Annotated in this window: 111 protein-coding genes and 2 tRNA genes (2 of these 113 cut by a window edge); 62 read left to right on the forward strand and 51 right to left on the reverse strand. The window is 71.7% G+C overall.

Going from position 1 to position 112,310, the window contains the following annotated elements:
• The 7 genes from ACFQGL_RS01925 to ACFQGL_RS01955 all read right to left on the reverse strand — a co-directional run.
• Positions 1–65: the 5' end (the start) of an ABC transporter ATP-binding protein gene (locus ACFQGL_RS01925; RefSeq protein WP_377504683.1), read on the reverse strand. It extends 1,768 nt beyond the left edge of the window; the window shows 65 of its 1,833 coding nt (coding positions 1–65); its start codon is at positions 63–65; its stop codon lies off the left edge, out of view.
• A 170-nt stretch (positions 66–235) separates the two neighbouring features.
• Entirely contained in the window at positions 236–2,104 is a 1,869-nt protein-coding gene (locus ACFQGL_RS01930; RefSeq protein ID WP_377504313.1) for an ABC transporter ATP-binding protein, read from the reverse strand.
• 25 nt (positions 2,105–2,129) lie between these two features.
• Positions 2,130–2,639: a methylated-DNA--[protein]-cysteine S-methyltransferase gene (locus tag ACFQGL_RS01935; protein WP_377504315.1), complete on the reverse strand. Its 510-nt coding sequence runs from the start codon at positions 2,637–2,639 to the stop codon at positions 2,130–2,132.
• Complete coding sequence (locus ACFQGL_RS01940) at positions 2,636–4,132, reverse strand: DNA-3-methyladenine glycosylase 2 family protein (protein WP_377504317.1); 1,497 nt, start codon at positions 4,130–4,132, stop codon at positions 2,636–2,638. The genes ACFQGL_RS01935 and ACFQGL_RS01940 overlap by 4 nt, the downstream gene beginning before the upstream one ends.
• Positions 4,133–4,221: 89 nt before the next feature.
• A complete protein-coding gene (locus ACFQGL_RS01945; protein ID WP_377504319.1) occupies positions 4,222–5,640 on the reverse strand; it encodes an FAD-binding oxidoreductase in 1,419 nt (472 codons plus the stop codon).
• Between the two features lie 282 nt (positions 5,641–5,922).
• Complete coding sequence (locus ACFQGL_RS01950) at positions 5,923–6,417, reverse strand: hypothetical protein (protein WP_377504321.1); 495 nt, start codon at positions 6,415–6,417, stop codon at positions 5,923–5,925.
• Positions 6,414–6,923 (reverse strand): SigE family RNA polymerase sigma factor, encoded by a 510-nt coding sequence (locus tag ACFQGL_RS01955; RefSeq protein ID WP_377504323.1) that lies wholly within the window; start codon positions 6,921–6,923, stop codon positions 6,414–6,416. Before ACFQGL_RS01955 ends, ACFQGL_RS01950 begins: the two co-directional genes overlap by 4 nt.
• 138 nt (positions 6,924–7,061) lie before the next feature.
• Between ACFQGL_RS01955 and ACFQGL_RS01960 the strand changes: the two genes are divergently transcribed.
• Positions 7,062–7,559: a hypothetical protein gene (locus ACFQGL_RS01960; RefSeq protein WP_377504325.1), complete on the forward strand. Its 498-nt coding sequence runs from the start codon at positions 7,062–7,064 to the stop codon at positions 7,557–7,559.
• Between the two features lie 97 nt (positions 7,560–7,656).
• Positions 7,657–8,391 (forward strand): Type 1 glutamine amidotransferase-like domain-containing protein, encoded by a 735-nt coding sequence (locus ACFQGL_RS01965; RefSeq protein ID WP_377504327.1) that lies wholly within the window; start codon positions 7,657–7,659, stop codon positions 8,389–8,391.
• A gap of 12 nt (positions 8,392–8,403) precedes the next feature.
• On the opposite strand, the gene ACFQGL_RS01970 is transcribed toward ACFQGL_RS01965, so the two are convergent.
• Positions 8,404–8,751, reverse strand: a complete 348-nt coding sequence (locus ACFQGL_RS01970; protein ID WP_377504329.1) for a hypothetical protein — start codon at positions 8,749–8,751, stop codon at positions 8,404–8,406.
• A gap of 104 nt (positions 8,752–8,855) precedes the next feature.
• Here ACFQGL_RS01970 and ychF point away from each other — a divergent pair, with 104 nt between their 5' ends.
• The 3 genes from ychF to ACFQGL_RS01985 all read left to right on the forward strand — a co-directional run bounded on the left by ychF (position 8,856) and on the right by ACFQGL_RS01985 (position 11,517).
• Entirely contained in the window at positions 8,856–9,941 is a 1,086-nt protein-coding gene (gene ychF, locus ACFQGL_RS01975) for a redox-regulated ATPase YchF (RefSeq protein ID WP_377504331.1), read from the forward strand.
• Positions 9,942–10,423: 482 nt separating this feature from the next.
• Positions 10,424–10,582: a hypothetical protein gene (locus ACFQGL_RS01980; protein ID WP_377504333.1), complete on the forward strand. Its 159-nt coding sequence runs from the start codon at positions 10,424–10,426 to the stop codon at positions 10,580–10,582.
• A gap of 536 nt (positions 10,583–11,118) precedes the next feature.
• Complete coding sequence (locus tag ACFQGL_RS01985; RefSeq protein ID WP_377504335.1) at positions 11,119–11,517, forward strand: NUDIX domain-containing protein; 399 nt, start codon at positions 11,119–11,121, stop codon at positions 11,515–11,517.
• 191 nt (positions 11,518–11,708) lie between these two features.
• On the opposite strand, the gene ACFQGL_RS01990 is transcribed toward ACFQGL_RS01985, so the two are convergent.
• A complete protein-coding gene (locus tag ACFQGL_RS01990) occupies positions 11,709–11,990 on the reverse strand; it encodes a hypothetical protein (RefSeq protein ID WP_377504337.1) in 282 nt (93 codons plus the stop codon).
• Positions 11,991–12,181: 191 nt separating this feature from the next.
• Here ACFQGL_RS01990 and ACFQGL_RS01995 point away from each other — a divergent pair, with 191 nt between their 5' ends.
• Both ACFQGL_RS01995 and ACFQGL_RS02000 read left to right on the forward strand, forming a co-directional pair.
• Entirely contained in the window at positions 12,182–12,415 is a 234-nt protein-coding gene (locus ACFQGL_RS01995; protein ID WP_377504339.1) for a DUF6980 family protein, read from the forward strand.
• Between the two features lie 99 nt (positions 12,416–12,514).
• The gene (locus tag ACFQGL_RS02000) at positions 12,515–13,057 is read left to right on the forward strand and encodes a carbonic anhydrase (RefSeq protein ID WP_377504341.1); all 543 of its coding nucleotides are present in this window, start codon (positions 12,515–12,517) and stop codon (positions 13,055–13,057) included.
• On the opposite strand, the gene ACFQGL_RS02005 is transcribed toward ACFQGL_RS02000, so the two are convergent.
• From ACFQGL_RS02005 to ACFQGL_RS02035, 7 genes are all read right to left on the reverse strand, one after another.
• On the reverse strand, positions 13,054–13,458 hold the full coding sequence (locus ACFQGL_RS02005) for a hypothetical protein (protein WP_377504343.1): 405 nt from the start codon (positions 13,456–13,458) through the stop codon (positions 13,054–13,056). The genes ACFQGL_RS02000 and ACFQGL_RS02005 overlap by 4 nt on opposite strands.
• Before the next feature lie 105 nt (positions 13,459–13,563).
• Positions 13,564–13,938 (reverse strand): VOC family protein, encoded by a 375-nt coding sequence (locus ACFQGL_RS02010; RefSeq protein ID WP_377504345.1) that lies wholly within the window; start codon positions 13,936–13,938, stop codon positions 13,564–13,566.
• A 57-nt stretch (positions 13,939–13,995) separates the two neighbouring features.
• Positions 13,996–14,763, reverse strand: coding sequence for a hypothetical protein (locus ACFQGL_RS02015; RefSeq protein WP_377504347.1), 768 nt, complete (start codon positions 14,761–14,763; stop codon positions 13,996–13,998).
• Positions 14,764–14,807: 44 nt separating this feature from the next.
• Positions 14,808–16,088: an MFS transporter gene (locus ACFQGL_RS02020; RefSeq protein WP_377504349.1), complete on the reverse strand. Its 1,281-nt coding sequence runs from the start codon at positions 16,086–16,088 to the stop codon at positions 14,808–14,810.
• 90 nt (positions 16,089–16,178) lie between these two features.
• A complete protein-coding gene (locus tag ACFQGL_RS02025) occupies positions 16,179–17,537 on the reverse strand; it encodes a hypothetical protein (RefSeq protein ID WP_377504351.1) in 1,359 nt (452 codons plus the stop codon).
• Between the two features lie 101 nt (positions 17,538–17,638).
• Positions 17,639–18,001: a PH domain-containing protein gene (locus tag ACFQGL_RS02030; protein WP_334630195.1), complete on the reverse strand. Its 363-nt coding sequence runs from the start codon at positions 17,999–18,001 to the stop codon at positions 17,639–17,641.
• Between the two features lie 40 nt (positions 18,002–18,041).
• Complete coding sequence (locus ACFQGL_RS02035; protein WP_377504353.1) at positions 18,042–18,350, reverse strand: 4a-hydroxytetrahydrobiopterin dehydratase; 309 nt, start codon at positions 18,348–18,350, stop codon at positions 18,042–18,044.
• Between the two features lie 183 nt (positions 18,351–18,533).
• Here ACFQGL_RS02035 and ACFQGL_RS02040 point away from each other — a divergent pair, with 183 nt between their 5' ends.
• A complete protein-coding gene (locus tag ACFQGL_RS02040; protein WP_377504355.1) occupies positions 18,534–18,971 on the forward strand; it encodes a (deoxy)nucleoside triphosphate pyrophosphohydrolase in 438 nt (145 codons plus the stop codon).
• Between the two features lie 164 nt (positions 18,972–19,135).
• Here the strand turns inward: ACFQGL_RS02040 and ACFQGL_RS02045 are convergent, their stop codons facing one another.
• From ACFQGL_RS02045 to ACFQGL_RS02070, 6 genes are all read right to left on the reverse strand, one after another.
• Positions 19,136–20,203 (reverse strand): succinate dehydrogenase/fumarate reductase iron-sulfur subunit, encoded by a 1,068-nt coding sequence (locus ACFQGL_RS02045; RefSeq protein WP_377504357.1) that lies wholly within the window; start codon positions 20,201–20,203, stop codon positions 19,136–19,138.
• Positions 20,200–22,128, reverse strand: coding sequence for a fumarate reductase/succinate dehydrogenase flavoprotein subunit (locus tag ACFQGL_RS02050; protein WP_377504359.1), 1,929 nt, complete (start codon positions 22,126–22,128; stop codon positions 20,200–20,202). The genes ACFQGL_RS02045 and ACFQGL_RS02050 overlap by 4 nt, the downstream gene beginning before the upstream one ends.
• A 12-nt stretch (positions 22,129–22,140) precedes the next feature.
• Complete coding sequence (locus tag ACFQGL_RS02055) at positions 22,141–22,947, reverse strand: hypothetical protein (protein ID WP_377504361.1); 807 nt, start codon at positions 22,945–22,947, stop codon at positions 22,141–22,143.
• Positions 22,948–23,200: 253 nt separating this feature from the next.
• Positions 23,201–24,607: a TldD/PmbA family protein gene (locus tag ACFQGL_RS02060; RefSeq protein ID WP_377504363.1), complete on the reverse strand. Its 1,407-nt coding sequence runs from the start codon at positions 24,605–24,607 to the stop codon at positions 23,201–23,203.
• Positions 24,604–26,040 carry a TldD/PmbA family protein gene (locus tag ACFQGL_RS02065; protein ID WP_377504365.1) on the reverse strand — a complete coding sequence of 479 codons (1,437 nt, stop codon included), beginning with the start codon at positions 26,038–26,040 and terminating at the stop codon, positions 24,604–24,606. The genes ACFQGL_RS02060 and ACFQGL_RS02065 overlap by 4 nt, the downstream gene beginning before the upstream one ends.
• A 32-nt stretch (positions 26,041–26,072) precedes the next feature.
• Positions 26,073–26,621, reverse strand: a complete 549-nt coding sequence (locus tag ACFQGL_RS02070) for a Uma2 family endonuclease (RefSeq protein ID WP_377504367.1) — start codon at positions 26,619–26,621, stop codon at positions 26,073–26,075.
• A 275-nt stretch (positions 26,622–26,896) separates the two neighbouring features.
• Here ACFQGL_RS02070 and ACFQGL_RS02075 point away from each other — a divergent pair, with 275 nt between their 5' ends.
• From ACFQGL_RS02075 to ACFQGL_RS02095, 5 genes are all read left to right on the forward strand, one after another.
• Complete coding sequence (locus ACFQGL_RS02075) at positions 26,897–27,997, forward strand: ABC transporter ATP-binding protein (RefSeq protein ID WP_377504686.1); 1,101 nt, start codon at positions 26,897–26,899, stop codon at positions 27,995–27,997.
• Positions 27,994–29,055, forward strand: coding sequence for an ABC transporter ATP-binding protein (locus ACFQGL_RS02080; protein ID WP_377504369.1), 1,062 nt, complete (start codon positions 27,994–27,996; stop codon positions 29,053–29,055). Before ACFQGL_RS02075 ends, ACFQGL_RS02080 begins: the two co-directional genes overlap by 4 nt.
• Positions 29,052–30,059, forward strand: coding sequence for an ABC transporter permease (locus ACFQGL_RS02085; RefSeq protein WP_377504371.1), 1,008 nt, complete (start codon positions 29,052–29,054; stop codon positions 30,057–30,059). The genes ACFQGL_RS02080 and ACFQGL_RS02085 overlap by 4 nt, the downstream gene beginning before the upstream one ends.
• Before the next feature lie 10 nt (positions 30,060–30,069).
• The gene (locus tag ACFQGL_RS02090; RefSeq protein ID WP_377504373.1) at positions 30,070–31,056 is read left to right on the forward strand and encodes an ABC transporter permease; all 987 of its coding nucleotides are present in this window, start codon (positions 30,070–30,072) and stop codon (positions 31,054–31,056) included.
• A 155-nt stretch (positions 31,057–31,211) separates the two neighbouring features.
• A complete protein-coding gene (locus ACFQGL_RS02095) occupies positions 31,212–32,954 on the forward strand; it encodes an ABC transporter substrate-binding protein (RefSeq protein WP_377504375.1) in 1,743 nt (580 codons plus the stop codon).
• A gap of 451 nt (positions 32,955–33,405) precedes the next feature.
• On the opposite strand, the gene ACFQGL_RS02100 is transcribed toward ACFQGL_RS02095, so the two are convergent.
• The gene (locus ACFQGL_RS02100) at positions 33,406–34,149 is read right to left on the reverse strand and encodes a helix-turn-helix domain-containing protein (protein WP_377504377.1); all 744 of its coding nucleotides are present in this window, start codon (positions 34,147–34,149) and stop codon (positions 33,406–33,408) included.
• Positions 34,150–34,302: 153 nt separating this feature from the next.
• Here ACFQGL_RS02100 and ACFQGL_RS02105 point away from each other — a divergent pair, with 153 nt between their 5' ends.
• Complete coding sequence (locus ACFQGL_RS02105) at positions 34,303–34,467, forward strand: hypothetical protein (RefSeq protein WP_377504379.1); 165 nt, start codon at positions 34,303–34,305, stop codon at positions 34,465–34,467.
• Positions 34,457–35,629, forward strand: a complete 1,173-nt coding sequence (locus tag ACFQGL_RS02110) for a helix-turn-helix domain-containing protein (protein ID WP_377504381.1) — start codon at positions 34,457–34,459, stop codon at positions 35,627–35,629. Before ACFQGL_RS02105 ends, ACFQGL_RS02110 begins: the two co-directional genes overlap by 11 nt.
• 354 nt (positions 35,630–35,983) lie before the next feature.
• Here the strand turns inward: ACFQGL_RS02110 and ACFQGL_RS02115 are convergent, their stop codons facing one another.
• Complete coding sequence (locus ACFQGL_RS02115; RefSeq protein ID WP_377504383.1) at positions 35,984–38,146, reverse strand: S9 family peptidase; 2,163 nt, start codon at positions 38,144–38,146, stop codon at positions 35,984–35,986.
• Between the two features lie 86 nt (positions 38,147–38,232).
• On the opposite strand from ACFQGL_RS02115, the gene mshB reads away from it, so the two are divergent.
• From mshB to ACFQGL_RS02130, 3 genes are all read left to right on the forward strand, one after another.
• Positions 38,233–39,159, forward strand: coding sequence for an N-acetyl-1-D-myo-inositol-2-amino-2-deoxy-alpha-D-glucopyranoside deacetylase (gene mshB / locus ACFQGL_RS02120; protein WP_377504385.1), 927 nt, complete (start codon positions 38,233–38,235; stop codon positions 39,157–39,159).
• A gap of 17 nt (positions 39,160–39,176) precedes the next feature.
• A complete protein-coding gene (locus tag ACFQGL_RS02125; RefSeq protein WP_377504690.1) occupies positions 39,177–39,611 on the forward strand; it encodes a hypothetical protein in 435 nt (144 codons plus the stop codon).
• A gap of 81 nt (positions 39,612–39,692) precedes the next feature.
• Positions 39,693–40,157, forward strand: a complete 465-nt coding sequence (locus ACFQGL_RS02130) for a hypothetical protein (RefSeq protein ID WP_377504387.1) — start codon at positions 39,693–39,695, stop codon at positions 40,155–40,157.
• 67 nt (positions 40,158–40,224) lie between these two features.
• On the opposite strand, the gene ACFQGL_RS02135 is transcribed toward ACFQGL_RS02130, so the two are convergent.
• Complete coding sequence (locus ACFQGL_RS02135; RefSeq protein WP_377504390.1) at positions 40,225–41,265, reverse strand: GNAT family N-acetyltransferase; 1,041 nt, start codon at positions 41,263–41,265, stop codon at positions 40,225–40,227.
• 79 nt (positions 41,266–41,344) lie between these two features.
• On the opposite strand from ACFQGL_RS02135, the gene fdxA reads away from it, so the two are divergent.
• From fdxA to ACFQGL_RS02160, 5 genes are read left to right on the forward strand one after another with little or no spacing between them, the layout of a single operon-like run.
• Positions 41,345–41,671 carry a ferredoxin gene (fdxA, locus tag ACFQGL_RS02140; RefSeq protein ID WP_007464872.1) on the forward strand — a complete coding sequence of 109 codons (327 nt, stop codon included), beginning with the start codon at positions 41,345–41,347 and terminating at the stop codon, positions 41,669–41,671.
• Positions 41,668–42,774, forward strand: a complete 1,107-nt coding sequence (gene dapC, locus ACFQGL_RS02145) for a succinyldiaminopimelate transaminase (protein ID WP_377504693.1) — start codon at positions 41,668–41,670, stop codon at positions 42,772–42,774. Before fdxA ends, dapC begins: the two co-directional genes overlap by 4 nt.
• Positions 42,775–42,791: 17 nt before the next feature.
• On the forward strand, positions 42,792–43,820 hold the full coding sequence (locus ACFQGL_RS02150) for a prephenate dehydrogenase (RefSeq protein WP_377504393.1): 1,029 nt from the start codon (positions 42,792–42,794) through the stop codon (positions 43,818–43,820).
• A 10-nt stretch (positions 43,821–43,830) separates the two neighbouring features.
• Positions 43,831–44,481 carry an SIMPL domain-containing protein gene (locus ACFQGL_RS02155; RefSeq protein WP_377504396.1) on the forward strand — a complete coding sequence of 217 codons (651 nt, stop codon included), beginning with the start codon at positions 43,831–43,833 and terminating at the stop codon, positions 44,479–44,481.
• Complete coding sequence (locus tag ACFQGL_RS02160) at positions 44,481–45,128, forward strand: nucleoside/nucleotide kinase family protein (RefSeq protein ID WP_377504399.1); 648 nt, start codon at positions 44,481–44,483, stop codon at positions 45,126–45,128. Before ACFQGL_RS02155 ends, ACFQGL_RS02160 begins: the two co-directional genes overlap by 1 nt.
• Before the next feature lie 24 nt (positions 45,129–45,152).
• Here ACFQGL_RS02160 and ACFQGL_RS02165 read toward each other — a convergent pair whose 3' ends face one another.
• The gene (locus ACFQGL_RS02165; RefSeq protein ID WP_377504401.1) at positions 45,153–45,710 is read right to left on the reverse strand and encodes a sugar O-acetyltransferase; all 558 of its coding nucleotides are present in this window, start codon (positions 45,708–45,710) and stop codon (positions 45,153–45,155) included.
• Positions 45,711–45,850: 140 nt separating this feature from the next.
• On the opposite strand from ACFQGL_RS02165, the gene ACFQGL_RS02170 reads away from it, so the two are divergent.
• A complete protein-coding gene (locus ACFQGL_RS02170; RefSeq protein ID WP_377504404.1) occupies positions 45,851–49,165 on the forward strand; it encodes a S8 family serine peptidase in 3,315 nt (1,104 codons plus the stop codon).
• Between the two features lie 51 nt (positions 49,166–49,216).
• Here ACFQGL_RS02170 and dapD read toward each other — a convergent pair whose 3' ends face one another.
• Positions 49,217–50,176, reverse strand: a complete 960-nt coding sequence (gene dapD, locus ACFQGL_RS02175; RefSeq protein WP_377504407.1) for a 2,3,4,5-tetrahydropyridine-2,6-dicarboxylate N-succinyltransferase — start codon at positions 50,174–50,176, stop codon at positions 49,217–49,219.
• A 135-nt stretch (positions 50,177–50,311) separates the two neighbouring features.
• On the opposite strand from dapD, the gene dapE reads away from it, so the two are divergent.
• From dapE to ACFQGL_RS02215, 8 genes are all read left to right on the forward strand, one after another.
• On the forward strand, positions 50,312–51,388 hold the full coding sequence (gene dapE / locus ACFQGL_RS02180) for a succinyl-diaminopimelate desuccinylase (protein ID WP_377504410.1): 1,077 nt from the start codon (positions 50,312–50,314) through the stop codon (positions 51,386–51,388).
• Positions 51,389–51,786: 398 nt separating this feature from the next.
• Positions 51,787–52,650, forward strand: a complete 864-nt coding sequence (locus tag ACFQGL_RS02185; protein WP_377504413.1) for an LOG family protein — start codon at positions 51,787–51,789, stop codon at positions 52,648–52,650.
• Positions 52,650–53,195 carry an LOG family protein gene (locus tag ACFQGL_RS02190; RefSeq protein ID WP_377504416.1) on the forward strand — a complete coding sequence of 182 codons (546 nt, stop codon included), beginning with the start codon at positions 52,650–52,652 and terminating at the stop codon, positions 53,193–53,195. The genes ACFQGL_RS02185 and ACFQGL_RS02190 overlap by 1 nt, the downstream gene beginning before the upstream one ends.
• 146 nt (positions 53,196–53,341) lie before the next feature.
• Positions 53,342–56,902: an ATP-dependent helicase gene (locus ACFQGL_RS02195; protein ID WP_377504419.1), complete on the forward strand. Its 3,561-nt coding sequence runs from the start codon at positions 53,342–53,344 to the stop codon at positions 56,900–56,902.
• 96 nt (positions 56,903–56,998) lie between these two features.
• Entirely contained in the window at positions 56,999–60,385 is a 3,387-nt protein-coding gene (locus ACFQGL_RS02200) for an ATP-dependent helicase (protein WP_377504422.1), read from the forward strand.
• 226 nt (positions 60,386–60,611) lie between these two features.
• Positions 60,612–60,815: a transcription antiterminator/RNA stability regulator CspE gene (gene cspE / locus ACFQGL_RS02205; protein ID WP_007464836.1), complete on the forward strand. Its 204-nt coding sequence runs from the start codon at positions 60,612–60,614 to the stop codon at positions 60,813–60,815.
• A gap of 239 nt (positions 60,816–61,054) precedes the next feature.
• Entirely contained in the window at positions 61,055–62,377 is a 1,323-nt protein-coding gene (locus ACFQGL_RS02210; RefSeq protein ID WP_377504425.1) for a DEAD/DEAH box helicase, read from the forward strand.
• A 203-nt stretch (positions 62,378–62,580) separates the two neighbouring features.
• On the forward strand, positions 62,581–62,781 hold the full coding sequence (locus ACFQGL_RS02215) for a hypothetical protein (RefSeq protein WP_377504428.1): 201 nt from the start codon (positions 62,581–62,583) through the stop codon (positions 62,779–62,781).
• 43 nt (positions 62,782–62,824) lie between these two features.
• Here the strand turns inward: ACFQGL_RS02215 and ACFQGL_RS02220 are convergent, their stop codons facing one another.
• The 4 genes from ACFQGL_RS02220 to ACFQGL_RS02235 are packed head-to-tail and all read right to left on the reverse strand — an operon-like array spanning position 62,825 to position 66,047.
• On the reverse strand, positions 62,825–63,331 hold the full coding sequence (locus ACFQGL_RS02220; protein ID WP_377504431.1) for an RrF2 family transcriptional regulator: 507 nt from the start codon (positions 63,329–63,331) through the stop codon (positions 62,825–62,827).
• Position 63,332: 1 nt separating this feature from the next.
• On the reverse strand, positions 63,333–64,217 hold the full coding sequence (locus ACFQGL_RS02225) for an ABC transporter permease (protein WP_377504434.1): 885 nt from the start codon (positions 64,215–64,217) through the stop codon (positions 63,333–63,335).
• A complete protein-coding gene (locus ACFQGL_RS02230; RefSeq protein WP_377504436.1) occupies positions 64,207–64,986 on the reverse strand; it encodes an ABC transporter ATP-binding protein in 780 nt (259 codons plus the stop codon). The genes ACFQGL_RS02225 and ACFQGL_RS02230 overlap by 11 nt, the downstream gene beginning before the upstream one ends.
• The gene (locus ACFQGL_RS02235) at positions 64,983–66,047 is read right to left on the reverse strand and encodes an ABC transporter substrate-binding protein (protein ID WP_377504438.1); all 1,065 of its coding nucleotides are present in this window, start codon (positions 66,045–66,047) and stop codon (positions 64,983–64,985) included. Before ACFQGL_RS02235 ends, ACFQGL_RS02230 begins: the two co-directional genes overlap by 4 nt.
• A gap of 175 nt (positions 66,048–66,222) precedes the next feature.
• On the opposite strand from ACFQGL_RS02235, the gene ACFQGL_RS02240 reads away from it, so the two are divergent.
• From ACFQGL_RS02240 to nudC, 4 genes are read left to right on the forward strand one after another with little or no spacing between them, the layout of a single operon-like run.
• Positions 66,223–67,338 carry an LLM class flavin-dependent oxidoreductase gene (locus ACFQGL_RS02240; RefSeq protein ID WP_377504440.1) on the forward strand — a complete coding sequence of 372 codons (1,116 nt, stop codon included), beginning with the start codon at positions 66,223–66,225 and terminating at the stop codon, positions 67,336–67,338.
• A 10-nt stretch (positions 67,339–67,348) separates the two neighbouring features.
• Entirely contained in the window at positions 67,349–68,659 is a 1,311-nt protein-coding gene (locus ACFQGL_RS02245) for a M16 family metallopeptidase (protein WP_377504442.1), read from the forward strand.
• Entirely contained in the window at positions 68,656–69,999 is a 1,344-nt protein-coding gene (locus ACFQGL_RS02250) for a M16 family metallopeptidase (RefSeq protein WP_377504445.1), read from the forward strand. The genes ACFQGL_RS02245 and ACFQGL_RS02250 overlap by 4 nt, the downstream gene beginning before the upstream one ends.
• On the forward strand, positions 69,996–70,955 hold the full coding sequence (gene nudC, locus ACFQGL_RS02255; protein WP_377504448.1) for an NAD(+) diphosphatase: 960 nt from the start codon (positions 69,996–69,998) through the stop codon (positions 70,953–70,955). The genes ACFQGL_RS02250 and nudC overlap by 4 nt, the downstream gene beginning before the upstream one ends.
• A gap of 126 nt (positions 70,956–71,081) precedes the next feature.
• Here nudC and ACFQGL_RS02260 read toward each other — a convergent pair whose 3' ends face one another.
• The 3 genes from ACFQGL_RS02260 to ACFQGL_RS02270 all read right to left on the reverse strand — a co-directional run bounded on the left by ACFQGL_RS02260 (position 71,082) and on the right by ACFQGL_RS02270 (position 72,862).
• A complete protein-coding gene (locus ACFQGL_RS02260) occupies positions 71,082–71,357 on the reverse strand; it encodes a hypothetical protein (protein WP_377504450.1) in 276 nt (91 codons plus the stop codon).
• A gap of 211 nt (positions 71,358–71,568) precedes the next feature.
• On the reverse strand, positions 71,569–71,808 hold the full coding sequence (locus ACFQGL_RS02265; RefSeq protein ID WP_377504453.1) for a DUF397 domain-containing protein: 240 nt from the start codon (positions 71,806–71,808) through the stop codon (positions 71,569–71,571).
• Between the two features lie 73 nt (positions 71,809–71,881).
• Positions 71,882–72,862 carry a helix-turn-helix domain-containing protein gene (locus ACFQGL_RS02270; protein ID WP_377504456.1) on the reverse strand — a complete coding sequence of 327 codons (981 nt, stop codon included), beginning with the start codon at positions 72,860–72,862 and terminating at the stop codon, positions 71,882–71,884.
• A 218-nt stretch (positions 72,863–73,080) separates the two neighbouring features.
• Between ACFQGL_RS02270 and ACFQGL_RS02275 the strand changes: the two genes are divergently transcribed.
• Positions 73,081–74,376 carry an MFS transporter gene (locus ACFQGL_RS02275; protein WP_377504460.1) on the forward strand — a complete coding sequence of 432 codons (1,296 nt, stop codon included), beginning with the start codon at positions 73,081–73,083 and terminating at the stop codon, positions 74,374–74,376.
• 66 nt (positions 74,377–74,442) lie between these two features.
• On the opposite strand, the gene ACFQGL_RS02280 is transcribed toward ACFQGL_RS02275, so the two are convergent.
• Entirely contained in the window at positions 74,443–74,685 is a 243-nt protein-coding gene (locus tag ACFQGL_RS02280; RefSeq protein ID WP_377504463.1) for a mycoredoxin, read from the reverse strand.
• A 94-nt stretch (positions 74,686–74,779) separates the two neighbouring features.
• Here ACFQGL_RS02280 and ACFQGL_RS02285 point away from each other — a divergent pair, with 94 nt between their 5' ends.
• From ACFQGL_RS02285 to ACFQGL_RS02295, 3 genes are all read left to right on the forward strand, one after another.
• Positions 74,780–76,945, forward strand: coding sequence for an ATP-dependent DNA helicase UvrD2 (locus ACFQGL_RS02285; RefSeq protein WP_377504466.1), 2,166 nt, complete (start codon positions 74,780–74,782; stop codon positions 76,943–76,945).
• 122 nt (positions 76,946–77,067) lie between these two features.
• Positions 77,068–77,322: a hypothetical protein gene (locus ACFQGL_RS02290; protein WP_377504469.1), complete on the forward strand. Its 255-nt coding sequence runs from the start codon at positions 77,068–77,070 to the stop codon at positions 77,320–77,322.
• A 134-nt stretch (positions 77,323–77,456) separates the two neighbouring features.
• A complete protein-coding gene (locus tag ACFQGL_RS02295; protein ID WP_074314263.1) occupies positions 77,457–77,822 on the forward strand; it encodes a WhiB family transcriptional regulator in 366 nt (121 codons plus the stop codon).
• 302 nt (positions 77,823–78,124) lie between these two features.
• Here ACFQGL_RS02295 and ACFQGL_RS02300 read toward each other — a convergent pair whose 3' ends face one another.
• The 3 genes from ACFQGL_RS02300 to ACFQGL_RS02310 all read right to left on the reverse strand — a co-directional run bounded on the left by ACFQGL_RS02300 (position 78,125) and on the right by ACFQGL_RS02310 (position 80,977).
• Positions 78,125–79,471: an ABC1 kinase family protein gene (locus ACFQGL_RS02300; protein ID WP_377504472.1), complete on the reverse strand. Its 1,347-nt coding sequence runs from the start codon at positions 79,469–79,471 to the stop codon at positions 78,125–78,127.
• Complete coding sequence (locus tag ACFQGL_RS02305) at positions 79,468–80,580, reverse strand: TOMM precursor leader peptide-binding protein (RefSeq protein ID WP_377504475.1); 1,113 nt, start codon at positions 80,578–80,580, stop codon at positions 79,468–79,470. Before ACFQGL_RS02305 ends, ACFQGL_RS02300 begins: the two co-directional genes overlap by 4 nt.
• 226 nt (positions 80,581–80,806) lie before the next feature.
• Entirely contained in the window at positions 80,807–80,977 is a 171-nt protein-coding gene (locus ACFQGL_RS02310; RefSeq protein WP_377504478.1) for a DUF5679 domain-containing protein, read from the reverse strand.
• 513 nt (positions 80,978–81,490) lie between these two features.
• On the opposite strand from ACFQGL_RS02310, the gene ACFQGL_RS02315 reads away from it, so the two are divergent.
• Both ACFQGL_RS02315 and ACFQGL_RS02320 read left to right on the forward strand, forming a co-directional pair.
• Positions 81,491–82,021 carry a M48 metallopeptidase family protein gene (locus ACFQGL_RS02315; protein ID WP_377504481.1) on the forward strand — a complete coding sequence of 177 codons (531 nt, stop codon included), beginning with the start codon at positions 81,491–81,493 and terminating at the stop codon, positions 82,019–82,021.
• Positions 82,022–82,066: 45 nt separating this feature from the next.
• On the forward strand, positions 82,067–82,675 hold the full coding sequence (locus ACFQGL_RS02320) for a hypothetical protein (RefSeq protein ID WP_377504484.1): 609 nt from the start codon (positions 82,067–82,069) through the stop codon (positions 82,673–82,675).
• Between the two features lie 141 nt (positions 82,676–82,816).
• Here ACFQGL_RS02320 and ACFQGL_RS02325 read toward each other — a convergent pair whose 3' ends face one another.
• Entirely contained in the window at positions 82,817–84,031 is a 1,215-nt protein-coding gene (locus ACFQGL_RS02325) for a zinc-dependent metalloprotease (protein WP_377504696.1), read from the reverse strand.
• Positions 84,032–84,215: 184 nt separating this feature from the next.
• Here ACFQGL_RS02325 and ACFQGL_RS02330 point away from each other — a divergent pair, with 184 nt between their 5' ends.
• From ACFQGL_RS02330 to ACFQGL_RS02360, 7 genes are all read left to right on the forward strand, one after another.
• Entirely contained in the window at positions 84,216–85,229 is a 1,014-nt protein-coding gene (locus ACFQGL_RS02330; RefSeq protein ID WP_377504487.1) for a YlbL family protein, read from the forward strand.
• 91 nt (positions 85,230–85,320) lie between these two features.
• On the forward strand, positions 85,321–88,326 hold the full coding sequence (locus ACFQGL_RS02335; protein ID WP_377504490.1) for a UPF0182 family membrane protein: 3,006 nt from the start codon (positions 85,321–85,323) through the stop codon (positions 88,324–88,326).
• Positions 88,327–88,501: 175 nt separating this feature from the next.
• Positions 88,502–89,011 (forward strand): SigE family RNA polymerase sigma factor, encoded by a 510-nt coding sequence (locus tag ACFQGL_RS02340; protein ID WP_377504493.1) that lies wholly within the window; start codon positions 88,502–88,504, stop codon positions 89,009–89,011.
• Complete coding sequence (locus ACFQGL_RS02345) at positions 89,001–89,918, forward strand: hypothetical protein (protein ID WP_377504496.1); 918 nt, start codon at positions 89,001–89,003, stop codon at positions 89,916–89,918. Before ACFQGL_RS02340 ends, ACFQGL_RS02345 begins: the two co-directional genes overlap by 11 nt.
• 84 nt (positions 89,919–90,002) lie before the next feature.
• Positions 90,003–90,076: transfer RNA gene (locus tag ACFQGL_RS02350), tRNA-Met, on the forward strand.
• A 151-nt stretch (positions 90,077–90,227) separates the two neighbouring features.
• Positions 90,228–90,304: transfer RNA gene (locus ACFQGL_RS02355), tRNA-Met, on the forward strand.
• Between the two features lie 146 nt (positions 90,305–90,450).
• A complete protein-coding gene (locus ACFQGL_RS02360; protein WP_377504499.1) occupies positions 90,451–90,705 on the forward strand; it encodes a hypothetical protein in 255 nt (84 codons plus the stop codon).
• Between the two features lie 66 nt (positions 90,706–90,771).
• On the opposite strand, the gene ACFQGL_RS02365 is transcribed toward ACFQGL_RS02360, so the two are convergent.
• Positions 90,772–92,103, reverse strand: coding sequence for an ABC transporter substrate-binding protein (locus ACFQGL_RS02365; RefSeq protein WP_377504502.1), 1,332 nt, complete (start codon positions 92,101–92,103; stop codon positions 90,772–90,774).
• A 138-nt stretch (positions 92,104–92,241) separates the two neighbouring features.
• Between ACFQGL_RS02365 and ACFQGL_RS02370 the strand changes: the two genes are divergently transcribed.
• Positions 92,242–93,075 (forward strand): phosphoribosylaminoimidazolesuccinocarboxamide synthase, encoded by an 834-nt coding sequence (locus tag ACFQGL_RS02370; protein WP_377504505.1) that lies wholly within the window; start codon positions 92,242–92,244, stop codon positions 93,073–93,075.
• A gap of 16 nt (positions 93,076–93,091) precedes the next feature.
• Here the strand turns inward: ACFQGL_RS02370 and glpK are convergent, their stop codons facing one another.
• Entirely contained in the window at positions 93,092–94,576 is a 1,485-nt protein-coding gene (gene glpK / locus ACFQGL_RS02375) for a glycerol kinase GlpK (protein ID WP_377504508.1), read from the reverse strand.
• Between the two features lie 102 nt (positions 94,577–94,678).
• On the opposite strand from glpK, the gene ACFQGL_RS02380 reads away from it, so the two are divergent.
• Positions 94,679–95,617 (forward strand): ribose-phosphate diphosphokinase, encoded by a 939-nt coding sequence (locus ACFQGL_RS02380; protein ID WP_377504511.1) that lies wholly within the window; start codon positions 94,679–94,681, stop codon positions 95,615–95,617.
• A 36-nt stretch (positions 95,618–95,653) separates the two neighbouring features.
• Here the strand turns inward: ACFQGL_RS02380 and ACFQGL_RS02385 are convergent, their stop codons facing one another.
• Complete coding sequence (locus ACFQGL_RS02385; RefSeq protein WP_377504514.1) at positions 95,654–96,109, reverse strand: ATP-binding protein; 456 nt, start codon at positions 96,107–96,109, stop codon at positions 95,654–95,656.
• 119 nt (positions 96,110–96,228) lie between these two features.
• On the opposite strand from ACFQGL_RS02385, the gene macS reads away from it, so the two are divergent.
• Together macS and ACFQGL_RS02395 are read left to right on the forward strand one after the other, a co-directional pair.
• A complete protein-coding gene (macS, locus tag ACFQGL_RS02390) occupies positions 96,229–97,377 on the forward strand; it encodes a MacS family sensor histidine kinase (RefSeq protein ID WP_377504517.1) in 1,149 nt (382 codons plus the stop codon).
• Positions 97,378–97,391: 14 nt separating this feature from the next.
• Complete coding sequence (locus tag ACFQGL_RS02395) at positions 97,392–98,051, forward strand: response regulator (protein WP_377504699.1); 660 nt, start codon at positions 97,392–97,394, stop codon at positions 98,049–98,051.
• A gap of 5 nt (positions 98,052–98,056) precedes the next feature.
• Here ACFQGL_RS02395 and ACFQGL_RS02400 read toward each other — a convergent pair whose 3' ends face one another.
• From ACFQGL_RS02400 to ACFQGL_RS02410, 3 genes are all read right to left on the reverse strand, one after another.
• Complete coding sequence (locus ACFQGL_RS02400; protein WP_377504520.1) at positions 98,057–98,629, reverse strand: DUF5709 domain-containing protein; 573 nt, start codon at positions 98,627–98,629, stop codon at positions 98,057–98,059.
• A gap of 89 nt (positions 98,630–98,718) precedes the next feature.
• Positions 98,719–99,468, reverse strand: coding sequence for an ATP-binding protein (locus ACFQGL_RS02405; RefSeq protein WP_377504523.1), 750 nt, complete (start codon positions 99,466–99,468; stop codon positions 98,719–98,721).
• A gap of 59 nt (positions 99,469–99,527) precedes the next feature.
• Complete coding sequence (locus ACFQGL_RS02410) at positions 99,528–100,526, reverse strand: SDR family oxidoreductase (protein WP_377504526.1); 999 nt, start codon at positions 100,524–100,526, stop codon at positions 99,528–99,530.
• Positions 100,527–100,757: 231 nt separating this feature from the next.
• Here ACFQGL_RS02410 and ACFQGL_RS02415 point away from each other — a divergent pair, with 231 nt between their 5' ends.
• Positions 100,758–101,957 carry a glycosyltransferase gene (locus ACFQGL_RS02415; protein ID WP_377504530.1) on the forward strand — a complete coding sequence of 400 codons (1,200 nt, stop codon included), beginning with the start codon at positions 100,758–100,760 and terminating at the stop codon, positions 101,955–101,957.
• 14 nt (positions 101,958–101,971) lie between these two features.
• Here ACFQGL_RS02415 and ACFQGL_RS02420 read toward each other — a convergent pair whose 3' ends face one another.
• The 4 genes from ACFQGL_RS02420 to aroA all read right to left on the reverse strand — a co-directional run bounded on the left by ACFQGL_RS02420 (position 101,972) and on the right by aroA (position 106,165).
• Entirely contained in the window at positions 101,972–102,826 is an 855-nt protein-coding gene (locus tag ACFQGL_RS02420) for a hypothetical protein (protein ID WP_377504702.1), read from the reverse strand.
• 59 nt (positions 102,827–102,885) lie between these two features.
• A complete protein-coding gene (gene hisN, locus ACFQGL_RS02425) occupies positions 102,886–103,704 on the reverse strand; it encodes a histidinol-phosphatase (RefSeq protein WP_377504533.1) in 819 nt (272 codons plus the stop codon).
• 28 nt (positions 103,705–103,732) lie between these two features.
• Positions 103,733–104,743 carry a ribosome small subunit-dependent GTPase A gene (gene rsgA, locus ACFQGL_RS02430; RefSeq protein WP_377504536.1) on the reverse strand — a complete coding sequence of 337 codons (1,011 nt, stop codon included), beginning with the start codon at positions 104,741–104,743 and terminating at the stop codon, positions 103,733–103,735.
• 120 nt (positions 104,744–104,863) lie between these two features.
• Positions 104,864–106,165 carry a 3-phosphoshikimate 1-carboxyvinyltransferase gene (aroA, locus tag ACFQGL_RS02435; RefSeq protein ID WP_377504539.1) on the reverse strand — a complete coding sequence of 434 codons (1,302 nt, stop codon included), beginning with the start codon at positions 106,163–106,165 and terminating at the stop codon, positions 104,864–104,866.
• 103 nt (positions 106,166–106,268) lie between these two features.
• On the opposite strand from aroA, the gene ACFQGL_RS02440 reads away from it, so the two are divergent.
• From ACFQGL_RS02440 to rsrA, 5 genes are all read left to right on the forward strand, one after another.
• Positions 106,269–106,976, forward strand: a complete 708-nt coding sequence (locus tag ACFQGL_RS02440; protein ID WP_377504542.1) for an SOS response-associated peptidase — start codon at positions 106,269–106,271, stop codon at positions 106,974–106,976.
• A gap of 196 nt (positions 106,977–107,172) precedes the next feature.
• Positions 107,173–107,565: a WhiB family transcriptional regulator gene (locus tag ACFQGL_RS02445; RefSeq protein ID WP_377504545.1), complete on the forward strand. Its 393-nt coding sequence runs from the start codon at positions 107,173–107,175 to the stop codon at positions 107,563–107,565.
• 53 nt (positions 107,566–107,618) lie between these two features.
• Positions 107,619–108,236 carry an alpha/beta hydrolase family protein gene (locus tag ACFQGL_RS02450; RefSeq protein ID WP_377504548.1) on the forward strand — a complete coding sequence of 206 codons (618 nt, stop codon included), beginning with the start codon at positions 107,619–107,621 and terminating at the stop codon, positions 108,234–108,236.
• 233 nt (positions 108,237–108,469) lie between these two features.
• Entirely contained in the window at positions 108,470–109,294 is an 825-nt protein-coding gene (locus ACFQGL_RS02455) for a sigma-70 family RNA polymerase sigma factor (protein ID WP_377504551.1), read from the forward strand.
• A 1-nt stretch (position 109,295) separates the two neighbouring features.
• Complete coding sequence (rsrA, locus tag ACFQGL_RS02460) at positions 109,296–109,583, forward strand: mycothiol system anti-sigma-R factor (protein WP_377504554.1); 288 nt, start codon at positions 109,296–109,298, stop codon at positions 109,581–109,583.
• An 81-nt stretch (positions 109,584–109,664) separates the two neighbouring features.
• Here rsrA and ACFQGL_RS02465 read toward each other — a convergent pair whose 3' ends face one another.
• Entirely contained in the window at positions 109,665–109,739 is a 75-nt protein-coding gene (locus ACFQGL_RS02465; protein WP_369814844.1) for a 50S ribosomal protein bL37, read from the reverse strand.
• 222 nt (positions 109,740–109,961) lie between these two features.
• Here ACFQGL_RS02465 and ACFQGL_RS02470 point away from each other — a divergent pair, with 222 nt between their 5' ends.
• On the forward strand, positions 109,962–110,183 hold the full coding sequence (locus tag ACFQGL_RS02470; RefSeq protein ID WP_377504557.1) for a biotin/lipoyl-binding carrier protein: 222 nt from the start codon (positions 109,962–109,964) through the stop codon (positions 110,181–110,183).
• Entirely contained in the window at positions 110,180–110,689 is a 510-nt protein-coding gene (locus ACFQGL_RS02475; protein WP_377504560.1) for a GNAT family N-acetyltransferase, read from the forward strand. Before ACFQGL_RS02470 ends, ACFQGL_RS02475 begins: the two co-directional genes overlap by 4 nt.
• A 4-nt stretch (positions 110,690–110,693) precedes the next feature.
• Here ACFQGL_RS02475 and ACFQGL_RS02480 read toward each other — a convergent pair whose 3' ends face one another.
• A complete protein-coding gene (locus ACFQGL_RS02480) occupies positions 110,694–111,311 on the reverse strand; it encodes a TetR/AcrR family transcriptional regulator (protein ID WP_377504705.1) in 618 nt (205 codons plus the stop codon).
• Between the two features lie 106 nt (positions 111,312–111,417).
• Between ACFQGL_RS02480 and ACFQGL_RS02485 the strand changes: the two genes are divergently transcribed.
• On the forward strand, positions 111,418–112,310 hold the 5' portion of the coding sequence (locus tag ACFQGL_RS02485) for an MDR family MFS transporter (protein ID WP_377504563.1). It continues 685 nt past the right edge of the window; only the first 893 of its 1,578 coding nucleotides appear in the window; the start codon lies at positions 111,418–111,420; the stop codon falls past the right edge of the window.

A 112,310-nucleotide genomic window follows, 5' to 3' on the forward strand; every position in this document is an offset into this window, starting at 1 on the left:
GTGGCGTCCTCGGCCCGGCTCCGGTCGGCCTCCGGATCGGTGGCCGTTCCACGCCACCGGGTCAGCTCCGGCGCCTCCCCGGGCGCGGGATCCGTTTCCCCGGTCGGTGGCTCAGCCTCCTCGGTCGGTGGCTCAGCCTCCTCGGTCGGTGGCTCAGCCTCCTCGGTCGGTGGCTCAGCCTCCTCGGCCGGTGGATCCGGTTCCTCGGGCGGTGGATCCGCCTTCTCCTGGGCGGTCACGAGCGCACCAGGCCTCGTCCGTCCGAGGTGGGCGCCACGGACGGAGGCGGGCCGATGTCCCCGGCCGATGCTGGCGGCCCGGCCGATGCTGGCTCGGCCGCGAGCAGCGCCCGGTAGGCCGGCACGGTGGCCAACAGCTCGGAGTGCCGACCGATCGCGGTGATCCGGCCGCCGTCGAGGAGAGCGACCCTGTCGGCCAGCGCGATCGTCGACGGCCGGTGCACCACCAGCAGGGCGGTGCTGTCCCGCAGCACCTGCCGCAACGCGCCCTCGACCAGCGCCTCGGTGTGCACGTCGAGGGCGGACAGCGGGTCGTCCAACACCAGCAGTGCCGGACGGCCGAGCACCGTCCGGGCCAGCGCCAGCCGCTGGCGCTGCCCACCGGAGAGGGACAGCCCCTGCTCGCCCACCCGGGTGTTCAACCCCCACGGCAGGTCGTACGCGAAATCGGCCTGGGCCAGCGCGAGCGCGGCGCGTACCTCTTCGTCGCTGGCGTCCGGGCAACCCAGGGTGAGGTTTTCCCGAACCGACATGGAGAACAGCGTGGGCTCCTCGAACGCCACCCCGACCAGCCGACGCAGTGAATTCAACCGCAGGTCGCGCAGGTCGTGCCCGTCCAGGGTGATCCGGCCGCCGGACACCTCGTGCAGCCGGGGCACCAGGGAGAGCAGCGTGCTCTTGCCGCAGCCGGTGGCACCGACCAGGGCCAGCGTCTCACCCGGCTCGATGGTCAGGTCGATCTCGCGTAGCACCGGGGCGGTGGCACCCGGGTAGCGGAACGCGACCCGTTCGAAGCGGAGCCGCCCGTGCACCGCATCGCGGGGCAGAGCGAGCGCGCCGGGCGTGTCCACGATCTGCGGTGGAGTGTCCAGCACCTCCTGCACCCGGTCGGCGGCGGTGGCGGCCTCCTGGGCGTTGGCGATGATCCAACCGAGGGTCTGCACCGGCCAGATGAGCATCAGCTGGAGGCTGACGAACGCGACCAACTCGCCGAGGCTGAGCACGCCCCGCGCGGCGGCGGCCGCCCCGGCCACCAGTACGACGCCGAGGGTCAGGTTGGGCACCAGGTCGAGCAGCGCCGCGGTGTTGGCCAGCAGCCGGCCCTTGCCGACGCCGGTGTCGTGCAGAGTCCGCGCCCCGACGGCGAACCGGGCGGCCAACTCGGGCCCCCGGCCGTACGCCTTCATGGTGCGCAGGCCCTGCGCGGTCTCCTCGACCAGGGTGGCCACGTCGCCCTGCTGGTCCTGCATCCGGCGGGACGCGGTGTGGTAGTGCCGCGCGAAGCGCCGGGTGATCAGCAACAGGGGTACCGTGCTGGCCGCCACCAGCAGCCCGAGCGCCAGGTGCAGCCGGATCAGCAGCACGACGACCACCAGGTAGGTGGTCAGGTTGAGCACCAGGAAGAACACGCCGAACGAGAGGAAACGGCGGATCACCGACAGGTCACTGGTGATCCGGGAGAGCAGTTGGCCGGACTGCCAGCGGTCGTGGAAGCTGGCGGGCAGTCGTTGCAGGTGGGCGTAGACGTCGGCGCGCAGCGCCGCCTCCATGCCCACCGCCGAGGAGGACTGCACCCAGCGACGGATGAAGATCAGCACCGCCTCGACCACGCCGAGCAGCAGCGCGAGACCGCCGAGCTGGAGCAGCCAGCCGGGATCGTGCCGGGCCACCGGGCCGTCCACCACCCGCTGAACCACCAGCGGTACGGCGATCCCGGCCGCCGTGCCGGCGAGCCCCGCGATCAGCAGCCAGACGAACTCGGCGACGTACGGGCGCAGGTAGCGGCGTAGCCGCCAGAGGTTGTGCACGGGGCGACGGCGCGCGGCGACCCGGGCGGCCGGGTCGCCGTCGCTCTCCACAAGCACTACCGCACGGTAGCGTCATTAGGTGTCAGCTTGTCGTCATGCGCCTCTCATGACCGAGAAGCCATTTTTTCACGTCCAGCCCCCAGCGGTAACCGCCGAGCGTGCCATCGGTACGCAGCACCCGGTGGCAGGGCACGAACAGTGCCGCCGCGTTGCGCGCGCAGGCCGCCGCAGCGGCTCGTACCGCCGGTGGTCGGCCGGCCAGCGCCGCGTATCCGGTGTAGGTCACCGGAGCTCCCGGGGGCACGTCGCGCAGCACCTGCCAGGCGTGTGCCATGAACTCGCCGCCGGTGCGCTGCCGTACCGGCACGTCGTCGATGGCGGTGAGGTCACCGTCCAGGTAGGACCAAACGGCCGCGCTGACCGGGCCGAGGTCGGCGCGTTGCCGCAACGGTGCCCGCAGGGCCGGGTGGACCAGGGGCAGCAGCGCCTCCGGGTCCGGGGTGAAGCCGGCCGCCCGTACGTCGCCGTCCGGGCCGGCGAGGATGCTCAGGGGGCCGGTCGGTGTGTTCAGGACGGTGCTGTCGATGCTCATGCCGCTCTCCAGAGTCTGATCGTGGCGTAGGACCGCCAGGGGCGCCAGCGGTCGGCGTACGAGTCGAGGGTCTTCGGGTCGTCGGGCAGGCCGAGCGCGGCGGCGCCGCGGCGGACCGCCAGGTCGGTGGGTAGCAGGACGTCCGGGTCGCCGAAGGCGCGCATGGCCAGGTAGCCGGCCGTCCACGGGCCGATGCCGGGCAGCGCCAGCAGTCGCCGGCCCGTCTCCTCCCGGTCGCCCCCCGGCTCCAGATCCAGCGACCCGTCCGCCACGGCCCGCGCCAGAGTCCGCAAACTCTCCCGCCGCCCAACCGGCATCCCAAAACCGGCATCCGGAACCCCCAACAGTTCCTCCGCACTCAAGAACCCCCGCAACCCGCTGCCGTGATCATGAGGTTGGTCGGGGGTCTGAGCTCCGTCCGGCCCGGCAACCTCATGATCAGCGGGGTTCCGGGGGTGGTCGTGGGCGGCTAGGAGGCGGGTCAGGGTTGTGCGGGCGCTGGTGACCGAGATTTGTTGGCCGATGATGGCGCGGACCGCCATCTCGAAGCCGTCCACCGCGCGGGGGACCCGGATACCGGGTTCGGCGGCGACCGCCGGGGCGAGCGCCGGATCCTCGGCGAGTGTGGCGTCCACGGCGGCCGGGTCCGCGTCCAGGTCGAGGAGCCGACGGCAGCGGGCCACCGCCGGCGCCAGGTCGCGCAGATCGGCCAGCCGCAGCGTCGCCACCACGTGCCCGTCCGCCGGGGTCAGCGCCACCTCGCCGGCGCCGTGCGGCAACCGCAACCCCCGGTGGTACGTGGTGTCCCGCACCTCGTCCAGGCCGGGCAGCGCCCGCACCGCGAGGAAGTCCAGCAGCGCCCGGGCGTGCAGCGGTGGGCGGTACGCCAGCCGGAGCGTGATCGTCCCCGCACCGATCGGCCCCCGGTGCCGGCCACGGGCCGTGCGCAGCTCGGACGGCGAGATCCCGTACACCTCGCGGACCGTGTCGTTGAACTGCCGCACGCTGCCGAAGCCGGCGGCGAACGCGATCTCGGCCATGCCGAGTCCGGTCGTCTCGATCAGGATCCGGGCGGTCTGCGCCCGCTGGGCCCGGGCCAGCGCGAGCGGCCCGGCACCCATCTCGGCGCGCAGCATCCGGTGCAGGTGCCGCTCGGTGTAGCCGAGCCGGGCGGCCAGCCCCGGGATGCCGTCCCGGTCGACCACCCCGTCGGCGATCAGCCGCATCGCCCGGCCGACCACGTCGGCGCGGACGTCCCACTGCGGCGAGCCGGGTGCGGCGTCCGGTCGGCAACGCCGGCAGGCCCGCAACCCGGCACCCTGCGCGGCGGCGGCGGACGGGAAGAACCGGACGTTCTGTCGCTTGGGCGTGGTGGCCGGGCAGGACGGCCGGCAGTAGATGCCGGTGGACGTCACGCCGGTGTAGAACCAGCCGTCGAACCGCTGGTCACGGCTGTCCACGGCCCGATAACACCGCTCGAAGTCCATCTCCACGTCATCGATGATGCCCCGCCCACCGGGCTCCGGCTGGCGGGAATCGGACCTGGGCGTTTCGCCCTCCCCAGCGCCCGCCGGGTGGACGGTCAGCGGCGACGTCGGTGCGGCTGACCGGATCGGGGCTGGCCCGACCGGGCCGGCTGACCGGACCGGGGCTGGCCGGACCGGGCCGGCTGACCGGATCGCGCGGGCCGGGCGGTGAGCAGGGGTGACCGGAACACGCCGTCCGGGTCGTACCGTTTCCAGAGCCGGCGCACCCGGGCGCCGGTCTCACCCGGGTAGATCCGGGCGAACGCGGCCGGGTCCGGACGGCTCTCGAAGTTGACGTACGCGCCGTCGGCGCGCGCGGCGACGCCCCGCCAGGCGGCGTCCAGGGCCGCGCCGCCCTGCGGCGGGAACACCGAGCCGACGACCAGCGTGTTCTGGTGCCGGTGCGGATAGGCGGTCGCGCCGGCGTCGACGTCGTTGACCGCCCCGCCCACCGAGCGGAGCTGGAAGACCGCCCGCCCCGGCCCGGTCGTGGCCCGGGTCAGCGCTCGCGCGCTCGCGTCGTCCAGCCTGGTGAACAGCCCGTTCGTGGTCGTGCCCCGCTGCTGCCCGACGTTCGGGTGCAGGTGCGCGTTCGGCACCAGCGTCGGGTAGGCCAGCAGGTCGGTCCGGTGTTCGAGCAGCTTGCCGATGGCCAGCAGCGGCTCCACCACGGGCCGGACCCGGCGCAGGCTCTCGGCTGCCACCACGGCGGTGATCGACATGAGCGTCGACCGTCCCTCGGCGTAGACCACGGCACCCGCGGACAGCTCCCGTGGGGCCTGCGCCAGGTACGCCGCCCACTCCCGGACGGTACGGCCGTCCGGGTGCGCCTCCACGACGAGCTGTGCCACGCCGACATTGCGCTGCTCGGTGGCCTCGATCTCGAAGGCCACCACGATCCCCGCCCCCGCGCCAGCACCCCGGACCAGCCAGAACAGCTCCGGCTCGTGCTCCGCGTCCGCGCGTACCAGCGTCCCGTCCGCGAGCACCACCTCCACCGCGCGGACACGGTCGATGGTCAGACCGAAGGAACGGACCAGCCAGCCCACGCCGCCGCCGGTGGCCAGGCCGCCGACGCCGACGTTGCCGTAGTCGCCGGAGCTGACCACCAGGCCGTACGGGGCCAGCGACTTCGCGACGTTCGCCCAGCGCGCGCCGGCCTCGACCCGGACCAGCCCGGACCGCTCGTCGAGCACCTGCACCCGGCTGAGCATGGACAGGTCGATGACCAGGCCGCCGTTGTTGGAGGAGGCGCCGGAGAGGCCGTGCCCGCCACTGCGTACGGCGATCGGCAGCCGCTGCTCCCGCGCGTACCGGATCGCGGCGACCACCTGCGCGGTGTTCTTCGGCAGCAGGATCCCGGCCGGCGACGCCGTCGTGGTGTACGTCGAGCGCAGCTGTGCGTACCGGCGGTCGCCGGGTGTGACGAGCTGCCCGGTGAGCGCCCCGGGCACCCGGGCCAGGGCAGCGCTCATCGGTGGCCCCGCAGCTCGCGCACCGGGTGTCCGTGATCGGTCATGGGCCAAGAGTGGGCGGCCGTACCGGCCTCGGCAAAGCGCAGGTGAGCTACGCCATGGTCACGGGTGGGCGCGGCGCGTTTCGGTGCGGGGGATACCCGCAGGAAGGTGACCGGGATCTCCAGCCAGCGCTTCGCCCAGTGGCTCAGGCCACCGATGCGGCCGAGGATGGGGGCCGGCCAGGCCGGGGGTGTGTGGACCCGCCCGCCTGACCGGCCCGTGCGCACCTGGGCGGTCTGGTCAGGCGGGCGGCCTCGACGGGCTCGGCGTCGCCGTCGGCAGGCCCGGCACCCCGGGCGGCCGCCGGAACGGATCCTGCCGACTCGGCGAGGCCGTTGGGCGCCCGGGCACGCCGGGCGGCCCTGGCGGAGTCGGCGAGGCCGTTGGGCGCCCGGGCACGCCGGGCGGCCCCGGCGGAGTCGGCGTGATCGTCGGCTTCGGGGACGGCACCGCGATCGGGCCGGACGGGCTGGGTACCGGCGGACTGGGTACGGCCACCGGCCCCGACGGGCTGGGCGCGGCCGGTCGGGGCTGGTCCGAGCCGGTCGCCGCGAGGGCGAGCGGGGTGGCGATCAGGACGGCCGCGAGGGTGCCCACCGCTCCCATCGTCACCGTGACGCGGCGCCGGTTGCGTACCCGCCGTTCCGCTCGGCTCAACTGGTCATGCACGATCGGTGCCTCCTCGGCCAGGTCGGTGAGGGTGGAGCGGATGAGGTGCTCGAAGGACTCGGTCATGGCCGTACCTCCAGCATTTCGACCTCCGGCAGGAGCTCACGCAGTCGACTGACCGCCCGATGGGTACGGCTGCGCACGGTGCCCACCGAGCAGCCCAGCAACTCGGCCACCCGGGCCTCGGGCAGGTCCTCGTAGTAGCGCAGGACCACCACCGTCCGCTGCGCCGGTGGCAGGTGGCGCAGCGCGGCGCGCATCGCCAGCCGCACGTCCGACCCCCCGCTCGGATCGCCGCCGACCGGCTCGTCCGCCGGGTTGAGCGGTGTCTCCCGCCGCCGGCGCAGTCGCCGCCACCAGCTGACCTGCTCGCGGTACATGACGACCCGCAGGTAGCCCTCGGGGTCGGCGTGCCGGATGGTTCCCCATTTCGGGATGGTCCGCGCCAACGCCGACTGGAACAGATCCTCGGCGGCGGTACGGTCCCCGGTCAGCAGGTACGCGACCCGCATCAGCGCCGGCGTACGGCTGGCGACGAACTCGGTCAACCGGGCCCGTTCGTCCTCGTCCACCCAGCACCCCCATTTCGTTGTCACCCGTACAGACGCCCCAGGTCGTCGTCGCTATCCACGATCGGAGTGGATTTTCCGCCCGGAAGTGTCAGTCGTGGCGGGTAGCGTCCGGCCACCAACTCAAGAAGGGGTGCGGCGATGGCGAGCTTGGCGGGGCGGGCGACGACATCGACACGGGACGTGTTCCCGCCGCTGCCCCGGGCGGTGGTGCAATCCTTCTACCGCCGGATGCGAGCCGTCGCCCCGGCCGCCGTGGGCGCCATCGAGCGCGACGGGTCGGGCGACGACGAGCGGGCCTTCGCCGACACCGCCTGCGGCCGGCTCGCCCGCTCACTCGACGACGCGGGCCTGCGGGCACTCGGCATGTGGACGCACCACTGGTGCATGCGCTTCTACGACGACGACACCCGGGTCGGCCGACGGCTGGTCCGGGAGATCGCCGGCCGACCGGGGCTGGGCTGGACGGCCGACGAGGTGCACTGGATGCTGCGCGAGTCGGCGGCGGCCGGCCCGGCCGCCGCCGAACGGTTCACCCTGCCCCGCGCCGCAGCCGAGCAACTGCCTCCGGCCGAGCGGCCGCTCATCGATCTGCCCCCGGAGCAACGGCCCGACGGTGAGCCCGCCGTTCGGGGGTGACCGGCGTACCGACGTCCCGGGCTTCGCGTGGGCGGGTGACCGTCCGGCGTAGGGCTGCGGCAGGATGGACGCTGGCCGCACCGACGGAAGGACCACCATGCCCGCCAGCGAACCGACCATCCTCGCCACCAGCATGGGCTTCTTCCGAGGCGATCGGGGCCCCGCCGACCTGCGCCCCGGGCCGGTCTTCGAGCTGGCGGCCGAGTTGGCCGAGGCCGGCGAGCAGCCGCGGATCTGCTACCTCGGGCAGGCCGTCGGGGACCAGCCCACCTCGCTGACCGCCGTCTACGGGGCATTTGCCGACACCCGTTTCCGGCTGTCGCACCTCGCCCTGTTTCCGATGCCGAACGTCGAGGACGTCCGCGCCCACCTGCTCGCCCAGGACGTGATCTGGGTCGGCGGCGGCAGCGTGGCCAACCTCGTCGCGGTCTGGCGGGTGCACGGGCTCGACGAGATCCTGCACGAGTGCTGGCAGGCCGGCGTGGTGCTGGCCGGGGTCTCCGCCGGGTCGATCTGCTGGCACCAGGGCGGTGCCACCGACAGCTTCGGCCCTCGGCTGCGCGGCTTCACCGCGGGACTGGGCTGGCTGCCGTACGGCAACGGCGTGCACTACGACAGCGAGGACCAGCGGCGACCGCTGATGCACGAGCTGGTCGGCGACGGGACGCTGCCGACCAGCCACTGCACCGACGACGGCGTCGGGCTGGTCTACCGGGGCACCCGCCTGGTCGAGGCGATCGCCGACCGCGAGGGCGTTTCGGCGTACGAGGTCAGCCGCGGCACGGACGGCAGCGTCCGGGAGGCGGTCATCGCCCCCCGCCTGCTCGGCTGACCGCGGGGCCGGTCAGACCCGGTCCTCGAACGCGGCGCAGACGATGGCCCGCACCTGCGGTCCCTCGATCACCCGCAGCAGCTCCCGGGCCAGCGTGATCTGGTGCTCCTCGCCGACCGAGCGTTCCATCGGGGTCAGCTCCACCCGCCACCGGAAGTAGAGGTAGTCGTCCTCGTCGGTGACGGCCAGTTCCGGGTCCGCGCCCTCGTTGGGGTTGATCTCCAACAGGTTGCCGCGGACGTGCACCGAGTCCCGTCGATGGGGCACCGCGTCGGGCAGCCCGGTGCGGATCCGGTCCAGCAGCTCCGCCGCCGTCAGCGGGCCGTCCACCATGATGAGGAACTGCAGCGTCGTCTGCACGTCTGCCACCCTGCCCGATGCGGACCGCTTAATCGAGCGGGCGGACCGGCAGAACCCGAGGCGCGTGGACCGGCCCGGTCAGTAACGGCGTAAGCTGGCCCGTCGTGAGTCTCAGCATCGGCATCGTCGGCCTGCCCAACGTCGGCAAGAGCACGCTGTTCAACGCGTTGACCAAGAACGACGTGCTGGCGGCGAACTACCCGTTCGCCACCATCGAGCCCAACGTCGGCGTGGTCGGGCTGCCCGACGAGCGGCTGGGCAAGCTGGCCGAGATCTTCTCGTCGCAGAAGGTGCTGCCGGCCCCGGTGTCGTTCGTCGACATCGCCGGCCTGGTCCGCGGCGCGTCGAAGGGGCAGGGCCGGGGCAACGCCTTCCTGGCCAACATCCGTGACGCCTCGGCGATCTGCCAGGTGGTGCGGGCCTTCTCCGACCCGAACGTGGTGCACGTCGACGGCAAGATCTCGCCGGCCGACGACATCGAGACGATCAACACCGAGCTGATCCTCGCCGACCTGCAGACCCTGGACAAGGCGCTGCCCCGGTTGGAGAAGGAGGCCAAGCTCCGCAAGGACCGGGCCGCCGCCGTCGCCGCCGCGAAGCAGGCCATCGAGGTGCTCGACGGCGGCACCACCCTGTACGCCGGGGCCGCCGCCGCCAAGATCGAGCTGGAGCACCTGCGCGAGCTGCACCTGCTCACCACCAAGCCGTTCCTGTACGTCTTCAACGTCGACGAGGCCGAGCTGGCCAACGCCGCGTTCCTCGACGAGCTGCGCGCTCTGGTCGCCCCCGCCGAGGCCGTCTTCATGGACGCCAAGATCGAGTCCGAGCTGGTGGACCTGCCCGAGGAGGAGGCCCGCGAGCTGCTGGAGTCGATCGGGCAGAACGAGCCCGGCCTGAACCAGCTCGTCCGGGTCGGCTTCCGTACCCTCGGGCTCCAGACGTACCTGACGGCCGGTCCGAAGGAAGCGCGCGCCTGGACGGTCCCGGTCGGCGCCACCGCGCCGGAGGCCGCGGGCGTCATCCACTCCGACTTCCAGCGTGGCTTCATCAAGGCCGAGGTGGTCTCGTACCACGACCTGGTCGAGACCGGCTCGATGTCCGCGGCCAAGGCGGCGGGCAAGGTCCGCATCGAAGGCAAGGAGTACGTCATGCAGGACGGCGACGTGGTGGAGTTCCGCTTCAACGTCTGAGTCCAGCCTGTTCTCGCAGGTCAGCCGGTTGAGTCGTTGCCCTGGGGCACATCGGGGGCACAACGCCACGCGTCATCGACGGCGCGGCGGGTGCGTTCTTCCGAGTGCTCCCCAGGCGTTCAGCGACCACGATGACCGACTCACCCTGCATCAGCGGTACCGAGGCGTGATGGTGCCGCAGGTCGTGACTCGTGGTGCCCTGTTGCCCCGGCACTGATCGGCGAGCAGGATCCGTTACAGGTAGTACGAGTCACTGAATGCCTTCTTACCGAAGTTGGCGCAGACGCGGACAGTGCGGGGAAGAACCGGCAGGACTGCCGGCGATGTCGCGCTTCAATTGACGTGTTACGGATCAGTTTCACTTGATCCGTAACACGTCCGGCTAGACGCACATTACGGTTGTGGGTTAGCTGCCGTGCTCGAACCACGGCGCGGCGCAAGCGTCACTTGGGTTGGTCGATTCGGCGCGATAGCGTACCGGCATGAACGAGGCGCCCGGGGACGACGAGTACGAGGCCGAGCCCAAGCCGTTGCGGGCCTTGCCGGAGGCGACCGTCGCGGGGGACTGGTCCATCCTCGTCGCCATTGCGGCCGCGGTCGCGGGTCTGCTCATTTGGCGTCGACGGAGCCGACGCGGCTAGAGGCGACGCGTCGTGGCGGTTTGGGCTTGCGGGCTTTGATCTGGCGACGCTTGTCGTGGTGGTGCGGGGCACCTCGGCCAGGAGTTGGTCGCCGTTGTTGGCGTGGAAGGTGGTGTCGGCGTCTTCAACGGTGACGGTTCGACCGGCGTGGCCGATGCCGACGTGGATCTTCTGACCGGCGATGACGAGGACGCCGCAGCTGCTGAGGCATCGTTCGACGCGCAGTGGCTGGGTTGCCGCCGGGGTGGATGGGGTCCAGCGGGCCGGGCGTCGCGGATGCGGGCCTGCTCGGTCACGCCAACTCCACCAGCACTCGGTGGAGTGTCACGCATCAAGTGAAGCCACCATGTAACGCATCATTCGGAGTCGGACACCGGACTGCCGCCCTCGCCCCTTGACCTCCATAGGAGCATCGGGATGGCGCAAGCGGTCTAGGGGCTGCCCGCCCGCATCCAGCTCATCGGCTCCCAGCGAGGTGGTCGCTTCCCGAACTCCTGCGGGCCGCGCTACGAACCGGATCTGGGATTGTGTGTGTTGTGAATGAGCTCGTGGAGCGGGTCGATGAGCAGGGCCGGGTTCTGGTGTTTCGGCGCGGTGAGGGCCTGTCCAGATTCCCGGGCTACTACGAGGTGAGCTTCGGCGGGGCCGTGGATGTCGGTGAGTCGTATCAGGCGGCCGCTGCTCGGGAGCTGGCCGAGGAGCTGGGCGTCGACGTGGCGGTGCGCTTCATGTTCAAATTCCTGTGTCAAGGCGAGATCGGCCCGTACTGGCTCGGTGTTCATGAGGCCGTCATCACCGGCGAGATAGATCCTGACCCCCAGGAGGTGGCCTGGCTCGGCTGGATGACAAAGGGCGAGCTGCGGCAAGCCGTCCAGCACCGGCGCTTCATCCCTGACGGGCAGGAAGCGTTCCGGCGCTATCTTGACTCGCAGTAACAACTTGAGCCAGGACGGCAGCGAGGCAGCGCCCGGGCACCGGAGCCGGGAACTGCCGCTGTCGGATGCCATTGTGCAGCCCGAGCTTGCGGTCAGGGCCTTCGATCCGGTTGCGGCGTCGTTCGCGCAGCGAGGAGTCTCCGGTCCCAGCAACGGCTGAGCGACTGTCCGCGCTCGTGGCCGCTGGGTGTTCAGTCGGGAACCGGCAACTGCGGTGGCAACTCCGGGTACTCACCGAGCCCGTATCGGAGCCGGTGGTTGAGGTCGTTGACCGCCTGCCGCAAGTCGCGTTCGCTGGCCTCAGGACCGAGCAGACCCAGCCGGACGAATCGTTCCCGCAGTCTGTCGGCCAGGTGCCGGGGCACTTCGCTGGCCATCAATTCGCCCTCCAGCTCCGCCAGGATCCCGACGAGCACAGCGAGGTCTCTGCTGTGCACCAGGTTTGGAGCCGTCCCGTCGAATGCCTCAGTCACCACCCGAGGTTGCGCCACCGCGAGGGCCAGGGCAAGTAGGCGACCGCGGGGCGTGTCCAGGCGCGCAGGAGGACGGATTGATCGGCGTTCCAGAGTTCGGCGACGACCGAGGGGTCTGACGCTGGACGGGTTCCGACGCGTCGCTGCGACGGCCGCGAAGGGGCCGGACCGGAGAGGCGGGAGAATCCGGTGTGACCTTCTGCTGCGAGATGATGCGCGACAAAGTCGAGGCCAAGTGCGACCAGCACGCCGACTCGTTCGACTGCCCGGATTGCCTGATCTACCACGACCCGGACCCGCGTGACGAACGCTACGTCCTGATCATCCATGACGGCGGCAGTTCGTACATCGCCATCCGCTACTGCCCCTGGTGCGGCACGTCGCTGCCCGGCGATGTCGATGACGAGGATGACACCACTGCGTGACGACGGGCGCAGCCAACCAGGTGCAGCAGCCGATATCCGCACCACCCGGATTACCCGTTCGGGATCGCCTGACGATGCGCCTGGCTTAGGCTCGCAAAAGTGAGTGGTACGGACGACCTGCTGCAGCGCAATGCCCGTTTCGCTGCTTCGGATGCCAAGGGTCGAGCGCCGAAGATCCCCTTCATCCCCAACCAGCAGCTCTACGTCATCACGTGTCTCGACCCGCGAGTCGACCCGGCCTTCATCTTCGGGCTGTCCTTCGGTGACGCCATCGTCGCCCGAACCCTGGGCGGCCGGGTGACTCCGGCCGTGATCCAGGACCTGGCGTGGATCAGTTACCTGCACGAGGTCAAGGCACTTGACGCCGACTGGTTCGATCTCGCTGTCGTGCAGCACACGGGCTGTGGCATCGGATTCGCCGATGCCGCGCTACGTAGGGGATTCGCCGAGCGAGGTGGTGATGACGCCGCCCTGGCTGACCTGGCAGTCTTCGATCCGACGGAGACCGTGCCCGGCGATGTCGACATGCTGCTCAACAGTCCGCTGGTATCACCCACAATCAAAATTTCGGGGTACGCGTACGACGTGGAGACTGGGCTGTTGACAACAGTTGTGCCCCCACGCAGCCGAGCTGGTGACTAGCTCAGGAAGTAGTCGGCTCTCCAACGCGCCTGCTCGGCGACGGAGAAGTTGGTGAAGTCGCCGGCTGCCTCGCATTCGAGCAGGTAGCGCAGCGCGTCCACCGCCTCCGCAGAGCCGTCGGCCTCCAGGTGTGCCTTGGTTGCGGCGAGCCCTGCTCCGCAGAGCAGTTGGATGTCGATCGAGCAGTGGGCGTCCATGCTCGACTCCTTGGCCTGCCAGATGGCGAGTACATCGCTCAGCCGCCCTGCGTTGAACAGCTGCAAGCAGCAAAGATTCATGAGCTCGGTGTCCTGGTCGTACTGATCGAGATCTGCCTGGGCCGCGAGAATCTCGCGGACCCGCGGTAAGTCGGCGGCCGATGGGCGAAAGCCGTAGCGACCGAGACTCTCATCAACGTTCACTGCGTAATTGTGCCAAGCCTCCACCGGCAGCAAGCCTGCTAACGCTGGTGCCCTGGTCCTGCTCGGCTTCGTGGCGGCGCTCGTCCCCTGAGGGACCAGCTTGCGCTACTGCTCGGCCCAGACGCCCAACTCGTTGCCGCTTGGGTCGGTGAAGTGGAACCGGCGGCCGCCGGGGAATTCGTACGGCCCCTTCAGCACCTGACCGCCCGCGTCCTTTACCGCCTGCACCGACTTGTCCAGATCGGCCGAGTAGAGCAGCACGAGCGGGCCACCGGCCCGGACTTCCTGGTCGAGGCGGAGGCCGCCCACCTCCGGTGCGGAGTCGCCGTGTGGGCTGCGGATACCGGCGTACCCCGGCCCGTAGTCGTTGAACTGCCAGCCGAACGCCTCGGCGTAGAAGCGCTTGGCCTGGTCGAGGTCGCTGACCGTGAGCTCGATGTAGTCGATGGCGTGGTGTCGGTGCGCGGATGACTCAGACATGCCCCGCATTCTGTACGCCGGGTCCGACACGGCGCGGTGGTTACGCGCCAAGCGGCTCTATGGCTGTGCGTCGCTGCCGGTACGCGGCACCGGCGGCGGCCAGGTCGGTGCCGGCGGCTCCGAAGGCTGCGCCTGAGCTTTGCGCCCCCTGGTATTCGCCTCTATCGACAGAGTTGCGTAGGCCGCGGCAAGCAGGGCGATCACGGTGGCAAGCCCGATCCACACCGCTGGGTGGTCGAGGCCTTCACGCCGGAACAGTTGGACGTACATGTAGATGATGATCACGGGCGGCGCGAAGCCCATGATGGCGATCTCCCCGCCCACAAGGACGGAGTAAATTGCCCGCGTCCGCTGCCCCATTCGGGTTAGTTGCGTCGGGACTTCACCGACGGCGAAGCCAGCAGGAGGGATCAACAAATAGTTGATGTTGGAGGAGTGGAACCCGGGAAAACGCTGGCGCGCAAGCTCGTGGAAGCATGTCTCGAGCAGCTTGGCCTCGCGGGCGAGCACCGTGACTCGAAGGAAGAGATAGGCCAGGAGCACCGGTAGGAGGAGCCGAAGCGGGTCCAGCTTGGCCAGCCTGATCCCACCGGCGGAGGCCTCGGAGATCAATTGCCTGTTCAGCAATTCGAAGGCCGCACCCGTCGCGAGGGTCCCGATCATGGCGCGGTTCATCAGGGAACTTACGCGGTTACGTGCGTCCAGGAGATGCCACAGCAGCTCCCGTGCCATCTCGGCATCGATCTCTTTGTCGGAGACAATTTTCCCGACGTAGTCTTCGACGTACGTCGGCTTCGGTTGTTGGTGCAACCCTCGACCGGTCACGGGATGAATTTATCCCAGCCGATCAAGTGGCTGTGGTGAGCTGATCACTCGCTCGACACCGTGGCCGGGTCGCTCACGGCCGGCACGCTACCCGGCCTGCGGCGCAGCAGCGCGAGACCGCCGGCGAGCAGGCCGAGGGCGACGGTCGCGCCACCGGAGAGCAGCAGCGTCGGGCGGGCGCCGAGGAGGCCGACCAGGGGGCCACCGAGCATGGTTCCCAAGGGCACCGCCAGCACGGTGATGGCGCCGTACGCGGCCAACACGGCGGGGAGTTGCGTGGTGGACGTGCCGCGCTGGATCAGTGCCATGGACGTCGCCCGGTAGGGCGCCCAGATCAGCCCCGCGAGGGCGAACGCCGGCAGTGACACGCCAATGGGTACGCCCAGGCCGAGGGGCAGCATGGCGACGCCGAACCCGATGACGATGCCGATGGTGGTGGTCCACAGCGGCCAGTGGCGGAGATGCCCGGTGACCAGGCCGCCGAGGACGCCGCCGATGCCGAAGGCGGTGTAGTAGGCGCCCAGCAGTGTCGCGGAGGCGTTCAGGTCGTCGACGATGTGGATTGGCATGGCCACGTACACCGGGCCGAAGATGAAGAAGAACCCGAGGCTCAGTCCCAGGAGGCCTAACAGGGCGGGGTCGCGACCAATGGCGGCGAACCCGGCGGTACGGGAGGCGGCGCGTTCGGTGCGGGCGGTTCCGATGGTGGTGGGCACCGCGAGGCGGTAGGTGACGGCCAGGACGGCGAAGGTCGCGGCGTCGATGGCGATGACCCAGACCGGGCCGGCCCCGCTGATCAGGATTCCCGCCAGTGGCGGACCGATGATGGTGGCGGACCCGCCGATGGTCATCAGCAGGGCGTTGGCCGGCAGATGGTGTCGCTGTGGCAGCAGTTCGACGATCAGGGTGAACCGCCCGGCGACACCCCACGAGTGCAGCAGGGCGGACGCGGCCAGCAGGGTCACGTACAACCCGATGGTGAGCACGTCGGCGAGGTAGGCGACCGGGATCGCCGCGAGCGCGGTGGCCCGCAGGATCGCGTCCCAGCCGGCGATCTGGGCGCCGCTGCGACCGGCCAGCAGCCGGCCGAAGACGATGGTCCCGGCCGCGCTGGGCAGGGTGTACGCGGCCACCGCGACCGCGATCCAGGTGCCGCGCTGACTGTGCGGTGCGAGTTGGATCGCGAGCCAGGTCACCGCGACCACGGCCATGCCGTCGCCCAGGGCGGACACCGCCAGCCCGGGCAGGACGCGTCGCAGCAGCGGATGGCTGACGACCGGCCAGTAGGGCGAGGAACGCGGGAAGCGGGCTGTGTCCGTTGACATGGTGCTAGCTGACCCGGCGGAGGTCCTCCGGATCAACAAAGGTCGCTACCAGCAGAATCAGCCCACGGCAGAAGACCAGGATTGCCGTGGCTACTTCAGCAGCGAGTTGAAGGTCGACCAGAACTTGTCGGGGTCGTAGCCCCGTTTGCGCAGCGGGCCGTCGAGGAAGGACCGCGAGTCGGCGACGAAGACCGGCTGGCTGACCAGGTCCTCGTAGAGTTGCACCGTCTTGTCCCGGCCACCGAGCCGCTCGGCCGCGACGAAGAACATGCCGCTGACCTGGTAGTTGAACGACCTCTGGTCGCTGTTGGCCGCGTAGAAGTTGTCGTTGCCCGGCAGCAGCCCGGCGGGCTTGAACTGCGCCCAGTTGCGGCCGACGAAGGCGCTGCGTTCCTTGAGGTTCTTGTGGGAGATGATCTCGACCCACTCTGCGAAGCCCTCGGCCACCCAGGTGGATGAGTTGAGAATGCCCTGCGGCGATGTCTCCAGGTAGGCGACCCTGGGCATCAGGTGGGGCGCGACGGCATGGGCCATCTCGTGCGCCAGGACCCGTTCGGCCGCCTCGACCGTCTTCAACCGGTCCATGTCCAGGACGATCCGCGAGCCCGCCATCGACCGCTCCGGTGGGCCGTCAAGTTTCGGCGGGATGACGACGGGGCTGCCCTTCTCGTCGACAATCTCCGGGTTGTAGACGTACCCGCTGGCGGTCTGTAGATCGCTGGTTGCCCCGAACCACTGGAGCTTCTGCTCGCTGGTGGCCAGTAGGACCAGGAAGCCCTTGGGTGCCTTGTGTCGACCCCAGATCCCGCGGACCAGCGCGTTCGCCCGGGCGGCCATGGCGGTGAAATTCGCCGGGTCCCACTTGCTGTCCTCGGGAGCCAGGATGGTGACCGACCCGGCGTACGCCACGCGTAGCGGAACGTTGTCCCACGGTGCGTTCTTGACCGGATTGCCGTAGGTCACCGCGGCTGCGTCGATCGGCTTCACCGACGCGATCGAGACCTTCCCGCCGGACAGCAGGAAGACGTAGTCGTAGTCCTGCAGGGTGAACTCAAGGTCTGCCTCGTAGCGCACCGCCGCGTGGATTCGGGCCTTGTGCAGGGTGGCGCCCTTGGCGAAGCCGGTCCCGGCAGGGTCGCCCACTTCGCTGACGGAGTTGACGGTCAGTGCGAACTGCTGCGGTCGCATCGCCCGCAGGTTGCGGAACCTCATCCGCTCAGCCGTGATCGACTCGGTCTGCGACGGATCGATCAACGACAACCACGCCTGTTCGTCGCCGGCCAGCAGGGCCTTGGACCGGTCCGCCGCGATCTGCTGCGACTGCTCCTGCCACTGGGTGAGGGACAGCTCGTGGCTGGACGGCTGGCCCCCACCCGGTGTGTCCTTCGGTACGCACGCAGCGAGGGCAAGCGTCGCCAGCACCACGATGACTGACCTGCGGATCCTCATCTGCGTCTCCCCTGACGTGTGAATCCTCGGCATCCTATGGATCCGCGGGGCCCACAAGGGACAGCCGAACGGCGGGGATCGATCTGCGGAAGGCCGGGGCGTCAGGAGATGTGGTGCAGGATGACGTTGTGCACGTGGTGGCTCTTCTGCGCGCCGCGGAACTCCACCTCGTAGGTGTGCGTGCCGACGTGGATGGCAATCGCGCCGGTGGAGAAGAACGCACCGCCCCAGGACTTGTTGCTGACCACGCTCACGCTGGTGATCTTCGAGTACGGGATGCTGGTGATCGCGTACCGCTTCCCGACGAACGAGCGGTCCTGGATGATCACGCGCCGATCGGTCAGCCCGATGAACCCGGTGCCGGTGCCGACGGCGTCGTAGACCGCGATGATCTGCTCACCGTCGAGGAGTCCACTCTCGATCTGCTGGACCTGCTCCTTGCGGTCGTACGCGATGTTCGCCATGCACCCCAGGCTAGGCAACCGGTGCCAGCCGCCGTGCCCCTCAGGACTCGGTGACCGTCCGGTAGACGTCCTCGATCCGGGCGGCCAGCAGGACCTCGCCCTCGGTCAGCGGCTCGTCGTTGCCGTGCCCGACCCGGATGAGGGTGCTGTCGGCCCGGCGGCTGATCTCGGGGCGCAGGTGCAGCGCGTCGGCGACCACCTTCACCCGTTCGGTCAGCGCCGCGTGTTGGGTATCGTCAATCACGAGAGTCCGTCGGATCTGCTCGCCTTCCCGCGTCCAACCCGAGAGCAAGGTCAACGCGTCGGAAAGGTAGTCGTGCTTGGCCCGGCTGTTGAACAGCACGCGCATCACCGCACCCCCCAAGCGCCGTTGCCGGCTTGTGGCCAAATCGTCGCCATCCCGTGTCTTGTCGGTGCCCTCTAGTCTCTCGCCGCATGGATTGGGTGTCCACGCCCACACTTCTGTGTTCTATTGACCTAGCGGTCGGCTACGGTACCCAAACCGCCGATTGATCTGGCACCCTGGACGCCCGTGCGGACCGAACGGGCGAATGGTGGCGGGCAGGCCGAACGACGGGACCTGAGGGTGATCGTCGGGGCGGCGATCATCCGGGACGGGCGGGTTCTCGCCTGTGCGCGTTCCGCTCCGCCGGAGGTGGCGGGCATGTGGGAGTTTCCCGGTGGCAAGGTCGAGCCGGGGGAGGCCGAGACCGACGCGCTGGTCCGGGAGTGCGCCGAGGAACTGGCTGTACGCGTGGAGATCGGCGACCGGGTCGGCCGCAACGTACGGATGGCCCACGGCCGTTCGGTGCTCAAGGTCTACGCCGCCCGCCTGCTGCACGACGACGAGCCGCAGGCGCTGGAGCACTCGGAGCTGCGCTGGCTCACGGCAGCCGAGCTGAACTCGGTCACCTGGCTCCCCGCCGACGCCCCGATCGTCGCAGCCCTCCGCCCCCTACTAGCTCCCTGACCTCGGCTCCTCAGCCCTGGCTCCCGTTGATCACAAAGTTATTGCGGTGTCACCCGGCGTGTCGCAGCAAGAACTTCATGATCGACGGGGCGGGCAGGGGTGGGGCGGGGGAAAAGAGGGACGGGGGCTCCGGCTTTGCCGGGCCCCCGTCTCGGTGGTCGTGCTCAGTGCTTGTTGTCCTGATCCGGATGGGCGAAGTTCAGGTGCTCCGGAGGCAGCGGGAAGGTCACGTCGTCACCGAACGGCGACGGCGCGGCGGCCCGGTCGAAGGTGAGCTCGGTCAGCGGCAGCTTGCCCCGGTCGTCGACCGCGGGCGCGGTCGGGTGGGGCACCTCCCGGTGCCAGTTGACGCCGCTCTGCGCCTGCGCCTCGGCGCGCGGGTCGTGCGAGCCGCCCGCGTGCGAGTGCACCCCACCCCTGGCCGCGCCCGGCGACGTCGCCGAGCCCTGACGGGCGGTGGTCACGCTGGTCTGGGGCGTCTCGCCCCGACGGAAGATCTTGCTACCAAGCCACACAAGGGGATCGTACCTGCGGTCGACGACCCGTTCCTTCATGGGGATGATCCCGTTATCAGTGATCTTGATGTGCTCGGGGCAGACCTCGGTGCAGCACTTGGTGATGTTGCAGAATCCGAGGCCCTGTTCGGCCTGTGCGTACTCCTTGCGGTCGGTCCGGGCGTCCAACGGGTGCATGTCCAGCTCGGCGGCCCGGATGAAGTACCGCGGCCCGGAGAACGCCTGCTTGTTCTCCTCGTGGTCGCGGACCACGTGGCAGACGTTCTGGCACAGGAAGCACTCGATGCACTTGCGGAACTCCTGCGAGCGCTCGACGTCGACCTGCTGCATCCGGTAGTCGCCCGGCGCCACGTCCGCCGGTGGGGCGAACGCGGGGGTCTCCCGGGCCTTCTCGTAGTTGAACGAGACGTCGGTGACCAGGTCCCGGATCACCGGGAAGGTACGCAGCGGGGTGACCGTCACGGTCTCCTCGTCGTCGAACGTCGACATCCGGGTCATGCAGCCCAGCCGCGGCTTGCCGTTGATCTCCATCGAGCAGGAGCCGCACTTGCCGGCCTTGCAGTTCCACCGGCAGGCCAGATCGGGCGCGTCGGTGGCCTGCAGCCGGTGGATGATGTCGAGGACGACCTCGCCCTCGTTCACCTCGACCATGTAGTCCTGCAGGTCGCCGCCGGTCTCGTCGCCCCGCCAGATCCGGAACTGACGCTTCACGCTCATCGGTTGTCCGCCTCTCCAGCGTCGGCGACGAGGCCGTCGAAGTCGGTGAGCTCCTCGTCGGTGAGGTACTTGGCCAGCTCCGCACGGTCGAAGAGGCTGATCAGCTCGGGCCGCATCTTCGGCAGCGGCTTGCGGTCCAGCCGTACGGTGTCGCCGTCCAGCGAGCAGACCAGGTTGACCTGCCGCCACGCCGGCTCCATGGCCGGATAGTCCTCCCGGGTGTGCCCGCCGCGCGACTCCTGCCGCTCCAGCGCCGCCTTCGCGGTGCACTCCGACACGACCAGCATGTTGCGCAGGTCCAGTGCCAGATGCCAGCCCGGGTTGTAGCGCCGGCCGCCGGCCGCGCTCACCTTGGCCACCCGCTCACGCAGCTCGGCCAGCCTGATCAGCGCGTCCGCAAGCTCACCCTCCCGCCGGATGATGCCGACCAGATCCCCCATCACCGCCTGCAGGTCCTGCTGCAGGGTGTACGGGCTCTCGCCGGTGTCCCGCTGCAGCGGGGCCAGCGCGGTCTCCACCGCGGCCTCGACCGCGTCCACGGCCACCTTCGGCCGGGCGGCCAGAGCGTCGGCGTAGCTGGCCGCGTGGCCGCCCGCCCGCTTGCCGAAGACCAGCAGGTCGGACAGCGAGTTGCCGCCCAGCCGGTTCGAGCCGTGCATGCCGCCGGAGACCTCACCGGCGGCGAACAGCCCACGGACATGGCCGAAGGCGGCACCGGAGTCCGGGTCCACCTCGACGCCGCCCATCACGTAGTGGCAGGTCGGCCCGACCTCCATCGGCTCGCTCGTGATGTCGACGTCGGCCAGCTCCTTGAACTGGTGGTACATCGAGGGCAGCCGCCGGCGGATCTCGTCTGACGAGCGCCGGCTGGCGATGTCCAGGAAGACACCGCCGGCGGGGGAGCCCCGACCGGCCTTGACCTCACTGTTGATCGCGCGGGCCACCTCGTCGCGGGGCAGCAGCTCCGGCGGGCGCCGGTTGTTGTCCGGGTCGGTGTACCAGCGGTCCGCCTCATCCTCGGTCTCCGCGTACTGCTTGCGGAAGACGTCGGGGACGTAGTCGAACATGAACCGCTTGCCCTCGGAGTTCTTCAGTACGCCGCCGTCGCCGCGGACCGACTCGGTGACCAGGATGCCCTTCACCGAGGGCGGCCAGACCATGCCGGTCGGGTGGAACTGGAGGAACTCCATGTTGATCAGCGTCGCCCCGGCGCGCAGCGCCAACGCGTGCCCGTCCCCGGTGTACTCCCAGGAGTTCGAGGTGACCTTGTAGGAGCGTCCGACGCCGCCGGTGGCCAGCACCACGGCCGGCGCCTCGAAGAGGACGAAGTCCCCGGACTCCCGGTAGTAGCCGAACGCGCCGGCGACCCGGTCGCCGTCGAGCAGCAGCTCGGTGATGGTCGTCTCGGCGAACACCTTGATCCGGGCGTCGTACGAGCCGAACTCCCGCTGATCCTCCTGCTGGAGCGAGACGATCTTCTGCTGGAGGGTGCGGATCAGCTCCAGGCCGGTTCGGTCACCCACGTGCGCCAGGCGGGGGTACTCGTGACCGCCGAAGTTGCGCTGGGAGATCTTGCCGTCCTCGGTGCGGTCGAAGAGCGCGCCGTACGTCTCCAGCTCCCAGATCCGCTGCGGCGACTCCTTCGCGTGCAGCTCGGCCATCCGTAAGTTGTTGAGGAACTTGCCGCCGCGCATGGTGTCGCGGAAGTGCACCTGCCAGTTGTCCCGGCTGTTCACGTTGCCCATCGCGGCGGCGGCGCCGCCCTCGGCCATCACCGTGTGCGCCTTGCCGAAGAGCGACTTGGAGATGATCGCGGTCTTCTTGCCGGCGAGCCGGGCCTCGATCGCCGCGCGCAGGCCGGCGCCGCCGGCCCCGATCACGACGACGTCGTAGTGGTGTCGTTCGATTCGCGTGGTAGTGGTCATGTCGGGGGCCCTTTAGTTGATGAACCGCAGGTCGGGGAACCAGTCCGCGGCGATCGCCATGACGTAGAAGTCGGTCAGCGCGAGGGTGCCGAGGGTGATCCAGGCGAGCTGCATGTGCCGGACGTTCAACGCCGAGACGAAGGTCCAGGCCCGGTAGCGCACCGGGTGCTTGGAGAAGTGCTTGAGCCGGCCGCCGATGATGTGCCGGCAGGAGTGGCAGGAGATCGTGTACGCCCAGAGCGCCACCACGTTGACCAGCAGGATGATGTTGCCCAGGCCGAAGCCGAAGCCCTCCGGCGAGTGGAAGGCGATGATCGCGTCCCAGGTGTTGATCAGCGAGATGATCGCGGCGGCGTAGAAGAAGTAGCGGTGCAGGTTCTGGCCGAGCAGCGGAAACCGGGTCTCGCCGCTGTACTCGGCGTGACCGTCCGGCACGGCGCAGGCCGGCGGGGACAGCCAGAACGACCGGTAGTACGCCTTGCGGTAGTAGTAGCAGGTGAGCCGGAACAGCAGCAGGAACGGCAGGGTCAGCGCGGCGTCCGGGATGATCCACCAGCCGGGCAGGAACGAGCCGAAGTGCGAGGAACCCTCGACGCACCGCTCGGTGACGCAGGGCGAGTAGAACGGGGTCAGGTAGTGGAACTCGTCCACCCAGTACCACTTGTGCATGAAGACCCGGACCGTCGCGTACGCGACCCAGGCGCTGAGCCCGATGACGGTGATCAGGGGGGCGAACCACCAGCGGTCGGTACGCAACGTCTTCGCCGCGATGGCGGCGCGCGCCCGCGCTCCCCGCGGCCTCGTTGCCGTTGATGTCATTCGAGTCGTCTCCTCGACGGGCCCGTACGGGCGGGCTTGTCTATCTCCGGTCGGCACGCGGACCGGCGAACCCGCACCCGCTGCCACGTCATGCGCACACCAACAACCACGCCGGATCGACCGACGCAGCTAAGTGACACACGTTACGCCGATCTTTGCGAGCCGTCCGCGCAAGGGAGTGTCCCGTGTGTCCGGCCTGCGGAGAAGCCCTGGCACGCCGATCGATGACGGGTCGTTAAGAACGTCACTGCCCTCAGCCGGACGCGCCCCCGGTGAAGTGCCAGGACGCCAGCCGTACGGGTGGCGCCGCCCACCAGGCACCGTCCACCCGGTCCGGTTGGCGTACCGGCTGCGCGCCCAGCCCGAGCACCGCACCCGGCCCGAGCGCCCGCGGGTACGACTCGGTGAACCGCAGGTCGCGAACCGCCCTCACGACCGTGCCGTCCTCGATCAACCAGACGCCGTTGCGGGTCAGCCCGGTGACGACCAGGCTCTTCGGATCGAGCACCCGGGTGTACCAGAGGTCGGTGACCAGTAGCCCTCGGCGTACTCCGGCGACCAGCGCCGCGGTGTCCGGGTCGACCACCGCACCGGCCGCCGTGCCGGTGGTGCTGCGGCCCACCGCGCTGGCCGGGCCGGCTGCCGCACCCGAGAGGCGGACGTTGCGGGCCATCGGGCCCCAGGTGGCACCGCCGGCGATCGCGTGCCCGGTGGACTCCACACCCGCCTCGACGGCGGTCCGGCGGTCGTGTGCCACCGCCCGGGTGGTGCCCGCCTCGACGAGGGTCAGCGCCCGCCGGCCGGTGCCCTCGGCGTCGAACGGCAGCCCGGAGGCACCCAGCGGATCGTCCACCAGGGTCACCGTCTCGTCGAACTGGGCCGCACCCGGCTCGGCGAACGACTGCCGCTCGGCGTACCGCTTGCCGTTGAAGCCGTACCAGGCGAGGTTCTGCAACAGGTCCGCCACCGCGGCCGGCTCGAACACCACCTCGTAGCGGCCCGGCGGCAGCTCGACCGGGTCGGCCGCCGCCTGGGCCTTGGCCGCCGCGTGCGCGCCCAACTCGGCGCCGTCGACGTCGGCCAGCCGGTCGGCGCAGCGACGAGCCACCCCGTCGGCGCCGTCGCGCCGGGCGATGCCGTCCATCGCCGCCTCCGCGGAGCGGCCGTACGAGGTGTGCCCTGCCGAGTTGGCGTACGCCGACGAGCGGTGCGCGGTGCGGCAGTAGCCGGCGGTGCTGAGGCCCCCTGCGGCGGCCACGAACGCGCGGACCCGGTCGGCCCGCTGATCCGGATCGGCGTACGCGGTGGTCTCGTCCACGGGCGGGGCGACCGGTGTGGGCGCGGGTGCGGCCAGCCCCGGCCAGCCCGGGTCGGGCGGGCAGAGCCGCGCCGCGGCCAGGGTGCGTTCGACCAGCGCGTGCAGCCCTTCGGTGGTGATCACGCTGCCGCTGCCGGCGGCGGTACGCCCGTCGACGTGCAGCCGCAGCCGTACCCCGACGGTCGACTCGGCGACGTTCTGGTGGATGGACGAGTTGGCGAACCGGGTCAGCGCCAGGTCCGCCCGGGTCACCACCGCCTCGGCCTGCGTGGCCGGCCCGCCGAGCCGCCGTACCAGTTCGATGACCTGCCCGGCCAGCTCCACCTCGCTCGGCCCGGTCATGCCGACACACCCACTCGGACGTTGCGGAAGCGGGCCGGCGCGGCCGGATGGCCGGTGTGCCCGGTCTGGCCCGGCTGGCCCTTGCCGCAGTTCGGCGTGCCCCAGGACACCGTCTCGTCGGAGAGCATGTCCATCGAGCGCCAGAAGAGCGGGCCGATCCCCGTGTAGGTGGGGTTGCGCAGCATCCGCCCCCGCCGGCCCTTCTTGATCTCCCAGCCGACCTCGCAGCCGAACTGGAAGTTCAGGCGCTTGTCGTCGATCGACCAGGATCGGTTGAGGTCCATCAGCACCCCGTCGTCGGTGGCCGCGATGATCTCCTCCAGGGTGTGCGGGCCGGGTTCCAGGCCGACGTTGGTCATCCGCACCATCGGCAACCGGGCCCACCCGTCAGCCCGTACGCTGCCGCCGTAGTCGAGGCTGGCCATGGCCGCCGAGTCCCGGCCGGCGAGCACGCCCACCCACCGCCCGTCGCGGACCGCGTCCCGCTTGACCGCCGGGGAGCCCTCGTCGTCGAAGCCGAAGCTGCCCAGCGCGCCGGGGATGGTCGGGTCGATGGTGATGTTCATCAGCTCCGAGCCGTAGCGCAGCGAGCCGAGCTGGGCCAGGTCCAGCCAGGACGTGCCGGCGAACGCGGCCTCCCAGCCGAGGATCCGGTCCAGCTCGATGGCGTGCCCGACCGACTCGTGGATCTGGAGCGCCATCTGCTCGCCGCCGAGGATCAGATCGGTCTCGCCGGCCGGGCAGGGCGGCGCGGTGAGCAGCGCCCGGGACTCCTCGGCGATCTGCGCGGCGTGCGCGGCCAGGTCCAGCGACTCGACCAGTTCCCAACCGGTGGTGCCGTACTGGCCCCGATAGCTGGGCCAGGACCGGCGCTGCGTCTCGCCGTCGCCGATCGAGGTCGCCGAGATGCCGCCGCCGCACTCGCGGATCCGCTGGTCGATCCGGTGGCCGTCACTGGAGACGAACCACTTCGCGGTGTCCCAGATCTGGTACAGGCCCTCGGCCAGGTCGGCGCCGTGCTCGGCCATCGTGCGGGTCGCGCCGACCAGCAGGTCGCCCTTGGTCGACAGTGGCACCCCGAGCGGGTCGATCTGGCAGCCGGAGGCCCAGCTCGCGGTCACCGCCTCGACCGGCACCAGGTCGACCGATGGGCCGGGCACCCGTGCGCTCGCCATGGCGGTCCGCGCGGCACGCTGGCCGGCGTCGCGGGCGGCGGCGTCCGAGAGATCGGGTACGGCGTGAAAGCCCCAACTGGATCCGACCAGTGCCCGGACGCCGAGCCCGATGCTCTCGTCCTGGGTCAGCTCCTCCACGTCGCCGTTGCGCGCGGTCATCGACTCGTAGCGGCGGTGCATCACCCGGGCGTCTGCGTACCGGGCGCCCGCGTCGAGGGCGGCCTGCACAGCGGCGGTGGCGGCATCGAACTCGGTCATGGACCGACCCTAGGCCAGCCCACCGTCACGCGTCAGGTGACGAGATCCTCCGGCCGGATCGTGGCCCGCACCGGCTCGGTCAGCTCCAACACCTCGCCGCGCTTGGTCGTCGCCGTCTCCACGTAGTGACCGCCTTGGCGCCGGTAGAGGCGCATCTCGCCGGTCCCCTGCTCCACCAGCAGGTACCAACCGATCCCGGCGGCGGCGTAGTAGTGCATCTTGAGCACCTTGTCGGTGGACGCGTTGCTTGGCGAGATGATCTCGCACACCAGTCGCACGTCGGCGGCCTCGATGGTGAGCTCGTCGAGATCGATCGGGTTGGTGACGACGAGATCGGGGATCGGTATCCGACCCGGCCGGAGCCGGACGTTCACCGCCTCCAGTAGTTCGAGGCCGGCAGGCTCAGCTGCTGCTTCAAGGATGTTGCCGAGCTTTCGGGAGACCCGTTGGTGGCGGGGAGTGGGTCCTGGGGTCACGTGGAGGCTCCAGTCGAAGAGTTCGACGCGATCCTGCGTCTCGCCGAGGGCGAGGAACTCCTCTTCCGTCCACGGGCCTTCGTGGTCGAACACTGCCGCGGTCATCGTCACCTCCACCTCGTGCCGCTGGGATCCTCTGCTGGTTGCCCTTTCCATGGTCGCACCTGACGTGCGATCGCGAGATGAATGGCCGTGGATGGCGAGGTGAGGGTATCCAGGGCCGATGCCGACTCGTTACGCTCGGGCCCGCTGACACGTACCGACTTTGTAGCTTATTTTCACCCTCAGGACTTTCCTGTAAGTTCTCTTCGTCACTGAGGGAGGTGGCCGTGGACAGCTCGGATTCGACGCCGTCCGGGGAACCGGAGGACCGTCCCACCGTGCCGGCGCAGCGCTCCGACTCGGACGCTTACCTGCGGGTGAGTGATCTGCGGGTCCGTTTCGACACCGAGGACGGCGTGGTACGCGCGGTCGACGGGGTGTCGTTCGCCGTCGAGCGGGGTCGCACGCTCGGCATCGTCGGTGAGTCCGGCTCGGGCAAGAGCGTCACCTCGCTCGCGATCCTCGGCCTGCACGACGCCAAGCGGACCACCGTCACCGGTGAGATCTCCGTCGGTGGCCGGCAGTTGGTCGGCCTCCCCGACGAGGAGGTACGCCGGCTGCGCGGCCGGGACATGGCGATGATCTTCCAGGATCCACTGTCGGCGCTGCACCCCTACTACACGGTGGGGCGGCAGATCGCCGAGGCGTACCGGGTGCACCACCCCAAGGTGGGCCGGCGGGAGGCCCGCCACCGTGCGGTGGACATGTTGGACCGGGTCGGCATCCCGCAGCCGGCGCGCCGCTTCGACCAGTACCCGCACGAGTTCTCCGGCGGCATGCGCCAGCGGGTGATGATCGCCATGGCGCTGGTCAACGACCCGGCCCTGCTGATCGCCGACGAGCCGACCACCGCGCTGGACGTCACCGTGCAGGCGCAGATCCTGGATCTGCTGGCCGACCTCCAGGCCGAGTTCCACTCCGCGATCATCCTGATCACCCACGACCTCGGCGTGGTCGGCCAGGTCGCCGACGAGGTGCTGGTGATGTACGGCGGACGGGCCGTCGAGCACGGCAGCGTCGAGCAGGTGCTCCGCCAGCCGCAGCACCCGTACACCTGGGGGTTGCTCTCCAGCGTGCCGTCGCTGCACGGCGACGCGGAGGCGGACCTGTTGCCGATCCGGGGCAACCCGCCGAGCCTGATCAACCTGCCGTCCGGCTGCGCCTTCCATCCGCGCTGCCGGTACGCGGACCGCAACGGCGACCGGTCCCGCACCGAGGTGCCCGAGCTGCGCCCGGCCGGCTCAGCCGGCGAGACCGGCTCAGCCGGCGAGACCGGCTCAGCCGGCGCGGACGGCCACCTGGTCGCCTGTCATCTCGCCGCCGACGAGCGCGCCGCGCTCTACGCCGAGGACATCGCATCCGTGGGGGTGGCCCGATGACCGCTGAGCCGCTGCTGCGGGTCCGTGGATTGACCAAGCATTTTTCGGTACGCCAGGGCCTGCGTTCCACGGGTCTGGTGCGGGCCGTGGACGGGCTGGACTTCGACGTGCGCCCGGGCGAGACGCTCGGCCTGGTGGGGGAGTCGGGCTGCGGCAAGACCACCACCGGCCGGATGCTGGTGCGGCTGTTGGAGCCGACCGCCGGCAGCATCGAGTTCGACGGGCGGGACATCACCCACGCCGGCCGGCGCGAGCTGCGCCCGCTGCGCCAGGACCTCCAGATCATCTTCCAGGACCCGTACGCCTCGCTGAACCCCCGGCACACGGTCGGTCGGATCGTGGCGATGCCGTTGCAGGTCAACGGGATCAAGCCGCCGGGCGGGATCAAGGCCCGGGTGCAGGAGCTGCTGGAGCTGGTCGGGTTGAATCCGGAGCACTACAACCGGTACCCGCACGAGTTCTCCGGCGGCCAGCGCCAGCGCATCGGCATCGCCCGCGCGCTGGCCCTGCGACCCAAGCTGATCGTCGCCGACGAGCCGGTCTCGGCGCTGGACGTCTCGATCCAGGCGCAGGTGGTCAACCTTCTACGTGACCTGCAACGGGACCTCGGCCTGGCGTTCGTGTTCATCGCCCACGACCTGGCCGTGGTGCGGCACTTCTGCCAACGGGTCGCGGTGATGTACCTGGGCCGGATCGTGGAGATCGGTGACCGGGCGGACATCTACGAGCGCCCGCAGCATCCGTACACCCGGGCGTTGCTCTCGGCGATCCCGGACGTCACCCAGCTCGGCCCGGGCGGTCGGATCCGGCTCGCCGGCGACGTGCCCACCCCGCTCGACCCGCCGTCGGGTTGCCGGTTCCGCACCCGGTGCTGGAAGGCGCAGGACATCTGCGCCACCGAGGAGCCGGCACTGGTGCCGCGGGACGGTGGCAACCAGGCCACCGCGTGTCACTTCCCCGAAGGGGAAGCGGCCAGCGTGAGCCCGGAACGAGGCTCCGACCCGGAGGCGGCCAGCGCGAGCCCCGCCGGGGCGATCATCGAGGAGGTGTCGTCGTGAGCCTGTCCCCGGTGGAGGGTGTGGCGCTGGCCGAGATCGAGTCCGGCTCGGACGTGGCCGGCCCCGAGACGAAGGGCGTCGTCGGCCGCTCGCCCGGCCAGCTCGCCTGGCTGCGGCTGCGCCGCGACCGGACGGCCATGGTCAGCGGCGTACTGCTGGTCTCCTTCCTGCTGTTGGGTTTGTCCGCGCCGCTGATCGAGATGGTCTACGGCATCGGTCCGCGGGAGCAGTTCCAGAACCTGCTGGACGGCTTCGGCATGCCGCTGGGCTACGCCGGTGGCGTCACCGGGGACCACTGGTTCGGCCTGGAGCCGGGGCTGGGCCGGGACATCTTCATCCGGCTGATCTACGGGTTGCGGACCTCGCTGTTCATCGCGTTCGCGGCTGCCCTGATCACCGCGACGATCGGCATCGTGCTCGGTGCGCTCGCCGGCTACCTCGGCGGCTGGCTCGACGCGGTGATCAACTGGATCACCGACCTGACCCTGGCCATGCCGTTCCTGATCATCGCATTGGCGCTCACCCCCACCGCGACGCTGCGCTTCTATGGCGAGCGGGGGCAGGTGTCGGCGGCCTTCGGGGTGGGCGTGCTGATCGCGGTCTTCGCGATCTTCGGCTGGACCAGCACGGCCCGGCTGGTACGCGGGCAGGTGATCGCACTGCGCGAGCGGGAGTTCGTGGAGGCGGCCAAGGCCAGCGGCGCGGGGCTGGGCCACATGCTCTTCCGGCAACTGCTGCCGAACATCTGGGCACCGATCCTGGTGTCGTTCTCGCTGGCGGTGCCGCAGTTCATCACCAGCGAGGCCGCGCTCTCGTTCATCGGCGTCGGTCTCAGCGACGAGACCCCGAGCTTCGGCCGGATGATCTACGACAGTCTGGACTACCTCCAGACCGACCCGGCGTACGTCTTCTTCCCGGGCATCATGATCTTCGCGCTGGTGTTCGCCTTCAACCTCTTCGGCGACGCGTTGCGTGACGCGCTCGACCCGAAGTCGTCCCGGTAGGGGGTTCGCCATGGCGCGATTTCTGATCAAGCGGCTCTTCTCCGCCACGCTGACGCTCTTCGCGGTGAGCGTGCTGACCTTCCTGATGTTCTTCGCCCTGCCCCGTGACCCGGTCACCGGCATGTGCCCAAAGAACTGCAACCCGGAGCGGTTGGAGCGGGTCCGCACCGAGTTGGGCCTGAACGACCCGCTGATCAGCCAGTACGCCGGCTACATGAAGGGCATCGTCGCCGGCCGGGACCTGGGCAGCGCCCAGGGTGGCCGGTGTGACGCGCCCTGCCTGGGCTGGTCGTACGTCACCAACGAGGCGGTCTCGGACACCATCGGCCGGGTGCTGCCGGTGACGCTGAGCATCGTGATCCCGGCGGCCGTTCTCTGGCTGCTGCTCGGGGTGGGGCTGGGCATGGTCTCCGCGCTGCGCCGGGGCACCTGGCTGGACCGGGCGGCCATCGGCTTCTCGCTGACCGGCGCCTCGCTGCAGCTCTACTTCGTGGGCGCGGTGCTGCTGCTGGTGTTCGTCTACAACCTGCGGTTGCTGCCGGTGCCGAGCTACACCTCGATCTTCGACAATCCGGCGAAGTGGGCCAGCGGGCTGGTGCTCGCCTGGGTGGCGCTGGCCTTCCTCTTCTCGGCCATCTACGCCCGACTGTCCCGGGCCCAAATGCTGGAGACGCTGTCCGAGGACTTCGTCCGTACCGCGCGGGCCAAGGGCCTGACCAAACCAAAGGTGTACGGGCGGCACGCGCTGCGCGCGGCGATCACCCCGGTGGTGACCATCGCCGGCCTGGACGTCGGCGGGGCGCTCGGCGGCACGGTGATCACCGAGACCACCTTCGGCATCCAGGGGCTCGGGCGGACCGCGGTGGACGCGGTGCGCTCCGGCGACCTGCCCACCATCATGGCCACCGTGCTCATCGCGGCCGTCTTCGTGGTGTTGGCGAACGTGCTGGTCGACCTGCTCTACGCGGCCATCGACCCGCGGGTCCGGCTGCGTTGAACCGCCCCGCACGGTCCGGGTGTCCAGCACCCGGACCGCGGTGAAATTTATCGACAACTGTTACACAACTCGTAGGTTTTCTTCCTTACGATCCTCGGGACGTCGGCGGTTCTCGCCCGACGGACCGCACGGCACATTGGTGAAGGAGGTACTTCATGCGACCACGCGTGGCGGCCGCCGCAGGCGGCGCGATCGCACTGGTTGTTGCACTGGGTGCGTGCTCGAAGAACACGGGCGAGGGCACCACGGTGGACAGCGGGCGGCAGCAGACCGGGGTCATCGCGACCGACCCCAAGGAATCGCAGGGTCCGGCCGCCGAGGTGAGTGGCGCCCAGAAGGGCGGCACCTTCACCGTCATCCGGGAGACGCCGATCTCCCACCTGGACCCGCAGCGGACGTACTCGTTCGCCGGCCTGATGGCCAACCCGCTCTGGTCCCGCTACCTGACCACCTGGAAGGACGACGGCAAGGGCGGCCTGGTCCTCGTCGGCGACCTGGCCGAGACCCCGGGCACCAACGTCAACAAGGACTGCAAGGTCTGGGAATTCAAGATCAAGGACGGGGTGAAGTTCGAGGACGGCCGTCCGATCACCTCCAAGGAGATCGCGTACGGCATCGCCCGGTCCTTCGACCCGGACCTGTCCGGCGGCCCCACCTACATCCAGGAGTGGCTGGCCGACACCGCGCAGTTCGACACCAAGTGGGACTTCAAGAAGAACAAGACGTCGCTGCCGCCCGGCCTGACCACGCCGGACCCCAAGACGCTGCGCTTCGAGTTCGCCAAGCCCCGTTGTGACCTGCCGTTCGCGGTCTCGCTGCCGACCACCGCGCCGCTGCCTCCGGACAAGGACACCGGCGTCAACCTGGACCAGCAGCCGTTCTCGTCGGGCCCCTACAAGATCGCCAAGAACCAGACCGGCGTGCAGCTCACCCTGGACCGCAACCCCAACTGGGACCCGGCCACCGACGCGGTGCGCCACCAGTACCCGGACCAGTTCGTCTGGAGCTTCGGCCCGACCGCCGACGCCGCCGCCAACCGGGTGATCGCCGACAACGGCGCCGACCAGAGCGCGCTGGCCTGGAACTACGTGCCGGCCTCGCTGGTCGCCAAGGTGGCGGGGGACGCGGCGCTGAAGTCCCGCACCATCCTCTCCCCGACGCCGAGCACCAACGAGCTCGTGATCAACAACCAGCGGGTCACCGACCTGAAGGTCCGCCAGGCGCTCAACTACGCCATCGACCGCGAGGGTCTGATCAAGGCGATGGGTGGCCAGACCATCGCCGCCCCGCTGACCACGCTCATGCCGCCGGCCACGATCGGCTTCAAGGCGTACGACGCGTACCCGGCGGGTGCCAACGGCAACGTCGACAAGGCCAAGGAACTGCTTGGCGGCAAGACGCCGGAGCTGGTCCTCGGCGTCGCCGACAACTCGACCGAGCAGCAGCAGGGCGCCCAGCTCAAGGCCAACCTGGAGCGGGCCGGCTTCAAGATCACGGTCCGCAACATCCCGGACGACGCCAAGCTCGACGAGGTCAAGAAGAAGGACAACCCCTGGGACCTCTACATCGGTAACTGGGCGGCGGACTGGCCGAGCGGGGCGTCGATCCTGCCGGTGCTCTACGACGGCCGCACCATCAAGGCCGAGGGCAACAGCAACAGCGCGTACTTCAACGACCCGGCGATCAACGCCGAGATCGACCGAATCCTCGCGCTGGAGCCGGCCGCTCAGGGGCCGGAGTGGGCCAAGCTCGACGAGCGGATCATGAAGGAGCAGGCCCCGGTGGTGCCGCTCTTCGTCGATGTCGCGTACGCCGTGCACGGGTCCAAGGCCGGTGGAGTCTTCATCTCCAGCGTCTTCGGCTACCCGTCGTTCGTGAACGCGCACGTCAAGCCGTAAGTCACACCGCAGGCAGGCAAGGGTCCTCTCCCGACAGCGCCGTCGGGAGGGGACCCTTGTCGTTTCCGCTCGGCTCACCCTGGGTCGGTTGGTTGGTCGAACACGTCGGCGAGGTCGTCCCATTCGCGCCAGGTCCGAGGACTGACCGGGCCGAGCACGGCTGCCGGGCGACCGGCGATAGTCATCGTCACGCGTTCGCCCGCTCGCGCCCGCAGGAGATGAGCTCGGCCGGCATGATCCACGTCGCCCCGGCGGGTACGCCTGTTCCTTAGTCGAACCCTACGAGCAGCAAATTGTCCGTCGCTGGCGGCGCTTGCTTCCGAGCTAACTCACATCGGCATGAGTGGATGCCCCGGAATATAAGCAGGCGTATTAGCTGATCGGTCGGTGAACGGCCTCTGTCGGCGCGAAGCGTCCGCGCAGCCGCCCGTTAACGAGTTGGCGAACCGTCCTACTCGGGCACCATGTTGTAGCGGTCGAGCGTCGCCTTGGACGTGGAAGCATCCCGGAAGGTCAGCTCCCACGGACCAGTGTTGACGTCCATGTCCTTGCCGAACCCGACCCACTTCCCGGCCATCCGTCGGCCGGTGGGCTCCGCCAGTAGCTGGATCGCGCCGTGGTAGCGGGCTCCCCGGTAGTAGCCGGCGGTATCGGTCTGCTCCACCCAGGTGCCGGTGACCACGGCACCGTCCACGGTGAAATCCATTGACAGCGACGATGACGCCGAGCCGGGCAGGCTGCGCACGGTCAGTCGGTCGCCGTGCTGGAGCACGACCACGAAGTGCTGCCCGGCGAATGACTTTCCTCGGCCGCTGGAGTGGTATTGGTAACGGCTGAGCCAGACGCCCTCGTACGACCCTTGGACCGCGAGTGGCTTGGGCGTTGGCGTGGCCAGGCTGGACATGGGTGAGGTCAGGTCGTGGCCGCCGTGTTGGTCATCAGCGACCTGCCCATCGGGTATCGCGGCGAAGCCGAGCAGCGAGACCGGCAGGCCGGTGACGACCTCCAAGGCGCGGGCGTACACGGGCCGCGGCGCGGCGATCGCGCCAGACTCCCAGCGCTGGACGAGTCTCTTGTTGGCGTCGTTGGGCTCTCCGACGCGGCGGCCGGCGGCTTGAAGCGCGCGGGCGAAGTCGTCCTGACTCATGCGCATCCCGGTGCGGACCGCTCGCAGGGCGGCGTTCGGGGCATTCATGTTCGCCACAATAGCGGTGTGTCGCCTTAATGTCGCCATGAATGTGCCCTGAATGTCGCGCTCTGTGCCGTCGCGCCTGACGACAGCTCGGCGTCAATGTGGACAGCACGCGACGGCTGAGCCTGCCGATGCGCCCCAGCAGCGGAGGTGCCGATGCCCAATTCTGATGACGAGTTGCTCACCCGGGGCGAGCGGCTCGACGCTGCCGAACGGGAGGAAGCCAGACGCCGGTTGCTGGCGCAGGCCGAGGCCGAGCGGATACCGGTGGACGAGACGACTCGGGCGGTGCCGGATCGGCGGTGGCGTGGTGGGCGGTGATCCGGTCCCGATCGGTCGGCGGGTGGCGTACCTGCGGGTGCGGCGGCGGTTGTCGCAGCAGTCGTTCGCGGATCGGTTGGGCAAGTCGAAGAGCTGGGTGGACAAGGTCGAGCGCGGGGTCCGTTCCCTGGAGCGGGTGTCGACCATCCGGGAAGTCGCCGCGGTGCTGAGGGTCGATGCCGCGGCCCTGCTCGGTCGTGATGCCCAGCCCGCCGAGGTGGCCGAGCGCCGCGAAGGCGTCGCGCGGATTCGGGCGGCGCTGTCGGCGTACTCGATGGCTTTTGGTCGCCCGACGAGCCGTGAGGTGAGGTCGGCCGATTGGCTGGTTCGGGAGGTGCGGCATGTGTGGATGACCTACCAGCATGCCCGGTATCCGCGTCTGGTCGAGCTGTTGCCCGCGTTGGTGACCGAGGTGCACCGCGCCCACGCTCAGGACTCGGAGGCCGGGCGGGCGGCGGTGGTGGAGACGTATCGGGTGACGGCGGCGCTGCTGGTCAAGCTAGACGAGGGGAGCCTCGCATGGTTGGCCGCCGACCGGGCGATGTCCGCCGCCGCCGGTGACCGGGTGTTGCTGGCGTGCGCGGCGGTGCAGCTCGGTCAGGTGCTTCGGGCGTCGGCGCGGGCGAGGCCGGTGCTGCTGGCCGCCGCCGACCAGATCGGACCAGCCGACAAGCAGATGTCATCGCTGCGTGGATCGCTGCTCGTGCAGGCCGCCCTGATCGCGGCCAGGGCGGGTGACGAGCGGGTGGTCGGGACCCTGCTCGGCGAGGCCGCCGACCTGGGCGCCCGAGTGGGCGACGGGCACGACCATTATCGGACGGCGTTCGGGCCGGCGGCCGTCGAGCTGGCGCGGGTCGCCGCCGCCGTCGAGTTGGGCGACGGGCCGCAGGCGGTCGCCCGGCACGAGGAGGCGATCGGGCGGGACGGGTGGCGGTGGCTGCCGGTCGAGCACCGCGCCGCGCACCTGATCGACGCGGCGCGCGCCTACCTGCGGACGAACGACCCGACCAACGCGGCGCGGGTTTTGTTGCAGGCTGACAGCTTTGCGCCCGCCGAGATCCGGCACCGGCCAGCCGGCCGGGACGTGGTCGCCCAGGTCGCCCGCGAGCCGGATGCCCCACCGAGGATCACCCAACTCGCCGTCGCCCTGGGAGTCGTGTAGCTCACCCCAGGTCGGGAGAAGCCCCTCGCCCGCCCGCCCCGATCTTGCAGTTTTGGTCGCCGAGATGCGCGAAATGCCCTCTACATCGAGAAAGTAACTGCAAGATCAAGGAAAGGTCAGCCCCTCGCATGGAGATCTTGGACAGTTTCCGTCCTGCGCGAACGGGAAGTGTCCAAGATTCACGAGTAGGTAGACGCGAGCGTCGTCAACCCTGCGTGGCGCACCTGCGGCGACGCCGAAGGCACGATGACATCTGCGGCGCGCGCGGCCAACTTCGTCCGGCGCCTGCGGCACGGAGGTCTGCGGGTGCGATCCTGTCTCGGGCTCCACTCGATGTCGGCGATATTGAGCGGATTAACCGAGCTGGGCGGGTTCACCCAGATGGGTACGGAGGAAATCCAGCTCCAGCGGGAGTAGCCGTTCGGCGGTGCCGTTCGCGGCCATGTGGGTGGCACCGGTCAACGGCAGCACGGCGTGCGGGCGGCCGGTGGACAGCAGGGCCGCGGAGAGCCGCAGTGTGTGCGCGGCCACCACGTTGTCGTCCGCCATGCCGTGCACCAGCAGCAACGGTCGGGCCTGGTCCGAGCCGACGACCGGCTCGGCGGCCAGCTCGACCAGCGAGTGGTGGGCGTAGACGTCCATCCCGTCCTCGGGCAGCCCCAGATAACGCTCCGTGTACGCGGTGTCGTACAGCAACCAGTCGGTCACCGGGGCGCCGGCGATCCCACACCGGAACAGCTCGGGGTGGCGCAGCACCGCCAGCCCGGCCAGCCACCCCCCGAACGACCAGCCACGTACCCCCACCCGGCCCAGATCCAGGTCGGGGTGCTTGCCGGCGAGTGCGGTCAGCGCGTCGATCTGGTCGGTCAGGATCACGTCGGCCACCCGTCGGTGGATGGCCTTCTCGAACGACGGGGCCACTCCCGGCGTACCCCGGTTGTCGATGGTGACCACCGCGAACCCGGCGTCGGCCCACCACTGCCGCTCCAGCCACGCCGCCCGGGCGGCCACCACCTCCTGGTGCCCCGGGCCGCCGTAGACGTCCAGCAGCACCGGCAGCCGCCGGCCCGTGACGTGGTTGTCCGGGTAGAGCACCGCCGCCGGCAGCCGCCGGTCGGTCACCCGTTCCAGCAGCGGCAGCGGCGAGTACGGCGGGGTGGCGGCCAGCGAACGCAGCTCGGCCACCTCCCGGTCGCCGCGGTGCACCGTCCACCGCACACCGGCGTGGTCGAGCGAGGCGACCCCGACCACCAGCACGTCCCCGCCGACGGCGGCGGTGTGCCAGCCGGAGTCGGTGGTGAGCCGGCGGGCTTCCACCCCGCCGCCGATCGTGGTGCGGACCCGGAACAGGTGCCGCTCGCTCGGCTCGCCGTCGCTCGCCTCCACCAGCAGGTCGGCCGGCCCGGTGGCGGCCGGCAGCCGGCCCACCACCCGCCGCACGTACAGCGAGGGCGGGGTGAGCAGGGTGCCGTCGGCGAACAGGCAGCGCGCGTCGTACCCGTCGTGGGCCAGCTCGCCGCCGACCAGCACGCGGCCGTCCGGCAGGTGCGCCGGGGTGCCGGCGATCGGCTCCACCCAGCGCGGATCGGCCAGCTCGGCGTGCACCTGCGTCTCGCCGGTCCGCGGGTCCACGGCCAGCACCAGCCCATGCTGCTGCGAACGGCGCAGCACGGTGATCAGCGGGCTGCCCTCGACCCAGCTGACCGCCGTCAGATACGGGTAGGTCTCGCGGTCCCAGTGCACGTCGACCCAGCCGTCGTTGAGGTCGAGCAGGTGCAGGCTGACCTCCGCGTTCGGTCCACCCGCCCGGGGGTACGCGATGGCGGTCGGCGCACTCGCCGGGTCGGCCGGGTCGTGCAGGTGCCAGCGGTCCAGCCGGGACTCGTCGACCCGGGCGGCGAGCACCCCCCGCCCGTCCGGCGCCCACCAGTAGCCCCGGAACCGACCGAACTCCTCGGCCGCGATGTGCTCGGCCAAACCCCAGCTCACTCCGGCGTCCTCGCCGGCCAGCAGGGTGTCGGTGCCGTCGGCTTCGATCACCCGCAACTCGCCCCGGCGAACGCCCTCGGCCGCGTCGGTCACGTACGCCAACCGCTCCCCGGTCGGGTCGGGACGCGGATCCAGCACCGGGCCGACGGCGGCCACCTCCACCACGTCCCCGTGCACCAGATCGGCCCGGAACAGCCGGCCGGCCAGCGCGAACACCGCCACCCGGCCGACGGCGTCCAGCGCGTACGAGCCGATGCCGGCGGCGCTGAGCCGCAGTCGCTCGCGCAGTGCGCGCTCGCCGGGGGAGAGCGCCTTGACGTCACCGCCGGAACCCAGCAGGGTGGCCGGGTCGGCGACCAGCCGCTCCTCGGCGGTGGCCACGTCCAGCAGCCAGAGCGCGTCCGCCGGATCCTCCGGACCCGCGGAACGCAGGAAGATCACCCGGGAGCCGTCCTCGGCCACCGAGACAGCGCGTGGCGCGCCGTGGCTGAACCGGCGTGTGCGGGCGGCCAGCTCCGGAAAGTCCACAGGCCAGATCGTAGAGCGGTCCCGAGGGTGATGTGGCCGACCTGGGCGGACGCGTTGGCGTCGGCCGGGCGGAACCGCCGGTTAGAGTGACCGTCGTGACGACGCTGCCCGACCGCCGCCTGTTGCTGGTCCACGCGCACCCCGACGACGAGTCGATCGGCACCGGCTCGACGATGGCCCACTACGCCGCCGACGGTGCCCACGTCACGCTCGTGACCTGCACGCTCGGCGAGGAGGGCGAGATCCACGTACCGGCGCTGGCCCAGCTCGCCGCCGCCGAGGCCGACCAGCTCGGCGGGTACCGGGTCGCCGAGTTGGCCGCCGCCTGCGTCGCGCTCGGCGTCACCGACCACCGTTTCCTCGGCGGCGCCGGCCGCTACCGCGACTCGGGGATGATGGGCCTCGCCACCAACCAGCACCCCCGCGCGTTCTGGCAGGCCGACCTCGACGAGGCCGCCGGGCACCTGGTGGAGATCATGCGAGAGGTACGCCCGCAGGTGCTGATCACGTACGACCCGAACGGCTTCTACGGCCACCCCGACCACATCCAGGCGCACCGGGTGGCGATGCGCGCCGTCGAGCTGGCCGCGATCGAGGGCTGCGCTCCGGCCAAGGTCTACTGGACGGCCATGCCGAGCAGCGTGCTGGAGGCCGGTCTCACGCACTTCGCCGAGTCCTCGGACAACCCGTTCGCCGGCATCGAGGACTCTGCCGACCTGCCCTTCGGCACCCCGGACGACCAGATCGCCGCGATGATCGACGGCACCGACCAGCACGCGGCCAAGGAGGCCGCGATGCGGGCGCACGCCACCCAGATCCCGGCCAACTCCTGGCTCTACTCGATCGCCGGCAACTTCGGCGGTGAGTTCATGGGCATCGAGTACTTCACCCTCGCGGTCGGCGAGAGAGGCCCGGGCGCGGGCCCGTACGGCTGGGAGAACGACCTCTTCGCCGGGCTGCCCGACCAGCTCGACCCGGACCGGTCTCCGGTCGCGGCGGCTGGTCTCCGGTGACCCTGCCCGCCGCGTCGATGTCGATCGAGCAGCACGAGGACTCCCCGCCGCCGGCGGGGCCACCGTCGCGCGTGCTGGACCTGGGCCTGCGGGTGGCCGGAGCGGTCATCGTGGTGGTGGCCGGGGTGCTGACCGGGGTGCTGGAGCTGTTGCTGGCCACGGTCCGCGTCGGCGGGCAGTTGATCGGTGTGTCGGCCCTGCTCGCCGTCGGGGCCAACATCGCGCTGAGCTGGTTCGCGCACGAGGTCGTCGGCCGCCGGTGGGCGGTGGCGCTGCCAGCGGTGCCGTGGTTCGCGCTGATGGCCGTGGCGGCTATCCGGACCACCGAGGGTGACCTGCTGCTGGCCGGCGACAACTGGGTCGGCCTGGCCATGATCGTGGCCGGTGCGATGACCTTCGCGGTGATGGGCTTCCGGCAGATCCTCGCCCCACCGCCCGCGCTGGGTGGCTGATGACGCCACCCAGGTAAGGGTGGTAGATATTCCTGCCAGAGATGCTGCCCCGCAACGGGGCGTACGGCGGGAGGTCGTGCGATGGACGGACGGTGGCGTGACGTCGGGGTGCTCGCGGGAGCGCTGTTCGCGGTCAACGTGGTGGCCCGGCTGATCACCCGATTCGGCTTCGACGGTGACGATGCCGCCGCCGACCGGGTGTCGCTGGTGATGTTCGTGGTGATCGGGCTGATCCTGGCCGCGGTCGCCTTCCGCTGGGGTCGCCGCCGGCCGCTGGCCGTCTGGTTGGCCGACGTGGCCCTCGCGGTGCTGGTGGCGATGGTGCTGACCGTGCTGGTCGGGCCCCTGTTCGTCGGCCACAGCCCGTTCGCTGGCGGGGCCGGGACCTTCTTCGCCCAGATCTGGCTCTATCTGCTCGCCACCGGCGCGGGGGTGCTGATCGGCTACCTGGTGCTCACCGCGCTCGGGCGCGACTACCGCTCCGAGCAGCTCAAGCGGTTCACCGAGGTCAAGGCCGCGAAGCCACGCCGGGTCGTCCGCCGCTGAGTCGTGCGGGGTGTCCCGGTCACGCGGGTACCCCGCAGAATCGGGAAGTCGAGTGGATGTCCCGGGTTCAGTGCGGGGCGGTCCGGGTCAGGTAGGTGTGGTGGGTGACGAAACCCAGCCGCTGGTAGAGCGCCACCGCACCGGCGTTGCGCTGCTCGACCTGAAGGAACGCGTGGGTCGCGCCGACCGAGCCGCCCCAACCGGCCAGCGCGCCGATCACCGCCCGGGCCAGCCCCTGCCGGCGTGCTGGCGGCAGCACCTCGATCAGGCTGAGCCCGAGCCAGCGCCCCTGCCCGGTCACCGTGCCCCGGCCGATCGCCACCAGCGTGCCGTCGACGTGCCCGTGGGCGAAGCGGATCTGCTCCACGGCGGTGAGCACGTGTCGGGCGGCGTCCGGGAGCCCGCCCTTGCGGCCGGCGGCGATGGCGAGCCACGCCTCACTCGGCGTGCCGGTCAGCTCAACGGTCACGGCGGCGCGCTCGGCCGCCGTGCCGGCCGGATCGGTCAGGGCGCGTTCGACCGGCACGCCAGAGGCGGTCGGTGAGTCGGGCGTCGGCGTGCGGCTGGCGTCCGTCGCTGCCGTCAGCGGGAGTCGCGCGGTCTGTACCAGGACGGGCGGGTTGCTGGCCCAGCCCCGGGCGTCCAGTTCGGCGCCGACCGGTGCGGCCAGCGGCAGGGGAGTGTTGATCTTCGCGGGCTGGCCCTGGTCGGCGTACCAGCGCTCGACCGCGTCCACCGCCGCCGGCAACGGCCGGTCCGGGTCGCCGATCGGCAGCGCCGAATTGGCCCGCCCGGTCCAGCCCTCGGCCGAGCGCAGCAGCCAGTCGCCGAGCCGGTCGCGCGTCGGTGCCGGCCACGCCTCGTCGGCCGCCCGCTCCAACGCCACCACGGCCGCGGCGGTCGGCCGGCGGGTCGGCGGTACCCGCTTGGCCCGGTGCACCTGCGCCACCGGAACCTGCAGCCGGCCCTGGGCGGTGGCCAGCGTGAGATGAGTCTCGCTCAACTCGACCAGCTCGCCGAGAGCGTCGGAGAAGAGCGGCCGGCCTTCGCGAATCCCCACAATCCGGCGGACCACGATCCGGTGTCCCACATCCTGCTGTCGGAGCACGATCGACCCCCTCCCCGGCGAGATACTAGGCTCTAACCGTCGCGGGAGATCGCGGCGTGTCTTGCGGAGGAGAAGACCGGTGACCTACATCATCGCCGAGCCGTGCGTGGATGTGCTCGACAAGGCATGTATCGAGGAGTGCCCGGTCGACTGCATTTACGAGGGCAACCGGATGCTCTACATCCACCCCGACGAGTGCGTCGACTGTGGTGCCTGTGAGCCCGTCTGCCCGGTGGAGGCGATCTTCTACGAGGACGACGTCCCGGAGCAGTGGAAGGACTACACCGGCGCCAACTACGAGTTCTTCGAGGACCTGGGCTCGCCCGGTGGCGCCTCGAAGATCGGCAAGGTGGAGAAGGACGCCACCTTCGTCGCCGCCCAGCCGCCGCGCGGCGAGGGCCACTGAACCGGCCCGCGCCGGTCTCGTCGCGACTGCCCGAGTTCGTCTGGGACACCCTGGATGCCGCGGCCACCGTGGCCGCGGCGCATCCGGAGGGCCTGATCAACCTCTCGGTGGGCACGCCGGTCGACCCGGTGCCTGAGGTGATCCGGCGGGCGCTGAGCGACGCCTCCGACGCTCCCGGCTATCCGCTGACCGCCGGCACCCCGGCGCTGCGGGACGCGATCTCGGCGTGGGTCGTCCGGGCCTGTGGCGCCGGAGCCGACGGTCTCGGTGTGCTGCCGACCATCGGCTCCAAGGAGCTGGTGGCCTGGCTGCCCACCCTGCTCGGCATCGGCCCTGACGACGTGGTGGTGGTGCCGTCGATCGCGTACCCCACCTACGAGGAGGGGGCGCGACTGGCCGGTGCCACCGTGGTCCGTGCCGACTCGCTCACCGCGGTCGGGCCGACCTCGCGGGTACGACTGGTCTGGGTCAACTCGCCGAGCAACCCGACCGGTCGGGTGCTGCCCGCGGCGCACCTGCGCAAGGTGGTCGACTGGGCCCGGGAACGCGGCGCGGTGGTGGCCAGCGACGAGTGCTACCTGTCGCTCGGCTGGTCGGCGGAGCCGGTCTCGGTGCTGTCCCCGGAGGTCTGCGGCGGCAGCTACGACGGGGTACTCGCCGTGCACTCGCTCTCCAAGCGGTCCAACCTCGCCGGCTACCGGGCCGGGTTCGTGGCCGGCGACCCGGCGCTCGTCGCCGAGCTGCTGAAGATCCGCAAGCACGCTGGCATGATCATGCCCGCGCCGGTGCAGGCGGCCATGGTGGCCGCGCTGCGCGACGAGCAGCACGCCGACGAGCAGCGGGAGCGCTACCGCGCGCGGCGCGCGGTGTTGACCGCCGCCTTCACCGAGGCCGGCTTCACGGTCGAGCACTCGGAGGCCGGCCTCTACCTCTGGCTGACCCGGGGCGAGGACTGCTGGCAGACGGTCGACTGGCTGGCCCGGCGCGGCATCCTGGCCGCCGCCGGCATTTTCTACGGTCCCGCCGGCGGGCAGCACGTCCGAGTGGCGCTGACCGAGTCCGACGAGCACGTCGCCGCCGTCGCCGGCCGGCTGCGGGCCTGACCCACTCGGAATCGGCGATGACCGACGGCCTGACCGGGCGGTACGCGGGAGTCCGGGCGGCGGTGGTCGGCACCGGCCTGATCGGCGGCTCGGTGCTGTTGCGCCTGGCCGACGCCGGTCTGGACGTGGCGGGTTGGGATCCCGACCCGGCAACCCGCGAGCTGGCCCGCGCCCGCGGGCTGGCCGCCCCGGCCACGATCGAGCAGGCCGTGGCGGGTCGGGACGTGGTCTTCCTCTGCGGCCCGCTGCCCACCCTGGCGGGGACGCTGGCCCAGTTGGCCACCATGACCGCGCCGGGCTGTGTGCTCACCGACGTCGGTGGCACCAAGTCCGAGGTTGCCCAGGTGGCCGACCAGCTTGGGCTCACCGACCGCTTCGTACCCGGGCACCCGATGGCCGGCGCGGAGTCCCCGGGTCTGTCCGCCGCCTCGGCGGCGCTCCTGGCCGGTGCCGCCTGGGTGCTCTGCCCGGCGCCCGGGCCCGCGACGGACGCCTTCCGCTGGCTGACCGGGTTGCTGGTGGAGCTGTTCGAGGCCCGGGTGGTGCCGCTGTCGGCGTCGGCGCACGACTCGGCGGCGGCGCTCGCCTCGCACGTGCCACACCTGCTGGCCGGCGCGCTGGCCGGAGCAGCGCAGCGCGCGTCCCTCCGGGAGACGGTGCTGGCGCTCGCCGCGGGCAGCTTCCGGGACGGCACCCGGGTGGCCAGCACCCCGGCGAAGCAGGTCGCGAACATGCTGCTCGGCAACCAGGCCCGGGTGCTGGCCGAGCTGACCGAGGTCCAGGAGTTCCTGGACGGGCTGGCCGCCGCTCTGCGGGCCGGCGACCCGGCGGCGCTCACCGCTCGGTACGAGGAGGCCCGCGCGGCCCGGTCGACACTGTTGGACCGACGGTTCACCGGGCGGGACCAGCAGTTCCCGGCCGACGGCGAGCACACCGCCGAGGTGACCTGGCTGCGTGGGCTGGGCGAGGCCGGTGGGCACCTGACCGGGTGCCAGGTCGGTGCGGACACCGTCTCCTACAGCGCGTCGCTTCCGCTGGCTGACTAGGGTGAGGGGCATGGCGGTGGACGGCCCGGTGGTGCAGGTACGCGGCGAGGCGTACCGGGAGGTGCCTCCCGAGTTGGCCCGGTTCGCGGTCACCGCGACGGCTCGGGACCGGGACCGGGAGGCCACCCTGACCCGGCTCGCCGAGCGGGCCGCGGCCGTCCGGGTGCTGCTGGACGGCTCCGGGCCGGCGGTGGCCCGGCGGGAGACCGGCGACCTGCGGGTCTGGCCGGAGACCCGACGCTCGGGCGAACGGGTCGTCGCCTGGCACGGCAGCGTCAGCACCACGGTCACCGTCACCGACTTCACCGCCCTCGGCGAGCTGATGCTCCGGCTGGCCGATCAGGACCAGGTCGAGGTGGCGGGTCCCTGGTGGGAACTACGCCCGGACAGCCCCGCTCATCGCGAGGCCCGGCACGCCGCGATCACCGATGCGCTGGTTCGCGCCCGGGAGTACGCCGAAGCGCTCGGCGCCCGGGTCACCGCGCTGATCGAGTTGGCCGACGCCGGTCCGGCGGAGCGCCCGATGTTCGCTCGCGCGGCGTTCGCCCCTGGCGGCGGGGCGGGTGGCGGGCCGCCGGAGCTGGAGTTGGACCCGCAGCCGCAGACCGTGCAGGCCGCCGTGCAGGCGCGGTTCACCATCAGCGACCCGGTCCTGGGCTGATGCCACCGGCCCAGACGATGTCCGTCGACGCGCTGGTGTCACGGGCGCTGGTGCTGGCCGAGGGTGGCCCCCGACAGCTGCTCGGCATCGCCGGAGCGCCCGGCGCCGGCAAGTCCACACTGGCCGAGCGGATCGTCGCCGAGATCGGTCCGACGGCCCGGCTGGTGCCGATGGACGGCTTCCACCTGGCGCAGTCGCAGCTGCTCCGGCTGGGGCGCGCCGACCGTAAGGGCGCGATGGACACCTTCGACGCCAACGGGTACGTCTCGCTGCTGCGCCGGTTGCGCCGGTTGGAGCCGACCTCGGTCTACGCGCCGGAGTTCCGCCGCGATATCGAGGAGGCGGTGGCCGGGGCGATCGAGGTGCCGCCGTCGGTTCGGCTGGTGGTGACCGAGGGCAACTATCTGCTGCTTCCGGACTTCCCGTGGCAGGAGATCCGGCAGTTGCTGCACGAGGTCTGGTTCCTCGATCTGGACGTCGAGGTGCGTCAGCGTCGGTTGACCGCCCGGCACGAGGCGTACGGGCGGTCGCCGGAGCAGGCGCGGGCCTGGGCGTTGGGCAGTGACGAGGTCAACGCCGCGCTGGTCACCGGCACCGCAGGCGGTGCCGACCTGGTGGTACGCCTGACCGAGTCACCGCCCGTCTGAGCGGACTGCCGGGCCAGGTTCCGGTCACTCCAGCTGACGTACCGGCCGGGCCGGGTTGCCGACCGCGACCAGGTTGGCGGGCAGGTCCCTGGTGACCACCGCGCCCGCACCGACGACGGTGTTCGCGCCGATCGTCACGCCGGCCAGCACGATCGCGCCGCCGCCGAGCCAGACGTTGTCGCCGATCGTGATCGGCTTGGCGGCCTCCCACTTGTCGCGGCGCGGCCCCGGCTCGACGGGGTGGGTCGGGGTCAGCAACTGCACGTTCGGCCCGACCTGGACGTCCGCGCCGATGGTGATCGGGGCGACGTCGAGGAAGACCGCGTGATAGTTGACGAAGCTGCGTGGCCCGATCCGGATCCGCCAGCCGTAGTCGCAGTAGAAGGGTGGGCGGACCCAGGTGCCCTCGCCCAGCTCGCCGAGCAGGTCACGCAGGGCCGTGAGACGCGCCGCCGGGTCTGCCGCTGGGCTGGTGTTGAACCGTTCCATCTGTCGGGCGGCCCGGTCCAGGTCGGCGGTGATCTCGGGATCGTCGGCCAGGTAGGGCTCGCCCGCGAGCATCCGGTCCTTCATGGAGGTCACCCGGCTGATGATGCCGGTACGGCCCGGTGCGGGTTGGCGGGTTCGTCTTTTTTAGGACTCCATTGTACATACTCGGTATGCAACACTGGCCTCGGTCAATGCATCTCCCGTGGTAATGACGCTCCATCGAGGAGGATCCGTTGCATCGAAGTAAGAGAATCGCCGCCGTCGCCGTAGTCGCCCTCGTGCTGGGTAGCCCGACGGCCGCCATCGCCGGTCCACCCACCGCCACCAACACCCCGGACACGGCCGCCCGAACCGCGGCCGGCACCCCGTCGCCGAGCACCGTCACCCTGCTCACCGGGGACCGGGTCACCGTCACCGCGTCCGGCTCCGCCGCCGTCCAACCCGGCCCCGGGCGTACGCACATTCGCTTCCTCACCAGCCGCGAGCACGGCAACCTCACCGTGCTGCCGCAGGATGCCCTGCCGTTGGTCCGCGCCGGACGGGTCGACCGGCGGCTGTTCGACGTGACCGGGTTGATCGCGGCCGGGTACGACGACGTCCACCGGGACCACCTGCCGCTGCTGGTCACCGGTCAGGCGGGTGCCCGGCAGCGCGTCGCCGTGCCCGCCGGGCTGGCCGTCACCGCGCAGTTGCCCGCCATCGGCGGGGTCGCCGCGACGGCCGACAAGCAGCGGGCCGCGACGGTCTGGGCGGCGCTCACCGGCACCGGCGCCCGGGTCGGCACGGCAGGGGGTGCCGACCGGATCTGGCTCGACGGCCGTCGTCACGTCACGCTGGACCACAGCGTGCCGCAGATCGGCGCGCCGGCGGCGTACCAGGCGGGCTTCACCGGCCAGGGCGTACGCGTGGCGGTGCTGGACACCGGCGTCGACGCCGGCCACCCCGACCTGGCCGGCCGGATCGCCGAGTCGCACAACTTCACCGAGGCCACCGAGACCGGCGACACCGTCGGCCACGGCACCCACGTCGCCTCGATCATCGCCGGCAGCGGCGCCGCCGCCGGCGGCAAGTACCGGGGTGTCGCCCCGGACGCCACGCTGCTGGCCGGCAAGGTCTGCGAGGACCAGGGCTGTTCCGAGTCGGCGATCCTGGCGGGCATGCAGTGGGCCGCCGTCGATGTGCACGCAGATGTGATCAACATGAGTCTGGGCGGATCCGACACGCCCGAGGTCGACCCGTTGGAGGCAGCGGTCGAATCGCTGACCGCGCAGACCGGGGCGCTCTTCGTGATCTCGGCGGGCAACGCCGGGACGGACGGCTCGGTCGGCTCTCCGAGCACCGCGAATGCCGCGCTCTCGGTGGGTGCGGTGGACCGCGACGACGCGTTGGCCGACTTCTCCAGCCGTGGCCCCCGGGTGGGCGATGGTGGGCTGAAGCCGGACCTGACCGCGCCCGGGGTGGAGATCGTGGCAGCCCGCGGCGAGGGCACGCTGCTCGGTGAGCCGGTGGGCGAGGGGTACGTGTCGCTCTCCGGCACCTCGATGGCCGCGCCGCACGTCACCGGCGCGGTGGCGCTGCTCGCCCAACAGCACACCGGCTGGGCAGCGGCCCAACTCAAGGCCACGTTGATGGCCTCGGCGAAGCCGCACCCGGAGCAGACCGCCTACCAGCAGGGCGCCGGCCGGGTCGACGTGGCACGGGCGATCACCCAGCGGGTGTCCAGCGACCCGGTCAGCGTCTCCTTCGGCCAGCCGGCCTGGCCGCACGACGACGACGCCCCGGTCACCCGGCAGGTCGACTGGCGCAACGACGGCCCGGACCCGGTCACCCTGGCCCTGACCACCGAGGTGACCGGCCCGGACGGCCAGCCGGCGCCGGCCGGCATGTTCACCCTCGGCACGAGCCAGCTCACCGTGCCCGCGGGCGGCACCGCCGGGACCGCCGTCACCGTGGACACCCGCCTCGGTTCGGACGGCTACTGGACCGGACGGATCGTGGCCCGCTCCGGTACCGCCGTCGCGGTCACCCCGGTGGCGGTCAACCGGGAGGTGGAGAGCTACCAGGTCACGGTGCGCCACCTGGACGCGTCGGGCTCGGCAGCTACCGACCACACCACCGTGCTGGTCAACCTGGAGACGTTCGTCACCCATGACCTGTACGACCCGGACGGCACCGTCGACGTCCGGGTGCCCAAGGGCCGCTACGGGCTCGTCAGCCTTCTCTTCGCCGAGGACGGGCTCGCCCAGCTGGCCCAACCGGAGCTGGTCGTCGATGACGACACGGCGGTCACCGTCGACGCCCGCAAGGCCCGGCCGGTGCGTACCGCCGTTCCGGAGCCCTCGGCCGCACCGGAACTGGTCGACATCGGGGCGGTCTTCCTCGGTGCCGAAGGCAACTTCTACGGTTTCGGCATCCTCTCGTCCGACTTCACCGGGTTGGCGACCGGGCACCTCGGTCGAGCGGTGTCCGCTGAACGGTTCGTCGCCACGGTGAGCAGCCAGTGGGCGAAACCGGAGGTGACCAACAGCCCCTACCTGTACGCGCTCGCCGAGAGCTTCCGCGGCCGGATGCCGACCGGCTTCGACAAGACCTACCGGCGTGGGGACCTGGCCAGCGTCACGCACCAGTTCCGGGGCGGCTACCCGGGCCTGGTCGGGGAGCGGGTGGTCTTCCCGCACCTCGATCCGGACCTGGGCGGCTGGGCTGTCGGCCTGCCCACCGAGGTACCCGGGCAGCGGGTCGAGCACTACAACACCCGAGGCGTGCGGTGGTCCACGGAGCTGATGCTCGGGGTTCCCACCGAGGACGGGTGGACCGACATCAAGGCGGGGCTGCGTTCCGAACCGCAGGCGTACCGGCCCGGCCGGCACACCCGGGAGAGCTGGAACACCGCGCCGTACGGGCCGTCCTTCCCGGTGCCGCGCTGGCCCGGACAGGGCGTGACCCGGCTCGGGGACGAGATCCAGGTGGACGTGCCGCTGCACAGTGACGCCGAGGGGCACGCCGGAGGTTCGGTCGCCGACAGCGCACGGACCGCCCTCTACCGCAACGGTGTGCTGGTCGGCGAGGTGCCGGAGCCCGGTTACGGGCAGTTCGCGGTGCCGCCCGGCGCCGCCGGTTACCGGCTGGAGGTGTCGGCGAAGCGCAGCTTCATCGATCTGAGCACCGATGTCAGCACGGTATGGACGTTCCGCTCCCGGCACGCCCCCGGCGACGACTACCGGCCACTGCCGGTGTCGGCCATCCGGTTCACGCCACCGCTGGATCGGGACAACGCTGCCCCGGCCGGCCGGAGCCTGGTCATCCCCGTGCAGGTGCAGCGGCAACCCGGCGTCTCCGCGTCGCGGGTGACCGGGCTGACCGTGGACGTCTCCTACGACGGCGGCCAGAGCTGGCAACCCGCCCAGGTCCGGCACGGCGGGCACGGCTGGACGGCCACCGTCCGGCATCCGTCCGGGTCCGGTTACGCGTCCCTGCGGGCCACCGCCCGGGACGCCGACGGCAACACGGTGACCCAGCGGATCATCCAGGCGTACCGGTTGCGCTGAGGCGTACCCCGTCCGGGTCCGCGGCCGAGCGCCGCGGACCCGGCGGGTCCGTCAGTCGTTGGCGTGCAGGGCGGCGTTGAGCTCGATGCCCTGGCCGCTGCGCGGTCGGGCCTCCAGCGCGCCGGTCACCGAGTTGCGCCAGAACAGCAGGCCGTCGACGCCGGACAGCTCGCGGGCCTTGACCACCCGGCCGTCCGGCAGGGTGACCTTCGACGCGGCGGTGATGTAGCAGCCGGCCTCGACCACGCAGTCGTCGCCGAGCGAGATCCCGACTCCGGCGTTCGCGCCGACCAGGCTCCGCTCGCCGATGCTGATCCGGTCGGTGCCACCGCCGGAGAGGGTGCCCATGATCGACGCGCCGCCGCCGATGTCGGAGCCGTCGCCGACCAGCACGCCCTGCACGATCCGCCCCTCGACCATCGAGGTGCCGACGGTGCCGGCGTTGAAGTTCACGAAGCCCTCCTGCATGACGGTGGTGCCGGAGGCCAGGTGGGCGCCGAGCCGGACCCGGTCCGCGTCGGCGATCCGCACGCCGGAGGGGACCACGTAGTCGGTCATCCGGGGGAACTTGTCCACCCCGTACACGGCCAGGTGGCGGCCCGCGGCGCGTTCGATCACCCGAAGCTCGTCCACCCGCTCCGGCGGGCACGGCCCGGCGGAGGTCCAGGCCACGTTCGCCAGCTTGCCGAAGATGCCGTCCAGGTTGAGCTGGTTGGGCCGGACCAGGCGGTGCGAGAGCAGGTGCAACCGGAGGTACGCGTCGGGGGCGTCCTTGATCGGGTCGTCCAGCGCGCCGATCACGGTCACCACCTGCACGGTACGCAGACCGGGCAGCGACCGGTCGCCGAGCGCGCCCGGAGGCAGGTCGAGCACGTCCGCCTTGTTCTCACCGGCGACCAGGGGCAGCTCGCCCAGGCCCAGCTTGCCGGTCGGGTACCAGGTGTCGAGCACCTGTTCGTCGGCCGTGACGGTGGCCAGGCCGATACCCCACGCGGAATCTGCGGACGTCACTGTTTCACCTCTCGGTCGCGGCCGGGCTGGCCTCTGCTGACTGCCGCGGCGCTCGCAAGCTCGCAGCTCGCGCTCGCCCTGGGGGACCGCACGCTCACTCCTCGCGCCGACAGACCTGAAGGTACCGTGCGAAGCATGGAGAACCCGCTGACCCCCGAGGTCCTCGCCGATCCGGTGGCGCTGACGCGCGCCCTGGTCGACATAGAGTCCGTGTCCCTCAACGAGAAGGCGCTCGCCGACTGCGTCGAAGAGGTGCTGCGGGGCGTACCGCACCTGACCACCCACCGGCACGGCAACACCGTGATGGCGCGCACCGACCTGGGTCGGTCGCAGCGCATCGTGCTGGCCGGGCACCTCGACACGGTTCCGCTGAACAACAACTTCCCGTCGACCATGCGCGGCGACCTCATGTACGGCTGCGGCACCTCGGACATGAAGTCCGGCGTCGCGTACGCGCTGCACCTGGCGGTGACGCTGCCCGACCCGCGCTACGACGTGACGTACTTCTTCTACGAGGCCGAGGAGATCGAGTCGGAGTTCAACGGGCTGAACCTGGTCGCCCAGGCGTACCCGCAGTGGCTGGAGGCGGACTTCGCGGTCCTGCTGGAGCCGACGTACGGCATCGTCGAGGCGGGCTGTCAGGGCACCATGCGGGCCATCGTGGGGACCACGGGTGAGCGGGCTCACGCGGCGCGCTCCTGGCGCGGGGTCAACGCCATCCACGCCGCGGGTGAGGTGCTCCGCCGGCTGGAGACGTACGAGGCGCGCCGGGTCACCATCGAGGGGTGCGAGTTCCGTGAGGGTATGAACGCGGTGCGGATCAACGGTGGTGTGGCCGGCAACGTGATCCCCGACCGCTGCGAGATCGAGGTCAACTACCGGTACGCGCCGGACCGCGACCCGGCGGCGGCCGAGGTGCACCTGCGGGAGGTCTTCGCCGGCTTCGAGGTGGCGGTGACCGATGCTGCGGCCGGTGCCGCACCGGGCCTGGAGGCGGCTCCGGCGAAGGAGTTCCTGGCGGCGGTCGGCGCGGCGCCGATCGGCAAGCTGGGCTGGACCGATGTGGCCCGCTTCGCGGCCATGGGCATCCCCGCGTTGAACTTCGGCCCGGGGGACCCGAACCTGGCCCACCACAAGGACGAGCACGTCGAGATCAGCAAGATCCGCGACGGCGCGGCAACCCTGCACCGCTGGCTAGCCCCTACCGCCTAACCCCGCCGCCTAACCCCGTCCCCGAGGGCCGGCCCGTGCGGGCCCTCGGTGATCAAGAGGTTTGCGTCAGCCGGGCCCGTTGTCGGCGACGCAAACCTCTTGATCAGCTCCGGAAGGGGTGGTCATGGGGATGGGGGAGTGGGGTGGATCGAGTTGACGGGTACGGCGGCGTTCGGCCACCACGTCTCGGATCCGTCGCTGCATCTGGCGACGGATCCGGATCATCTCGCTGTTACTGATCACGCTGTCTCCTCCCCCGAAGGCGCGCGCCGGGGCATACCCGGTATGTGAATAGTAAGACGTACGGGAGGGCCAAATAGTTGCCCATGATCCCGAACTATTTCTGCGCGTTCCCGCCCCGCGCACCCGACAGGTGCTGCTCCACTACGGTTGCTCCCATGAGCCAGAGCAAGAGGCGGGAGGCCGGCCGCGGTCCGGGGCAGGAGCGACACCGGGGTGCGGTCACGCTGCGTGGGGGCTCGATTCCGAGCAGCACGGCCGATCAGCGGCTGCTGGACTCGCGTGGGCGGGGTGACTGGAAGACCAAGGACGCCTGGCGGGCGCTACGCATCCTCTCCGAGTTCGTCGAGGGCTTCGACACCCTCGCCGACCTGCCGCCGGCGGTCAGCGTCTTCGGCTCGGCGCGCAGTGGCCCGGACACCGCGGAGTGCCGGCTCGCCGAGCAGTTGGGCGGCGCGCTCGCCCGGGCCGGCTACGCGGTGATCACCGGCGGTGGTCCGGGTGTGATGGAGGCCGCCAACCGGGGTGCCAGCGAGGCCGGTGGGCTCTCGGTCGGGCTCGGCATCGAGCTCCCCTTCGAGCAGGGCATCAACGAGTGGGTCGACCTGGCCATCGACTTCCGCTACTTCTTCGCCCGCAAGACCATGTTCGTCAAGTACGCGCAGGCGTTCGTGGTGCTGCCCGGCGGGTTCGGCACCATGGACGAGCTGTTCGAGGCGCTCACCCTGGTGCAGACCGGCAAGGTGACCCGGTTCCCGGTGGTGCTGATGGGGTCCGCGTACTGGCAGGGGCTGCTCGACTGGCTGCGCGACACGATGGCCGCCGACGGCAAGATCGGCCCGGTCGACCTGGAGCTGATCTGCGTCACCGACGACGTCAACGCGGCGGTCCGGCACATCGTCGAGGCCGAGGCGGCGCTCTCCGCCGAGCAGGAAGCGGTCCGTGACGAGGCGGTCGCCCGCACCGGCGCCGATCAGCAGGCCGCCGCCGAGCAGGCGGCCGACCAGACCCGGGAGGGCTGATGGCGGCGATCTGCGTCTTCTGCGCCTCCTCCCGTACCCTCGACCAGCGCTGGCTGGACCTGGCCGCCGAGACCGGCGCGGAGCTGGCCCGGCGCGGGCACACGCTGGTCAGTGGCGGTGGCTGCGTCGGCATGATGGGCGCGTTGGCCGACGGCGCCCGCGCCGCTGGCGGGCGCACCCTCGGCGTGATCCCGCAGGCGCTGGTCGACCTGGAGGTCGCCGACCTGCGCTCGGACGAGTTACTGGTGACCGACTCGATGGCCAGCCGCAAGACGTTGATGATCGACAAGTCGGACGCGTTCCTCACCCTGCCCGGCGGGCTGGGCACCCTCGACGAGCTGTTCGAGGTCTGGACGACCGCCACCCTCGCGCTGCACGCCAAGCCGATGGTGCTGATCGACACCGACGGCTTCTACCGGCCGTTGCTGGACTGGCTCACCACGCTGGCCGACCAACAGTTCCTGAAGCCCGCCGGCCAAGACCTGGTAACAGTGGCAACCACCGTCCCCGAAGCCCTGGACGCCCTAGAGTCCCACCTAACCTGACCCCCAGCGGCCCTCCCGTCCCCGTTGATCATGAAGTTGTAGGCGCCGCTGTCGGCGTGTCGCGTCGCCAACTTCATGATCGATGGAGCTGGATGGGGTGGGGTGGGGTGGGGTGGGGTGTCGTACGGGTCTGATGGGATGAGCTGATGCAGGCGTACCGGTTGGTGCGGCGGCCCGGGGGGCCGGCGCGGGGGGACGGGGGCGTGCCGGAGGGCAGCACCTCGGCTGCCGGTGCCACTGCGAGCAACGACGGTGGGGCTGGGCGGCTGGCCGATCCGGTGCAGGCGGAGGTCGTCGCGCACACCGACGGGCCGATGTTGGTGCTCGGCGGCCCGGGCACCGGCAAGACCAGCACCCTGGTCGAAGCGGTCGCCAACCGGGTGGCCGAGGGGGTCGACCCCGAACGGGTCCTCGTGCTCACCTTCGGCCGGCGGGGAGCCACGGCGCTCCGCCAGCGGATCGAGGCCCGGGTGGCGCAGGACGGCCACCGGGTGCTGCGCGAGCCGCTGGTGCGTACCTTCCCGGCGTACGCCTTCGGGCTGCTCCGCCGGGCCGCCGCCGAGCGCGGCGAGCCGTCGCCCCGCCTGCTCACCGGCCCTGAGCAGGATCTGATCATCCGCGAGTTGTTGGACGTGGTGGGTGAGGAGCCCGAGGACGACCCGGTCGGCTGGCCGACGGACCTGCGGCCGGCGCTGCGTACCCGGGCCTTCGCCAGCCAGTTGCGTGACCTGCTCATGCGCGCCGCCGAGCGGGGCGTGGGCCCGGTCGAGCTGGCCCGGCTGGGCGAGAAGCTGGGTCGCGCCGACTGGCCGGCCGCCGCCCGCTTCCTCCGGGAGTACGTCGCGGTGCTCGCGCTGCGCGACGTCAGCAACCGGGGCTCGATCGCGTACGACCCCGCCGAACTGGTCCGGGCTGCCACCGGGCTGCTGCGCGACGACGAGGAGCTGCTGGCCGCCGAGCGCCGTCGGCTCGCCCACGTGTACGTCGACGAGTTGGCCGACACCGACCCCGCCCAGCTCGACCTGCTCTCGGTGATCGCCGACGGGGGCAAGCCCCTGGTCGCCTTCGCCGATCCGGATTCGTCCACGTACGCCTTCCGGGGTGCCGACCCGGCCGGGGTGACCACCTTCGGGCACCGGTTCCGGACGGCCTCGGGCGCACCCGCCGCGCAGGTCCTGCTGAGCACGTCCTACCGGGCCGGGCCGGGTCTGCTCGCCGCGACGGCCCGGTTGGGCCGCCGGCTGCGGGGTCCGGCGGCGCATCGCCGGTTGCATCCGCTGCCCGACGCTCCGGCCGGCGTGGTCGAGGTGCACACCTTCCGGTCGGCGACCAGCGAGGCGGCCTGGCTGGCCCACGCGCTGCGCGCCGCCCACCTGCTCGACGGCGTGCCGTGGTCGCGGATGGCGGTGCTGGTGCGGTCCACCGCGTTGCAACTCCCCACCTTGCAGCGGGCGCTGCACGCGGCCGGTGTGCCCACCATCGTGCACGGCGAGGATCTGCCCCTGCACCTGCAACCGGCGGTGGCGCCGCTGCTGCTCCTGCTGCGCTGCGCGCTCGAGCCGGAACGGTTGGACGAGGAATCCGCGGTCGCGCTGCTGCACTCGTCGCTGGGCGGGGCGGACCCGCTGGCCGAGCGGCGGCTACGGCAGGGCCTGCGCGCGCTGGCGCTCTCCGGTGGGGACCGGCGACCGTCCGGCGAGCTGATCGTCGAGGCGTTGCGCGACCCGGCCGAGCTGGCCGGCATCGAGCGTCGTTGGGCCGAGCCGGCGCAGGCGGTGGCCGAGCTGCTGGCAACCGCCCGGGCCACCGCCGCCCAGCCCGGCGCGACCGCCGAGGACGTGCTCTGGGCCGTCTGGCACGCCAGCGGGCTGGCCGAACGCTGGGCCGGCGCGATCAGCGAGGGGCGTCCGGCGGCCGGCGAGGGGGACCTGGCCCGGCGGCGGCGGGCCGAGGCGGCCGACCGTGACCTGGACGCGGTGCTGGTGCTCTTCGACGCGGCGGCCCGGTTCACCGACCGGCTCCCCGGTGCCCGCACCGAGGTCTTCCTCGACCACGTGCTCGGCCAGGACCTGCCGGCGGACACGATCGCCCCGACCGCCGACCGGGGCGCGGCGGTCCGGCTGCTCACCGCGCACGCCGCGAAGGGCCTGGAGTGGGACCTGGTCGCCGTCGCCGGTGTGCAGGAGGGCATCTGGCCGGACCTGCGGCTGCGCGGCAGCCTGCTCGGCTCGGAGCGGCTGGTCGACGTGCTGGCCGGTCGGTCCTTCGGCGGTGCCAAGGTGGCGAACGTGGTGGGCCAGACCTCGGCGCTGTTGGACGAGGAGCGCCGGCTCTTCCACGTCGCCGTCAGTCGGGCCCGACACCGACTGCTGGTCAGCGCCGTGGCGTCGGCCGCGGTCGGCGGCGACGACCACGAGGAGCAGCCGAGCCGCTTCCTCTACGAGTTGGCTCCCGCCGCGCCACCCACCCCGCCGAACGACGCCGGCCCGGCTGACCCGCCCGCACCACCGGGCCCGCGCTCCGGCCCACCGTCCGGCGGCACGCCGACCGGCGACGGTCCCGACGGTGACGGCCGCAACGGCGACGGCCGCAACGGCGACGGCCGCAACGGTGACGGCCGCAACGGCGACGGCCCCGACGGCGGTGCACCGGCCAACGACGGTGAACCCGACCGGCCCGGCGCGCTGCCGGTCACCCGGCCGCCTCGGGCGCTCACCTTGCCGGCGTTGGTCGCCGAGCTGCGTACCGCGATCACCGACCCGGCCGCGCCGGCGGCCCGACGGCGCGTCGCGGCGGCCGAGCTGGCCCGCCTGGCCGCCGCCGGAGTGCCCGGCGCGCACCCCGACGACTGGTGGGGGCTGCGCGCGCTCTCCGACGACCGGCCGCTGGTCGATGAGGGTGCGCCGGTGCGGGTGACCCCGTCGGCGATGGAGAGCGCATTGCGGTGCAGCCTGCGCTGGCTGCTGGAACGGCACGGCGGCAGCGGCCCGACCAGCACCGCGCAGGGGGTGGGCAATCTGGTGCACGCCGCCGCGATGCTCGCCGAGGACGCCAGCGCCGATCGGGGCGCCCTGCTCGACTACGTGGCCGCCCGGTTCGATGCGATCGAGCTGGCCGCCCGCTGGATGGCCGGCCCGGAGCGGGAGCGCGCCGAGGCGATGGTCGACAAGCTGCTGCGCTGGCTGGCCACCAATCCGCGCCGACTGCTCGCCATCGAGCACGAGTTCGCGGTCCGCCTGGACGACCCGACCCGGCCGGTGGACCTGACCGGCCGCGTCGACCGGTTGGAGGTCGACGAGGCCGGGCGGCTGGTGGTGATCGACCTGAAGACCGGCAAGTCCACCGCGGTCACCGGCACCGAGTTGGCCGAGCACCCGCAGCTCGGCGCCTACCAGGCGGCGGTGGAGGCGGGGGCGTTCGCCGAGTTCGGCGACGAGTCCGGTGGTGCCGCGCTGGTGCAGCTCGGCACCTCGGCCAAGGACGCCAGGGAGCAGAACCAGCCGGCGGCCAGCGAGGGCCCGGCGGCCGGCTGGGCGACCGCGCTGGTGCGGCGTACCGCCGATACGATGGCTGCCGCCACGTTCGCCGCGGTGGCCAACTCAAAGTGCCGGGTCTGCCCGGTGCGGACCAGCTGCCCGGTCTCCGGGCAGGGGCGCCAGGTCGTCGAGCCGCCGACCGTCCGGAGCGCCCGGGAGGGCGAGGAGTGAGCTTGCGAGCCCCGCAGTCCCGAACGACGTTTCCGTGAGCGCGAGGAGTGAGCCGGGTTTGCGAGCACCGCATTCGCGAACGGAGGCGGCACCGGCATGACCCAGCCCACCCTGTTCGGGGTCGGCCCGACGCCGGCGCCCCGACTTGCCGACGCCGGCCCCCGGTACACCCCGATGGAGCTGGCCAAGCTGCTGCGACTGCCGGCGCCCACCCGGGAGCAGGCCGCGATCATCGCCGCGCCGGTGGAGCCGCTGCTGGTGGTCGCCGGTGCCGGGTCCGGCAAGACCGAGACGATGGCGGCGCGGGTGGTCTGGCTGGTGGCCAACTCGTACGTGCGTCCGGAGCAGATCCTCGGGCTGACCTTCACCCGCAAGGCGGCCGGTGAGCTGGCCCACCGGGTACGGACCCGACTCGACCAACTGATCCGCCGCCTCGGCCGGCAGGGCCGGGACCCGCTGGACGACCCGCTCGCCGGCGAGCCCACCGTCTCCACCTACCACTCGTACGCTGGGCGGATCGTCACCGAGCACGGGCTGCGGGCCGGCTACGAGCCGTCCACCCGGCTGCTCACCGAGGCGTCCCGCTGGCAACTTGTCGACCTGTTGGTGCGCAACTACGACGGCGACATGTCCGAGGTGGACCGGATGCCGAGCACCATCACCGATGCGGTGCTGGCGCTCGCCGGGGAACTGGACGAGCACCTGGTCGCCCCGGACCAGCTCGCCGGCTGGACCGGGCGGTTCTTCGCCGAGGTGCAGTCCCGGCCGGGCCGGGTCTACGCCGACGTACGCAAGGCGCTCGCCCTGCAGCAGACCCGGCTGCGCCTGCTGCCGCTGGTGCGCGCGTACGCCCGGCGCAAGGAGGACTTCGAGGCGATGGACTTCGCCGACCAGCTCGCCCGGGCGGCCCGGGTGGCCCGGGACCACCCGGCGGTCGGTGAGATCGAGCGGGAGCGCTTCCGGGTGGTGCTGCTGGACGAATACCAGGACACCAGCCACGCCCAGGTGGTGCTGCTCAACGCGCTGTTCGGCGGTGGGCACCCGGTGACGGCGGTGGGTGACCCGTGCCAGTCGATCTACGGTTGGCGGGGGGCCAGCGCGGGCACGCTGGACCGGTTCCCCACCGAGTTCGCCCGGGTCGACGGCCAGCCGGCCACGGCACTCGGGCTCACCACCAGTTGGCGCAACCGCCCGGAGATCCTCCGGGTGGCGAACGCGCTGGCCACCCCGCTGCGCGCGGCCGGCGCCCGGGTGCCCGAGCTGCGTTCCGCGCTGACCGTGCTGGACCCGATCCCACACCGCAGCCCCGGCGGTGCCGCGGGCGGCACCGTGCACTGCGCGCTGCTGCCCACGTACGCCGAGGAGGCGGGCTGGATCGCCGACAGCGTGCTCGCCGCCTGGCGTGGCGCGGCCCGGATGCCCGGCGCGGCGCCCGAACACATCCCGGTGGCGCAACGCCCGACCACCGCCGTGCTGGTCCGGGTCCGCAGCCAGATCCCGGCGATCGAGTCGGCGCTGCGCGAGCGTGGCCTCCCGGTCGAGGTGGTCGGGCTTGGCGGCCTGCTGGACACCCCCGAGGTCCGCGACGTGGTCTGCACGCTGCGGGTACTGGCCGACCCGACCGACGGGGCGGCGTTGCTGCGGCTGCTCACCGGCGCCCGCTGGCGGATCGGGCCGCGTGATCTGGTGGCCCTGCATCGGCGGGCTCGGAGCATCGCCAACGCCCGTCGGCAGGTGGCCGCCGACGAGACCGCGGAGATCAGCCCCGACGTGCTGGACGAGGCGACCCTGGTGGAGGCGCTGGCCGACCTCGGCCCGGCGCAGGCGTACTCGGCGGAGGGCTTCGCGCGGCTGCGCGCGTACGGCCAGGAGTTGGCGCTGCTGCGTTACCGCCTGGACCAGGCCCTGCCGGACCTGATCGCGGACATCGAGCGGACCATCGGCCTGGACGTGGAGGTCGCGGTGCGAGCCGGCCGGGACGGTGCCGGCGACGCCGGCCTGGCCCGGGGGCACCTGGACGCGCTCGGTGACGTGGCGGCCCGGTTCAGCGGGGAGACCCCGGGCGCGACCCTCTCCGGCTTCCTGTCCTTCCTGTCCGCCGCCGAGGACGAGGAGCGTGGCCTCGCTCCGGGTGAGGTCGAGGTGGTGGAGGGCGCGGTGCAGGTGGTGACCGCGCACGCCGCCAAGGGGCTGGAGTGGGACGTGGTGGCGGTGGCCGGGCTGAGCCGGGGCCTGTGGCCCGGGCCGGTACGCAACTCCGACCACTGGCTGGGCGGGCTGGGTGTGCTGCCGTTCCCGCTGCGCGGGGACGCCGACGGTCTGCCCGAGCTGGAGCTCGACGAGGTGGCGGACCAGCGGGGCGTGGCCCGTGCGGTGACCGACTTCACCGATGCCTGGCGAGCCCACGACGAGCGGGAGGAGCGCCGGCTGACGTACGTGGCGGTCACCCGACCGCGCCGGCTGCTGCTCTGCTCCGGCTACTGGTGGGGAGAGGGGACCAAGCGGCCGCGCGGCCCGTCGGTCTTCCTGCGCGAGGTGTACGACGCCTGCCTGGACGGGGGCCCGGGGCACCTGGTCGACGCGTGGGCGCCGGAGCCGACTCCGGACGCGACGAACCCGACCGCCGAGGTGGTGCTCCGCGCGGAGTGGCCGGCCGATCCGCTGGGCGGTCGTCGTCCGGCGCTGGCCGAGGCCGCCACGCTGGTGCGTCGCCTGATGACGGACGGTCCGGCCGCGTCGGTGGTCGTTTCCGGGCCGGTGGGATCGGTCGAGCCGGCGATGGATCCGGAGGTGGAGCGCTGGCGGCGCGAGGCCGATCTGCTGCTGGCGGAGCGGGCCGAGCTGACCCGGCTCTCCGGCGCGGTCGAGGTGGCCCTGCCCGGCCAGTTGAGCGTCACCCAGTTGGTGGCGCTGCGCCGTGACCCGGCGGCGCTGGCCCGGGTGCTTCGTCGCCCGGTGCCGAACGAGCCCAACCCGTACGCCCGCCGCGGCACCGCGTTCCACGCCTGGCTGGAACAGCGCTTCGGCGCCGACCGGCTGCTCGACCTGGATGAGCTGCCCGGTGCGGCGGACGCCGACGCCGCGCCGGACGAGGCGCTCGTCGAGCTTCAGGAGCGCTTCCTGACCAGTGAGTGGGCCGAGCGGGCGCCGGTGGAGGTGGAGGTGCCGTTCGCCACCGTGATCGCCGGGGTGGTGGTGCGCGGGCGGATGGACGCGGTCTTCGCACGGCCCGGTGGCCGGTTCGACGTGGTCGACTGGAAGACCGGCGCGCAGCCCGCCGGGCCGGCGGCGGAGGTCGCCGCCGTGCAGTTGGCCGTCTACCGGCTGGCCTGGGCGGAGCTGGCCGGCGTACCGGTCGACCGGGTGGGCGCGGCGTTCCACTACGTCCGGCACGGGGTGACGGTCCGCCCCGCCGATCTGCTGGACGTGACCGGCCTCACGGCCTTGATCGCCCAGCTCCCGGAAGATTCCGCCCAACATTGACCGCGGCAGGAAAATCCGTGGTAGGTTGACCGGGTTGCAGTTTTGGTTACCAGAGACTCTGTGTGCGCCTGGCGGGATTGTGGCCCCAGGCGCTCTTTGTTGTGTCCGGAGTTCTCCGGGCGGGGCGACCAGAAGCGACAGGCGATTCGCGCATTCCCGCGCGGAGCGCTCCTCTTCGGGCCCGCAACAAGTGCGGGTCCGACGTTCCGTCAAGGAGACGAAACACATGGCTATTGGCACCGTGAAGTGGTTCAACGCTGACAAGGGCTTCGGCTTCATCACCCCGGACGGCGGCGGCGCTGACGTCTTCGCCCACTTCTCGGCGATCCAGTCCTCCGGCTACCGGAGCCTGGACGAGAACCAGCGGGTCGAGTTCGAGGTGACCCAGGGCCAGAAGGGCCCGCAGGCCGAGAACATCCGCCCGCTCTGATCTTCAGATCGGTTCTGATCTTCGGATCGGTCAGCTTCATCCGTCGCGCCCTCCGGGTGTGACGGCGACGGGACCGGCCCGCCCCGCTGTCGACCTGCTCACGCAGGCGGCGGCTCGGCGGCGGGCCGGCCCGTACTCCCTTCGGTTCGTGCTTGTGAGTCCCGGCGGACGTCTTCGCTGGCGACAGCGCCTCTTTGGCGCCCTCCCTCGACACGTGCCGCGTCGAGGAAGGCTCCTGCGTGACCACAGTTGTTCCTTCGTTCGCCCATTCCGGTCTGGCACCGGCGTTGCTCACCGCGCTGACCGCGCAGGGCATCACCGAGCCGTTCCCGATCCAGTCGGCCACGCTGCCCGACTCGCTCGCCGGCCGGGATGTGCTCGGGCGGGGTCGTACCGGTTCCGGTAAGACCCTCGCCTTCGGGCTCCCACTGCTCTCCCGCACCGCTGGCCGTCGCGCCCGGCCCGGTCGTCCACTGGCCCTGGTGCTGGTACCGACCCGTGAGTTGGCCCAGCAGGTCACCACCGCGCTGGCCCCGTACGCCCGCGCCGTCGGGCTGCGCTGCGCCACCGTCGTCGGCGGGCTGTCGTTGCAGCGTCAGGCGGACGCCCTGCGCGCCGGCGCCGAGGTGGTCGTGGCGACCCCCGGCCGGCTGCACGACCTGATCAACCGTGGCGACGCCCGGCTCGACCAGGTCGAGATCACCGTCCTGGACGAGGCCGACCAGATGGCCGACATGGGCTTCCTGCCGCAGGTCACCAAGCTGCTGGAGCAGGTCGCCCCGCAGGGCCAGCGGATGCTCTTCTCGGCCACCCTGGACGGCGGCGTGGACCGCCTGGTCCGCCGCTTCCTGAGCAGCCCGGTGACCCACTCGGTCGACCCGGGCACGGCCACGGTCACCGCGATGACCCACCACGTACTGCACGTCGACGCGCTGGACAAGCCCGCCGCGCTGACCCGGATCGCCGCCCGCGAGGGCCGCACCATCCTGTTCATGGGCACCAAGCACCGCGCCGACCGGCTCGCCCGCCAGTTGCTCTCCAAGGGGGTACGCGCGGCCGCGCTGCACGGCGGCAAGTCCCAGCCGCAGCGCACCCGGATCCTGGAGCAGTTCCGCAACGGTCAGGTGACGGCCCTGGTCGCCACGGACGTGGCGGCCCGCGGCATCCACGTCGACGGCCTGGACATGGTGGTCAACGTGGACCCGCCGACCGAGGCGAAGGACTACCTGCACCGGGGTGGCCGGACCGCCCGGGCCGGTGAGTCCGGCACCGTGGTCACCCTGGTCCTGCCCGAGCAGCGCCGGGACGTGTCCCGGCTGATGGCCACCGCCGGCATCCGACCCCAGTCGGTCCAGGTTCGCTCGGACGACGAGGCGCTGGTCCGGGTGACCGGTGCCCGTGAGCCGTCCGGCGTACCGGTGACGATCGTCGCCCCGCCGGCACCCGTGGCCCGGGGCCGCGTCGCCGGTGGCTCGGGTGCTCCGGCCGCCGATGGTGCCGCCCGTCCGGCGCACCGCGCGTCGGGCCGCTCCCGCCGCCCGCGCCGCCCCCGCACCGCCTGATCGGTACGCCCCGACCGACCCGCCCCGCTGAAGCGAGGCGGGTCGGTCCGTCTGTGGGTGCCGCGCGTCCTGCACTCGGCTGATCGGCTGAGTCGGTAATCAGCCTCGGCTGGGTCGGCTGGCCGACTGTGCGCCGGCCGTCCGTGGTCGAAGCTGTCCAGCGGGGGCAAGTCGGGCGGGGGTCCGGCGCGGGAGGGGTGGCCATGGCGGACGAGGCCGATTCGGGGGCGCTGCGCGAACTGATCCTGGTGGTCGCGGTCGCGTTCGCCGGATTACTGCTCGCCGTGGTGGCCGCCTTCGCACCCTGGCACGTCACCCCGGCGGGGGACGCTCCCGCCGGGCTGGTGGAGCTGCACGGTCCGGATGATCCGGGCTCCGGCTCGGCCGTCGCACACGGGGGCTGAGCAGCGACCGGCCCGACCGGTGCCGGCGAAGGGGCAGGCTCGGTCAGGAACGGTACGAGGTGTGGTTGGGTCGGCGGGGCACCGGCCCGACTACACCGCCACCGAGGACCTGCTCGTCGTCGGCGGGTTGGTAGCGGGCGAGCAGGTTGGCCAGGGTGGTGCTGTCGACCACCGTCGCGATCGCACCGTGCACCGCGAGCCAGACATCGGTCAGTCCGGCGGCCACTCCGTGGTAGCCGGCCCGCTCGGCCGGCAGTCCTCGCACCGTGGTCAGCGAGCCGCCCACCGCGCGCAGCACGTCCCCGACGGTGATCTCCTCGGGCGGGCGGCTCAACGCGTACCCGCCCTCGGCACCGCGATGGCTGACCAGCAGGCCGGCCCGGCGCAGGTCGAGCAGGATGCCCTGAAGGAAGCTGAGCGGGATCTCCTGCACCTCGGCCAGACTGGCCGCCTTCACCAGATCGCCACCGCCGCCGCCGCGATCGGCGGCAGCGGCGGCGACGGCGAGCATGGCCCGGAGCGCATAGTCGCTGCGCGCGGAGACGTACACGTCACTGACCAGCCTGGTCCAGCACGCCCCAACGGCGACGGATCGCCTTGTCCGCGGCACCGAACGCGGCGTCCACGACCAGGCCGAGCACCAGGATGACGATCATGGTGGAGAGCAGCCAGGGCGCGTCGGACAGTTCGCGGGAGTAGGTGAGCTGGGCACCGAGTGAGGTCTGCGAGATGCCGACCACGATCAGTTCGCCGGCCATCAGGCTGCGCCAGGAGAACGCCCAACCCTGCTTGAGCCCGGCGACGATCGCCGGCAGCGCGGCCGGTGCGATCACGTACCGGTAGAGGTTGATGCCCCGGGCCCCCAGGTTGCGACCGGCACGCAGCAACAGCGGCGGCACGTAGTCCACACCGGAGATCACGCCGTTGGCGATGGACGGCGCCGCACCGAGCACCACCACGAAGAAGATCGCCTTCTCGCTCAACTCGAACAGCAGGATGGCCAGCGGGAACCAGGCGATCGACGGCATGGTCTGCAACGCGGTGATCATCGAGCCGATGGCCGCCCGGAGCACCGTGGACCGGGCCACCGCCAGGCCCAGCAGCAGGCCGACGGCCACCGAGAAGACGTACCCGACGGCGGCCCGACGCAGCGTGGTGAGCAGGCCCTCCCAGAGCTGCGGGCCCTGCGCCTGGGCCACCAGTTCGCGGCCGACGGTCAGCGGGCCGGGCAGCGAGTATGGCGGCTTCCAACCCGACCAGACCACGATCTGCCAGGCCAGGATGGCGATGGCCAGCGCGGCCAGCTTGGGCCAGGTGGCCGCCCAGATGCGGGTGGCCCGGGAGAGCTCCTTGTCCCGGCCGGCGATCTCCAGCGCGTCGAGGCCGGAGATTTCCGCGTCGGCCCGGGCCGTGCTGGTGAGGGTGTCACTGGCCATGGCGGCCCACCTCCGTACGGAGCCGTTCGGTGACGTCGGCGGCGATGGCGGCGACCTCGGGGGAGTCGATCCGCCGGGGGCGCGGGATGTGCACCTCGGTGGAGTAGATGATCCGGCCGGGCCGGCTGGAGAGCAGGATGATCCGGTCGGCGAGCCGGGCGGCCTCGCGGACGTTGTGGGTCACGAAGAGCACCGAGAGCTTGCGCTCGGACCAGATCCGCTCCAACTCGTCGTGCAGGATGTCCCGGGTCATCGCGTCCAGTGCGCCGAACGGCTCGTCCATCAGCAACACGGGCGTGTCCAGGGCCAGCGTGCGGGCCAGCGCGACCCGCTGCCGCATCCCGCCGGAGAGCTCGTGTGGGCGCTTGCGGCCGAAGTCGTTCAGGTGGACCGTCCGCAGCAGCTCGGCCACCCGCGCGCGGCGCTCGGCCCGGGGCATGCCGCGCAGCTTCAGCGGCACCTCGACGTTGGCCTCGACGGTCAGCCAGGGAAAGAGCGCCGGCTCCTGGAACATCAGCCCCGGGCTTGCGCCACCGGCCAGGCCGATCTGGCCACCACTGACCCGGTCCAGCCCGGCGACCAGGTTGAGCAGCGTGCTCTTGCCGCACCCGGACGCGCCGACCAGACACACGAACTCGCCGGGCGCCACGTCCAGCGACACCCCGTCCAGGGCCAGGACGGCGTTCGCCCCGCGTCCGTACACCTTGGTCACGCCGGAGAGCGCGACCGCGGTGGTCGCGCTCTCCGGCGTCGTCGTGGTCGACGTCATGGTTGGACGACCTCGGGCTTGCCCTGGGCCTTGAGTGCCTTGTTCAGGTACGTCAGGTCGTACAGACCCTTGAGGTCCACCGGCTCGGTCAGCTTGACCTCGACGGCGTGGTCGAGCCCGGTCTTCAGCGAGGCGGAGATCGGGTCGTTGGTGAACTCCAACGTCGGCCACGCCTGCTTGATCAGCTTCAGGTCCAGCGGCTTGCCGGTGATCTTGCCGATCGCGTCGGAGATGGCCTGCTGGGCCTCCTCGGGCTTGCTGTTGACGAACTCGTTGGCGGCGACCTGCCCGTCGACCAGCTTCTGCACGACGTCCGGGTGTGCCTTGAGGAACTTGGTGCTGACCAGGAGGTTGGTGATGACGAACTTCTTGTCCGGCCAGAGGTCCCGCTCGTCGACCAGCACCTTGCCGCCGGCGTTGAGCAGCCGGGAGACGAACGGCTCGGGCACCCAGGCTGCGTCGATGGCGCCGCTGGTGAAGGTCTCCACCGTCTGGGCGTTCTCCTGCGGCACGATCTTGACGTCGCCGCCACCCTCCTTGGTGGTGGTCAGCCCCTGCTGCTTGAGCCAGTAGCGCACCGCCACGTCTTGGGTGTTGCCCAGCTGCGGAGTGGCGACCTTCTTGCCCTTCAGGTCCTGCGGGCCGTTGATGCCCGCCTTGACGACCAGCGCCACGCCGCCGGAGGCGGCGCCGGAGACCACCCGGACGGCCTCGCCCTTGGACTTGGAGAACGCGTTGACGGTCGGGTTCGGACCGATGTAGGTGGCGTCCAGTGCTCCGGAGAAGACCGCCTCGATCGCGGCCGGGCCGGCGTTGAAGGTCTTCGGATCCAGCTTCACGTTGGCGCCGAGCTTCTCGGCGAAGATGCCCTTCTCCACGCCGACCACCGCCGGCGCGTGAGTGATGTTGGGGAAGTAGCCGAGTCGCAGAGTCACCGGGCCGGAGCTGCCGCCCGCGCCCTCACTGTCGTCGCCGCACGCGGCGGTGCTGCCGAGGGTCGCCGCGCCGACCACGGCGAGGGTGGCCAGTGTGACCAACCGGCGCAGAGGGAGCCGTCTCATCGTCCCATCCAATCCGCAGTATTCCTACTTAGTTGGTAGGAAGACTGGGCCAGGGCGGGTTCACCGTCAAGAGCCATCCATATATCGGGATGCGGCGTCTCAGATATGTCGGTATTTCCTACCAGCTTGCTAGGGTAGGCGGCACCTCGGTGACCGGCAGAGAGGCAACCTCGTCATGACCTTCCACTGGTTCCTGCCCACCTCCGGCGACGGCGACCAGGTCGGCGCCGCCACCGTCACCGCGGGTGCCGCCCGGCACGACCGGGCCGCCACGGTGGCGTACCTGGCGGAGGTCGGCCGGGCCGCCGAGGCGAACGGCTTCGCGGCCGTACTCACCCCGGTCGGCGCCGGCTGCCCCGACCCGTGGATCGTCTGCGCGGCGGTCGCACAGCACACCGAGCGGCTCGGCATGTTGGTCGCGGTCCGGGCCGGCTTCGCGCTGCCCACCCTGATCGCCCAGCAGGCCGAGGCGTTCCAGGCCGTCTCCGGTGGCCGGCTTTCGCTCAACATCGTGACCGGCGGCGACCCCGCCGAGCAGCGGGCGTACGGCGACTTCCTCGACCACGACGCCCGCTACGCGCGTACCGGCGAGTTCATCGAGGTGCTGCGCCGGGCCTGGGAAGGCCGCCCGTTCGACTTCTCCGGCAAGCACTACCAGGTGGACGGTGGCGGGCTCGCCAGCCCGCTGGCCGTACCGCCGCCGCTCTACTTCGGTGGCGCGTCCCCGGCCGCCGAGACGGTGGCCGCCCGCCAGGCCGACGTGTACCTGATGTGGGGCGAGCCGCCGGTGGCGATCGAGGCCCGGGTGCAGCGGATCCGGGCGCTGGCCGCGGAGCAGGGGCGCACCCTGCGTACCGGGCTCCGGCTGCACGTCATCGCCAGGGCGACCAGCGCCGAGGCGTGGGCGGAGGCCGACCGGCTGTTGGCCGGGATGAGCCAGGAGCGGATCGTCGCCGCCCAGGCCCGGTTCCGGCGGATGGACTCGGTCGGCCAGGCCCGGATGGCCGTGCTGAACGCCGGCCGCACCGACGGGCTCACCGTCGCACCGAACCTCTGGGCCGGGGTCGGCCTGGTCCGCGAGGGCGCCGGCACCGCCTTGGTCGGCAGCTACGCCGAGGTCGCGGCCCGGATCGACGAGTACGCGGCGCTCGGCGTCGACGAGTTCATCCTCTCCGGCTGGCCGCACCGGGAGGAGGCCGAGCGGGTCGGTGCCGAGGTGCTGCCCCGGGTCACCGCCCCGGTGGCGGCGGCTCCGCCGAGGTCGCCGGTGGCGGGGGTGCCGACGCGCTAGGGTCGACTCCGTGGCGGCGCGGAGATCCAGAATTCCAGCGACCAAGTACCCGGTCGAACGGTTCACCCTCGACAACGGCCTGCGGGTGGTGCTCACCCCCGATCGCAGTGCCCCGGTGATCGGGGTGGCGGTGGTCTACGACGTGGGCATCCGCTCCGAGCCGGAGGGGCGTAGCGGTTTCGCCCACCTCTTCGAGCACCTGATGTTCCAGGGCTCGGAGAACCTGGAGAAGCTGGCCCACTTCCGGCACGTGCAGGGCGCGGGCGGCACCTTCAACGGCTCCACCCACCTGGACTACACCGACTACTTCGAGACGCTCCCGAGCAACGCGCTGGAACGCGCGCTGTTCCTGGAGGCCGACCGGATGCGCGGCCCCCGGCTGACCGAGGAGACCCTGCGCAACCAGGTCGACGTGGTCAAGGAGGAGATCCGGGTCAACGTGCTCAACCGACCGTACGGCGGTTTCCCCTGGCTGACCCTGCCGCCGGTCATGTTCGACACGTTCCCGAACGCGCACGACGGGTACGGCTCCTTCGACGACCTGGAGTCGGCGACCGTCGCCGACGCGGCCGACTTCTTCCGCCGCTACTACGCCAGCGGCAACGCGGTGCTGGCGGTCAGCGGCGACATCGACGTGGCCGAGGCGACCGAGCTGGTCACCCGACACTTCGGCGACGTGCCGGCCCGGCTGGCCCCGCAGCGGCCCGACTTCACCGAGCCGGACCTGACCGCCGAGCGACGCACCTCGTACACCGACGCGCTGGCACCGCTGCCGGCGGTGGCCGGCGCCTGGCGGGTGCCCGACCCGGTCACCGACTTCGCCGGCTACCTGCCGTACGTGGTGTTGGCCGAGGTTCTCACCGACGGTGACGCGTCGCGGCTGGTCGAGCGGCTGGTCCAGCGCGACCGCACGGTGACCAGCCTCGGCGGCTACCTCGGTTTCATGGGCGACCCGTTCGACGTGCGCGACCCCACCGCGCTGCTGCTCCAGGCCCACCTGCCACCGGGCGGCGACGTGGACAAGGTGCTGCGCACCATGGACGAGGAACTGGACCGGCTGGCCACCGACGGGCTGACCGACGGAGAGCTGGCCCGGACCCAGGCCCGGATGGCGACGCACCTGCTGCGGGACACCGACGCGGTGCTCGGTCGGGCGCTGCGGATGGCGGTACTGGAACAGCAACGCGGCGAGCCGGGCCTGCTCAACGAGCTGCCCCGGCTGGTCGGCGACGTCACCGAGGAGCAGGTCCGGGCCGCCGCGGCCACTCTGCGGCCGGAGCGTCGGGCCGCGGTCGAGGTTGTCGCGGGAGGTGCCCGATGACCACGACCGTCCCGGCCGGGCCGCGTACGCTGCCTCCGCTCGGCCCGACCCGCAAGCTCAAGGTGCCCAAGCAGGCCGAGCGCACGCTGCGTAACGGCCTCACCGTGATCGCGGTACGCCGGCCCGCCGTACCCCTGGTCGAGCTGCGGCTCTGGGTTCCGTTCGGCCGGGCCCACGTCGCCCGTGGCGCGATGCTCTCGCAGACCATGCTCTCCGGCACCGAGTCGATGACCAGCGTCCAGATCGCCGCCGAGTTGCAGAAGGTGGGCGGCGGGCTCTCCGCGGGCGTCGACCCGGACCGGCTGATGCTCTCCGGCGCCGGCCTGGTCACCGGCCTGGACCGGATGCTGGAGTTGCTGGCCGAGGTCTTGACCGGGGCCAGCTATCCCAGCGACGAGGTGGCCACCGAGCGGGACCGGCTGGTCGACCGGATCCAGGTCGCGCAGAGCCAGCCGGCGCACCTGGCGCGGGAGGCCCTGCTGAAGCGGGTCTACGGCCGGCACCCGTACGCCGCCCAGACGCCGGAGCCGGGTCAGATTCGAGCCGTCCGACCGGCCGCGCTGCGAACCCTGCACGCCGAGCGGGTGCACCCGGCCGGTGCGCAGTTGGTGCTGGTCGGCGACGTACAGCCGGAACGGGCCCTGGACGCGGCCGAGCGGGCGCTCGCCGGCTGGGCCGGAGCCGGGCGCAGCGCCGAGTTGCCGCCCACTCCTGCGCTGGAGCCGGGGCCGCTGCTGCTGGTCGATCGACCCGGGTCGGTGCAGTCCTCGCTGCGGATCGCCCTGCCGGCCGTGTCGCGCACCCATCCCGACCACGCCGCGCTGCAACTGGCCAACCTGATCTTCGGCGGCTACTTCTCCTCCCGCTGGGTGGAGAACATCCGGGAGGACAAGGGCTACACGTACGGGCCGCACTCGGTGCTTGAGCACTCGGTGGCCGGTTCGGTGCTGGTCGCCGCCGCCGAGGTGGCCACCGAGGTCACCGGCCCGGCATTGCTGGAGACGACGTACGAGCTGGGCCGGCTGGCGTCGCTGCCGCCGAAGCCCGACGAGTTGGAGCAGGCCCGCCAGTACGCCCTCGGCACCCTCCAGCTCGGCATGTCCACCCAGGCCGGGCTGGCCGCGCTGACCAGCGCGTACGCCGGTAACGGTCTTCGCCTGGACTTCCTCGCCGAGTACGCGGCCCGGCTGACCAAGGCGACCGTCGACGACGTGGCGCGGGTGGCGGCCGACTACCTGGCGCCGGCGCGGGCGGCGGTCGTGGTGCTCGGCGACGCCGAGCGCATCACTCCCGGGCTGGCCGCGCTGACCACGGTCCACACCGAGCCGGTCGAGTCGTGAGCGGGGAGACCGCGCCGCCACTGGCCCGGTCCACCCTGGACCGGGCCGCGCACCGGCGAAACGACTCGCAGTGGCTGACCGAGGCGTGGCTGCGCGCCCGGGTGCTGTTGCTCGACTCGACCGACGAGGGTCGGACGTTGACCCGCACCGACGCGTCGCCCCCGGCGCTGGTGCTGTTCGGCGCGGCGGATGTGCCGGCCGGGTCGGAGTCGACCGCCATGTTCCTCGGTGTCGAGCCGGACGGGGTACCGGTCTTCGCGGTCGACGCGCCGTTGCCGGCGTTGCCGGGCACCCGTGCGGTCAACCTGCGCGAGGTGGGCCACCTGCTCGCCGACCGGGAGGCCGGCATCTTCACCACCGCGCTGGCGTTGGTCAACTGGCACACCCGGCACAGCTACTCGTCGGCCACCGGCGCGCCGACGTCGGTGGACGAGGCGGGTTGGTCCCGGGTGGACCGCAACGGCGGGCGGGTGTGGCCGCACACCGACCCGGCGATGATCGTCCTGGTGCACGACGGGGTCGCCGGCCCGGACGGGCGCTGCCTGCTGGGTAACAACGCGGGCTGGCCGGGCACCCCCGGCGGTCGGCGTTACTCCTGCCTGGCCGGCTATGTCGAGCCGGGGGAATCGGCCGAGGCCGCCGTACTGCGCGAGGTCCGCGAGGAGGTGGGCATCGGGGTCGAGCAGATCGGGTACGTGGGCAGCCAGGCGTGGCCATTCCCCGGCTCGCTGATGCTGGGCTTCCTGGCCACCGCCGACCCGGCCGACCCGGTGCAGGTCGATCCGGCCGAGATCGCGTACGCGAGGTGGTTTTCCCGCCGGGAGATCGGCGCGGCGCTGGCGGGGCGGACGGTGGATGTGGGCGACGGAGCCCGGCTGATCCTTCCACCGCCGTCGTCGATCGCGCTGTTCCTCATCCACCGCTGGCTGGACGGCTGGGTGGACGCCGACCGTTGAACGCGGTCCCGGCTCGTGGCCGTCGTTGCCGCGACGGTCACGAGCCGGGAACACGGGCCGTCATGGTCGGGTGGGGTAGGAAACACGGCGGGGGAGCCGATCCGACCACGACGGACGTCTGGTTGATCAGGTGCCGGTGCGGCCCGGTCGTCGACGGAAGGCCGGTCGGGGCTCGCCCAGCGGCAGGACCTTGACCCGTTGCTTGCCGGCGCGGACCGCGCCGACCGTGGCCAGCGCCCTGGCCAGCAGCAACGCCGCGTCCCGATCCTCGGCGTGCACGGTCTGCCGGCGTGGCTCGGGCGTGGTGGTCTCGTCCCGGAGCCGGTGGCCATCCGCCCAGGCGGCGGCGATGTCCCCGTCGGCGACGGCGCGGATGTCGGTGCGAACGATCAGGAACCGCATGAGGGTCTCCGGATGAACCGCGACGGATGAGCCAGTGTGGAAGTTCCACGTGCTCGTTGGCCATGTTACGCCGCGTGTTCGTCCCAGCAACTCAAACTCGCCTATCGGATTTGAGCGTCGTCCGATCGGCGGATGCCTGGTCAGAGGCGTTGGCGGTGCACAACGCAACGGGGCCGCCGGCAACGCCGACGGCCCCGTTCCGGTCACCGGATCAGTTCAGATCGAACTGGCCCTTCTTTGCTCCCGCAATGAAGCCGAGCCACCCCGACCGGTTGAACTGCAGGACCGGGCCGCTTTGGTCCTTGCTGTCGCGCAGCGCCACGGCCGACGGGCCGGTGCCCAGTGGGGCGACCTCCACACAGTTGGAGGTCTGGCTACGGGTGCTCTTACGCCACGGGGCGTCCGCCAGCTGGTGGGCGGTGACGGACGGCGTTTTGCGGATGTCGTTCATGGTTCTGCTCCTGGTGTGAACCGTTCCGATGGGACGAGTGGCGCCGCACGTCCGACGGAGGGTCCCCCGTGGATCACCGGTCCGTCAGCCGCCCCGAGTCACGGCGACGTTGGGTCGGCGCCGATGCCGGCCCGAACGTCACTGTGGATGGGGGCGCCGCCTCGGTCAGCCGTCCCGTCGCCTCGATCAGCCACGTGAGGGTGTCCGAAGCGGTAAGTGCCGCCGTGCATAGCCACTCGAACACCACTTTATAGCGATTTAGCGCGAATGCCTCGGTCGACATGACGTCGGTGAACCCCCCTTCGATGGTCAACGTCTCCGGATCGAGCGGATCGGCGAACCGATAGAGGGAGAACGCGGTCGGCGGAAGGTACCAATGGCCGATCTGGGTGTCCCGGAGCAGCAGGTGCAGTGTCACGTTCGGCAGCAGCGCCAGGTCGCACAACTGGTGCAACTGCTCGCGCAGCACCTCGGGCGGACCGGCCCGGCGACCGAGGGCCGCCTCCTCCAGCACCGCGGTGTAGCGGGGAGCGTCGGGCTCCCGGGTCAGCAGTTCCTGGCGGGCCAGCCGTGCCTGCACCTCGGTCGCGGGCTCCTCGCCGTGCTCCGGCTCGCCGGCGCCCTCACCAACCTCACCGGCCGAGACGATCCGGAGCTGCGCGTACCCGGGGGTCTGCAACAGACCCGGCACCAGCACCGGGTTGTACTCGGAGATCTCCACGCAGCCCGCCTCCAACTCGGCCCAGCCGCGCTGCTGCTGTGTCATCACCGGGAAGTTCTTCAGCCAGCCCCGCATGTCACCGGCCTCGCCAACGAGGCGCATGAGCTCCTGCTGTTCGGCGTCGTCGGCACCGTAGAGCTTGAGCAGAACGCCCACGTCCTGTGGGTCCGGCCGACTGCGACCGTTCTCCAATCGGGACAGTTTCGACGCGGAGGCCCAGCCGATCCGCTCGATGACCTGGTCCCCGGTGAGGCCTGCGGTCTCGCGCAGGCGACGCAGCTCAATGCCCAACCGGCGACGACGCAGGATCGGGCTGGGTGCGGCAGGAGGCACGGTGTCCTCTTTCCCGTCGACCGCCGCAACGCGACGGTAACTGTATGAAATTCGCCCCCCACGGTCAGTATGGACGGCGCGACCGGCGTCGGAGGGTCCGGCGGGGGCGTGTCTTGCGAAAAATGGACCACGGGTACGCCGGACCACGACGGACCCACGGTCCCGCCCCGTCGACCACGCCCACCCCGGGCACGCCATCCCCGCCGGAGGGACCTCCCATGCGTACCGTCCTGCGCCGACCCGACTTCCGCCTGCTCTTCGTCGGTCTGCTGGCCAGCATGACCGCCGAATCGATCCTGCTGCTCGCACTCGCGATCTGGGTCAAGGATCTGACTGGCTCCGACGGGCTCGCCGGTGGAACGATCTTCGCGGTCATCGCCCCGATGACGCTCGCGCCGCTGGTCGGTTGGGTCGTCGACCGCTACCCGCGCCGAACCTTCTTCGTTGCCGCGAACCTGGTCACCGCCGTACTGCTGACGCCGTTGTTCACGGTCCGGGACGCGACCGACGTCTGGCTCGTCTACCTGGTGGCGGCCCTGTACGGCCTGTCGTACATCACGCTCAGCGCGGCGCTGAGCGGCCTGATCCGGCAGCTGGTGCCGGTGGAGTTGCTGGCCGAGGCGAACGGCGCGTTGCAGACCGTACGCCAGGGGTTGCGGCTGATCGGCCCGCTGGTCGGCGCGGCGCTCTACGCGGCGATCGGCGGGTGGGCGCTGGCCGGGGTCGGCATGGTCGGATTTCTGACTGCCGCCGCGGTGGTGAGCGCCCTGCCCACCCCGCAGTCGGCGCCGCCGATCGTGCGGCTGCGCTGGCCGGCCGAGTTGGGCGCCGGGCTGCGGCATCTGGCCGGTGAGCCGGTCCTGCGCCGGGCTCTGCTCGGCTTCGGGCTCGGGTCGCTGGTGATGGGCTTCAGCGAGTCGCTCATCTTCGCCTACGTCGACCTGGGGTTGGACCGGGACGCCACGTTCGTCGGCGTGCTGGTCACCGTCCAGGGCATTGGCGGTCTGCTGGGTGCGCTCTGCTCACCGGCGCTGGTCCGCCGGTTCGGCGAGGTCGGCACGCTGGCCGCCGGGGTCGCCCTGTTCGGGCCGGCGGCGCTCGCGCTCGCGTACCCCGATCTCCGGCTCGGGTTCGTCGCGGTGCTGCTGGCCGGCGTCTCGCTCCCGCTGCGGATGGTGGGGCTGCACACGCTGATCCAGCGGCGTACCCCGCCCGCGCTGGTCGGCCGGGTGGCCGCGGCGACCGAGGCGGTGGTCAGCGGGCCATCGGCGGTATCCATCGGCACGGGCGCGCTGCTGGTCGGGTTCCTCGACTACCGGGTGCTGTTCGCGCTGGTCGGGGTTGCCACCCTGGCCGCTGGCGCCTATCTCTGGCGGGGACGGCGCCTCGGCGCGGCAGCCGGCGTCCGTCCGCCCACCCCGCCGACCCCCCCGACCCTCCCGGCACCCCGACGTCCGGTCGAGGCCACCGACCGGCATGTGATCAGCGGCACCCGCCGGCCACCGTGGCGGTGACGGAAATCAGACACCACGAGCGGCCGACCCGGGTGGGTCGGCCGCTCGTCGCGGTGCTCCGGCCGGTCAGGCCGCGAGGGTCTCCAGGTGCTGCTTGACCTCGTTGATCGAGGGGTTGGTCAGCGCGCTGCCGTCGGCGAAACGCAGCGTCGGAACCGTCTGGTTGCCGCCGTTCACACTCATCACGAACTCCGCGGCCTTCGGGTCCTGCTCGATGTCGACCACCTCGTAACCGATGCCCGCCCGGTCGAGCTGCGACTTCAGCCGGTGGCAGTAGCCGCACCAGGGGGTGGAATACATCGTCAGCATGGTCGGATCCTCCAAGCTCCTCCGGCCGCCGGCTTGCGGATCAAGCCGAGGCTGTTCGTTGTAACGCCCGGGGGAGCTGAGATGATTCCTGGTTGTGGTGGTTCACTCAGCGTCGGAACGGGTGCTCGCCGGGCTGGATCCGGAGCAGCGCTCTGCGGTGACCGCACCCGCCGGCCCGGTCTGCATCCTGGCCGGCGCCGGCACCGGCAAGACCCGGGCGATCACCTCCCGGATCGCCCACCGCGCGCTCTCCGGTGAGATCTCCCCCCGGCACGTGCTCGCGGTCACCTTCACCGCGCGGGCCGCCGCCGAGATGCGGAGTCGTCTCACGGTGCTCGGAGTGGGCGGAGTGCAGGCGCGGACCTTCCACGCCGCCGCACTGCGTCAGGTGCGCTACTTCGCCCCCCGCCTGTTGGCCGGGCGGGCCATGCCCGAGCTGTTGGACAGCAAGGTGCGGCTGGTCACCCTCGCTGCCGCTCGGGTCGGCCTGCGCGCCGACCGGGCCGCCGCGCGGGACCTGGCCGGCGAGATCGAGTGGGCGAAGTCGTCGCTGGTCGAGCCGGCCGAGTACGTGGTGGCGGCGGCCCGGGCACTGCGCGACACGCCGCACGAGCCGGCGAAGGTAGCCGAGGTGTTCACCGCGTACGAGCAGCTCAAGCGTGGCAACGGCGTGATCGACTTCGAGGACATGCTGCGCGCCGCCGTGTGGGGCATCGAGGAGCACCGGGACGTCGGCGAGCAGGTCCGCAGCCAGTACCGGCACTTCGTGGTCGACGAGTACCAGGACGTCAACCCGCTCCAGCAGCGGTTGCTCGACGCCTGGCTGGGCGGCCGGGACGACCTGACCGTGGTCGGCGACGCCAGCCAGACGATCTACTCGTTCACCGGGGCGACCTCCGGATACCTGGTCGACTTCCCGCGTCGGCACCGGAATGCCACCGTGGTCCGGCTGGTGCGCGACTACCGCTCCACCCCGCAGGTGGTCGGCCTGGCCAACGCGGTGATCGCCCAGGCCCGGGGCACCGAGGCGCGGCTTCGGCTGGAGCTGAGCGGGCAACGCCCCGCCGGCCCCGAGCCGGATCTGCGGATCTTCACCGACGAGCCGACCGAGGCGAACGCGGTGGCCGCCCGCTGTCGGACGCTGATCGAGGCGGGCACGCCGGCGAAGGAGATCGCCGTGCTGTTCCGGATCAACGCGCAGTCCGAGGCGTACGAGAAGGCGCTCACCGAGGCCGAGGTTCCGTACGTGGTGCAGGGCGCGGAACGGTTCTTCGAGCGGCCCGAGGTACGCCAGGCGATGATCGCGCTGCGTGCCGCCACCCGGTCGATCCCGGGGGAGACGCCGTTGCCGGCCGCCGTCGTCGAGGCGCTCACCGCGGTCGGCTGGGCACCGGACGCGCCCCCGGCCGGCGGCGCCGCCCGCGAGCGCTGGGAGGCGCTGGCCGCGCTGGTCCAGCTCGCCGAGGAGTACGCGGCCACCCCCGAGGTACTGCCGATCGGCGAGGCGGCCTCGGTGGAGCGCGCGGTCACCCTGGCCGACTTCACCGAGGAGTTGACCCGCCGAGCCGCCCAGCAGCACGTACCGACGGTGGACGGGGTGACGCTCGCGTCCCTGCACTCGGCCAAGGGGCTGGAGTGGGACGCGGTCTTCCTGGTCGGCCTCGCCGAGGGCACCCTGCCCACCACGTACGCCAAGACCACCGAGCAGGTCGAGGAGGAGCGCCGGCTGCTCTACGTCGGGATCACCCGGGCCCGGGAGTGGCTCTGGCTGTCGTACGCCGCCGCGCGCTCGTCGGGCGGGCGGCCCCGGCGACCGTCGCGGTTCCTTCCGCAGCTGGACCGCTCGGGCGGGACCGAACGGGCCGCCGGTGGAGCCGGACCGGCCCGCCGCCCGGAGCGGCGCCGGACCCAGATCGTCTCCTGCCGGATCTGCGGCGCCACCCTGCTCGCCGGTCCGGACCGCAAGCTGGGCCGCTGCCCCACCTGCCCCTCGGACATCGACGATGAGCTGCACGAACGGCTGCGCGAGTGGCGGCAGCGGGTGGCCGGCACGCAGAAGGTCCCCGCGTACGTGGTCTTCACCGACGCCACGCTGATCGCACTGGCCGAACGGCGGCCCGGCCGGCCGGAGGAGCTGATCGCCATCGCCGGCATCGGGCCCCGCAAGCTGGGCCTCTACGGGGATTCGGTACTGGCGCTGGTGGGGGGCGCGGGGGTGGACGACGTCTGCCCGGAGAAAACTTTCGAAATCTCGTCGTAAATTCGTTTGCCCTCGCCCCGGCGCGAGGAATAGCCTCAGGACACACCTCGCGAGCGGCGCCATTCCGGCTGCTCACCGGGGTTGGTCCAGTCGATTCGAGGAACGTGAGGGAGGTGGCACCCGTGAAGATCTTCACCTATGAGCGTCTGGCGGCAATGCCCGCTGCCCACGCTCCGTTGTCGGCTGTCCGGGTGGCCCTCACGGCCCCACGACCGTCGGTTCCGCAGGTGCACCAGGTCCGGGTTCAGGCCGAGCTGACCCTGACCCTCGTGTCCGCCGGAGTCGATGGGACCAGCGGCAGCACGGGCATGGGCATTCAGGGCGCCAACAAGCGCACGGATGTCCGCGGCGTTCCACCTCGAGGTAGACCGGTCTGACCATCAGACCAACCGGCTCACCTCGAGGCCGCGGAACCCGCTTACCGGGATCCGCGGCCTCAGTTTTTTGCCCCGCCGAAGTACGTCGGAATGCGATCCACGAGATCGAAGTGTGAGAGAGAGGTGACCGGGCGATGAGTCTGGCGTTGGCCCCCCTCGACGTGAGTGTCGAGATGGAGGCGAACCTGCCCTGCCGGAAGTTCGACCCCGACCTGTGGTTCTCCGACTCGCCTGCCGAGCTCGAGCTGGCCAAGTCGCTCTGCGGGGACTGCCCGCTGCGCGTCGAGTGCCTGGCTGGAGCGGTTGAGCGAGCGGAGCCGTGGGGCGTCTGGGGCGGCGAGATCTTCGAGCGTGGCGCGGTCGTTCCGCGTAAGCGGCCCCGTGGTCGTCCGCGCAAGGAGGACGTCGCACGTGACGCCGCGCTCCGGGTCGAGGCCGAGGCGCGCCTGGCAGCCAGTGGGCTGTCCGAGGTGCGTGGCGCGGTCCGGCTGGCAGCCTGACATGTTCCCGATCCGTACCAACCACGTCGGCGTCACGCCGGCACCGAGAGGGAAGACGATGATGAACGTCCCGAATGGAGCTTTCGAGATGCAACTACTCCACGAAGCGTTGTCCCGGGCTCGAATGCGCCGGCCTCAGGCCGGTCGTACCACCACGCGCACTGAGGCAACCCGATCCGCCCTTGACGTCGCCATGAACAGCCGTAACCAGTCGGCACGCGACCTGGGCGTTCTCTAGTACCACCGCGATAGCAAGGGGCGGGTGCCACCGGCACCCGCCCCTTGTCGCTGCCCGACTCCGATCAGGCCACCGGGGCGAAGCCGGGCAGCCAGCGCTCCAGGATGCCCCGGTACGGGGCCTTCGCCTCGAGCTGGCAGAGCACCCCGATCGACCCGAGCGTCACCCGGTGGATGAGCAGGTACGACGGCGGCAGGTTGAGCTTGCGGCTCAGTTGGTAGGTGGGGGAGCGGGGGCTGGCCAGTCGGGCCGCCTCGCCCCGCAGCCAGGCCCGGGTGAACCGGAACTCGTCGGCCGCGATGGGCTCCAACATCGGGCGGATGAAGTCGAGCACGCCCTCGGCGTCGATCTCGTCGGTGGCCCCGATGAACCCCTCGTCCCGCAGCCCCGTCACCACCCCGTCGGCGTCGCCGCGCAGAGCCCGCCCGGCGATCCGACCGATCGGCTCCGGTGTGCCCTCCGGCATCCGGGCCACCGCGCCGAAGTCGATCACACCGAGCCGGCCGTCCGGCAGCAGCCGGAAATTGCCCGGGTGCGGGTCGGCGTGCAGCAGACCGGCCCGCTGCGGCGCGGACAGATGCAGGGTGGCCATCAAACGGCCCGCCTCGTCCCGCTGCTCCTCGGTGCCCTCCCGGATGATGTCGGCCATCGGGGTGCCCGTCACCCACTCGGTGACCAGCACCCGTGGCGACGTGGAGATCACCGCCGGGATGAAGATCTCCGGGTCGTCGGCGTACGCGACCGCGAAGGCGCGCTGCGACTCGCCCTCCAGCTCGTAGTCCAGTTCCTCGGTGATCCGCTCGCGCAACTCGACCAGGAGCGGTTTGACGTCCAGGCCGGGCTGGATCGCCCGGAACATCCCGCCCAGCCGGGAGAGCTGCTTGAGGTCGGCGAGCAGAGCGTCGCCCGCGCCGGGATATTGGATCTTGACGGCCACGTCGCGGCTGTTCGGCTCGCCCGACGGCGCGTACCCCGGCTCCCGCCACCGCGCCCGGTGCACCTGCCCGATGCTGGCGGCGGCGGCCGGCGTGTCGTTGAACTCGACGAACCGGTCCCGCCAGTCCGGGCCGAGCTGCTCGGCCAGCACCTTGTGCACGCTGGCGACCGGCAGCGGCGGCGCGGCCTCCTGGAGCTTGGTCAGCGCCTGGCGGTAGGGCGCCGCGATCTCCTCCGGAAGCGCCGCCTCGAACACCGACAGCGCCTGGCCGAACTTCATCGCTCCGCCCTTGAGCTGGCCCAGCACGCTGAACAACTGCTCGGCGGTGCGCTGCTGGATCTCCGCGGAGATCACGTCGGAGGCGAGCCCGGTGACGCGCTTACCCATGCCGAGGACGGTCCGACCGGCGAAGCCGAGCGGCAGAGCGGCGAGCTTGGCGGTCCGGGACACGGCCCGGCGCGGGATGTCGGTCACTCGGTCATTGTTACCGACCGAAGGGCCCCGGTGCTGCTGTGCGGCCGGGCTGGTGCGTACACCCGGCTCCGCGAGCACGCGCACGCCGGGTGCGGTGGCCAGCCTCGGCGGCGAAACCTCCCGGCACCGGTGATCTCCGTGGCGCCACCGAGCGTCTCCGGGTTACCGCCGTCGAGCTGCGTCAGGGCCTCGGTCAGCGCGTAGGCGGTGGCCGCCAGCAGCGTGCCGGTCGCGACGGCGGCCACTGGGCCGGCGGCGGCGAGCTGGGCGGCGAGCCGTGGCCAGTCCGGGTCGCGGTCGGCCCGGTGCAGCTCGACGCAGTGCAGGCAGGGCCCGACGGGCGGCCGGACCAGCGGCCCGATGACCGGTATGCCACCGCGCAGGGTGACCAGCAGGTGCGGCTGGCGGCGCTGGGCGAGACCGGCGGCGAGCAGGGCGGGCGGACGGTCCGTGCCGAGCTGGATCACCAGGGTGACCCGGGTGGCCCGGCCCGGCTGGGTGCCGGTACCCGGCGCGACGCGGCGGACCGCGGCGCTCACCGCCGGGGCCAGCGGATGACCCAACTCGGCGGCGGGGATGCCGGTGCCGACCAGATCCACGGGGCGTACCGGGCCGGTGAGCTGGGGGATCACCTGCCCGACGCCGGACTGGGCCAGCGCCACCGCCAGCGGCCCACCGAGCGCACCGGCACCGGTGAGCAAGACCCGGGCGGTCAGCCGCCGACGCAGGACCTGCGCGGGGGTGCCGGGGAGCCGGGCCGCGGCCAGGGCCAGCGCACCGGCCTCCGCGGCGAGCCGGGCTCGGACCGGGCCGGCCAGGTCGCGGGGGAGCAGGCTGTGCGCGGGCACCAGCAGGCCGGCCGTACGCAGGGCGTCGAGCAGGGTACGTGCCTCGTCGGCAGACACCCGTACGGTCCCGGCGTGGGCGAGCACGGCGCGTTCGCTGCGGGTGCCGTCCAGCAGGTCGAGCAGGTGGGCTGCGCGTGGATTGGTCAGCTCCAGCAGCACGGCGGGCCCCGGGCCGACGCCGAGTTGGAGCGTGTGCCGGTCTCGCCAGAGTCGGCTGAGGCCGGGCAGCAGAGTGGGCCGGGGCAGTGTGGTACGGCTCATGATGACGAAGGGTGAGCGCTTCCCTGCCCTGCGTCGATCGTTGTCCACAGGCGGCCGGGCCGCTGTCCAGCGCTGTCCACAGGTTTTGCCGGGTTATCCACAACCGGGCGGTAGCTCTGTCGGCCACCCGACAGAGCTACCGATCACCGCCCAGAGTGGCCTGCCGGCAGGGCAACGGGGGGCGGGGTGGCCGTCGGCCACCCCGCCCCCCGTGCACCCGTTCGGGTCAGACCACCTTGGCCTTGCCGAGGATGCGGTTCACTGTTGTGCCGCATACCGGACACTTGCCCTTGGCCATGTTCATTCCGGTCTTCGAGACCTCGACGTGCCCCTCGAAGTCCCGCTTCTCCTTGCACTTCACGCAGTAACCGTTGTAGGTCTGGGCCTGGTCGGCCACGGTGCCCTCCTCGTCTCGTCCGCCGGTAAATGCCGTCCCGGCGGGTTGCCCGGCGGCGGGCCACGCGGGGCGCCGGCGCTGGGTCTCACTCCACGGCCACCTTCGTGACCGCTGGTCCGCGGACCCTACCCAGGTCTGGGCGGTTCCATGTCAGCTGTGCATCGACACTGTGAGCAAGTCGACGTCGAGAGTGTGCATGGCGAATTAGGTCGGATAAGTCAGTTTGGCGGGGACACGCCGGCTAAACCCTCTTAGCCACCCATGCGAGTGCCCCCGCGGAGGCGTCGACCGCGGTGATCACCTACGGTGGAGGGCGGCCGTGCGACACCCTGGTAGGCGTTCACGAAGGGTGACGAGCCGGCATCGCGGTGCCCTGGCCAAGAAAATTTCGGGACGCCGGGCGACCAATCACCATCTTCCGGGCGCGTGTCGGGTGGTTGACCCTTGCGGACCCCTGGTCAGTACGCATTAGCTTTCCCTCGTGACACGTAGCCGAGGCTGCGCGGGCCAGTGATGGCGGGGACGCGTAAGCCGGTCGTCGAGGTACGGCGCAGCCAGCGCCGACGACGCACGGTGTCTGCGTACCGCGACGGTGAGCGGGTCGTCGTCCTCATCCCGGACCAGTTCTCCCGGGCCGAGGAGAGCGAGTGGGTCGACCGGATGCTGGCCCGGCTCGCCGCCCGGGAGGGCCGGCTGGCGCGGTCCGACGCCGAGCTACTGGCCCGAGCCACCCGGCTGATCGACCTCTACCTCGCCGGATACGGCGCACGGGCGGTGCCGGCGAGCGTCCGGTGGGTCACCAACCAGAACGGTCGGTGGGGCTCCTGCACGCCCGCCGACCGCAGCATCCGGATCTCCCACCGGGTGCAGGAGATGCCCGAGTGGGTGATCGACTACGTGCTGTTGCACGAGCTGGCCCACCTCATCGTGCCCAGCCACAACGCCCGGTTCTGGGCGCTTGTCGGCCGCTACCCCAAGGCGGAGCGTGCCCGTGGCTACCTCGAAGGCGTGGCCGCCGCCTCCGGCGCCCCACTCCCCACCTGACCTTCCGGCCGGCCGTTCGCCGGTTCGGGGCGCTAGGGTCGGACCGTGGCACGACGAGTGGTGGTGGCGTTGCTCGGGCCGGTCCAGTGGTCACCGCCCGGCGTCGACCGGGCGGAATGGCGGGCCGCGCTCGCCGAGGACGTCGTCGACCTGCTCGCCACGCTCAACGAGGTGGAGATCGCCGTCGCGGTGACCCCCGCCGACCGTGCTCTGGCCGATGCGGTGGTCTGGCCCGGCACGGCCGTCCACGAGGTTCCCGAGCCGACGCCGAACGCGGTGTTCGCTGCGGTGCAGGGCTACGACCAGGCGGCGGTGCTCGCCGGAGACGTGCCGGACCTGCCCGGGCTGACCGTCGGCAAGCTGCTGCGTCCGCTCACCACCCGACCGGTCGCGGTCGCTCCGGTGGAGGGCGGCGGGCCGGGCCTGCTCGGCGTGGCCGTACGGCTGCCCGTGCCGGGCTGGCTCCCCCCGCTGGATCTGGACACCGGGACGGCCGCCGACGTGCGGGCTGGTGCTCCCCGACCTGGTGATGTGGCGGTCACCGCCGGCTGGCGGCGGCTGCGCGGCCCGGCCGACCTGGCGACCCTGGACCCGGCCTTCGAAGGTTGGGAAGCCACCCGCGCCCTGCTCTCGGGCTCTGGCAGCCCTCGCTGACCGTTCCGGTCGGGCGTGTCCCGACCGGTCAGCGCGCACCGTGGAGCGTTATACCTGTGAGGCATAAATATGACTCACAGGTATAACGCTCAACGAGGCAGGTATGGCCGGGCTGGCCGCCGGCAAGACCGCTGACCTGTGTCAGGGCTTGGTGTCGTCGTCGGTGTCGTCGGGCTCGCCCGGCGCCTTCTCCTGCACCCCGCCGGGCGCGGTGAAGTCGAAGTTGTCCAACTCGCTCAGGTCCAGGTCGGCCATCGCGAAGGCGACCGGGTCGGCGAAGTCGTCCTCCGACGGAAGCAGGTCCGGGTGACCCCAGACGGCGTCCCGGCCGGCGATGCCGCGGTGCTCGGTGAGCGCGGCCCAGAGCGCCGCCGCCTCGCGCAGCCGGCGCGGGCGCAGTTCGAGGCCGACCAGTGCGGCGAAGGTCTGCTCGGCGGGACCGCCGGCAGCCCGGCGACGGCGGAACGCCTCACCCAGCCGAACGACGTTGGGCAGCCGGTCGCTCGCGGCGCTGTCCACCACGTGGCACACCCAGCCCTCGACCAGTGCGAGTGCGGTCTCCAACCGGGCCAGCGAGGCCTTCTGCGCCGGGCTGTCCTCCGGCGTGAAGATGCCCTCCAGGGCGATGGCCTGCATCGACTCCGGGTCGGTCGGGTCGACCCGACCCATCGCCTCCTCGATCGCCTCCCGGTTGACGCGAATGCCCGAGGCGTACATCTCGACGGCGCTGAGCACGTGCCCGCGCAGCCACGGGACGTGCTGGAACAGCCGCTGATGGGCGGCCTCGCGCAGCGCCACGTAGAGGCGTACCTCGTCTTCGGGAAGCTCCAGGCCCTCGCCGTACGCCCGGATGTTGGCCGGGATCAGCGCGGCCGTGCCGGCCGGGCCGAGCGGCAGCCCGATGTCGCCGGCGGAGAGCACCTCCGCGGCGAGCGAGCCGAGGGCCTGACCCAGCTGGCCGCCGAAGAGCGCGCCACCGAGGGTGGCGACCATCGACTGCATCGGGCCGAGCTGGGCGCGCGCCTCCGGTGGCACCAGGTCGCCCATCGCGCCGACCATCCGGCTGGCCACCGGGTCGCAGAGCTTGCGCCACACGTCCAGCGTCTTGAAGATCCACTCATTGCGGTTCCAGGCCACCGGGGACTGGATTCCCGTGGGCCACGCGGAGGCGGGCTCCAGCCACAGGTCGGCGAGGCGGAGCGCCTCCTCGACCGCGTTGCGCTCGTAGGGCGACACCGCCGGGTCGCCGGCGGCGGCGAGTTGGCTGGCCGCCACCTGCCGGGCCAGGTCCCAGTTGACCGGCCCGCTGCCCGGCGCGGAGAGCAGGTGCTGCAACTGCGACATGAACTGCTGCATCTGCGCGGGATCGTTGGGGTCTGGTGGTTGCCCACCCGGGAGCGCGAAACCGAACGGAATATCAGGCACGACGTCTACGGTACGCGCGCCGCGCCCCAGGTCGCCGCCGCCGGCGTTGCGCTGAGGGCGAAGTCGCGCGGCACATCCGGCGGGCGAGCCTCGACCGGTCGGTACGCTCTGCCGCATGAGACGTCGTGGCCTGACGGTCCTGCTCGGTGCCCTGTTCACCGCACTGCTGAGTATCGGGGTGCTCCGCGTGCCGATTCCCTACGTGGTGCTCGGCCCGGGCCCGACGGTCAACACCCTCGGCACGACCGACGGCAAGGAGGTCATCCAGGTCACCGGCCGGGAGACCTCGACCTCCGCCGGTCAGCTCCGGCTCACCACGGTGGGGGTGCAACCCACGGTGCGGCTCCGGGCGGCGATCGCCGGCTGGTTCTCGGACGACGAGGCGGTGGTGCCGCGCGAGCTGGTCTACCCGCCGGGGGAGTCGCAGGAGCAGGTCGAGCAGCGCAACGCCGAGGACTTCAAGGTGTCGCAGACCAGCGCCGAGACCGCCGCGCTGACCGAGCTGGGCTTCCCGGTGCAGGTGGTGATCAAGACGGTGGCCGGTGACGGCCCGTCCGCCGGGGCGCTCAAGCCCGGTGACGTGGTCACCTCGGTCGACGGGAAGCCGGTGCCGTTCGCCGCGACGCTCACCGAGCTGATCCGGGCCAAGCCGGCCGGCACGGCGCTGACCATCGGCTACACCCGGGACGGTGCGCCGGCCACCGCGAAGGTGACCAGCCGGGAGCAGGACGGCCGGCCGCGGATCGGCGTCGAGATCGACCAGCAGCAGCCGCACCCGTTCACGCTCGGCATCGACCTGGAGGACATCGGCGGCCCGAGCGCCGGGCTGATGTTCGCCCTCGGCATCGTGGACAAGCTGACCCCGGCCGACCTCACCGGTGGAAAGGTCATCGCCGGCACCGGCACCATCGACGACGAGGGCACGGTCGGCCCGATCGGCGGGATCGCCCAGAAGCTGGTCGGCGCGAAGCGCGCCGGGGCCAAGGTCTTCCTGGTACCGGCCGACAACTGCGCCGAGGCGGTGCGCAACCCGCAGCCCGACCTGCCGCTGCTTCGGGTGGCGTCGTTGGACGAGGCGCTGACCGCGCTGGAGACGCTGCGCGCGGGAGGCCAGCCGACCCGCTGCTGACCGGTGTGACCGTGCCCCGCCACGTTCAGGAACACCCCGTACTCTGAGTCCCTGGTCGGAGCCGATCACATTCGAGCGTGCGGAGCCAACAGTGGTAATGCGTAGCAGCAGCCCCCTGCCGAAGATGAGCCGGCGCGGACGCGTCACCATCGCAGTCCTGGTCGGGGTGTTCGTGCTCTTCACCCTGCTCGGCTGGGGTGTCCAGGCGTGGACGGACTGGCTCTGGTTCGACGAGGTCCGCTACACCGAGGTGTTCACCGGTGTGCTCGTCACCCGGCTGCTGCTCTTCCTGGCCATCGGCCTGGGCATGGCGGTGATCGTCGGCGGCAACCTGTGGCTCGCCTACCGGCTGCGCCCGCGGCTGCGTCCGCACTCGGTCGAGCAGGCCACCCTGGAGCGCTACCGGATGGCGCTCAGCCCACGCCTGGGCACCTGGATCTCGCTGACCGCCGCCGTGATCGGTCTCTTCGCCGGCCTCTCCGCGCAGAGCCGGTGGAACCAGTGGCTGCTCTTCCGCAACGGTGGCGACTTCGGGATCAAGGACCCGGAGTTCGGCGTGGACGTCGGCTTCTACGTCTTCCAACTGCCGTTCTGGCGTTACCTGCTCGGGGTCGGCTTCACGGCGGTGGTGCTGGCCGTGGTCGGCGCGTTGGCGGTGCACTACATCTTCGGCGGGGTCCGCCTGCAGGGCGTCGGTGACCGGATGAGCAACGCGGCCCGGGCGCACCTGAGCAGCCTGGTCGCGGTCTTCGTGCTGCTCAAGGCCATCGCGTACGTGCTGGACCGGCGGGCGATGCTGCTGGAGTACAACGAGGGCACCAAGCTGTACGGCGCCGGGTACGCCGACGTCAACGCGCTGCTGCCGGCGAAGGAGATCCTGGCCTACATCTCCATCGTGGTGGCGATCGCGATCATCGTGTTCTCCAACGCCTGGATGCGGAACCTGGTCTGGCCGGGTATCTCACTCGCCCTGCTCGGCGTCTCCGCGGTGGCCATCGGTGGCATCTATCCCTGGGCGGTGCAGACCTTCGAGGTCAAGCCGAGTGCCAAGGCCAAGGAGGCGCCGTACATCCAGCGGAGCATCGACGCCACGCGTGCCGCGTTCGGGCTGGCCAGCACGCAGACCACCCCGTACGCGGCGAACAACCTCACGCCACCGGCCAACCTGGCGACCGACACCTCGGTCGTGTCGAACGTACGGCTGCTCGACCCGCAGTTGGTCAGTGAGACGTACACCCAGCTCCAACAGGTGCGTGGCTTCTACGACTTCGGCCCGAAGCTGGACATCGACCGGTACGGGGTGAACGGCAAGACCTCCGACTACGTGGTCGGCGTCCGGGAGATCAACTACGGTGAGCTGACCGACCAGCAGAACACCTGGATCAACCGGCACACCGTCTACACCCACGGCTTCGGCCTGGTGGCGGCCCCGGCGAACCAGGTGGTCTGCGGCGGGCAGCCGTTCTTCGTGTCCGGCTTCCTGGGCGAGAAAACCCAGGAGGCGTGCTCCTCGCAGACCGAGCAGATCCCGGCCAAGCAGCCGCGCATCTACTACGGCGAGCGGATGAACGACGACGACTACGCGATCGTCGGTCAGGCCGACCCGGAGAAGAAGGCCGAGTTCGACCGGCCGGTCGGCGACGGTGGCGGCGAGTCCTACACCTACACCGGTGAGGGCGGCGTGGAGATCGGCTCGTTCACCCGGCGGCTGCTCTACGCCATCAAGGAGCAGGAGTCGAACTTCCTGCTCTCCGGGGCGGTCAACAAGGACTCCAAGCTGCTCTACGTGCGTAACCCGCGGGACCGGGTGGAGAAGGTCGCGCCGTTCCTCACGCTGGACGGCGACCCGTACCCGGCGGTGGTCGACGGCCGCGTGCAGTGGATCGTCGACGGCTACACCACGGCGGCGACCTACCCGTACGCCGAGCGGGTCAACCTGCGCGAGGAGACCACCGACGAGCTGACCGGTCGGGGCACCTTCCAGCTGGCCCGGGAGAACGTCAACTACATCCGCAACTCGGTCAAGGCCACCGTCGACGCGTACGACGGCACCGTGAAGCTCTACGAGTTCGACGACACCGACCCGGTGCTCAAGGCCTGGAACAAGGCGTTCGGCGGGGACCTGGTGCTGCCGAAGAAGGACATCCCGGCCGAGTTGGCCGAGCACCTGCGCTACCCGGCGGACATGTTCAAGGTGCAGCGCAACCTGCTCACCAAGTTCCACGTGACCAACCCGGGTGACTTCTACTCCGCGCAGGACTTCTGGCAGGTGCCCAACGTGCCGGACGCACCGGACAGCGGCCAGAAGCAGCCCCCGTACTACCTGTTCACCGAGTTCCCCGGCCAGGAGGGTCCCCGGTTCCAGCTCACCTCGGCGGTCACGCCGATCCGCCGGCAGAACCTCGCCGCGCTGATCTCCGGGTCGTACATCGACGGGCAGCCTCGGCTGGAGGTGCTGGAGTTGCCGGACCAGACCCGGATCTCGGGCCCGGTGCAGGTGCACCAGCAGATGACCAACAACGCCAACATCCGCCAGCAGCTCAACCTGCTCTCCAGCAACCAGGCGCAGGTGCAGTACGGCAACCTGCTCTCGCTGCCGTTCGGCAACGGCATGCTCTACGTCGAGCCGGTCTATGTGAAGAGCAACCAGCAGGACGCGTACCCGCTGCTGCAGAAGGTGCTGCTCTCCTACGGTGACGGCGGCTCCTTCGTGGCGCTCGCCGACAACATCAACGACGGCATCAAGCAACTGGTCGACCAGGGCAAGCGGGCCGGGCAGGGTGCGCCGCCGCCCACCACCGGCGGTAACCCGCCGCCGTCGACCGGGGGTACCCCGCCCACCAGCCCACCGCCGCTGATCGGTGAGTTGGCCGCCGCGGCGGATCGGGTGCAGACCGCGATCACCGAGGTCCGGGCCGCGCAGACCTCCGGCGACTTCGAGCGGTACGGTCGCGCGCTCAAGACGCTGGACGAGGCGCTCACCGCGTTCCAGCAGGCGCAGCAGGCCGCCAACCCGACCGGTACGCCCAGCGGCAGCCCGTCGCCCAGCGGCAGCACGTCGCCGTCGCCGAGCGGCAGCCCGAGCGCGGGCGGCTGACTCCAACCGCCCGGAGCAGCATTCGGAGCCCTCGTCGTCGGACCACACCCGGTCCGGACGGCGGGGGCTCCGACGTGTGCGGCATCTGTCGACCGCGATATATCCGGCCGGCCTGCAACCAGCGGCACCGGTCCGCCGTCCTCCTTGCAACGGGGCGATACGAGGGGGACCAGTCGTGCGGGACGCGCAGAGCTTCGACGACTTCTACCGCAGCACGGGGCGGCGGATGGCGCGGTACGGCTATGCGGTCACCGGTGACCACACCGAGGCACAGGATCTGGTGCAGGAGGCGTACGCCCGGGCTTGGCGGCAGTGGGGGCGGCTGTCGGCGCATCCGGCGCCGGAGGCGTGGCTGCGGCTGGTGGTGTCCCGGTTGGCGGCCGACCGTTGGCGTCGGCTGCGCAGCATGCGCGCCGCGCTGCGGCTGGCCGGGCCCCCACCGGCGGTCCCTGGGCCCAGCGAGGACAGCGTGCTGCTGGTCGGGGCACCGCGCCAGGTGCCGGCGACCCATCGGCAGGCGTTGGCCCTGCACTACCTGTTCGACATGTCGGTCGAGGAGATCGCCCAGGAGGTCGGCGCGCCCGTCGGCACGGTGAAGTCCTGGCTCTCCCGCGGCCGGGCCCGACTCGCCGCGTTGCTGCCCGATCTCGCCGTCGTGAAGCTGGAGGCCAACGATGTCGCGTGAACTCTCCGACCTGTATCGGTCTCTCGCGGCCGACGCCGACGCTCGCGATCTGGGCGTCCCCAACGTACTGCGGCAGCGGGCGGATCGCAGGGCACGCCTGCGCGCGGCCGGGAGCACCCTGGCCGTGGCGCTTGTGGTGGGTGCCGTGGTGATCGGTACCCAGCTGGTCGGCACGCCGCCGCCGGACACCGTACCCCCGCCGGCTGGCACACCGACGCCACCGCCGCTCCCGACGCCGACGCCGAGCGAGACTCCCGCTTCGCCGCCGCCGACCACCTCGCCGATCTCGCCCGGCCGACCTGCGGGTACGACCGCCGCGCCGCCCCGCACTCCGACCAGCATCCCGGATCGGGCGTTCTTCGTTCTCGCGTCGACGAACCGGACCGGCTACGAGCCCACATTCCTGAAGCGGGAGGTACTGCCGGCCCTGTGCGGCGCCGGCTATCCGAGCGAGGCCGCGGTCGTGCAGCGACGGACCCGTTCCCTGGTCTACAAGCTGGCGAAAACTCCCGAGAGGTACGGCCCGGACGGCAGCTACACACACTCCATCACCATCTATCGGACCGGGCGTGCCGACGATGCGATGAATGAGCTGCGCCAAGCCGTGCGCGACTGCCCGGAGCAGGAGGTGCCGGCCGGCGACGCGTCGGTGCTGAGCAAGCAGCGGATCCTGAGCACCGGCGGGTACGGCGACGAGTCGGTGCTGTTCGAGACGCGGAGGCCGGCTGTGGACATCAACGGTGACGCGACCGGCGGGGACCAGGCCCGGCTGGTTCGGGCGATCCGGGTCGGTGACGTCGTGACCGTCCTCTGGGAGATCGGCTGGGAGACCGGGTCGAGCCAGCGAGCACAGGTCGACGCGGACAGTCGCCGTGCGGTCGCGGCGATCAGGGATTGGCTCGTTTGAGCCCGATGAGCCGGATCGCGATCCGGCGGATTCGAATGTCGTTTTGCGGGGCCCGGGGGTGGTGCGCTACGGTTAGCGAGCCGACGCGGGGTGGAGCAGCTCGGTAGCTCGCTGGGCTCATAACCCAGAGGTCGCAGGTTCAAATCCTGTCCCCGCTACGAGAGAAACACCAGTTCGAAAGCCCGTCTCCGGATCGCCGGGGGCGGGCTTTCGACATTCCTGGGGGCTGGCGCTGGCGCTGGCGCTCTCAGTGGACGGCGACCCCCGCTGATCATTACTGGGACCGATGGGTTAGGGTTAACCAGTCGACGCGGGGTGGAGCAGCTCGGTAGCTCGCTGGGCTCATAACCCAGAGGTCGCAGGTTCAAATCCTGTCCCCGCTACCACTGAAAGTGATACAAGCCCGGCCCCCACAATGTGGGGGCCGGGCTTGTTTGATGCTCCTACCTGAGGCCGAAGGCCGCGGCCTCGGTCCCCTGATTTCGGCGTGGACCGACGTGCCCAGGTTGCGCCCTTCGGCGAGGATGGGCGCATGTCTTCCTTCGGCAAGTGGTGGGGCCGCCTCAGCGCGGTCTTCGGTGCGGTCGTACTGGCGGTCTTCGTGCCGGTCGCGGCCTGGGCGTCCACGGGTACCGGCGAACTGGTGGTGGAGGCTGCCCGGCGGCGCTCCCGCGGTGGCAGCGGCTTCGGCTTCATCGGTCTGCTCTGCTGCCTGGTGGTCGTGGCGATCATCGTGTTCCTGGTGCTGCGGCTGACCCGCAACCGCCGCAACGGTCCGCCGCGCTGACCCCGATCCCCGATCGGCCGGCCGCCGCGACCACCGGCGGCCGCCGACGGGCCGGCTACCGGTGGGTCACGCCGCGAGGGCAGCGTTGGCCTGGGCGAGGAACCGCGCGGTGGCCGCGCGGGTGCCCGCTTTCCCGGAGCGGATGCTCTCGGCGGCGGTGACCAGCAGGGTACGGACGTTGGCGTGGCCCTTCGGCGGCGGCGCCGGCGCCGGCCCGAGTTGTTCGGCGATGCTGGCACCGAATGCGGCGGCTCGCCGCTGAGCCGGGTCGGTGATGCTGCCCTCGGTATACCGGCGGACGGCGAGACTGGCGTTGAGGCCGCGTTCGTGGCCGAGGACGGTGCCGGCCTCACCGTTCGTGGTCAGGAAGTTGATCACGTCGGTGACGGTGTCCGGGTGGCGGGTGCCGCGGAACGCAGCCCAGTACATCGACGCGCGCGCCCACTGGGCGCCCGGCGGGCCGGGGAAGCCGACCACGCCCAACTCGGACTTGGTGAGCTTCTGCAGCTCTGGCAGCTGGTGCGACCAGGCGAAGGAAGCGGCGGTCAGCCCGGTGACCACCAGTTGCTGGGCCGGCTCCCCGCTGTCGGCCTGCTCGACCAGCGCCGCGCCCGGGGTGGCCCGCGCGCCGCGGGCCCGCTGCCACAGCTCGAACCAGCCGATCAGCTCGTCCGGGCCGAAGCCGAGCTGGCGACCCCGGTAGAACTCGCCGCCCTGTGAGCGGAGCCAGAGCCAGAGCGCGCGGTAGTCGCCGGACGGGTCCATGGTGCCGGCCACCTGACCGTCGCTGGCCTCGGTGACCTGCTCCGCCCAGGCGATGTAGTCCGTCCACGGCATCCCGCTGCGTGGCTCGGGCACCCGCAGTTCCTTGAGCAGGTCCCGGTTGAAGACCACCGCCGCGAGGGTCTGACCGCCGGCCACGGCCATCGTCCGCCCGTCGACCGTGCCGTAGCGGATCAGGCCCTCCGGCAGCCCGCGCAGGTCCAGCCGATGATCGGCGACGCGCTCGCTGAGGTCGAGGATGACCTGGCGCTGGGCGTACTCGGTCAGCATGGCGTCGTCGAGCTGGATCAGGTCCGGCACGTTGCCGCCGGCGGCCTGGGTGGCGAGCCGGTCGTAGTAGCCGTCGGCGCTCTGCCAGGTGACCCGGAAGGTCACCCGGGGGTTGCGCTCCGAGTAGAGCCGCAGCACCTTCTCGGTGAGCTCGGCCCGCTTGGTCCCGCCCCACCAGAAGACCGACAGCTCGACCGGCCCGTCCTGCGTCGGTGTCCCGGCGTCGTCGCTACAGCCGGCCAGGCCGCCGGTGGCGAGCAGCGGGGCACCGAGCAGCGCGGTGAGCACTCGGCGTCGGCCCGGGTCGGCGCCGAAGCGGTCGATCGGGGGTCGAACAACGGGCACGGGGGTCTCCTGGACCTGCGGGGGCGGCGGTGGGACCATTCACGCAGGCAGCGCATGAAGGTGTCAACGTCCGTCTGGTCACCCCCGGCATGGGTGGTCGAATCAGGTCCTCCGATGCCGCGTGGTGTACTAGGGCGCGTGGAACTTCTGCACTCGGGCAAGGTCCGGGACGTCTACGCCGACGGCGACGACCTGATCCTGGTCGCCTCGGACCGCATCTCGATCTACGACGTGGCGCTGCCGACGCCGATCCCGGACAAGGGTCGCCTGCTCACCGCGCTCTCGCTGTGGTGGTTCGAGCAGCTCGCCGATCTGGTGCCGAACCACGTCATCTCGGCCACCGACGTACCGGCGGAGTTCGCCGGGCGGGCGATCCGTTGCCAGCGGCTGGACATGGTCCCGGTCGAGTGCGTCGCCCGGGGCTACCTCACCGGTGGCGGCCTGCGGGAGTACGAGAGCACCGGCGCGGTCTCCGGCGTACCGCTGCCCCGGGGGCTCGGCGAGGCGTCCATCCTGCCCGAGCCGATCTTCACGCCGTCGAGCAAGGCGCCGTTCGGCGAGCACGACGAGCCGATCACGTTCGCCGACGTGGTCGACAAGGTGGGCGAGGCCACCGCCGAGCGGCTGCGGCAGATCACCATCGACGTCTACCGGCGCGGTGCCGAGCTGGCCGCCGACCGGGGCATCCTGATCGCCGACACCAAGCTTGAGCTGGGCTGGGCACCGGACGGCACCCTGGTCCTCGGCGACGAGTTGCTGACCTCCGACTCGTCGCGGTTCTGGCCGGCCGAGTCGTACCAGCCGGGACGGGTGCAGTTCTCCTACGACAAGCAGTACGTGCGGGACTGGGCCACCGGCAGCGGCTGGGACAAGCAGGGCCCGGCACCGGACCTGCCGGCCGAGGTGATCGAGGCGACCCGGGCCCGCTACATCGACGTCTACGAGAAGCTCACCGGCAACCGCTGGGAGTGAACGCGGCGGTACCGGCTCACTCCACCCAGTCGAGCGTGCGCTGCACGGCCTTGCGCCAGTTGTGCAGTTCCCGATCGCGAAGCGCCGGGTCCATGGCGGGGGTCCACTCGGCGTCGGAACGCCAGTGCGCGCGCAGGGTGGCCAGGTCCGGCCAGAACCCGACCGCCAGACCGGCCGCGTACGCGGCGCCCAGGCAGGTGGTCTCGGTGATCCGGGAACGGACCACCGGTACGTCGAGCACGTCGGCGAGGAACTGCATGAGCAGACCGTTGGCGGTCATCCCACCGTCCACCCGGAGTCGGCGCAGTGCCACGTCGGAATCGGCGTTCATCGCGTCGACCACCTCGCGGGTCTGCCACGCCGACGCCTCCAGCACCGCCCGGGCCAGATGCCCCTTGGTGATGTAGCCGGTCAGTCCGGCGATCACGCCGCGCGCGTCGCTGCGCCAGTGCGGGGCGAAGAGCCCGGAGAAGGCCGGTACGACGTAGCAGCCCCCGTTGTCGTCGACGGTGCGGGCCAACTCCTCCACCTGCGCGGCGGTCGAGATCAGCCCGAGGTTGTCCCGCAGCCACTGCACCAGTGACCCGGTGACCGCGATCGCCCCCTCCAGCGCGTACGCCGCGGGTTGTCCTTCGATCCGGTAGGCGACGGTGGTGAGCAGGCCGTGCGTCGAGGGGACCGGGCTCGCCCCGGTGTTGAGCAGCAGGAAGCTGCCGGTGCCGTAGGTGCACTTCGCCTCGCCCGGCTGGAAGCAGGTCTGGCCGAACAGGGCCGCCTGCTGGTCGCCGAGCGCGCTGGCCACCGGCACCCCGGCTAGCACGCCGGTGCCGGTGCCGTACACCTCGGCGGAGCAGCGGATCTCCGGCAGCATCGCCGCCGGCACACCCATCGCGTCCAGCAGTTCCGGGTCCCAGTCCAGGGTGGTGAGATCCATCAGCATGGTCCGGCTGGCGTTGGTCACGTCGGTGACGTGCGCGCCGGTCAACTTCCAGATCAACCAGCTGTCCATCGTGCCGAAGAGCACCTCGCCACGTTCGGCGCGCTCGCGCAGGCCGTCCACTTCGTCCAGCAGCCAGCGCAGCTTCGGCCCGGCGAAGTAGGTGGCCAGCGGCAGGCCGGTGCGGGTGCGGAACCGCTCCTCGCCGTACGCCTCGGCCAGCTCGCGCAGCAGCGGCCCGGTCCGGGTGTCCTGCCAGACCACGGCGTTGGCCACCGGGCGGCCGGTGGCCCGGTCCCAGACCACGGTGGTCTCCCGCTGGTTGGTGATGCCCACGGCGGCCAGCCCGGCCGGGTCGGTGCCGGCGGCCTCCAGTGCCTCGGTCACCACCTGCTGGACGTTGTCCCAGATCTCCTCGGCGTCGTGCTCCACCCAGCCTGGTCGCGGAAAGATCTGCCGGTGCTCGCGTTGGGCCGCGGCGACGATCTCGCCGGCCCGGTCGAAGACGATGCACCGGGAGGAGGTGGTGCCCTGGTCGATGGCGGCGACGTACTGGGGGGTCACCGCAGCACCGTACCCGGCGCGGCGGCGCGGTGCGACCGGCGTCACGGCCGGTTTCGGCCTGCCGCCCACCGGTGCCGGCCGCGTCGCCTACGATCTGCGAACGTGCGCGACATCGCCGTTTTCAGTGGTACCGCCCATCCCGAACTCGCCGCCGAGATCTGTGCCCACCTGGGGGTGCCGCTGCATCCGGTGCGGGTGTCCCGGTTCGCCAACGACTGCCTCGAAGTGCAGTTGCAGGCCAACTGCCGCGAGCGGGACGTCTTCCTGATCCAGCCGCTGGTGCCGCCGGTGCAGGAGAACCTGGTCGAGCTGCTGTTGATGATCGACGCGGCGCGGGGCGCCTCGGCCGGCCGGATCACCGTGGTGCTGCCGCACTACGCGTACGCCCGCTCGGACAAGAAGGACGCGCCCCGGATCTCGATCGGCGCCCGGCTCGTCGCCGACCTGCTGACCTCGGCCGGGGCCGACCGGGTGCTCGCGATGACCCTGCACTCGCCGCAGGTGCACGGCTTCTTCAGCGTCCCGGTGGACCACCTGCACGCGTTGCGCGAGCTGGCCACGCACTTCAAACGCTACGACCTGAGCGACACCGTGGTGGTCTCGCCCGACCTGGGCAACGCCAAGGAGGCCGCGGCCTTCGCGCGGTTGCTCGGCACGCCGGTGGCGGCCGGGGCCAAGCAGCGGTTCAGCGACGACCTGGTCAAGATCAGCGCGGTGATCGGTGAGGTCACCGACCGGGACGTCATCGTGTTGGACGACGAGATCGCCAAGGGCAGCACGGTCGTCGAGCTGATGGAACACCTGCGTGGGCTGAAGGTCCGCTCGATCCGGCTGGCCTGTACGCACGGCCTCTTCTCCGGCGACGCGCTGCGTCGGCTCAGCGAGCAGGACGGCGTTCTGGAGATCGTCTGCACCAACACGGTCCCCATCCCGGACGCCAAGCGGGTCCCGGAACTTCAGGTCCTCTCGGTGGCGCCGGCCCTGGCCGAGGCCATGCGCCGGATCCACAACGGCGAATCCGTCTCGGCCCTCTTCGCCTGATCACGGCCGCGCGAACCGCCCGATCGCGGCCGTAAGTCAGCGGTGGCTGGGGTTCCGGCTGGGCAGGCCGGTGGTGATGCGGACCGTGGTGCCGGCGGCGCCGGTGACGACCTCCATGTCGTCGGTCAGCTCGCGGGCCAGCCAGAGCCCCCAGCCGCCGGCGGTTTCCGCGGCGGGCCGGCGTCGGTCACCGAGCCGCTGCGGGCTGATCCCGTGCCCGTGGTCGGCGACCTCGCAGACCAGCAATTCCGGCTCCCGCCAGAGCCGCAACCAGCCCAGCCCGCCACCGTGCCGCACCGCGTTGGTGATCAGCTCGTTGATCGCCAGCACGAAGTCGTCCAGCCGTTGGCCGGTCAGCCCGGAGGCATGCGCGCAGGAGGTGACCGAGTGTCGAATCTCGGTCACCTGGGCCTGGTCGAAGGCCTCGGCGATCAGGAGGGCGGGGTCGATGGGCACAACCGTACGCGGTGCGGGCTGCTCTGGGTTCGTCATGGCCCCGTCCCGACGGCGGTTCTCGGAGTATTTCGCGGCTTTTCCACCGTACGTCAGGCTTTCTTGATCCGCACTCGCCGGTCACCGGCCAGCCGGTCGGCTGTGGCATCGTGACCGCCATGCCGTCGCCGCCGGGTGGGTTCGAGGTGCCGCTCTGGCGCGCGCTCACCGTGTTCCGAGTGGCTTCGCTGGCGTACGTCCTCGTGCTGGCGGTGCGTGACGCCGACCGGTACGCGCACCCGTTCGCCGTCGCCGCCCTGATCCTCGTGATGATCGCCTGGACCGGCGCGACTGCGGTCGGGTACGCCCGGCCGGCCTGGCGGCGTTGGCCGCTGCTGCTGGTCGACCTCGGGGTGGTGATGGCCATCGTGCTGGCCAGCCCGTGGGTGGTCGGCCGGGCCGCGCTCGCCACCGGCGTACCCACCATGGGGGTGGCCTGGATGGCCGGCCCGGTGCTGGCCTGGGCCGTCTCCGGCGGCCGGCGGCGGGGCACGGTCGCGGCGCTGTTGATCGCCGGCGCGGACCTGGCCACCCGGGGGCGGATCGGCCAGTCCTCGTTCACCGGGCTGATCCTGATGCTGCTCGCCGGGGTGGTGGTCGGGCACGTGGCCCGGCTCGCGGTGACCGCCGAGGAACGGCTGCAACGCGCCGTGGAGCTGGAGGCGGCCACCCGCGAGCGCGAGCGGCTGGCCCGGGGTATCCACGACTCGGTGCTCCAGGTGCTTGCTCTGGTGCAGCGGCGCGGGGCGGACCTGCCCGGCGAGGCCGGCGAACTGGCCCGACTGGCCGGCGAGCAGGAAGCCGCGTTACGTGCCCTGATCGCCGGCGCCGCCCCGGCCGGTGCCACCGACCCGGGCGGTCTGGACGCGGCCGACGGCGGGGCGGTGGACCTGCGTACCCTGCTCGGCCGGTACGCCTCGCCGGCGGTGTCGCTCTCCGCGCCGGCCACCCCGGTGCCGCTACCCCGGCAGGTGGCCGGGGAGTTGGCCGCCGCGACCGGCGCGGCCCTGGACAACGTGGGACGGCACGCCGGCGGGCGTGCCTGGGTGCTGATCGAGGACGAGGGGGCGACGGTGACCGTGTCGATCCGTGACGAGGGGCCGGGCATCCCGGACGGCCGACTGACCGAGGCCGCCGCGCAGGGGCGGCTCGGCGTGACCCAGTCGATCCGGGGCCGGGTGGCGGACCTGGGCGGGACGGTCCGGATCGTGTCGGCCCCCGAGGCCGGCACCGAGATCGAGTTGACCGTGCCGAGGGCGCAGCGGTGACCGCGGTCCGGGTGATGGTGGTCGACGACCATCCGATGTGGCGCGAGGGTGTGGCCCGTGACCTGACCGAGGCCGGTTTCCTGGTGGTGGCGACCAGCGGCGAGGGCCGGCAGGCGATCCGGGTGGCCGCCGCCGCCCGGCCCGACGTGGTCGTCCTCGACCTGCAGCTACCGGACGTCTCCGGGGTCGAGGTGGTGCGCGGGCTGCGCGCGGTGCTACCCGAGGTACGGGTGCTGATGCTCAGCGCCAGCGGCGAACAACAGAGCGTCCTGGACGCGGTCAAGGCGGGAGCCACCGGCTACCTGGTCAAGTCGACGGCACCGGGCGAGTTCCTCGACGCGGTACGCCGTACCGCGGCCGGTGATCCGGTCTTCACGCCCGGCCTGGCAGGGCTGGTCCTCGGCGAGTACCGCAGGCTGGCCGCCGGGAGCGGGACGGCGGGAGGCGCCGGGGCTGCCGATGGCTCGGAGACCGGCGCGCCCCGGCTCACCGAGCGCGAGACGGAGGTGCTGCGTCTGGTGGCCAAGGGACTGTCGTACAAGCAGATCGCGCAGCGCCTGGGGCTGTCGCACCGGACGGTGCAGAACCACGTGCAGAACACCCTGGGCAAGTTGCAGCTGCACAACCGCGTCGAGCTGACCCGGTACGCGATCGAGCGGGGCCTGGACGACTGACCCGGTCAGACCGAGCGCGGGGGTTCGGTCTCGTGGACGGCCAACTCCTCGGCGGTCGCTCCGCCGCCAGCCGTCCCGGCGTCGTACGCCACCGAGTCGGTCTCCTGGTCGGTGTGCGCCCCCTCGTCCGGTTCCACCAGCCGGCCGACCGTGGCGTCCGCCGTCGTGCCGAGCTGGCCGTGGTCATAGAGGGAGACCGGCGAGTTCGGATCCGAGGTGGGCCCCGGGTCCATCACGTCGGCGTCCAGCTGGGCCTCGGCGGCGGCCTCCACGTTGTCCGCCTCGAAGGCGATCTTCGGGTCGACCGTGCCGGCCAGCGGGTCGTCCACCGGGCGTTCGTAGCTCTCCCGCTGGAGTTTGTAGTCCAACGACTCACCGTCGAGCTGTTCCTCGGCGGTGGTCCCGAACCGGTCCACCGCCACCGGCGTCCGGTCGCCGGGCAGCTGGGCCGGCTCCGGGCCGTCCGCCTCGCGCCCGGTGAGCACGTCGTCGTGGGCGGTCGAGTCGTCGTCGGCGGTGTCGGGCAGCCCCTCCGCCTCGGTGTCGGACAAGGGGGTCGGGAACTCGTTGTCGCGCATGTCTGATCTCTACCCGCTGCCCTCCCGCCATAACCGGCGCACGGCCCGTCGTGCGGTGGCGAAACGGATCCCAGGGCCGGAACACCCCGTCAGCCGAGGGCGGCGGCCTCGTCGTCCGGGTGCAGCACGCACCAGACGACCTTGCCGTCCGGCACCACGCTGCTGCCCCAGCGGCGGGACACCGTGTCGATCAGCAGCAACCCCCGGCCACCGCTGCGGTCCGGCGGCGCGAGCCCGGCGAACGCCGGCCGGCGCGGGGAGTGGTCACGAACCGCCAGATGCAGGGTGTCGTCCTGCGGCGCCAGCCGTACGGTCATCGGGGTCCGGGCGTGCGCCACCACGTTGTTGACCATCTCGGTGACGGCGATCGACGCCGGCTCGGCCAGCGTCGGCAGGTCCCACCGCTGGCAACCGGTCGCGATCAGCTCGCGGGCCTGGCGGGCGGCCTCCACCGTCGGGACCAGCTCGGCGATGAGCACCGCCGCGAGCGGCGCGGCGGCGACCGCGGCGAGCGCGCCGTCCAGGGTGGGCCAGGCCGGCACACCGGCCAGCGCCCCGTCGGCACGGCCAGGCCCGGCGACCGCCGGATCGCAGAGCAGCAGGTCCGCGGCGGGCCAGTCGGCGACCTCCCGGCGCACCTCGGCGAAGACGTCCCGCCCGGCGAGGTCCGCGACCCGCAGACCGGTCACGTCGGCCACCACCGGGCCGGGCCGGTCGCAGAGCCGGGCGAGCAGCGCGTCCCGGACCGCGTCGGCCCCGGCGACGTCGAGCACACCGGTCAACCGGACCACGGCGGACGATTCGTCGATCTCCACCAGGCAGCGCCCGTCGGTCGGCATGATCGCCCCATGGTGCGACCCGGTGACGGATGGCGCATCCGGACGCTCCATGCCGGCCATCAGCGGTCCAGCCGGGAGCGGCGGTTCATCGCCGCCAGCGTGCCGACCGCGGTGCCGGCGGCGGCGAGGCCGAACGCGGCCGTCATCCGTACGAGCTGCCGGCGTCGGCCGTGCCAGCCGCCGTCCCGGCGGGCCTCGGCGTCGGCCTGGAACACGTTGCCGCTGCTGTCCAGACGCGCGCCCGGGCCGAACTGGGTGTGCCGGGCGTACCAGCCGAGGGTGCGCTCCATCAGCGCGGGCGCCAACCGCCACTGCAGGCCGATGAGCCGGCCGACCCCGCCGGCGTACGCCTCGCGCCGGGGCCGGCGCAGGAGCCGGACGATGGTCTCGGCGACCACCTCCGGCGGATAGACCGGCGGCGGTGGCATCAGCTCGCGCCCGCTGTGGTTCGCCGCGTGCCGATAGAACGGGGTGTCGATGGTGGCCGGCAGCACGGTGCAGATGGAGATCTGCCCCCGGCCGGTGACCCGCAGCTCCTGACGCACGGTGTCGGCGAGGCCCCGGATGCCGTGTTTCGTGGCGTTGTACGCCGACTGGTAGGGCATCGCCACCTCGGCCAGCACCGAGGCGTTGTTGATCAGCACTCCGCCGCCGGCCGCGCCGAGGTGCGGCAGTGCGGCCCGGATGCCGTGCACGGCACCGAGCAGATTCACCTCCAGCACCCGCCGGAACTCGGCGACCGGAATCTCGTCGAACAGTCCCACGGCGCTCACCGCGGCGTTGTTCACCCAGGCGTCGATGTGGCCGAACTCGGCGGCCGCCCGGTCGGCCAGCCGGAGTACCGATTCCAGATCGGTCACGTCGGTCGGTACCACCAGCGCACGGCCGCCCAACTTCCAGCATTGCTGCGCCACCTGCCGCAGAGCGGGCTCGCTGCGCGCGGCCAGCACGACAGCGGCGCCCCGGCGGGCCAGCGCGTAGGCGGTGGCCGTGCCGATCCCGCTGGAGGCACCGGTGATCACCACGGTCGAATCGTCGAGGCTGCGGGTCAGCGGCATTCCTGATCGGTACCCCCGGTCGGGCCAGGTCATGCGGGCGGCCGGACATCGATCATCACGGGATCTTTCGCGCGGCGGCGGCACGAGGTCAGAGGTTGTCGTGGCGCAAGCGTCGGTGGCACCTGTGGGGACTGTTCCCGATCTGCCAGGTTTCGGCTCCCGGGCCTCCGGTTAATGGGACGCTCAGACCGGGAGGACCACTGCCGAAGAAAGATCGCAGGGAGGTGACCCATGCGCGTCGGCCTCGTCTGCGCGCACGACAGCTCGTACCGGCACGCCGACGGCCCACCGGTCGGCACCCAACAGCACATCGCACGGGTCGCCGCCGAACTGGCCGGCCGGGGCCACGACGTCCGGCTGTACGAGCGCCTGGACGACGCCGGGCAGCCGGCGACGCTGGACGCGGACGGCTACCGGGTGCAGCGGGTACCCGCTGGCCCGTCCAGCCCGCTCTCGACCGCCGAGCTGATCCCGCACGTGACGGAGTTCGGCCGGTACCTGGCCGACGACTGGGCCGGCGCCTGGCGGCCCGAGGTGGTGCACGGGCACTACTGGATCGGCGGGTTGGCCGCCGCGCACGCGGTCCGGGAGACCGACCTCCCGGTCGTACAGACCTTCCACTCGCTCGGCGTCGAGCAGCTGCGCCACCTGGGCCGCCAGTACGACGGGCCGGGCGAGCGGATTCCGCTGGAGCGCGCGCTGACCCGGGCGGTGGACATCGCGGTCGCGCAGTGCAACGACGAGGTGGACGAGCTGACCCGGATGGGCCTGCAACGCAGCTCGGTGGCCATGGTGCCGGCGGGGGTGGACATCGAGCAGTTCCACCCCGACGGTGAGGCGGCCCCGCGCGAGCAGCGTGCCCGGATCCTCTCGGTGGGAGGGCTCTCGCCGGGCAACGGTCAGGAGGACCTGATCCGGGCGATGCGGCTGGTCGGTGACGCCGAGCTGGTGATCGCCGGTGGGCCGCCGGCCGAGCAGCTCGCCAACCACGCCGAGGCGCGTCGGCTGCGCGAACTGGCCGAGCAGACCGGGGTGGCCGACCAGGTACGGCTCGTCGGCGCGGTGCCGCACGACCAGATGGCCACCTGGTACCGGTCGGCGGACGTGGTCGCCTGCACGCCGCACTACTCGTCGGCCGGGCGGGTCTCGCTCGAGGCGATGGCCTGCGGTGTGCCGGTGGTGGGCTACGCGATGGGCGGGCTGGCGGACGCCGTCGTCGACGAGGTCACCGGCCGGCTGGTGCCGCCCGGTGACGTACGGACGCTCGGGGTCTCCCTGCGCCGCCTGCTCGCCGACAACGCCGGCCGGTTCGCGTACGGGCACGCTGCCGTGGACCGGGTCCGCAGCAGCTACACCTGGGAACGGACCGGGGGTGCGCTGGAGCGCCTCTACGAGCGGGTGGTGAGCCGGCGCAAGCCGGTCGAGGCCTGAGGGTCGCGCGCCGGTCAGCCGGGGCGGCCGGCGCCGACCATGGCGCGGTCGCCCCGGTGCGCCAGCGCGTGGTGGTGCTGCGGCTCGGCGTACCGGGTCAGCCCGATCACCGAGGCCAGGGTGATCAGGAAGCCGACGCCGGCCAGCCACTCCCGTCCGGGCCAGATCTTGTCGTTGAGCAGCAGCAGGCCGACGATCGCCGCCGGTACCGCACCGGCCGCGTCCATCGCGGCGACCGCGGCGGTCGTCGAGCCGCGCTGCATGGCCAGGCCGAGCAGCAGTTGGCCGACCACCGAGTGGGCGAGCAGCAGGTAGAACAGCGGATTGGTGAGGAACGCCTCGGCGGACGGCGCGGAGGCCAGTGGCCGGGCGGCCACCGCGGCCGCGGAGAACGCCAGCCCGGCCAGCGAGCCGAGGGCCACCGAACCGGGTGCCCCGTGCAGCCGGACGGCGAAGACACCGAGCACCGCGATGACGCCGAGCGCCGCCAGCAGCGCAACCGATCCGGCGGTGCCGAGCTGCCGGGACGGCGCCGGCCGGGCGGCCAGCACCAACGCGCTGATGCCGGCGAAGAGCAGGGCCAGCAGCGCCACCTCGGCCACCGGTAAGCGCCACTTCAGCACCACCACGCCGAGGATGGCGGTCACCCCGAGCCCGGCGGCCACGCTGGCCTGGACCAGGAACAGCGGCAGGTCCCGGCGGGCCAGGAAGGCGAGCACGAAGCCGCCGATCTGGCAGGTGAGCCCGACCAGGTACGTCCGGTGCCCGGCGAGCCGCAGCAGCAGGCCCGGGTCGAAGGTGTGGTGCACGGTGGTGCGGGCCGCGGCCACCGACTGGAGCAGGTTGGCGAAGCCGTACGCGACGATCATCGTCGCCAGGAAGCACCAACCGGAGGAGACCACCTGGCGAGGATAGAGGTAACCGGGGGTCAGCGCTCGGCTGGTCGATCCAGCCGGGCGAGGATGTCGGCGTGTAGTGCACCGTTGGTGGCCACCGCGCTGCTGTCGGTGCCCGGGTCGCCGGCCGGGGCCGGTCGACCGTACAGATCCGTGATCGTGCCACCCGCCTCGGTGACGATCGGGACCAGCGCCGCCACATCCCAGAGCGACAGCTCCGGCTCGACCATCACGTCCAGTGCGCCCTCGGCCAACAGCATGTAACCGTAGAAATCGCCGTAGGCCCGGCTGCGCCAGCTGTCCCGCATCAGGTCGAGCATCGCGTCGAGCCGTCCGGCGCGCTCCCACCCGGTCAGCGACGAGTAGCAGAAGCTGGCGTCGGCGAGTCGCCGCACCGCGGAGACCCCGATCCGCTCACCGGCGGCGGGGTTCGGCCCGGCGTACGCGCCCGCGCCGAGGCTCGCCCACCAGCGCCGGCCGAGCGCCGGGGCGGACACCACCCCGACGACCGGCCGGCCGGCGTCCAGCAGTGCGATCAGGGTGGCCCAGACCGGTACGCCGCGGACGAAGTTCTTGGTGCCGTCGATCGGGTCGACGATCCACCGCCGGCCGTCCGGGTCGCTGGCCGGCTGCGCGCCGTACTCCTCGCCGAGCAGCCCGTCGGCCGGTCGGTGCTCGGCCAACAGCGCCCGGATCTCCCGCTCCACGGCGGTGTCCGCGTCGGAGACCGGAGTCAGGTCGGGCTTCGCCTCCACCCGCAGGTCGAGCGCGCGGAACCGGGCCGTGGCGATGGCGTCGGCCCGGTCGGCGAGCAGGTGGGCGAGGGCGAGGTCGGCGGCGTACCCGGTCATGCCGGCAACCTAGCCGACGCCCGGCGGCTCACTCGTCGGGGCCGCGTCGGTCGCCCTCGCCGGGCCCGCGCTGGTCGCTCTCACCGCGCGCGTCGCCGTCGCCGGCCCGGGAGGCGAGCAATCGGCGGTACGAGGCCAGCCGGCGGGGATCGGCCTTGCCGGCGGCGACCCAGGCGTCCAGCCCGCACTGCGGCTCGTCGGCGGTGTGCTGGCAGTTGGCCGGGCAGTCCACGGTCCCCTCGACCAGGTCGGGGAAGCCGTGCAGCAGGCTGTCGGCGGAGACGTGCGCCAGCCCGAAGCTGCGGATGCCCGGCGTGTCGATGATCCAGCCCGGGTCGGTGTCGACGCCGGCTATCGGTGGCAGCCGCAGCGCCACCGCGCTGGTCGAGGTGTGCCGCCCCCGGCCGATCGCACTGACCACGCCGACGGCCCGAGCCGCCTCCGGGACCAGGCGGTTGACGAGCGTCGACTTGCCCACCCCGGAGTGCCCGACCAGCACCGACACCCGCCCGCCGAGCAGGGTGCGCAGCGCGTCCAGGTCGGAGTCGGGGCGGTTCAGCACGTACGGCAGCTCCAGCTCGGTGTAGTAGCCGAGCACCTCCTGCGGGCCGGCGAGGTCGGCCTTGGTGAGGCAGAGCAGCGGCTCGACGTCCGCGTCGTACGCGGCCACCAGGCAGCGGTCGATGAACCCGGTGCGCGGCGGCGGGTCGGCCAGCGCGCTCACGATCACCAACTGGTCGGCGTTGGCCACCACCACCCGCTCCAGCCGGCCCTCGGCGGTGGTCTCGTCGTCGTCGGCGGTGCGGCGCAGCACCGAGCGGCGCTCGGCGATCCGGACGATGCGGGCGAGTGCGCCCTGGGCGCCCGAAGTGTCCCCGACAAGGCTGACCCGGTCGCCCACCACCACCGACTTGCGCCCCAGCTCACGGGCCCGCATCGCGGTGACCGTGGGCAGCTCCGCGCCGGCCACACCGTGCTCGGCCCCGGCCAGTACGCAGGTGTAGCGCCCCCGGTCGACGGCGATCACGAAGCCGTCCACCGCGTCGGCGTGTTGGGGTCGGGTGCGGGTACGCGGACGAGAGGACTTCCCGGGTCGGACCCGTACGTCGTCCTCGTCGTACTCCCGCCGTTTGGTCGCCAGGACCCGCCCCCTGTCGCGTCAGCTCTTGCCGGTCACCATCGCTGACCATAGTGCCGGGAACTCGGGCATGGTCTTGGAGGTACACCCGACGTCGTCCACCTCGATGCCCGGCACGGCCAGCCCGGCCACCGCCGCGGCGTGCGCCATCCGGTGATCCTGGTAGGTGCGGAACACCCCACCGCGCAGCGGGCGCGGCCGGATCTCCAGCCCGTCCGGCGCCTCGGTGACGTCCGCGCCGAGCGCGGTGAACTCCCGCGCCAGTGCGGTCAGCCGGTCGGTCTCGTGGCCGCGGATGTGCCCGATGCCGGTGAACGTCGACGGCGAGTCGGCCAGCATGGCCAGTGCGGTCAGCGCCGGGGTCAGCTCGCTGACGTCGGAGAGATCGGCGCTCAGGCCGTGCACCGCGCCGGTACCCCGGACGGTCAGCCCGGTGGTGGAGAGGGTGACCTCGCCGCCCATCCGGTGCAGCAGCGAGCGGAGTTGCTCGACCGGCTGCGCGCTGCTGCGCGGCCAGCCCTGAAGGGTGACCTCACCGCCGGTGACCAGGGCAGCGGCGAAGAACGGCACCGCGCCGGAGAGGTCCGGCTCGATCTCCCAGCCGCGCCCGGTGAGCGGGCCGGGCTCGACCGCCCACACGTCCGGCGTGGTGTCGTCGACGGCCGCCCCGGCGGCCCGCAGCATCTGCACCGTCATCCGCAGGTGCGGCGCGGAGGGCACCGGCGGGCCGACGTGCCGGACCACGACGCCCCGGTCGAACCGCGGCGCGGCCAGCAGCAGGCCGGAGACCAACTGGCTGGAGGCGGAGGCGTCGATCACCACCTCGCCGCCGGTGACCCCACCGGCGCCGAGCACGGTCAGCGGCAGGCTGCCCGCGCCCGCGACGTCGATCCGGACGCCCAACGAGCGCAGCGCGCCGATCAGCGGGCCGAGCGGCCGGGTGCGGGCGTGCGGGTCACCGTCGAAGGTGATCCGGCCGTCGGCCAGCCCGGCCACCGGCGGCACGAACCGCATCACCGTGCCGGCCAGGCCCACGTCCACGTGGGCGGGGCCGACCAGCGGATGCGGCCGGACCAGCCACCGATCGTCGTCGCTGATCGACACGTGCGCGCCCATCGCCCGCAGGCCGGCGGCCATCAGCTCGGTGTCCCGGGCGCGCAGCGGCCCGGCCAGTGTCGACGGGCCGGCGGCCAGCGCGCTGAGCACCAACGCCCGTGCGGTCATCGACTTCGACCCGGGCAGGCGCAGCGTCGCCGCCACCGGGTCGGACGCGGTCGGTGCGGTCCACGGCTGTGGCGGCCGGGTCGCTGTCAGGTTCCCCACAGTTACATTCTGCCGTGTTGACGGGTGGGCGGCGGCAGCCGGCCGTCGTACTCCCGGTTGGCGGGACAGCCGAGGGGGCCCTGGACGCGTTAGCGTGTGCGCCATGTGCGGCAGGTACGCGACGACCCGGAGTTCCGGTGAGCTGAGCGCGCTGTTCGAGTCGTCCGACGACACCGACGGCGGCGTCGGCCCGGATCACAACGTCGCGCCGACCGACCGCGTGCCACTGGTCCGGGTCACCCCCGAGGGGCACCGCACCCTCTGCGTCGGCCGCTGGGGCTTCCTGCCGCACTGGTCCCGGTCGGCCGCGGGTGCGGCCCGCATGATCAACGCGCGGTCCGAGACGGTGGCCACCAGCCGGGCGTACGCCGGGGCGTTCGCGCGTCGCCGCTGCCTGGTGCCGGCCGACGGCTGGTACGAGTGGGTCCGCCGGCCCGACGGTGGGCGACAGGCGTACTACATGACCCCCGCCGACGGCTCGGTGCTCGCCCTGGCCGGCATCTGGTCGGTCTGGGAGTCCGACGCCGAGGCCCGCCTCACCTTCAGCGTGCTGACCACCGCGGCGCTCGGCGAGTTGGCCGAGGTGCACGATCGGATGCCGGTGCTGCTGCCGCCCGATCGCTGGTCCTCGTGGCTGGCGCCGAGTGACGAGCCGGACCTGCTCACCCCGCCGGAGGTGGACCTGCTGACCGGTCTGGAGATCCGTCCCGTCGGTCCGGCGGTGGGCGACGTCCGCAACGACGGGCCGCAGCTGATCGCCCGGGTGTCGGTGGCACCGGCGGTGACACCCCAGGAGCTGACCCTGTTCTGAGGGCCAGCCGCATTGTCGTGCGCCGATTTGCCGGGGTTGCGCGCGATTCGTCTCCTGGCCGTTCAGCCATGTTCTCGGTAGCCCCTTGTCCCGGCGCACAGAAGTGCGATAGAACACAGCGCCGGTAGTGGGTGTCGATTCGCACGGGGCGGACGACATCCACCGATCTTGCCGGTCCCACGGGGGAGGTGGGTGGATGACACGGGCGCGTATGCCCCGTCCGCACGAGGTGGCTGCGGCGCGGCGAGACCCGCGACTGCTGCGGGCCGTCCGGGAACGACGGCACGACGATGCGTGGCGCACCAGGGGGACATGCCAGAGCGTTGATCCGGAGACGTTCTTTCCGGCACCGAACGAGCCGGCGGATGCCGCCGTCGCGCTGTGCCGCAGCTGTGACGTGCAGGGGTCCTGCCTCGCCTGGGCACTGGAGGTCGGTGACTGCCACGGCGTGTGGGGAGCCACCACGCCCCGCGAACGGCGGGCGATGTTGGTGGCCTGGCGCGACGAGGTCGAGCCGGATCCGGACGCCATCGACGAGGCCGGCCCGCCGGTCCGGGACCGTCTGCTCACCCTTGTTCCGCTGAGCTGACCGGTCGGCCCGGTCCGTCCCGGTCGCCGGTCGGGACGGCGCAGAATGGGTCGGTGCTGTCCAGCGACGACATCGAGACCCCACGCGGTCCGGCCCGGGTCGACACCGACCTGCCGGCCCGGCCGGCCGCCGCCCTGCTGGTGCTCGGGCACGGCGCGGGCGGCAGCGTGGACGCACCCGACCTGCTCGCGGTGCGCGACGCGGCGGTCGCGGCCGGTCTGGCGGTGGTCCGGGTCACCCAGCCCTACCGGGTCGCGGGCCGGCGTGCGCCGGCCCCCGCCGGGCATCTCGACGAGGCCTGGATCGCGGTGCTCGGCACGCTGCGTGACCGGCACCCCGGCATCTCGACGCTGCTGGTCGGCGGTCGTTCCAGCGGTGCGCGGGTGGCCTGCCGGACGGCCGGTGCGGTGGGCGCGGTGGGCGTCGTCGCGCTGGCCTTCCCGCTGCACCCGCCCGGGCGGCCGGAACGCTCACGGGCTGCCGAACTGCTCACCGGGCTGCCGACACTCGTGGTCAACGGCGACCGGGACCCGTTCGGGGTGCCGGAGCCGGGGCCGTCCGTGCAGGTGGTGACCCGACCAGGGGAGACGCACGATCTGCGGCGCGATCCGGCCGGTACCGGTGCCGTGGTAGGCGGTTGGCTGCGCGCCCAGGGCCTCACGACCGGTTGATCCGGCCGACCCGGTGAGCGCGTCGAACCGTGTCCGTGGCCGGGCGCGGGTCGTTGCATCCGATGGTGCCGCTGGCCCGATCGGACGGGCGGAACCATCCTCCCAGGCCCTTCCTGGTCCCAGCGCCGGCCGTCGCCGGGGCCGGGGCCAGGAACGGGAGGGCCGGCCGGAATGCCCCACCCGTCGTCATGCGTTACAGCCCTCGGACGACTTTTCTGCGAGGGGGGTGACCGGTGCCGACCGAGACACGGAGCCTGGAACGGGACGAACGGGACGCCCGGCAGCTGAAGCAGCTGCTGGATGGCCCGGACTGGCCCGCGACAGCGGGACCGGGCGGGGCGGGTGCGGTGAGCACGAGCACACCCGCCGGAAGTGAATCTGTGGGCAGGTCCGTGCGCGTATCCTCGGCGGGAAAGCATCCGACGCGAGGGGATGTGCGGTTGACCACCGAGAAGACGGACGAGCGCAGGGCCCGTTTCGAGCGGGACGCGATGCCATTCGTCGATCAGCTCTACGCTGCCGGGCTGCGGATGACACGCAACCCGGCGGATGCCGAGGACCTGGTCCAGGAGACCTACCTGAAGGCGTACGCCGCCTTCCACCAGTTCGAGCAGGGCACGAACCTGAAGGCCTGGCTCTACCGGATCCTGACCAACACCTATATCAACTCCTACCGCAAGCGGCAGCGCCAGCCGATCCAGGCGCCCACCGAGGAGATCACCGACTGGCAGCTCGCCGAGGCCGAGTCGCACACCTCCAGCGGGTTGCGCTCCGCCGAGACCGAGGCGTTGGACCGGCTGCCGGACAGCGACGTCAAGGAGGCCCTCCAGCAGTTGCCGGAGGAGTTCCGCCTGGCCGTCTATCTCACCGACGTCGAGGGCTTCTCCTACAAGGAGGTCGCCGACATCATGGGCACGCCGATCGGCACCGTGATGTCGCGGTTGCACCGCGGTCGTCGTAATCTGCGCAAGCTGCTCGAGCAGTACGCCGGGGAGCGGGGCTTCAGCGCGGCCCGTTCCGCGAAGGGCTCCACCGCCACTGCCGGCCGGGAGGTGTGACGTGAGCTGCGGAGAGCCGCACGAGACCGACTGCCGCGAGGTGCTCGCGGAGGTCTACCTCTACCTCGATCTGGAGTGCGCCGACGAGCGACGCTCGCTGATCCGGCACCACCTCGACGAGTGCGGGCCGTGCCTGCGCGAGTACGGCCTCGAGCAGGAGGTGCGTGCGCTGGTGGCGCGTTGCTGCGGCAACGAGACCGCGCCGGACGAGCTGCGCGAGCGGCTGCGGGTCAAGCTCACCGAGCTGGTGGTCTTCGAGTCCAGCGAATCGCGCGAGCTGGCCGACTGAGCGCCGGCGTCCCTGACGAACGAAAGCCGGTGGCCCGGGTCGATCATGACCCGGGCCACCGGCGTTTGCGGCGCGGCCCGTTCAGGAGTTGGGACGCTTGCCGTGGTTCGCTGCGCTCTTCTTCCGGGCCTTCTTCTTCCGGGACTTCTTCGCCATGCTGACCTCCTCGTAGTGGTCGGATCCGTCCTGCGTGCGACCTCGGCGCCGGTGCACCCACCGGCCGCCCGACGCGGGGTCCGACCCGTGAATGCTAGTGCGGCGGGCACCCGCCGCTTTCCCCCGGGGCGGCCGAGCAACCCGGGAGGCGCCGCTCCACGCCCACGGCCGGCCGCCGCGTGATTGGATACGTCGGCAGGTAGACCGTCAAAAGGGAGGGCCGTGGACATGTCCGAGGAGATCCGCGCCGAGATGGTGGCGAACGTCTGGAAGGTCGTCGCGTCGACCGGTGACACCGTGTCCGAGGGCGACACTCTGGTGATCCTCGAGTCGATGAAGATGGAGATCCCGGTCGTCGCCGAGTCCGAGGGCGTGGTCACCCAGCTCGCGGTCAACGAGGGTGACGTCGTGCAGGACGGTGACCTGATCGCGATCATCGGTTGAGCGGCCTGCTGGTACGCCGCGCCGAGTCGGCCGACTTCCCGGCGGTGGCCCGGCTGACCGTGGCCGCGTACGAGGCGGACGGTCAGCTCAAGGGCGAGCACGGGTACGGCGCGGTGCTGGCCGACGTGGGGACCCGGGCCGCCAGTGGCGAGGTGCTGGTCGCGGTGGACGAGGAGACCGGTGCGGTGCTCGGCTCGGTGACGTTCGTGCTGCCGGGCAGCGCGTACGCCGAGCTGTCCGGGCCGGGCGAGGCGGAATTCCGGATGCTGGCGGTCGACCCGGCCGGCCAGGGGCGGGGCGTCGGTGCGGCGCTGGCCCGGGCGTGTCTCACGCGCGCCGCCGAGCTGGGCTGCGCGGCGATGGTGATCTGCGTACGGGCCGGGATGGCCGTCTCGGCCCATCGGCTCTACGAGCGGCTCGGGTTCGTGCGGACGCCGGAGAAGGACTGGTCGCCCGCACCGGGCGTGCAGCTGCTCGGCCTGCGGCGGGAGCTGGCCGCGGGCTGAACGGTCAGCCCTTGGTGCTGCCCGACGCGGCCCCGGCCGGGGTCTCGTCGGGCTCGCGGCCGACGGCGGCGAGCAACTCGTCGGCCACCTCCAGGGCGATCCGGCGGCGTTCCTCGTCGGTGATGTCCGGTGTCTGTACCGCGAACCAGCTGCTGTGCACCGCGAACAGCGACAGCGCGGCGCGCAGCTGGGCGGCGGGGGAGTCGTCGCCGCGGCAGAGCGCGTTGGCCAGGCGCATCATCCGGCCCCGCATCTGCTGGCCGGAGGTGAGGCTCTTGAGCACGGTCTGGTTCTGCTCGAAGAAGCGCATCACCGAGGGCCAGCCGCCGCCGAACATCGTGTCGGCGTACCGGGAGATCAGCTCTCGCCGGGTGGCCAGGGTCGCCGGCTGCGAGTCGGCCCAGGTGACGAGCGCGTCCATCCGCTCCAGCCGGTCCTCGATGAAGCTGGCGACGATGTCGTCCTTGCTCTTGAAGTGGTAGTAGAGCGCCGCCTTGGTGACATTGAGTCGCTCGGCGATCTCACGCAGCGAGGTCTTCTCGTACCCCTGCTCGGTGAAGAGCTCCAGTGCGACGGCCTTGATGCGCTCGCGCGTGCCGCCTGTGCTCTCCCTCACCTGCACCACCCAATCAACTTGACGGTCACTTGCTACCCAACTTACCGTGCGGCTAGTAAGGTGACTAGCCGGGCGGCAAGTAAGTAACGTATTTCTCGGGGGGAGCTTACCCATGACTCAGGCAACTCAGGCCGACGTGCGACCCAACGTACGGGTCGTGCTGTTCGGTCTGATGATCGCGATGATGCTCGCGATGCTCGACAACATGATCGTCAGCACCGCGCTGCCGCGGATCGTCGGCGAGTTCGGCGGCCTGGACCACTTCACCTGGGTGGTCACCGCGTACGTCCTGGGCACCACCGTCTCCACCCCGATCTGGGGCAAGCTCGGTGACCTCTACGGCCGCAAGTCGGTCTTCCTGACCTCGGTCGGCATCTTCCTCTTCGGCTCCGCGCTCTGTGGCATGGCCGGCTCCGGCATGTTCGGCGGACCGCAGGACGGCATGGTGCAGCTCATCGCCTTCCGGGCCGTGCAGGGCCTGGGTGCCGGTGGCCTCATGGTCGGCGTGATGGCGATCATCGGTGACCTGGTCCCGCCCCGCGAGCGCGGGCGTTACCAGGGCATGATCGCCGGCATCATGGCCATCGCGATGGTGGCCGGCCCGCTGGTCGGCGGCTTCATCACCGACCACCTCTCCTGGCGCTGGGCGTTCTACGTCAACCTGCCGCTGGGCGGTGTCGCGCTGCTCGTGCTGATCACCACCATGCACCTGCCCAAGTACCGCACCGAGCACCGGATCGACTGGCTCGGCGCCGGGCTCCTCTCGGTCGGCATCACCGCGCTCGTGCTGATCACCACCTGGGGCGGCAACGAGTACGACTGGACCTCCCCGCAGATCCTCGGCCTGGCCGTGCTGGCACTGGTGGCACTGGTGGCCTTCGGCATGGTCGAACGCCGGGTCCCGGAGCCGATCCTGCCGCTGGGGCTCTTCGCCAACCGCAACTTCGCGCTGATCTCGGTGATCGGCTTCCTGCTCGGCTTCGCGATGTTCGGCGCGATGAACTT

The sequence above is a fragment of the Micromonospora vulcania genome (genome assembly GCF_042658605.1).
Classification (GTDB): domain Bacteria; phylum Actinomycetota; class Actinomycetes; order Mycobacteriales; family Micromonosporaceae; genus Micromonospora; species Micromonospora vulcania.

What these genes read in the sequence shown, in the direction of transcription:
- ACFQGL_RS02030 (WP_334630195.1), bottom strand. Translation starts at nt 18,001, where the DNA reads ATGGCGAACATCGCGTACGACCGCAAGGAGCAGGTCCAGCAGATCGAG.
- macS (WP_377504517.1), top strand. Translation starts at nt 96,229, where the DNA reads ATGCCGTCGCCGCCGGGTGGGTTCGAGGTGCCGCTCTGGCGCGCGCTC.
- ACFQGL_RS02060 (WP_377504363.1), bottom strand. Translation starts at nt 24,607, where the DNA reads ATGACCGGGCCGAGCGAGGTGGAGCTGGCCGGGCAGGTCATCGAACTG.
- ACFQGL_RS02400 (WP_377504520.1), bottom strand. Translation starts at nt 98,629, where the DNA reads ATGCGCGACAACGAGTTCCCGACCCCCTTGTCCGACACCGAGGCGGAG.
- ACFQGL_RS02035 (WP_377504353.1), bottom strand. Translation starts at nt 18,350, where the DNA reads ATGCGCGTGCTGTTCAACAGCCGGGCCAAGCACGACTACCTTTCCGAC.
- ACFQGL_RS02215 (WP_377504428.1), top strand. Translation starts at nt 62,581, where the DNA reads ATGGCGGACGAGGCCGATTCGGGGGCGCTGCGCGAACTGATCCTGGTG.
- ACFQGL_RS02125 (WP_377504690.1), top strand. Translation starts at nt 39,177, where the DNA reads ATGTCGATCGAGCAGCACGAGGACTCCCCGCCGCCGGCGGGGCCACCG.
- ACFQGL_RS02090 (WP_377504373.1), top strand. Translation starts at nt 30,070, where the DNA reads ATGGCGCGATTTCTGATCAAGCGGCTCTTCTCCGCCACGCTGACGCTC.
- ACFQGL_RS01980 (WP_377504333.1), top strand. Translation starts at nt 10,424, where the DNA reads ATGAACGAGGCGCCCGGGGACGACGAGTACGAGGCCGAGCCCAAGCCG.
- ACFQGL_RS02010 (WP_377504345.1), bottom strand. Translation starts at nt 13,938, where the DNA reads ATGTCTGAGTCATCCGCGCACCGACACCACGCCATCGACTACATCGAG.
- ACFQGL_RS02440 (WP_377504542.1), top strand. Translation starts at nt 106,269, where the DNA reads ATGTGCGGCAGGTACGCGACGACCCGGAGTTCCGGTGAGCTGAGCGCG.
- ACFQGL_RS02385 (WP_377504514.1), bottom strand. Translation starts at nt 96,109, where the DNA reads ATGACGAACCCAGAGCAGCCCGCACCGCGTACGGTTGTGCCCATCGAC.
- ACFQGL_RS02265 (WP_377504453.1), bottom strand. Translation starts at nt 71,808, where the DNA reads ATGAACGACATCCGCAAAACGCCGTCCGTCACCGCCCACCAGCTGGCG.
- ACFQGL_RS02410 (WP_377504526.1), bottom strand. Translation starts at nt 100,526, where the DNA reads ATGCCGCTGACCCGCAGCCTCGACGATTCGACCGTGGTGATCACCGGT.
- cspE (WP_007464836.1), top strand. Translation starts at nt 60,612, where the DNA reads ATGGCTATTGGCACCGTGAAGTGGTTCAACGCTGACAAGGGCTTCGGC.
- ACFQGL_RS01960 (WP_377504325.1), top strand. Translation starts at nt 7,062, where the DNA reads ATGGCGAGCTTGGCGGGGCGGGCGACGACATCGACACGGGACGTGTTC.
- ACFQGL_RS02150 (WP_377504393.1), top strand. Translation starts at nt 42,792, where the DNA reads ATGACCGACGGCCTGACCGGGCGGTACGCGGGAGTCCGGGCGGCGGTG.
- ACFQGL_RS02260 (WP_377504450.1), bottom strand. Translation starts at nt 71,357, where the DNA reads ATGCGGTTCCTGATCGTTCGCACCGACATCCGCGCCGTCGCCGACGGG.
- ACFQGL_RS02185 (WP_377504413.1), top strand. Translation starts at nt 51,787, where the DNA reads ATGAGCCAGAGCAAGAGGCGGGAGGCCGGCCGCGGTCCGGGGCAGGAG.
- ACFQGL_RS01935 (WP_377504315.1), bottom strand. Translation starts at nt 2,639, where the DNA reads ATGAGCATCGACAGCACCGTCCTGAACACACCGACCGGCCCCCTGAGC.
- ACFQGL_RS02405 (WP_377504523.1), bottom strand. Translation starts at nt 99,468, where the DNA reads ATGCCGACCGACGGGCGCTGCCTGGTGGAGATCGACGAATCGTCCGCC.
- ACFQGL_RS02235 (WP_377504438.1), bottom strand. Translation starts at nt 66,047, where the DNA reads ATGAGACGGCTCCCTCTGCGCCGGTTGGTCACACTGGCCACCCTCGCC.
- ACFQGL_RS02070 (WP_377504367.1), bottom strand. Translation starts at nt 26,621, where the DNA reads ATGACCGCGGCAGTGTTCGACCACGAAGGCCCGTGGACGGAAGAGGAG.
- ACFQGL_RS02275 (WP_377504460.1), top strand. Translation starts at nt 73,081, where the DNA reads ATGCGTACCGTCCTGCGCCGACCCGACTTCCGCCTGCTCTTCGTCGGT.
- ACFQGL_RS02195 (WP_377504419.1), top strand. Translation starts at nt 53,342, where the DNA reads ATGCAGGCGTACCGGTTGGTGCGGCGGCCCGGGGGGCCGGCGCGGGGG.
- ACFQGL_RS02305 (WP_377504475.1), bottom strand. Translation starts at nt 80,580, where the DNA reads ATGAGCCGTACCACACTGCCCCGGCCCACTCTGCTGCCCGGCCTCAGC.
- ACFQGL_RS02020 (WP_377504349.1), bottom strand. Translation starts at nt 16,088, where the DNA reads ATGTCAACGGACACAGCCCGCTTCCCGCGTTCCTCGCCCTACTGGCCG.
- ACFQGL_RS02050 (WP_377504359.1), bottom strand. Translation starts at nt 22,128, where the DNA reads ATGACCACTACCACGCGAATCGAACGACACCACTACGACGTCGTCGTG.
- ACFQGL_RS02230 (WP_377504436.1), bottom strand. Translation starts at nt 64,986, where the DNA reads ATGACGTCGACCACGACGACGCCGGAGAGCGCGACCACCGCGGTCGCG.
- ACFQGL_RS02315 (WP_377504481.1), top strand. Translation starts at nt 81,491, where the DNA reads ATGGCGGGGACGCGTAAGCCGGTCGTCGAGGTACGGCGCAGCCAGCGC.
- ACFQGL_RS02105 (WP_377504379.1), top strand. Translation starts at nt 34,303, where the DNA reads ATGCCCAATTCTGATGACGAGTTGCTCACCCGGGGCGAGCGGCTCGAC.
- ACFQGL_RS02250 (WP_377504445.1), top strand. Translation starts at nt 68,656, where the DNA reads ATGACCACGACCGTCCCGGCCGGGCCGCGTACGCTGCCTCCGCTCGGC.
- ACFQGL_RS01950 (WP_377504321.1), bottom strand. Translation starts at nt 6,417, where the DNA reads ATGACCGAGTCCTTCGAGCACCTCATCCGCTCCACCCTCACCGACCTG.
- ACFQGL_RS02445 (WP_377504545.1), top strand. Translation starts at nt 107,173, where the DNA reads ATGACACGGGCGCGTATGCCCCGTCCGCACGAGGTGGCTGCGGCGCGG.
- ACFQGL_RS02095 (WP_377504375.1), top strand. Translation starts at nt 31,212, where the DNA reads ATGCGACCACGCGTGGCGGCCGCCGCAGGCGGCGCGATCGCACTGGTT.
- ACFQGL_RS02345 (WP_377504496.1), top strand. Translation starts at nt 89,001, where the DNA reads ATGTCGCGTGAACTCTCCGACCTGTATCGGTCTCTCGCGGCCGACGCC.
- hisN (WP_377504533.1), bottom strand. Translation starts at nt 103,704, where the DNA reads ATGACCGGGTACGCCGCCGACCTCGCCCTCGCCCACCTGCTCGCCGAC.
- ACFQGL_RS02200 (WP_377504422.1), top strand. Translation starts at nt 56,999, where the DNA reads ATGACCCAGCCCACCCTGTTCGGGGTCGGCCCGACGCCGGCGCCCCGA.
- ACFQGL_RS02420 (WP_377504702.1), bottom strand. Translation starts at nt 102,826, where the DNA reads ATGATCGTCGCGTACGGCTTCGCCAACCTGCTCCAGTCGGTGGCCGCG.
- ACFQGL_RS02065 (WP_377504365.1), bottom strand. Translation starts at nt 26,040, where the DNA reads ATGACCGAGTTCGATGCCGCCACCGCCGCTGTGCAGGCCGCCCTCGAC.
- ACFQGL_RS02240 (WP_377504440.1), top strand. Translation starts at nt 66,223, where the DNA reads ATGACCTTCCACTGGTTCCTGCCCACCTCCGGCGACGGCGACCAGGTC.
- ACFQGL_RS02160 (WP_377504399.1), top strand. Translation starts at nt 44,481, where the DNA reads ATGCCACCGGCCCAGACGATGTCCGTCGACGCGCTGGTGTCACGGGCG.
- ACFQGL_RS02025 (WP_377504351.1), bottom strand. Translation starts at nt 17,537, where the DNA reads ATGAGGATCCGCAGGTCAGTCATCGTGGTGCTGGCGACGCTTGCCCTC.
- ACFQGL_RS02280 (WP_377504463.1), bottom strand. Translation starts at nt 74,685, where the DNA reads ATGCTGACGATGTATTCCACCCCCTGGTGCGGCTACTGCCACCGGCTG.
- ACFQGL_RS02045 (WP_377504357.1), bottom strand. Translation starts at nt 20,203, where the DNA reads ATGAGCGTGAAGCGTCAGTTCCGGATCTGGCGGGGCGACGAGACCGGC.
- ACFQGL_RS02325 (WP_377504696.1), bottom strand. Translation starts at nt 84,031, where the DNA reads ATGCAGCAGTTCATGTCGCAGTTGCAGCACCTGCTCTCCGCGCCGGGC.
- ACFQGL_RS02100 (WP_377504377.1), bottom strand. Translation starts at nt 34,149, where the DNA reads ATGAATGCCCCGAACGCCGCCCTGCGAGCGGTCCGCACCGGGATGCGC.
- ACFQGL_RS02360 (WP_377504499.1), top strand. Translation starts at nt 90,451, where the DNA reads ATGTCTTCCTTCGGCAAGTGGTGGGGCCGCCTCAGCGCGGTCTTCGGT.
- ACFQGL_RS02395 (WP_377504699.1), top strand. Translation starts at nt 97,392, where the DNA reads ATGGTGGTCGACGACCATCCGATGTGGCGCGAGGGTGTGGCCCGTGAC.
- ACFQGL_RS02055 (WP_377504361.1), bottom strand. Translation starts at nt 22,947, where the DNA reads ATGACATCAACGGCAACGAGGCCGCGGGGAGCGCGGGCGCGCGCCGCC.
- ACFQGL_RS01965 (WP_377504327.1), top strand. Translation starts at nt 7,657, where the DNA reads ATGCCCGCCAGCGAACCGACCATCCTCGCCACCAGCATGGGCTTCTTC.
- ACFQGL_RS02415 (WP_377504530.1), top strand. Translation starts at nt 100,758, where the DNA reads ATGCGCGTCGGCCTCGTCTGCGCGCACGACAGCTCGTACCGGCACGCC.
- ACFQGL_RS01945 (WP_377504319.1), bottom strand. Translation starts at nt 5,640, where the DNA reads ATGAGCGCTGCCCTGGCCCGGGTGCCCGGGGCGCTCACCGGGCAGCTC.
- ACFQGL_RS02080 (WP_377504369.1), top strand. Translation starts at nt 27,994, where the DNA reads ATGACCGCTGAGCCGCTGCTGCGGGTCCGTGGATTGACCAAGCATTTT.
- ACFQGL_RS02130 (WP_377504387.1), top strand. Translation starts at nt 39,693, where the DNA reads ATGGACGGACGGTGGCGTGACGTCGGGGTGCTCGCGGGAGCGCTGTTC.
- ACFQGL_RS02225 (WP_377504434.1), bottom strand. Translation starts at nt 64,217, where the DNA reads ATGGCCAGTGACACCCTCACCAGCACGGCCCGGGCCGACGCGGAAATC.
- ACFQGL_RS02330 (WP_377504487.1), top strand. Translation starts at nt 84,216, where the DNA reads ATGAGACGTCGTGGCCTGACGGTCCTGCTCGGTGCCCTGTTCACCGCA.
- ACFQGL_RS02190 (WP_377504416.1), top strand. Translation starts at nt 52,650, where the DNA reads ATGGCGGCGATCTGCGTCTTCTGCGCCTCCTCCCGTACCCTCGACCAG.
- ACFQGL_RS02295 (WP_074314263.1), top strand. Translation starts at nt 77,457, where the DNA reads ATGAGTCTGGCGTTGGCCCCCCTCGACGTGAGTGTCGAGATGGAGGCG.
- ACFQGL_RS02155 (WP_377504396.1), top strand. Translation starts at nt 43,831, where the DNA reads ATGGCGGTGGACGGCCCGGTGGTGCAGGTACGCGGCGAGGCGTACCGG.
- dapE (WP_377504410.1), top strand. Translation starts at nt 50,312, where the DNA reads ATGGAGAACCCGCTGACCCCCGAGGTCCTCGCCGATCCGGTGGCGCTG.